Consider the following 115343-nt stretch of genomic DNA (forward strand, 5'->3'; position numbering starts at 1 on the left):
AACTGAATAAACTGAAATGTTGTTTTTTAAAACTTTATTTATACAGCCAAGCTTAAACTCATAATCATATTTTCCTCTTTTTTCCATAAAAATGCCCCCAAATAGTGTCTAACTTTTTGGGGGCAGTTCAATTTATCGGGTTTTTATATTTAAGCTTCAGCAGCCATAAATTCTTCGGCTTTTTCGACCATATTCAGATTTCCGCAGAAAAAAGGAACACGCTGATGAAGCTCGGTTGGCTGGATTTCCATAATTCTGCCAAAACCATCCGTTGCTTTTCCTCCTGCCTGCTCTGCAATAAAAGCAATCGGATTGCATTCGTACAACAAACGCAGCTTTCCGTTTGGCGCTTTCGAACTTGTCGGATAAAGATAAATTCCGCCCTTGATCATATTTCGATGAAAATCGGCAACCAAACTTCCAATATATCTTGATGTGTAAGGTCTGTCGTCTTCTTCGCGCTGGCAATATTTGATGTAGTTTTTTACTCCTTGCGGAAAATGCACATAATTACCTTCATTGACTGAATAGATTTTTCCGTCAGGCGGAAATTTCATATTCGGGTGTGACAGATAAAATGTTCCGATCGCCGGGTTTAGCGTAAATCCGTTTACACCATGACCCGTTGTGTACACTAACATGGTTGAAGTTCCGTAAATTACATATCCCGCTGCCACCTGATTGATTCCGGGTTGCAGGAAATCCTCACTCGTCACGGGAGTTCCAATAGGCGTAATTCTTCTAAAAACCGAGAAAATTGTTCCCACAGAAACATTGACATCAATATTTGAAGAACCGTCCAGAGGATCCATCAAAATTACATATTTATTGTTGTGACTGTTATCGCTTCCCTGTACCGTAATAAAATCGTCATTCTCTTCAGAGGCAATTCCGCACACAATTTCTCTGTTGATTAAAGTCTGAATAAAAACTTCATTAGCATACACGTCTAATTTTTGTTGATCTTCTCCCTGAATATTTTGTTCTCCGGCTGCTCCAATAATATCAACCAGACCTGCTTTGTTTACTTTATAGTTTACGACTTTGGCCGCCAAACGTATCGAATTAATAATACGAGAAAGTTCTCCCGATGAATATTGAAATGCTTTTTGATTCTCGATGATAAACTCACCTAATGTTGTATTGCGTTCTTCCATTACACTATATCGTTGTAGTTTTTTTGACGTCACAAATATCGTTTTTTTTGTGACAATGATTTAAAAATTATTTAGTTAGTTTGTTACTAATGTATATTTGCTAAATAAAAAGAAAAAGTTGACCCCAAAACGATGCTTTTTTTGCTAATAATTGATTAAAAATAAGAATATATGAATATTAGAAAAGGAAATCCTGAGGACATGAGTTCTGTTTTAGGATTAATAAAGGAGTTGGCGATATTCGAAAAAGAACCTGATGCCGTTGTAATAACAGCAGAAGATTTGATACGCGACGGTTTTGGAGAAAAACCATTGTTTCAGGTATTTGTTGCCGAAGTCGATTCAGAAATTGTTGGAATCGCTCTTTATTACTACCGCTACTCGACCTGGAAAGGAAAAACCATACATCTTGAAGATTTGATTGTGAAAGAAAAAATGCGCGGAACCGGTTTAGGATCTGCTCTTTACACCGAAATTATGAAACAAGGAAAAAGAGACAACGTGAGAAGAGTTGAGTGGAATGTACTCGATTGGAACACTCCGGCAGTAAATTTTTATAAAAATTCGGGTGCCAAAATTCTGGACGACTGGGCAGTTGTACAAATGGACCAAGCGGGAATCGATTCTTACTTAGAAAAATTGTAAAAAAAATGTTTGCTAAATATTTAAGTATTAAAAGTTCTTTTGTCACGAATCGACAAAGATTTTAAGATCATTTTAATCCAAATAATCTGTGGCAGGAATTATAAAGAATAGTTGATTTCATTCAATCTGAAATCTAAAATTAAAAATCTAAAATTAATAATGAGAGTATTTAAATTTGGAGGAGCATCGGTAAAAGATGCTGAAGGAATAAAAAACGTATATGACGTTTTGCAAAAAGTAGGTTACGAGGATGTTATTTTGGTTGTCTCAGCTATGGGAAAAACCACCAACGCACTTGAAGTGGTGATCAAAAATTATTTTGATAAATCATCAGAGCTTAATTCATCCGTGCAGGAAATAAAAAAATATCACAATCAGATATTATTAGACTTATTTGAAGATGAGAAACACGCTGTTTTTACAGCTGTTACGGCACAATTCTCAGACTTGGAATATTTTTTAGCACACAATAAATCTCCCAATTATAATTTTGTCTACGACCAAGTTGTAAGTTTTGGAGAACTAATTTCGACCACTATTTTGAGTCATTTTATGAATTTTAAAGGCATTCAAACGCACTGGCTGGATGTTCGCGAATTCATAAAAACCGATTCAAACTACCGTGATGCCGAAGTAGATTGGGATGCGACTCAAAAAAACATCAGCAAAAATGTGCCTCGCAAAACCTTAAACATTACACAAGGATTTTTGGGTGCTGACGAAAATAATTTCACCACAACTTTAGGTCGTGAAGGCTCTGATTATACAGCCGGAATTTTTGCTTATTGCTTAAATGCCGAAAGTGTAACCATCTGGAAAGATGTTCCCGGTGTGATGAATGCCGATCCGCGCTATTTTGAAAATGCAAGTTTGCTTAATCAAATTTCGTATCGTGAAGCTATAGAATTAGCGTTTTACGGCGCAACCGTTATTCATCCAAAGACCTTGCAGCCGTTGCAAAAGAAGGAAATTCCGTTATACGTAAAATCGTTTATTAATCCGTTACTAAAAGGGACTTGCGTTTCTAAAGGAGTAGATTTGGAGCCTTCTTTACCGTGTTTTATTGTAAAAAGAGAGCAACTTTTGATTTCGCTTTCGTCTATCGATTTTTCTTTTATTATGGAAGAAAATATCAGCGAGATTTTTGGATTGTTTCACCAATTCAAACTAAAAGTAAATTTAATTCAAAACTCGGCGATCAGTTTTTCTGTTTGCGTAGAAGATAAATTTGGTAATTTTAACGAATTGAATGCCATACTTTCAAAAAAATTCAAAGTAGAGTATAGCGAAAATGTGACGCTTTATACGATTCGTCATTTCAACGAACAAGCCGCTCAAACTGTCGAAGAAAACAAAGAAGTTTTACTAAAACAAGTAAGCCGCGAAACCATGCAGGTGGTTACAAAGGAAGTAAATTAGTTTTTTTGGTTAAAAAAATTACTCTTAAAAGGTTTCACCCAAAAAGTGAAGCCTTTTTTGTTTTTACCTTTTTTTGTCTTTCAAATTTTCTATTGTTTCTTTCAGTTCAATTATACGTTGTTCATACTGCTCAATTAATTTTACAGAAATTAAATCCGGGTTAAGATTTTCCTCTTTTAATACTCTTTCCACCTTAACCAATTCTTCAGGAGAAACAGCAAACAATCTACATATTTCTTTAAAATGAATTGCCCAAGAATGACTTTCTCCACTTTCCATTCTGGCGTAAGCCGATTGTGAGACATGCAGATAATCTGCCACTTGCTCTTGGGACATACCTTTATTTCTTCGTAAGAACTTTAATCTATTACCAATAATTCGATTCATATTTTATCGTACCTATTGTTACTAAAATTAGTAGCATCTCATATTATGCGGATTTAGGGTAGTAATACTCGTTTGCAAGATAAGCTAAATTCCTACAAATAATTACTTTTATCAAAATAATTTTTAACAACTTAAATATTTACAATTATGAAAAAACTAAAAAAATTAAATCAAATGAAAAATTTAGAAAATGGGTTAACTAGTAAACAACGGGATGTAAAGTAACTAGTAAATAGACAATCAATTTCTTGCTTTGTAAGGAATAAATATAATTATATCAAATCATAATTTTAAAATATGGCACAAATAACAACTTACACTGTTGACCCTGCGAAACGTCGCATCATCACAGTTACAAACATGGAAGAGTTAGGAATAACGGCTGAATTAATTCAGAGTTTTTTGAATAAAAAAGTAGCTGACTTAAGAAGAGTTAAAGTCGATCAAAAAGGAACCGCTGTTCTGGATGGTAAAAATCAGCAAATCCCGTTATGGCCTGTAGGAGTATCTATAAACGATCAAAAATTTGGTAATTTCCCTGATCCAAACGCAGCACAAAGAGGATGGATGTCTTATTTTGAAATTGGAGCTCCCTTGTTTGAAGAAAGGTCAAATATCATTCAACCAACTGCGGATGTAATGTCTACTAGAATCTATGATAATAGATCGAATGAAGCACGTACGTTTTCTGATACGATTCAATTTACTATAAGTAATACAATCAATTGGGCTTTATCAGCTACAGGAAGTGGTACTTTTGGAGGAAAAATTGCTGGGGAATTGCAAGGACAAATATCAAAAACTATAGAGACGGTTTTGACAGAGAGTTTGTCTAATAGTTTAGCAAAAAACATAAGCAATACCATCACGCAAACCAATGATTTACATAATCATAGAGACAACGTAGGAACCGAAACTATATCTTCTGTCGCAAATCAATCAGCTGTCACGGCAACAACTACTCCTACTTCAACCAATTCAAACAGAGAAAGTTTCACAGGATCAGGTTATGCCCTTGGTCGCGGAGAGTTATATGCAGAACTAGGGCTTTCTTTGACCGGTACGATTTCTGGTACAGTAACAACATCATGGACATCAAGTTCTAATGTTTCAGGAACTATTCCTGCTAACTCACGTGTTGAGACCGCTGCAACACAAAGGCGTCAGGTGAAGCAATTTACTTACGAAGTACCCATTACGTTTGATGGATATATTGCATTGAATTATGATGAATTAGTTCTTCCTATTGCAGATGGAAATGGTCCACCACTTGCTAGTACTAATTATTTTACTCCATCTAAAGTAATTCCTGTTAGTATATCTTATTTAGAGCTTGTAGCGAGAAATAAACTATACAGAGCAAAAGGAATAGCAGAAACAGTATCCGCTCTGGATGTAAACCATACTATTTTCGACACCAAAACGCTTAATAGAGATAATAGTCAAAAATTTGGAACAGAGCGTCCTCATAATTTGTAAAATCATATAACTAATTTAAAACAACAATATGGCATTTCAAGATATATTCAATTTTACCCGCAGTACATCTGCTGGTGGAAGCAAAGCAGAAGGAGAAATTTCTGGATTCATACCAAAAAAAGAAAATGAATCAATCAGTATTCCTCCTCATGATCCATTTAAACCCGAAGAAGCTGTACAACAAGATCCGAAAATTGTGAGAGAAACATCTCCACAATCCAATATTATATTCAATTTCATCAGTTCGGTAACTTCTGATATTAAACTATCTAGTAATAGTGTAGAACAATCAATGAGTAATCCTTCGTCAGTAGTCGATCCGGGTGCAGGAGTTATGAGTAAAGCCAGAGAAACTTCTGACAAGGTTAAAGATGACACTCCTGCTTCTGATACATCCGTTACTCCTCCACCTAAACCTAAGGATATTAAACCAGAGGGATGGAATGATGTGCCTAAGGCAAAAGATCCTAATGATAAATAGGCTACAGATCAGCATATAGTCAGATATTCTTATCAAAAATTAAAACCTCAGATTTGATTTGAGGTTTTAATTATTTAACGTGAGTTCGGTCTAAAAAGCCATTAATCTTTGCTAATCAACACTATCTGAATTTGTATTTACTGATTCTATTAAGACCACCTTTCTAAGCATTATTTTATCTTGTAAATGCATCAGACTATTTTTTATATTTTTCTTGATTATGGTAATCAAGTGCACGACATCAATAAAAAGTCACTCGAACTGTTGGAGAAAACAAAGAAGCTTCACTAAAGCAAGTAAGCCAAGAAAACATGCAGGTAGTTTTACAAAGGAAGCAAATTAGTTTTTTATAGTTAAAAAAAATACTCTTAAAAAGTTTCACCCAAAAGTGAAGCTTTTTTGTTTTAGTAAATCGCCTTTTCATTTTCCCAGTATTAAATACTACTTTTGACTTTTTGCAGTTAAAGTCTTTATGTTGAAAAAATTACTTTTTTTGATAGCGTTTGTTTTTTCTTCTGGGCTTCAGGCGCAGGAAACCAACTCGCAGTATAAAACAAAAAAAATACTGGTCACGAAAGACACTATTCACTTAGAAAAATTCAGTATCAATTCGAGTTTTTTTCAACTTTTAAATACTAAAAACGAACCCATTGATTCGACTTTTTACAAAATAGATTTCGCTAAAGGCGATTTAATTTTAAACGAAAATTTTGCACCTGTCGGCGATACTTTAATTGTAAATTATGTCAATTACCCAAATTTCCTGACCAAAGAATATAGTTTGTATAACGAGAGTCAGGTCGTGAGTAATGATGTCACCACAGACAAATTATATAAAATTGAAAATACCACTACTAAAAAATTCGTGCCCTTTGACGGACTCAGCACTTCTGGAAGTATTACGCGTGGTGTCACGATTGGAAATAACCAAAATACAGTTTTAAACTCCAATTTGGACTTGCAGATCACCGGAAAACTATCCGACAAAGTTAGTTTAAGAGCCTCGCTTCAGGACAATAATATTCCGCTGCAAAATGGTGGTTATTCGCAAAAGCTTGACCAATTTGATAATATTTTCATGGAATTGTTTAGCGATGACTGGACCATTCGGGCGGGAGATGTTTTTTTAGAAAATAGAAAAACACAATTTTTAAGCTTTAATAAAAAAGTACAAGGAATCGCCGCCAGTTTTGACTTTGACACCGAAAATAGTAAGACCAATATTTTTGCTTCGGTTGCGCTGGTAAAAGGACAATATGCAAAAAGTACTTTTACGGGACAAGAAGGCAATCAGGGACCTTATAAGCTAAAAGGGCAAAATGGCGAATTGTACGTTTTGGTCATTTCGGGGTCTGAGCGTGTGTACGTCAATGGAGTCTTGCTAAAACGTGGGGAAAACAATGATTATGTGATCGATTATAATGCAGGCGAAATTATTTTTACCTCGCTTTATACCATTACATCTGAAATGCGAATCAATGTAGAATACCAATATTCGGATAGAAATTACAACAGATTTGTAACGTACGCAGGTGCAACGCATACTAATAAAAGCTGGAGTTTTGGCGGTTATTTGTATTCTGAAAATGATTTGAAAAACCAGCCTTTACAACAAAATCTTTCTACAGAACAAGTTCAAATTTTGAGTCAGGCGGGTGATGATTTTAACTTAATGAAAGCCCCATCTGCATTTGAGGACACGTATTCTGAAAATAAAAATTTATACAAAAAAACAATTATAAATGGTATCGAAGTTTTTGAATATTCAAACAACTCCACCGATGTTTTGTACAATGTAAAATTTAGTCTGGTTGGGGCAAATGTTGGAAATTACCGCATTCAAAACAGTAATTCTGTCGAGAGAATTTATGAATATATTGTACCGTTAAACGGTATTCCGCAAGGAAACTACGAGCCAATTGTACAACTTGTTGCACCGACCAAAATTCAGGTAGCTACATTTTTAGGAAAATACAATCCTGACGAAAAAACCGTAATAGATTTTGAAATTGGAATCAGTAATAACGACAAAAATCTATTCTCGAATAATGATGATGCCAATAATGACGGAATCGCCTTTAAAACGAATATCAAAAAACGGCTTTTTACCCGAGACTGGACTTTAGACGCCTTTGCCAATTATCAATTTGTACAGGAAGATTTTAAATCTGTCGAACGTTTATACAATATTGAATTTAATAGAGATTGGAATCTAAACACCACACTTTTGGGCAATCAGAGTCTGTTGGTTTCGGGTTTAAATTTTGATTTGTTTTCAAAAAAAGAAACCTCAAATATTGGTTTGTTTACTTATCAATTTGAAAAATTAGATTTTAGCCAAAGCTATTCGGGATCGAGACATACTGCGAATGCTTTGTTTAAATTAAAAAATTGGACGATCGAAAACCAAGGCAGTTTTATGACTAGTGATGCGACAATTTCGGCTTCAAAATTCTTTAGAAACCATACTAAAGCCAAATATCATTTTTCCAAAAACTGGATTGGCGGAAGCTTTCAGCTAGAGGACAATCAGGAAAAGGACAATGTTTTGGATCAGTTTTCGGCCTTGAGCCAAAAATTTTCAGAATTTGGAAGCTTTATCGGTCGTGGCGACAGCACCAAAGTTTTTGTAGAATTGGGCTATCTGCGAAGAAAAAATGACAGTTTACAAAACGGCTTGTTGCAGCATGTGAGCAACTCCCAAACGTTTCTTTTACGCTCTAAATTGATCCAGAACAAAAAGACCGATTTGGCGGTTTATGCCAGTTATCGCAATTTAGATTTTACCGATGCCTCTCGCAAAAGAGAACCTTCATTAAACTCGAGAATTTTATATAATGATCGATTTTTTAATCAATTTATTCAAACCGGTGTGGCGTATGAAACCAGTTCGGGAACCATCGCACAGCAAGAATACAGTTATGTAGAAGTTCCTGCCGGGCAGGGAGTTTACGCGTGGAACGACTATAATGGTAATAATATTCAAGAAGTTAACGAGTTTGAGATAGCACCATTTCCTGATCAGGCAAAATTTATTCGTATCTTTTTACCCAACCAGATTTACATCAAAACCAATCAAAATAAGTTTTCACAGTCGGTTACTCTGAATCCGTTGCAATGGCAAAACGAAAAGGGTTTCAAGAAGATTGCTTCTTATTTTTACAATCAAACTTCGTTTATTTTAGATCGAAAAATAAAAAGTAACGGCGACAACTTTGAGCTGAATCCTTTTAGTTCATCCGAAGAAAACATATTAGGACTGAACTCAAGTTTTAGAAACAGTTTGTTCTACAATCGTGGCAAACAGCGACATTCTGTGACCTACTCGTATCTCATTAACAAAGGAAAAAATTTACTTTCGGTTGGTTCGCAAGAAGTCAAAAATTACTCACATCAAATGCAGTACACCCATTTGTATCAAAAAAGCTGGTTGTTTAATTTATTTGCCAAAACGATTCAGAACGAATTAATTTCGGAAGATTTCGTTGAGAGAAATTATCAGTTAGAAGGATATCAGCTTGCGCCAAAAATTAGTTATTTGTTTTCAAAAAATACTAGTTTGGATTTCTTTTATGAATTACAGAACAAAAAAAACAGGATCGGAAATTTTGAAACCTTGTCGCAAAATCGGCTTGGAACTTCCTTTTCGTATGCCGGTGATAAAAAAATTACTGTCAATGGAGAATTTTCTTTTTACGAAAATAGATTTGAAGGAAATGAATTTTCATCAGTAGGATTTCAGATGTTGGAAGGCCTTCAATCGGGACAAAATTTGGTTTGGAAGTTACTGCTACAGAAAAACATAACACAATTCCTGGATATAAACCTCAACTATCAGGGGCGAAAAAGTGAAACGGGTGCCACCGTCCACACCGGCAACGTTCAACTTCGTGCGTATTTTTAACACTTTTATAATAACATTGCTATAATTTTAGTAATTTAGATTGAAATTCTAACACCAAAATCTCATGAAAAAACTAATATTACTTTTTTTTATAGCCGTGCTATCCAGTAATTTCTATGCACAAGAGACCGCTAAGACAACCCAAAGTAAAACGGAAACTGCCGCTAGAAAGAAAAAAACAGCTACGAAGACAGCAACTGAAAAAGCCGCATTAAAAGAAAAATCGGCTACAAAAACTGCCGAGGAGAAAAAAGCGGCTAAAGAGAAAAAAGAAGCAAAATCCGCTGCAACAAAAGCAAAAAAAGAAACAGCAAAAGCCGAAAAAGCGTCAAACGATGCTACTGAAGCTGCCACAAAAGCAAAAAAAGAAGCTGCAAAGACAAAAAGCGAAACCGCAAAAGCTGCTAAATCAACAGCTAAAACGGAAAGCATAAAAGCTGATGCAGCAGCCAAAACAGCCAAAAAAGAAGCGACTACCGCCAAAAAAGCAAGTGCTAAAACTTCTATAAAAACACTGAAAGAGACCAACGAAAAAGCACCAAAAGTAGCCGATAAAATTACAGGGGAATACAATGGTAAAAAAGTGTATACTGGTCCCAGAGGTGGTAAATATTACATTAATAAAAACGGAAACAAAACATACATTCAGGAATAATAAAGCATTTTTTGCTTTTAAAGAAGAGTTAAATTTCTAAAAAAAGTTTAACTCTTTTTTGTTTGAATACTCTTCGATTAAGCAACATACGGTTTTATTTTAACAAGTGAATGACCCCAAAAAACACTAGACTTAATGATTTGGTAATGTCTGCGAAATAATACAAAAAGAGTATTTCTTTATCTTCGTTTGAAAAAGCGCCATATATGAGCATTGAATATTCTGCCAATAAAACTATTTTGATTGCTCCATTGAACTGGGGATTAGGACACGCAACAAGATGTATCCCTATAATAAAAGCCCTTCAAGAGAATAATTTTATTCCGATAATTGCTTCCGATGGCGTTGCTTTGGCTTTGTTACGTAAAGAATTTCCATACGTTGAAACCTTAGAATTGCCTTCGTATCATATTGAATACGCTAAAAACGGTAAAAATTTTAAATGGAAACTCATTAAAAGTTTGCCTAAAATGATCACGGCGATTCTTGACGAAAAAAAAATGATCAATTCGTGGGTTAAAAAACACGGTATTGACGGTATCATTTCAGACAATCGACTGGGGGTTTTTAGCCGAAAAGTACCTTCTGTTTTTATTACGCATCAATTGAATGTGATGACAGGAAATACGACTTGGTTTACAAGTAAAATGCATCAGCATATCATAAAAAAATACCAGGAATGCTGGATTCCAGATACGGATAAAAAAATAAATCTAACAGGAGAATTGGGTCACCTTACCACCAATCATCTCAATCTAAAATACATTGGCCCTTTGAGCAGAATGCGTAAAAAAGAAACGCCAAAAGTATACGATTTGATGATCATACTTTCCGGGCCGGAACCGCAACGCACTTTACTGGAAGAGAAATTGCAAAAAGAAGTTTTGCGTTATGACGGCAACGTTGTTTTTATAAAAGGTGTTGTAGAAAAAAACCAAACCAAACTTCAGGTAGATCATGTCACGTATTACAATTTTATGAATACAAAACAGTTGGAGCAAACCTTTAACGAAAGTGATTTGGTCTTGTGCCGCTCCGGATACACCACGGTGATGGATTTGGCGATGCTCGAAAAAAAGGCGTTTTTTATTCCGACACCGGGACAATACGAGCAAGTCTATTTGGCGCAAAAACTTCAGGACGAAAACTTGGTACCATACGCCACGCAAGACGACTTTAAGATCGAAGAACTTTCAAAAGTAAAATCGTTTAAAGGTCTTTCTCAATTTAAAGAGACTATTGATTGGGATTCTTTATTCTTTATTTTTGAGAAATAAGTGTAATTTTAGAAATTAAACTGAGCCTGCAAACGCAGTAAGTTTCCTTGCTGCCTGTTGACTGGAAGTGCGCTGTCTTCAAAAGTTCTGTCGGCAATAACGTATTCTGCTGTAAGCTCTAATGCTTTTATTGGTTGCCATTCCAGTCCAAATTCATAATCTCTAACCACATAGCTTCTGGCGTCTTTTTCGTATTTTTTTCCGCCGTCATAATACTGAAATTTTGCAAAAGGGTACAACACTTGCTTTCTGGGCAAATCCCATTTATAATTTAATAAAACATAACCTCCGTTTAAACTTGCATCATCAACCGTATTGGTTTCTGGATTGTATCGAGGACCTTTACCAATATTATATTCGGTCTGAACACCAAAAGGCTTAGGATACAAAACAAAGGTTGCTCCTATCCTTTCGTCTTTCGCATACTGAGGATTATTAACGGTAACACCAGAAGAAATTTCGCCGGAAAACGCCCACTTTCCTTTGTAGGCCTGAATTCCTGGTTCGATAATTTGATTTCCAATAACAAAAGGATAAGAAATTCTGGATACAATATTCAAATCTCTGTTACTGTCTAATTTATTGGAAGATTGACCATTGTAGACACCAAAAGCAAAAACGCCGTAATCGCCCGAACCTTTGTAACCCTCTTTGACCAACATCTCAAAACGACCCCTGATTTGACTCGGTGCCCAATAAAAAATCACTCCCAAATCACGCTCGTTTAGTATCGCGCTATTGATTCCGTCGGCTCTGTCTAAAGTCAAACGCTGCGAACTCGATTGCATGTTTTCGAAACCAAATGGAATCTTGCTTTGTCCGATGCGCACACGATATTCTCTTTTTTTATCAAAAGAAACATCAAAATAGATATCTCGAATCTGAACAAAATTATTAATCCCGGAAGAAGGCGAACTGGCAAAATCAGGTTGAAAGTAGAAAAACACATTTGGGTGCACCTGCCCTGAAAAAATTAATCGTGCACGTCGTATAAAAAGACCATTATTGGCTTTTGCATCTGGTGCTGTAGAGGTTGTTCCCCAGGATTTATCACACTGATCGCAAGAAACTTTATCATTGGTAGAAAACAAACCATTGTATCGTATTTGCACATAACCTCGCAATGAAATTCTGTCATACCAATGTTCTGTATCTGTAACACCAGATTCTGTTTGAGGAAGCTTTGCTTTATTAATAGAGTCTAAAATACGAATCACTTCCTTTTTTATCTCTTCTTTTTTAATATCCTGTGCAGTAGCGACACCAGAAATTAACAATAAAATTGCAATTATTTTTCTTTTCATTAATTCTTTTTTCTAAAGCACTTAAAATTAAGATGCAAAGATGTATCACCAATGTTAAGATAGTGTTAACAAGGTGTTATGATAATGAAAATTAATTGTTTCCTGATCGTTATAAACTTCAGATTTATGTTAAAAACCAAAAAGTAAGACTTTTTAGAGCATCAATCCTAAAATTATTTAACTTTCAGATTTTATAGTTTTGTGTGCTTTTTCGAGTGTAAAAGAAAATTCAGACCCAATTCCGAATTCACTTTCTACATACACTTTTTCTTTATGAGCTTCAATAATATGTTTCACAATAGCCAGACCTAAACCAGAACCACCTTCAGATCGGGTTCCGCTTTTATCCACCCGGTAAAAACGTTCAAAAAGTCTGGGAATATTTTGTTTCTCTACCCCTTCGCCATTATCACTAATACGAATAAGCACTTTTTTCTTTGTCAAATTTACGATACCAACTTCGGTCAAACCGCCGTCTTTACCATACTTTATAGAATTTACAATCAGGTTTTCAAGCACTTGCTGAATTCTGTCTTTATCGCCCCGAACAATAACCGATTTTATATTTTTGCTTTCAAACTGTAATTTGATTTTCTTCTTGTCGGCCTTCATTTCTAATAAATCGAAAACATTCGCAATCAGTTCGTGAATATCAAAATCCGTAATCATCAGATCCAGATCTCCCGACTCGAGTTTGGTAATCATATCCAGATCTTCAACGATATAAATCAGGCGTTCAACTCCTTTTTCGGCACGTTTTAAATATTTTTTTCGAATATTTTTATCATCCATTGCACCATCGAGCAAAGTCGAAACATATCCCTGAACAGTAAAAAGCGGTGTTTTTAATTCATGCGAAACGTTCCCCAGAAACTCTCTTCGATATTGCTCCCGAATTTCGAGCATTTCGATCTCGAGCTTTTTATCGGTAGCAAATTTTTTCACTTCGCGTGAAAGCGTTTCCATATCCGTCGTGATCGGCTGATTGATAAGCGTTGTCGTTTCTAGTAATGAAACCTCATCGTAGATTTTTTTTACTCTTCGATAAATAAATCTTTCTACACGATATTGTAATACCAAAAAAGAGAAAACATAAATGGATATCATGAAAATTAATGCAAAAGCCACCTGATGTTTTAAGCTATTTTTATAGAACAAGTACATCAGTATTGTCACAAATCCTGTACCAAAAAGACTGATATACAATGCCGATTTTATAGCAAATTTGTATGTTTTTTTAAAATTAATTTTCATTTGAAATTAAAATAATTGACCATTAAGGGATTACGAAAAATTAAGCTGAACTCAAAAACCATATAATAAACTAAAAATTACAGCATACACTGAACTTTAATTTATTATATGGTTTAAATGTATTGAATGTTTTTAAAACAATTTGAATTAGTTTACATCTTAACTAAAATTACACTAAGAACAACTTAGTATCTGAAAATCTTAGCGGTTTGAAAAAACTAAACTTCAAATTTATATCCTACACCTTTGATGGTTTTAAAAAGGTCTTCGCCTATTTTTTCGCGTAACTTTCTGATATGTACGTCGATTGTTCTTCCGCCTACTACAACTTCATTGCCCCAAACTTTATCGAGAATTTCATCTCTCTTAAAAACTTTACCTGGTTTTGAGGCCAGTAGGTAAAACAATTCGAACTCTTTTCTTGGCAATGCAATTTCTACATTCCCTTTGATGATCTTGTATTCTTCGCGATTAATCTCGATTCCGCCTACATTTAGCGTATCGCTAACAACTTCTTGTTCTTTTAACCTTCTTAACAAAGCCTTCACTTTGCTAACCAATAATTTTGGTTTGATAGGTTTTGTAATATAATCATCTGCACCGGCATCAAAACCAGCCACTTGCGAGTAATCTTCGCTTCTTGCTGTTAAGAATGTTATGATAACGTTATTTAATTCTGGAATTTTTCTAATGTGTTCACAAGCTTCCATCCCGTCCATTTCGGCCATCATGACATCCATGATAATAAGTTCCGGTAATTCTTTCTGAGCCTTTGCAATTGCCTCTTTTCCGTTTGAAGCTGTAATAATCTGATACCCTTCCTGAGCAAGGTTGTAGCCTACAATTTCTAGGATATCCGGTTCATCGTCGACTAGTAAAATTTTTGTTTGTGTTTTTTTCATAAATAGCAAAAATTGAAGCATTTACATCAAATTTTCTTCATTATATATTCGATGGTATTTCTTAATGAGCGTAAATATACTAATAAAAATAGCCTTAAAAATTGGTGTTAACCGTAATTTAATTTGGTAACAATTTGATAAACTATTAGACACAAAAACATAACAAGTAGCTAACACGAACTTTACACTGCGTGTATTCCTTTGCACCAAAATAAATTAAACACAACACAGTAATGAAATTCAACTTAAAATTTCTATTTATTACATTATTTATTTGCGCCATTTCGATAGCACAAACCAAAGGTACGATTTCTGGAGTTTTAACCGACAAAGAAGCGAACAATCAAGCTCTGCCTTTTGCAAATGTATTGATTAAAGGCACAAACATCAGCACTAATACTGATATTGACGGAAAATATTCATTGACCGTAAATCCAGGAGATTATACTGTTATATTTAGTTTTATAGGATATGAATCTATTGAAACTTTAGTTACAGTTAAAGCAAACGAAACGATCACAGTCAATCAAACTCTTTCTTCGGGAGGTTATACCTTAAAGGATGTAGTAGTAAAAAACACAACTAGTAGAGAAAAAGAAACTGCATTATTATTAGATCAAAAAAATGCGGTGGTTATTAAACAAAGTATCGGAGCACAGGAAATGTCACGTAAAGGCGTTAGCGATGTCGAAGAAGGTTTGACAAAAGTAACCGGAATTACCAAAGTTGACGGAAGAGGTTTATTTATTAGAGGACTTGAAGACCGATACAACAATTTATTGGTTAATGATTTGCAAACACCATCAAACAGCCCTTTTAAGAAAATCATCCCTCTTGATTTATTTCCTACTGATATTGTTGGAGTTTTGAATATCTACAAAACATTCAACCCAAATATCTCTGGAGATTTTGCTGGAGGAACAGTAAATATCGAAACTACTCAACCAAAAAACATCACAAAATTGAATGTTGGTTTTGGATACACAACCAACAACAATCTTAAAAAATTCTTACTTTCTGATGATGCCGACACTACAAAAGGTACTTTTGGACTTATCGGAAATGATAGAGAAAGACCAAGTGTTTTTGGTTCTGTACCGAATGGAAAAAGATTATCTCCAGACGAATACCAAAGTGCTTACGGAGATAAAAACTGGGATGTTAACCAAACTGCAAGCCCTTTAAACTCAAGTATCGGATTTTTACATTCACAAAAATTCAACCTTGAAAAAGAAAGAAATATTAGTTACATCATGTCTTTCAACTTTGATAACAAATATATTTTTAGAGAAGGTGTAGACAGAACTTTTAACCTTGGACAAGGTAACTACGACAACAATTTATACAATACACAATATTCTTATCAAACTACTTTTTCTGGTTTAGCAGGTTTAAAATACAAAACCAACCGATTGAATTTAAACTTTACAACTCTGTTTATTCAAGCTACAGAAAGTAAAATTCAAGATCAGTTAGGATACACCAACAGTTTGACAAATATCACCAACAATCTTATCCGATTAAATCAATTTGAAGAATCTAGGTATTGGAACACTCAATTATTTGGAGATTATAAATTGACAGAAGACGGAAAACAGACGATAAAAGCGGGGGGGTCTTTTGTAAAAACAGGTTTTCAACAACCGGACAGAAAATTCATCACAGGTCAAAAAATCAATGATACCGAAATTAACATGTCGTATGGCGGAAACAACTTAAACCGTCAGTATCTTGATGTAAACGGAAACTTTTATTTCTCAGCATTGGCAGAGTATAATTTAAAATTCGGAGATAAAGAAAAACAAAACAACTTGTCTATTGGGTACAACAATTATCTAAATGATATGCAGTCTACTTACCGTTTCTTTTCCGGAAGAAGAAATATCGACAAAAATTATACGGCTAATTTAAATACTATCAGCTCTCAGATAAACGATGACATTAATAACGGAATCGTTTATGTACAAGAAGAGTCTAATGGAGATTACAAAGTAAAATTGAATCAGTTTGTAAATGCTGGATATTTTAATTTATACTGGACATTTGGCGAAAAATGGGATTTGAACGCAGGATTAAGAGCTGAAAATTCTACTCGTGAAATCAAATACAGAGAGCAAGGTGATCCTTTTGGAAGTGCTTACCGCAAAAAAACAGACGAAAGCTTGGATTTGCTTCCATCTCTAAATACTAAATATGCTTTAAATGAAAAGAGCAATCTTCGTGCATCTTTGAGTAAAACCATCACAAGACCAGTTGCAATGGAGTTATTACCTATTAACTACATCAATGCCGATGCAACTTCAGAAAGTGGTAACCAAAATTTATTAAACAGCAATAATTACAATGCTGATTTTAAATATGAATTGTTTCCAAACAGCAAAGAATTGTTCGCAATTGGAGCTTTCGGAAAATTAATTGAGAATCCTATCGAAAGAGTTTTCAAACCAACGGCAAATAGCGGTGGGCAAATTACAACTTTCAAAAACTCTGAAGAGGCTGTTCTTTATGGTGCAGAGATCGAAATGATTTTGTCATTGAATAGAATAAGCGAATCATTATCCAACTTTACTTTTGGTTTTAATACCTCTTTGATGAGTACCGATGTAAAAATCGACTTGACAAAACAAGGAAACGAATTAGAAAACAGTAAAAACCGTAAACTTCAAGGAGCTTCAAACTGGATGATTAATACCGATTTGAAATATGATTTTACTTTGAATAATGACTGGAAGAACACTATGACATTGGTTTACAATGTATATGGAGACAGAATCTTTGCAGTTGGTTCATCAGGAATTGATCACATTTACGAAAAATCATTTAGCAAATTAGATTTTGTCTGGACAAGTAACCTTTCAAAAAACATCGAATTAAAGTTTGCTGCTGAAAATTTACTGAATCCATACTACAGAAAAGAATTAGGAAAAAACAGTACAATCAACATCACCGAAGAATCATTAATTGTTCGTGATTACAAAAGAGGAGTTGGATTCTCGGTAAACCTTGGATATACGTTTTAATTGAATGAATTAGAAAACAAAAAAGAGCTTCACGGCTCTTTTTTTTGTTTAAACACATAACATAAAATTTACATGAGGTTGATTGTTATATAATACTTTGATAACAATTAGCTAACCAAATTTCGAAAGTACGGTACTACTTTTGAAACAACATAATAACACAAACAAAACTATAATTTAAAATCATTAAAAAATGAAAAAATTAGCCTTAAGTCTTACTTTTTTGAGCTTGATTCTAGCAAGTTGCTCTTCTAGCGACGAAGATACTGTAACACCTCCAGCGACTGGTTCAGGAGAAATTACAGGAGACATTACTGTTTCTAAAACTTTTATAAAAGGAACATATACATTGAGTGGTACAGTAAGAGTTAAAAGTGGTGCTACTTTAACTTTTGATGCTGGATCAACTATTACTGCTGATGTAGCAAACGGTACAGATGCATTATTAGTAGAAAAAGGTGGTAAATTAATCATCACTGGTACTGCTGCAGAACCAGTTGTTTTTACAGAGAAATCTAAAACTGCAGGTTCATGGGGTGGAATCATCATGTTTGGTGATGCTCCAATTGTTTCAGGAAAAACTGCTGACGGAACACCAATTACAACTGCAACTTCTGAAGACGGAACAAACATCATTTACGGAGGAGCAAAAGCTGATGACAATAGTGGTTCATTAAAATATGTACGTGTAGAATATGCTGGAAAGAAAATCCTTGACGGAAATTCAGAAATGAATGGTTTCTCATTCTACGCAGTAGGTTCAGGAACAGTTTTAGAAAATTTAGTAGCTTACAAAGGTGCTGATGATGGTTTTGAATTTTACGGTGGAACTGTAAGTGCTAAAAACTTAATCTCATACGGAAACACAGATGACTCTTTTGACTGGCAAGATGGATGGCAAGGTCAAGCAAACACTAACTGGTTTGCATACCAAACAGGTGCTGGAAATTTTGGAATGGAAATCGAAGCAAAAAGTGTAAACAACGCTTTCTTCCCTAAAGTATCTAACATTACTTTAAGAAGAGCTGCTGGAACAGTTACTGAAGCTGGAAACCCAACAGAAATTGATGCAATTCAATTTAAAAAAGAAGGTAACGGAGAATATTCAAATGTTGTAATTTCTGGATATACTTCAACAGGTGCTGTTGCTGTTAGAATTCAAGAAGCTGCTACAAACACAAATCAAGTTTCTGGTGGTAAAATCAAAATGCTAAACGTAAAAGTTGTTGATGCTGCTACCGCTTTAACTGGTACAGGAGCTACAGGTTTTACAGTAGCTTTTCCAACAGCAAACTTCACAACAAGCACAACAGCAACTGGAGCTACTTTAACTGCAGGAGCATGGGCAATTGTTGATGGTGTAAACTTACTAGAGAAGTTATAATCCTCACACATAAAATGTTAAAAACATCCTAAATTTTTAGGATGTTTTTTTTTGGTGTAATTTTTGTAATTTTTTTTGTATATTTACTATAATAAAATCATGCGATGGTAAAAAACTACTTTTATATTACATTCTTATTGGCTTTTTTCTTTACCGTGAGCGCTTCTGCTCAAGAGGGCAAACAATTAGCAAAAACTCAAGACGGTACAACCATTGAGGGACTGAGCTTGTATCCTAATCCAGTCACTAACGGAAAAGTATACATTACTTCTAAAAATGATTTAGAAAAAGAGATTATCATATTTGATATTTTAGGAAAAAAAATACTTCAAACACATCTAGGTTCAAGAGAATTAAACATTTCGGAGTTAACTCCCGGCATTTACATCATTAAAATTAGTGAAGAAAATGCATCAGCGACCCGAAAGTTAATCGTTCGATAAAAAAACATCCTTAAAGCTCCACCTTTCGTTGGAGCTTTTTTTTGGACTTACAGTAATCCTACTTTATATATTTTAAAAGACTTTTCGGGGCAACGACTAAAAAACAATATCTTTGCACAAAAAAAGTCTTGATAACAGCCCACGATATATTTACCATTTCGAGTCAGAAACAATTTGAAAAAATAGCACTAAAAGTGTTTCGTTTTCAGTACGAGAATAATTTGGCATATCGTGACTTTTGTGACTTTTTGAAAGTAAATCCACAGCAGGTAAAATCTTTAGAACAAATTCCTTTTTTGCCGATTCAGTTTTTCAAAAGTCATGAAGTAGTTTCAAATACCCATCCTGCAGAAGTTACTTTTAGCAGCAGCGGCACGACTGGCATGATCAGTAGTAAACATTTGGTTACCGATGTTTCGCTTTACGAAGAAAGTTACCGTAATGGATTCTCGCAATTTTATGGCAACATTCAAGATTATGTTGTTTTAGCGCTTTTGCCGTCTTATCTTGAGCGCGATGGCTCTTCGTTAATCTACATGGTCGAAGACCTAATAAAACTCACCAATCAGCCTGAAAGCGGGTTTTATTTGCACAATCACGACGATCTAATCAAAAAACTAACTACGCTTGACGAATCGGGTCAAAATGTCATTTTGATTGGCGTAACCTATGCTTTATTAGATTTGATTGAAAAGCATCAATTCAACCTCCAAAACACCATCATTATGGAAACGGGCGGAATGAAAGGCAAACGCAAAGAAATGATTCGTGAAGAGCTACATGAAATACTTTGCAAAGGTTTTGGTGTAACTGCGATTCATTCAGAATATGGTATGACCGAGCTTTTGGGACAAGCATATTCATTAGGTGAAGGTGTTTTTGAATGTCCTTCATGGATGCATATTTTGGTTCGTGATCCCGAAGATGCTCTCACTTACGTGAAAGACGGAAAAACGGGTGGCATCAACGTTATCGACCTAGCCAACATCAATTCCTGCTCTTTTATCGCAACGCAGGATTTAGGCAAAAAAAATCCCAACAACTCTTTTGAGGTATTGGGACGTTTTGATAATTCTGATATTCGTGGATGTAATTTGATGGTTTTGTAAAGTTTAACCGAATATTTATTTAATCGGTTAATCATCAAAAAAAAATCAATTTTCTTCTATCAAACCAATACTTTCTATTCCTTCTTTTTCGGCTAATTCTCTTTCTTTTTCCCCTTTTCTTTCCAAAAGTTTATAAACACCATAACAGCACAAACCTCCTAAAATCGAGAAAAAAATATTATAACCGGGACTATCGTATTCTCCATTTTCGACCAGATCAAATCCGCTGACAAAACCCATGATCACCATAAAAACAACCGCAATTACAAAAGAAAATCCAAAATAAGACACCAGTCCAATTATAAAATATTTCCATTTATTTTTATTGTACGAAATAGCCAAATTACTGAACCCTTTCCAAATCCAATAAATAAACAGAAATCCAAACATACCTTAAATATTTTAAGCACTAAACTTACTAAAAATAAAAATACTAAGGCAAAATAATTTCATACTCATCAAAATATTACGTTCGGGATAGAGGCAAAAAAATCCCAACAACTCTTTTGGGGTATTGGGACGTTTTGATAATTCTGATATATTCGTAGTTGTATCGTTTAATCGAATGTTTAGAAGGATTAACCAGTTAAAAAAATTAAACGATTACACAGTTAAACAATCCTCAATACAAAATAATTTTTCTTTCCGCTTTGCAATAAAACAAACTGATTGTTGATCAAATCATTTGTTGTTAACACAAAATCTTCTTTTATTTTTTCTCTATTTACCGAGATTGAGTTTGCTGTTAAAGCACGTCTCGCTTCGCCATTAGATTTAAAGAAACCTGTTTTTTCGTTTAAAACTATTATAATATCCAATCCGTTTTCTAAATCGGCTTTTGCAATTTCGGCTTGAGGAACACCATCAAAAACTTCTAAAAAAGTAGTTTCATCTAATTTCTTCAAATCTTCTGCAGTAGAATTTCCGAACAAAATATTCGAAGCCTGAATTGCTTTCTCTAATTCTTCTTCAGAATGAACAAAAATCGTAATTTCTTGTGCTAATTTCTTTTGCAAAACTCTCAAATGCGGAGCTGTATGGTGCTCAGCAATCAAAGCATCAATGGTTTCTTTATCTAAAAAAGTAAAAATTTTGATATATTTCTCAGCGTCAGCATCGGTGGTATTTACCCAAAATTGGTAGAATTTATATACTGATGTCTTATCGGCATCCAGCCAAACATTTCCTCCTTCAGATTTTCCAAATTTAGAACCATCTGCTTTTGTGATCAATGGAGTTGTCAAGGCAAACGCTTTAGCATTTTCGCCACCCATTCTTCGTACCAATTCGGTTCCGGTTGTGATATTTCCCCACTGGTCAGAACCTCCCATTTGCAAAAGGCAATTATTATTTTTGTATAAATGATAAAAATCGTAACCTTGAATCAATTGATAGGTAAACTCAGTAAAAGACATTCCTTCTCCTTCTCCGCTCAATCTTTTCTTAACAGAATCCTTCGCCATCATATAATTTACCGTGATGCGTTTTCCTACTTCACGAGCAAAATCTATAAAAGAGAATTCCTTCATCCAGTCATAGTTATTCACCATGATTGGAGCGTTTTCTTCCTTTGAATTAAAATCTAAAAAACGTGACAAAACACTTTTGATTCCAGCGACATTTTTGGCCAGAGTTTCTTCATTTAGCAAATTTCTTTCGTCAGATTTTCCAGAAGGGTCGCCAATCATACCTGTTGCACCACCCACCAAAGCAATCGCTTTATGACCCGTTCTATTTAAGTGAACCAATAAAATAATCTGAACCATACTACCAATATGTAGCGAATCTGCCGTTGGATCAAAACCAATATACGCTGTAGTTACTTCTTTTAGCAATTGTTCTTCTGTTCCCGGCATGCTGTCATGATATAAACCACGCCACTTTAATTCTTCAACTAGATTCTTCATTTGTTTTTAAAATAATTTGTGCAAATGTAATCAATGTCAATATGAAAATCAAAAAGCAATGGTAATATCAATGGTAATGACAAAAATCAATTTCAACAGAACAAAAAACCACTACAACTTTGTTCCTTTCCAACTTTGTGTCTTTCAAGCAAAAAGTTATCTTTACAAAATGGTATTAGTAACAGGAGGAACAGGTTTGGTCGGCGCACATTTATTGCTTCATTTGATTGAAAATGGAGAAAAGGTTCGGGCTATTTACCGGAATGAAGCCAGTATTCAAAAAACAAAGTCGGTTTTTGAACTGTATCAAAAAGTTGATTTGTTCGCTCAAATTGATTGGCTTGAAGCCGACATTCTGGACGTTCCCTCTCTCGAAATCGCTTTTACAAACATCGAATATGTGTATCACTGTGCTGCATTAATTTCCTTTGATCCAAAAGACGAAGATTTACTTAGAAAAACCAATATCGAAGGAACAGCCAATATGGTCAATTTCTCGCTGGATAGAAAAATAAAAAAATTCTGCTTTGTCAGTTCTATTGCCGCTTTGGGCGATTTGGCTCCGCATGAAAGTCACATTACAGAAGAAACAGACTGGAATCCCGAAAAACCGCATAGCGATTACGCAATATCAAAATATGGCGCCGAAATGGAAGTTTGGCGCGGTGTTCAGGAAGGATTGGATATTATTATTGTTAACCCAGGTGTGATTTTAGGTCCTTTGACAAAGGTAGAAATCTTTACACAAGGAAGTGCAGAATTATATCAAAAAGTCGCCAAAAGTCTTTCTTTTTACACGCTGGGAAGTACGGGTTTTATTACCATATCTGATGTGGTAAACATTACTTATGACCTCATGAAAAGCGATATCAAAAACGAGCGTTTTACTCTTATTGCAGACAATATTGTTTTTAGAGACATCCTTAATACTATAGCCGACGCACTGCAGGTAAAAAGACCAACAATACATGCAAAACCTTTTTTTATGAATTTTCTCTGGATCGGAGATAGTTTGTTTTCGACACTATTTTTTCAAAAAAGAAGTATTACCAGAGCAACTGCAAAAGCTTCTTATTCGAGAAATCAGTATTCTAATGAAAAAATAAAAACCGCTCTGGGAACGGTTTTTAATGATGTACATAACTACATAAAAAGTTTCTCGAAATCATAAACGATTATCTTAACTCCATTTTTTCCTTTGATGCGTCAGCGTTTATTAAATCTTGCGTTTTTTTGCCGCCTTCTTTATCATCTATCTTAGTTTTACTCTTTTTTGCTGCTTTTTTGTCTTCAATTTTTACCAAAGAATCGAGCACTTTTTTCTGCTTTTCAAGTCGGGCATTTATTTCATCAAACATATCTTTATACGTCTCATAATTGGCCGCATAATATTTATTGCTTTGCGAAAATTGCACACTATCTACTTTGTATTTTCTCAAAATAAATTTAGTCGGATTGGTATCCATAGAATCCACAGACAAAGGATTTTGATATCTCACAGCCTCCAAAACCGACAAATCATACATGATATTGACCATTTTTTCTCTATCTAAAAGCCCTTTTGGTTCCTTGACAAGTTCTTTTTTACAACTTACAGCGAGAAACAAAACCAAGAGTATCAAAACTAATTTCTTCATTGTACTTTTTTATCTGTCAAACAATAGTCTTTTTCCGGCGCGAATATCTTTAACTTTAGAATTAGTATACACCAATTCGCCATTTACGAAAGTATGCGTAATTCTTGATTTAAAAGCAAAACCTTCAAACGGAGACCAGCCACATTTAGATAGAATATTATCTGGATTTACGCTCCACGGCAAACTTGGATTAACTATAACCAAATCAGCAAAATAACCTTCTTTTATAAAACCTCTTTTTTCAATTTTGAAAATTTTTGCCGGATTGTGGCACATTTTTTCCACGATTTTCTCAATCGAAATTTTACCCTGATGATGCGCTTCAAACATTGCCACGACAGCATGTTGCACTAATGGGCCACCCGAAGGAGCTTTTAAGTACGGTTGTTTTTTTTCTTCTTTGGTGTGCGGAGCATGATCGGTTGCAATTACATCAATGCGGCCATCGTTAAGCGCTTTCCAGAGTTCTTTTCTGTCTTCAGCTGTTTTTACAGCGGGGTTCCATTTTATAAAATTGCCTTTTGTTTTGTAATCTTCATCCGTAAACCAAAGATGATGTATACAAACCTCAGCCGTAATTTTTTTATCTTCTAATGGAATTTTGTTCGTAAACAACTCCATTTCTTTTGCTGTCGAAAGATGAAAAATATGCAAACGTGCACCGGTTTTTTTAGCTAAAGCTACAGCCTTAGAAGACGAAATATAACATGCCTCTGTACTTCTGATTAAATGATGCGCCGTTACCGGAACATCGTCACCATATTGCTCTTTGTATCGCAAAAGATTATTTTGAATGGTAGTTTCGTCTTCGCAATGCACCGCAATTAGCAGTGGCGTGCTCGAAAATATTTTTTCTAAAGTCGCTTCGTTATCTACCAACATATTTCCGGTAGACGAACCCAAGAAAATCTTGACTCCAGCAACATTTCTCGGATTGGTTTTAAGAACTTCTTCTAAATTATCGTTTGTAGCGCCCATCATAAACGAATAATTCGCAAATGATTTAAACGCGGCAATTTGGTATTTTTCTTCAAGAATCTCCTGAGTAACAGCATTAGGAACCGTGTTAGGCTGCTCAATAAACGAAGTGATTCCGCCCGCTACAGCAGCTCTGGATTCTGACTCAATATCACCTTTGTGCGTTAGTCCGGGCTCTCTAAAATGCACCTGATCGTCAATCGCACCGGGCATCAAATAATTTCCTTCAGCATCAATTACGATACAATCAGAGGTTTTAAGGCTGATACTGTCTGCAACCTCAACAATTAAGTCGTTTTCTATCAACACATCGCCTTCGAAAATGGAGCCTTCGTTGACAATCTTAGCGTTTTTAATTAAAATCCTATTCATCGATTTGAGTTTATAATGTATTGAATAATTTTTTTAATCGAAGTGCAATTACACCTAAAATCGCTTCTTTGATAATGGCATTGCTCATTTTTGAAACTCCTTTGGTTCTGTCGGTAAAAATGATCGGAACCTCACTAATTTCAAATTTAGCACAATACGTTCTGTATTTCATCTCAATCTGAAACGCATAGCCCACAAATTTTATTTTGTTCAGATTTATTTTTTCGAGAACTTCTCTTCTGTAACATACAAAACCGGCTGTGGCATCGTGAATTTTCATTCCGGTTATAAATTTTACATAAACCGAAGCAAAATAAGACATCAAAACACGGCTCAAAGGCCAGTTTACCACATTTACACCCTTTACATAACGTGAACCTATAGACATATCTGCCCCGCCAAAATGACAAGCATCATATAGTTTTTCTAAGTCATTTGGATTGTGCGAAAAATCGGCATCCATCTCAAATATAAAATCATAATTGCGCTCCAAAGCCCATTTAAAACCATGTACGTAAGCAGTTCCAAGACCTGATTTTTTGGCTCTTTTTTCTAAAAATAACCTATTCGGAAATTCTTCCATTAATGCGACTACTTTATTGGCAGTAAAATCTGGAGAATTATCATCAATTATCAAAAGATGAAAAGGTTTATGTTGTGAAAGTACTGCTCTAACAATGCTTTCAATATTTTCGATTTCGTTGTAAGTGGGAATTATAACAATAGAATCATTCATTTTTCTGAGTAATTTCAACGCAAAAGTAAACTTTTTATGCCATTTGATTCATAATAAATTTATAATAAAAATATTCAAACAAAAAATTACTAATTTTGTATCGTTATGATTGAACAACTTCATCCTAGATTACTAGAAAACAAAGACTGGGCGACAATTTTGTTTGTGGTGGCCTTTGCCCTTGTAGCGATTACTAAATCTTCTTACGAAAGCAGGTTTAGCGAGTTTAGCAAACTTATTTTTTCAGATAAATATTCAAAAATTTATCGTGACACCAGCCAATTAAAAAGTAGTTTTACGATTGGTTTATTTATGGTGCAAATTATTTCGTATGCGTTTTTCATTCAGCTAACGATGAGCATTTTTGAATTTAATAATGCTTCAAAAACAGATTGGGTTTTATTCATTCAGATCGCAAATGTGCTGCTCTATTTTATACTTGCCAAATATTTAATAGAAAAAATAGTAGCAAATTCTTTCAATATTGATGAATTTGTAGAACTTTTCAACCTCCAAAAAGTAACATACAGAACGTATATTGGCATTTTAATACTCCCTATTAACGCTATTTTGTTCTATTATGACAACATCCCAAAAAGCGTCCCGCTAGTAATAATAGGGGTTTCGCTATGTCTAAGTCTTTACTCTTACTTTATTTCAATAAAAACCTATCAAAATGCAATATTCAGTAAGTTATTTTATTTTATTTTGTATCTTTGCGCACTTGAAATAGCACCTTATTATTTCATGTATTATTGGATTACAAAAGTGGGTGCTTAGAAAATATTTATAACATGAAAGTGAAAACAATTTTGGTGTCACAGCCTGAACCTAAAGTGGAAAATTCCCCTTACTTTGAGCTCCAACAAAAACACAAAATAAAAATTGATTTCAGATCTTTTATTCACGTGGAAGGGGTTAACGCTAAAGAGATTCGACTGCAAAAAATCGATCTTAATCATTACACTGCTATTATTTTGACGAGCCGAAATGCTGTTGATCATTTTTTTAGAGTAGCAGAAGAAATGCGATACAAAGTCCCTGAAGGATTGAAATATTTTTGTCAGTCTGAAGCAGTTGCTTTTTACCTGCAAAAATATGTAGTGTACAGAAAACGTAAAATATATGTGGGCGCAAAAGATTTTGCAGATTTATCGCCACTTATAAAAAAATACAAAGACGAAAAATTCCTGTTACCAGCTTCTGATCAACTAAATGCTGATGCACCTATCACTTTAAACAATTTAAAAGTAGACTGGACACAAGCTGTATTTTACAAAACAGTAATGAGCGATTTGTCTGATTTGGCCGATGTTTATTATGATGTTTTAGCATTTTTTAGTCCAACCGGAATTAAATCATTGTTTAAAAACTTTCCAGATTTTAAACAAAATGATACTAGAATTGCAGTATTTGGAAGCACAACTCAAAAAGAAGCTCTTGATTATGGTCTGAGAATTGATATTCTTGCTCCAACTCCTGAAACCCCGTCTATGACGATGGCTTTGGAGAAATACATTAGCGAAGCCAACAAAGGAAAATAATTCTTTAGAAAAAAACAATTTAAAAATTCCAAATTCCAATTCATAACGTTGGGATTTGGAATTCTTTTTTTTAAATCATTTTGATTATATTTGATTTCTAATTTAAACTAATTCATTAAAATTAGTTTTAAATCGAAAGCTATGAAAATCAATTCTCTTTTAATTGAAATTGACGGTATCGACAAAGAAATTCTACGTTATCTCATGGAAGATGCCAGAAAACCAATTTTGCAGATTGCCAACAAAATAGGCATTTCGGGGGCTGCGATACATCAGCGCTTAAAAAAACTGGAAACCACGGGCGTAATTTCGGGTTCAAAATTTATCATAAATCCAAAAGTACTCGGTTACAACACCATGGCATTTGTTGGCGTTTATCTGGACAAAGCTTCTCGAAATTCGGAAGCCGTAAAAGATCTAAAAAAAATTCCCGAAGTTTTAGAATGCCATTACACCACCGGAAACTGGTCGGTTTTGATAAAAATAATCTGCCGTGACAACGAACATCTAATGCAACTTTTAAACACCAAAATACAAGCCATAGAAGGTGTTTCCAGAACCGAGACGTTTATTTCACTAGATCAACAAATTGACAGGCAGATTCAATTATAAATTAGATAATGTGACAATTAGATGATAAATGTGATAATTTTAAACTAAATACAAAACCCGACAAGCATTAAATACCTGTCGGGTTTCGAATAAATTATCTCATTGACTAATTAAAAAATTAATCCCTCCTGCTGCTGCCCGAGTAAATCGAGATATAGTACAACAACGTTGCGATAGAACCAATTGCAGCCACCACATAGGTTCTGGCAGCCCATTTTAAAGCGTCTTTTGCACCCGACTGTTCTTCTTGAGTCAGCATGTGTTTGTTTTCTAACCAAGCCAAAGCACGATTACTGGCATCATATTCTACAGGCAGCGTAATGATAGAAAACAAAGTCGTTGCAGCAAAAATGATGATTCCTATTAATAATAATTGAGGAAAAGTTCTAATCATCAAGATTCCTGCAAGCAAAATCCATTGCATGTAGGTAGAAGCCACACTTACGATCGGCACCAGTTTCGAACGCATTGTAAGCCATTCATAACCTATTGAGTGTTGCACAGCGTGTCCGCATTCGTGAGCTGCAACTGCTGCTGCTGCCGCACTGCGATGATTGTAAACCGCCTCGCTTAAATTTACCGTTTTATCTGTCGGATTGTAGTGATCCGTAAGCTGTCCCGGAGTAGAAATCACGCGTACATCGGTAATACCGTTATCCGCCAACATTTTCTCGGCGATTTCGGCACCACTCATATTATTTTGCAAATGCAATTTCGAGTACAATTCGAATTTGCTTTTTAGTTTTGAACTTACCATCCAGCTCACCAACATGATCAGCCCGGCCAGAATTAAATATCCACTTCCCATTTTTATATCTTTTTAAAGTTTATTTTTTTAACCGTCTCTATAATGATCAACAATTTACGAACCATTTTTGTAAAATGCCAAAATGGCATCTAATTTTAGATTTTAATTATGATTGGCCTTTTCTAAAAAAAACAAACTTTTACCTGAATATCTATATTTCGTCTAGAATTTCATGAATTTTCGCCAATAGAAATAATGAAAATTAATATAATTCACATCAAAAAAACAATCATTAATTTGACGTTAATTGCTCATTTACAGCTTCAAATTTAGCGATCAATCCATCTATTTTTTGTTCTTGCTTTTTAATTTGTTTTGGACGAATGTAAAACCAATTGAAAGCAAACCAAAGCAATGTAATTCCATAGGCAAAGATCGCCCAGAAAGCTGTCATTCGCACCGCGTATTCGTACATATACAAGCCAATCCCAATCGTTAACATTATAAAATACAAATTCATCATCGTAGATTGCAAAAAGTGTTGTTTCTTTTTTATTTCGATCAATTTCAGTAAATACTCCTGATTGCTTTTGTCACTATCGATCGTTTTAAAAGAGCTTAACAATTTACTATAAACAGACAAATAAATAATCATCGATAATATTGTGACTACAATTCCTATTTTGGTCGAAATAAACTGCGGCTGGTAATAATACCAAACCAAACCAATAAACACACTTGTGGCAATAAGCAACACATTGGTAATCCAAAACGATTTCAAGCCCGCTTTCTTAAATTGTTTTATTTTCAAAAGCAATTCTTCTATATTGGGTTGATTTACTTTTTGTTTTTTCCATAAATCTTTAAAATCTGTATTATTGTCCATTTTCTTTAAATTTTTGAGTCAATTTTTCCTTTATTCTATGAATTTTTACTCGTGTATTGGCTTCTGAAAGCCCAACGATTTTTGCAATTTCTGCCTGCTTTACATCTTCCAGTTCCAGCGAAATTATAATACGATCTGTTTCCGGCAACTCTGCAATGCATTGGTACAAAAACTGAATTTGCGGTTCGAATGATTGTTGTTTTTCTTCCATTATATTCATCGACAACTCAGATTTCGGGAAGCGTTTTTCTTTTTCTATTTGTCGCAAACAATTATTAGAAGCAATTCTAAAAATCCAGGTTCCAATACTCGACTCGTTTCTAAAAGTGTCTAATTTTTGCCAAACAATTATAAAAGTCTCCTGAGCCAAATCCTGCGCAACATCATAATCGTTAACAAAACCCATGCAGAGTCTGAATATTCTATCCCAATAGGTTTTATAGATATTTTCAAATTCCATTATTCTTATTTTATAAAATTGTTTAATTGTTCCAAATACCATGTTGGGTCATCGTACATAATAAAATGCAACCCTTTATTGGCATATTGAAGATTCGCTGTTTTTAGGTTTTTATATTGCGCTTCGATAGCAGGTTTTAAATTTACGAAATAGGCTTCCAATAAGATTAAAGTCGGGCATTTTATAGTGGTTATTTTTTCTCTCAAATCGGTATTCGAAAAATCGCAATACATTTCGGCAAACGTTTTTCTGTCTGATTTTACACTCCATTCGATAATCAAATCCTTTTTTGAAGCATTTTCAACTAATCTCGGAATACTCATTTTTTGCATATCATAAAACTGGCTATCAGTCATTGCCGTGATTTGATTTACCATCGGCAAACAGTCGTTATTTTCTTTTGATTGAAAAGAAGGATTCATCAAGGCCGACAAACTTGGCAGTGCATCTACTACGACAATTTTACCAATTAGCTCCGGATAATCAGCAGCAATTGCAAGTGCTAATACGCCACCCATACTGTGACCTATCAAGATTGGTTTTTCTATTTTATTGTTTTTAACATAGTTGGCAATTTCTGTTTTCCAATGTTCGAAAGTAACATTCGGTTGTGGTTTTACACCTGCAAAACCCGCCATTGTAAGAGTATAACAGGTAAAATCTTTCTCAAAATTGGCTTTGGTTTCGTTCCAGACATCAGCTGAAGAAGCAAATCCGGGAATAAATAAAATGGCTTGTTTTCCTTTTCCAGTTTTAAGAACTTCAAACGGATACGATTTTGTTTGTGCTGTAACATTCATACACAATACTGAAAACATAAGGGCGGCAATCAAAATATACTTTTTCATTTTTAATAGTTTTAAGTTGTTAATTAATCGGATCCGCCTTTTGGATACGAGAACTATTAAAATGTTACAATGGAAATTAAAATTTTAATAAAAAATTCTGATTTGAATATTGGAACGGAAATTCTAGCGTGATTTGCGCACGGAGATTCCTCGTTCCTCGGAATGACAAACTGAGTGTTTGTTGTGGCCTCAAAATAAAAATCTCTTCATTTTTTGTCATTCCGAGGAACGAGGAATCTTAACCAGTAGCTCAACAAAGATTGGTAATTAGCCTTTGAGTAATTACTAGAGTACAATTGTAGCGTGCTTTGCGTGCGGAGATTTCTCTTTGGTCAGAAATATCAAGTTTAGGAACCTCGTTTGTTGCTCTTTGAATGTGATTGCTTCGTTCCTCGCAAAGACTTTGCGTGTGTGCTTTTGTCAAAAACAAAAAAAATCCAAACCCCAATCGTTAAATTGGAATTTGGAATTTATAAAATATTGGAATTTTAAAATCTGATTAACCCACCAAATTGATAATCTTCCCGGGAACAATAATTACTTTATTTGGTGTTTTACCATCCAATTGTTTTAAAGTTCTTTCGTCTTTCATGATGATTTCTTCGATTTGTTCCTTGGTTAAATCCAAAGGCAATTCGATTGTGAAACGCATTTTTCCGTTGAAAGAAACCGGGTATTCTTTATTGGTCTCCACTAAATATTTTTCCTCAAAAACTGGAAAAGGAACTTCAGAAATTGAAGTTGTGTTTCCTAACTGCGACCATAATTCTTCTGCAATATGCGGCGCATAAGGCGAAACCAAAATCGCTAAAGGTTCTAAAATCGCTCTTGAATGACAATTTTGAGTAGACAATTCATTCACACAAATCATAAATTGAGAAACAGATGTATTGAAAGAGAAACTCTCAATATCATCCGCCACTTTTTTGATGGTTTTGTGCAATGATTTTAAGTTGTCTTTGGTTGGCTCATCATTGTTTACGATTAAACCGTTATCATCAAAATACAAACGCCATAATTTTTTAAGGAAACCAAAAACTCCTGAAATTCCGGCAGTATTCCAAGGTTTTGCCTGCTCTAACGGCCCAAGAAACATTTCGTACAAACGCAATGTATCAGCTCCATATTCATTACAAATATCATCCGGAGTTACTACATTGTATTTCGATTTCGACATTTTTTCGACTTCGCGACCTACAATGTATTTTCCGTTTTCTTCTAAAATAAATTTGGCATCTGCGTAATCTTCTCTCCAAACTTTGAATTTCTCAGTATCTAATTCATCAGAAGAATTAACCATTGAAACATCAGCATGAATTGGAGTAACACTTAATACATTAACTGCTTTAGTCAAAATCTCAATTTCAGCATTTTGTAAAATATTTTTGAATGGCTCAAAAATCTCCTTTTCTAACTTTGAAATCATTAATTGTTTAAGACCATCCAAACCAACTTTTTCAAAAATTCCTTTAGAAACTAAAACCTTTTTCAAAGATATTGTTTGCCCTTCACCATTAGGTAAATCAGTTCCCCATGATAAATCTATGTCATATTCCACTCTATAAACAAAAGCACTAGTACCCAAAATCATTCCCTGATTGATCAGTTTTTTGAATGGCTCTTCGGTTGGCGCAAAACCTTTGTCTTTTAAGAATTTATTCCAGAAACGAGAATATAATAAATGTCCGGTTGCGTGCTCGCTTCCTCCAATATACAAATCGACACTTTCCCAGTATGCCAAAGCTTCCTTGCTTGCAAATTCATTTTCGTTGTGTGCATCCATATAACGCATCCAATACCAGGAACTTCCCGCCCAACCTGGCATGGTGTTCAATTCTAGAGGAAAAATAGTGATATTATCTATCAACTGAGTACTTACAACTGAACACTTAACACTGTCCCAAGCCCAAACTGCGGCGTTTCCTAACGGAGGCAAACCGTCCTCGGTTGGTAAATATTTCTCTACTTCAGGCAAAATAATTGGCAAATGTTGCGCATCGATCATCTTTGGCAAACCATTGACATAATACACCGGAAAAGGTTCTCCCCAATAACGCTGGCGGGAAAAAACCGCATCACGCAAACGGTAATTTGTTTTGCCTTTTCCTTGCCCTATTTTTTCTAATTCTTCAATAACTTTATAAGTTCCTTTTTTGTAATTCAATCCGTTTAAGAAATCAGAATCTACTAATTGAAAACCTTCTTTGGCTCCAAAAGCAGCTTCAGAAATATCTTTATCAAAAATATTCTTGATGGCTGGCATTCCGTTTTGACCTTTAAAGAAATTTGCAAAAGCGTAATCTCTCTCGTCACCGCACGGAACGGCCATTACAGCGCCTGTTCCGTAACCCGCCAAAACATAATCACCGATCCAAACCGGAATTGCTTCTTTGGTAAAAGGATGCTCGGCATACGCTCCCGTAAACACTCCAGAAATGGTTTTTACATCGGACATACGCTCACGTTCTGAACGTTTTGCAGTTTTTTCGATATACGCTTCAACCGCTGCTTTTTGTTCCGGAGTTGTAATTTTGGCTACCAAATCATGTTCTGGCGCCAAAGTCATAAAAGTGACTCCGAAGATGGTATCGGGGCGAGTGGTGAAAACCTCAATAAAATTTGTTTCAGGTTTCACGTTTAAAGTTGCCTCACTTTGTGCAACGTCCTGAGACTTGAAACTTGAAACTTGAAACTTCACAAGCGCACCAACAGATTTACCAATCCAGTTTCTTTGTGATTCTTTTATAGATTCGCTCCAGTCAATATCATTCAAACCTTGAAGCAAACGCTCCGCATAAGCAGAAATTCGCATGCTCCATTGGGTCATTTTTTTTCTGATAACAGGATAGCCACCGCGTTCTGACACGCCGTTTACGATTTCGTCATTTGCCAAAACCGTTCCTAAACCAGGACACCAGTTTACTTCAGTTTCTGCCAAATACGTCAATCTGTATTGCAAAAGGATTTTTTCCTGCTCGTCTTTTGAAAATGCGTTCCATTCGCTTGACGAAAAAGAAACAATAGCATCATCGCAAACCGCATTTACATTGGCATTTCCTTCTTTTTCGAAGATGGAAACTAAAGTTGAAATATCTTCGGCTTTGTCTGCATTTTTATTGTACCAAGAATTAAATAATTGAATAAAAATCCATTGCGTATGTTTGTAATAATCTGGATTTGAAGTACGTACTTCGCGACTCCAATCAAAAGAAAAACCAATTTTGTCTAATTGTTTTCGGTAACCGGCGATTTGTTTGCCTTCTTTATCAACTCCTCCATCAATATTTACACGGGTTGTATCTTCGGGACGCTGTCCGGTCTGAATAGCGTATTGTTCCGCAGGCAAACCAAAACTATCGTAACCCATGGGGTGCAAAACGTTGAATCCCTGATGTCTTTTGAAACGAGAATACACATCTGAAGCAATATATCCCAGCGGATGCCCAACGTGTAAGCCCGCACCAGACGGATAAGGAAACATGTCTAAGACATAATGTTTAGGTTTGGCTTCGCCTCGGGTTTCAGAATTGTTTTTTGCAGCAAAAGTTTGGTTTTCAGCCCAATATTTTTGCCATTTCGCTTCGATTTCGTTCGGATTGTATTTCATTATAAAAAGGTTCAAAGTTGCAAAGTGACAAAGATTCTAAGATTTCGCCACCGAATTAAGTCCGCAAATTTACATTTATTGTACGAAAGTTGAAAGTTTGGCCGTTATTAACTTCAAATAAAGAAATTGTTTATTATTTTTACCACCAAATTAAAGCAAACTATGAGTTCTAACTTCGATAAATTTCAAAAACGCAGGTTAATTTCCTCTTATTTTTCGGTTGTATTAAGTGTTTTTCTGGTATTGTTCCTTTTGGGCGTACTGGGATTATTCATTATCAATTCTAAAAAATTGGCCAATGATTTTAAAGAAAAAATTGCCATGACGGTTTTCTTTAAAAATGAGGCAAATGATAGTGTAATAAAGGCATTCAATACCGAATTAAAAAGGGCTCCGTTTGCAAAATCATACGTTTATGTTACCAAAGAGCAGGCTGCCAAAGAGCATACTGATATTATTGGCGAAGATTTCCTGACTTTTTTAGGAGAAAACCCATTGTTAAACTCTTTTGACATTCACTTAAAAGCAGATTATGTAGAAAGAGACAGCATTCTAAAAATAGAAAGCCGTTTGCATAAAAACGCCATGATTTCTGATATTGTTTACGACAAACAATTGGTCAATCTGGTAAACGACAACATCAAAAAAGTCAGTATGTGGATTTTGATCGTGAGTGGATTTCTTGCCGTAATTGCTGTTTTATTGATCAATAGTTCGTTGCGTTTGTCGATACATTCGAACCGTTTTATTATCAAAACCATGCAAATGGTGGGCGCAACAAAAGCCTTTATTCGTAAACCATTTGTAATGCGAAGCGTAAAATTGGGAATGCTTGGAGCAGGATTAGCGATTATTGCGTTGATTGCGCTATTACTTTACGTAGAAACTAATTTTCCAGGATTAGGAATTTTAGAAGACAAAATTTTAATTGGTATCGTATTGTTGGCCGTTTTTGGGCTTGGCATTTTGATCACTTGGGTGAGTACGCACTTTGCAACACAACGTTTCTTAAATTTAAGAACAGACGACCTTTACTAATTTTAGATTGTTGACTTTAGATTTTAGATTTTAAAAAACTTTATCATAAATGAAAAATAATACAGAAACACCAAAACAAGAATTTCTTTTTGACACCATCAACTACAAAATTCTATTGATTGGAATTGCTGTGATTGCGTTAGGTTTTATACTAATGTCGGGTGGAGGAAGTGATAACCCTAATGTTTTTAACGAAAAAGTTTTTAATTTTAGACGCATCCGATTGGCTCCAACTACCGTTTTAATTGGTTTTGGAATCACCATTTATTCTATTTTTAAAAAATCCAAATAAATAGATCTTCAAGATCTTGATTGGATAAGTCTTCGACTTTGCTAAAGTTGACACATCCTGAATCCAAAATATATCCTGAAAACGATCGGGGCTAAAATTTAACTTTAATGAATACCTTACAAGCTATCGTTCTTGCCATTATTGAAGGAATTACAGAGTTTTTACCTGTATCTTCAACAGGGCACATGATTATTGCCTCTTCTTTTTTTGGAATTGCCCACGAAGATTTTACCAAACTTTTTACGATTGTTATTCAGCTTGGAGCCATACTCTCGGTAGTGGTTTTGTATTTTAAACGTTTTTTTCAAACACTTGATTTTTACTTTAAACTTTTAGTCGCTTTTATTCCTGCCGTCGTTTTAGGATTGCTTTTGAGTGATTTTATTGATGGATTATTAGAAAATCCTATTACCGTTGCCGTTTCTCTTTTAGTAGGAGGAATTATTTTATTGAAAGTAGACGAATGGTTTAACAACCGCAATACAACCGAATCTTCTCAGGAAATTAGTTATTTACAGGCTTTCAAAATTGGATTATTTCAATGTATCGCCATGATTCCGGGAGTTTCAAGAAGTGGTGCCAGTATTGTGGGCGGAATGTCTCAAAAACTAAGCAGAACAACAGCAGCAGAATTTTCATTCTTTCTGGCGGTTCCCACTATGTTAGGCGCGACAGCAAAAAAATGTTATGATTACTACAAAGCGGGTTTTGAGTTGTCTCAAGATCAGGTAAACTTATTAGTAATCGGAAATGTCGTCGCATTTATTGTAGCTCTTTTAGCCATCAAAACCTTCATCGGATTTTTGACTAAAAATGGCTTTAAAGTTTTTGGTTATTACCGAATTATCGCCGGAATCGTCCTATTGCTGATTCACTTTTTTATTCATCCCCTTACGATCATATAATGACACCTGAAGAATATCTTGACGGACAAATTTTATTGATAGACAAACCTTTAAAATGGAGTTCGTTTCAAGCTGTCAATAAATTAAAATATTTACTGATTAACAAAGTCGGACTTCCCAAAAAATTCAAAATTGGTCATGCTGGAACTTTAGATCCTTTAGCCACCGGACTATTGTTGATCTGTACGGGAAAATTTACCAAAAGAATTACCGAATTGCAAGGCCAGGCCAAAGAATATACTGGAACTTTTTACATCGGTGCCACTACTCCATCTTATGATTTAGAAACCGAAATTGATGCGACTTTTCCAACCTCTCACATTGATGACGCATTAATTCATGAAACAGTAAAACAATTTTTAGGCGAAATTGATCAAAAACCGCCTATTTTCTCTGCCATAAAAAAAGATGGCGTTCGCTTGTACGAACATGCACGCGCCGGAGAAACGATCGAAATTGCAAGCCGAAAAACAACGATACACGAATTTGAAATTACGAGAATTGCATTACCGGAAATCGATTTCAGAGTTGTGTGCAGCAAAGGAACTTATATTCGCTCGCTCGCTTTTGATTTTGGAAAAGTAATGAATTCAGGATCACACTTAACAGTCTTGCGTCGCACAAAAATTGGTAATTACGACGTAAAAAACGCTATCGATGTTACTTTGTTTGAGGAAAGTCTCAAACTGTAATAAAATAAAGAAGCACATTACCCATCCAGAATGAGAGCAATGTGCTAACTCGTGGCTTAAAAAGTATCGCTACTATTTGATACTTTTTTTTGGAGCTAGTAGTGAGATATCCTCTTTCCTCCAAACAAAAATCTTGAAAAAAAATCGTAAAAATTTTCAAATAACCTTTTCATAATAGTGCATTTTAATAGTTAGACATTAAATAGACACCAATAAAAATAGTAAATCAAAAATATGAATAATAGATACGGGCTGGCTCGACTAAAGTACAACATTTTACTTTAGAAGCAAATATTTTAAGATTTTTTTAAACATATATACTTAAAAAACAGCATATTACCCGATTAAATACAATTTTTAACGATTAAATGCAAAACAAAAAATTACAATCTATTGTATTTGATATTTTCCATAATGTCGATTAATTCGTTCTGAATAGAAATTCCTTTATCCTGCAAATACCAAAGCTGCAAATCGGTTTTAATTTTCTCATCAATACCGCCAAATTCTTTTTTATAGTTTGCGATCAATTCTGTAGCTCCTTTGGGTCTTGGCCCCCAATCTGCACGAACGATTCCTGCCTCTTTACAAATCACAATTACTTTGGGTATTGCTCTTCCCCCGTTGGTTAGATAATGACTCATTAAATCGTCGTTTTCATCGCGTAACGCAATCCTAAGATCAATTGTTTTATGAGATGCTGTGGTCATTTTATTCAGAATAGGTAAAATCTGTGCGGCATCTCCGCACCAACCTTCAGAAAGTACCAACCATATATAATGATGATCTAAATTTTGAAGTTTTGCAATCACATCTTCAGTAATGGTGATGGTTTTCTCGAGACGATTCATTCGAACTTCATTCAAACTCGTATAATGCGTCAAGCTCTCAGACTGTTCAGCGCCTGTTGATTTTCCTTCGGATAATAAATCGGTCACTAATTTTCGATATTCGGCATAAGAATGACTGTTGAATAATGCTTTGGCTACAATACTTTTCATAAATTTTAGTTTTTGATACTATAAAAATAAGAATTTAAAAAAGACAAGAGGATGATTTTTATCATCTTATGTGGTATTTTATATTTAAAAAATTAAAACAAAAGAGCAATTAATTTTTTTAAAACATTATTTTTAAAAATCAGAATATGTCTATATTTGCACAAATTAACGCAACACACACATGAAATATAAAAGAATTCTTCTAAAACTTAGCGGCGAAGCCTTAATGGGTGATTTACAATACGGGATTGACCCTAAAAGACTAGCCGAATATGCCGAAGAAATTAAGCAAATTCACAGTAAAGGAGTTGAAATTGCTATAGTTATTGGGGGAGGAAATATTTTTAGAGGCGTTGCGGGAGCAAGTGCCGGTATGGATAGAGTACAAGGCGATTATATGGGCATGCTTGCTACAGTAATTAACGGAATGGCCTTGCAAGGTGCTTTGGAAGACAAAGGAATGAAGACACGTTTGCAAACTGCTCTGAAAATGGAGTCTATTGCAGAACCATATATTAAGAGAAGAGCAGATCGCCATCTTGAAAAAGGAAGAATCGTAATTTTTGGTGCCGGAACCGGAAACCCTTATTTTACAACAGATACTGCAGCAGTTTTAAGAGGAATTGAAATCAATGCTGATGTTATTTTGAAAGGAACCCGCGTTGATGGTGTATATGATTCAGATCCAGAAAAAAATGCTTCGGCAGTAAAATTTGATTTCATCTCTTTTGATGATGTATTGAAAAAAGGATTGAATGTCATGGACACCACCGCTTTTACTTTGAGCCAGGAAAACAAATTACCAATAGTTGTTTTTGATATGAACAAAATTGGAAACTTATTAAAAATCTGCGAAGGCGAAACCATAGGAACTGTAGTTAATATATAGTCGTTAGTAACCGTTTTAAGTTGCACAAACTTGAACTTTAACTAAGAATGAAAACCGAAAACTAAAAAAAAATGACTGAAGAAATAGAATTTATATTAGATAGTACTGAAGAATCTATGAATGGTTCGATTGCGCATTTAGAAAAAGAATTTCTTAACATTCGTGCAGGAAAAGCTTCTCCGGCCATGCTTGGAAGTGTTTTTGTAGATTATTACGGATCTGCAACACCGCTTTCGCAAGTGTCAAAAATTAGCGTTCCTGATGCCAGAACCATTACTTTGCAGCCTTTTGAGAAAAATATGTTGCACACGATCGAAAAAGCAATTATGGTCGCCAATATTGGTTTTAACCCAATGAACAACGGAGACATGATTATTATTAGTGTGCCGCCTCTAACAGAAGATCGCCGTAGAGAATTGGCAAAGCAAGCAAAAGCAGAAGCAGAAGACGCTAAAATTGGGGTCCGTAATGTACGTAAAGATGCCAATAGTGATATTAAAAAATTAGAAAAAGAAGGAACTTCAGAAGACATTTGCAAATCTGCCGAAGAAGAAGTTCAAAACTTAACCAATACTTTTATTAAAAAAATTGATGAATTATTGGCGGCAAAAGAAGCCGAAATTATGAAAGTTTAAGATTATCTGTAATAAATTAAAAATCCGTTTGGTAAAAATGTACCAGACGGATTTTTTTATTGTTATTTTTGCCATACCAAAACTTAAATAATCCCGTTTCAACTCTATATACCTCTCTATGAAGCTATTTTGTTTCCTAACTTTGTTTTTTACGCTTTCGTTGCAAGCGCAATTTCAAATAAATGGAGTTGTAAACGATTCGAACAAAAAACCTCTTCCGTTTGCTACTATTACAACCTCTGAAAACAACAACACCATAACAGATGTTGACGGAAAGTTTCTACTTACTATTACGCCAAGCACAACCTCTATTACTATTTCTTACGTTGGTTTTGATACCAAAAATATAGCCGTAAGCACGGCAAAAAAATATTATGCCGTATCGCTAACCGAAAGAACAGCCGATTTAAAAGAAGTGGTTATTTCTAATGAAAATCCCGCATTGACTATTTTAAGAAAAGTCATTCTTAATAAAAACCAAAACGACCCGCTTAAAAAACTACATAGTTTTGAATATAAATCATACAATAAACTTATCGTAACCGCAACGCCCGATTCTATTGACGGACGTGTTGATACCACTACTGCTTATAAAGATCTGGACAAAAAAATAGTAAATATTGACTCTTCAGATTACAAGTTTAAAGAAATAATAAGCAAGCAACATTTATTTCAAACCGAAAAAATATCACAATATCAGTTTGATAAAAACACCTTAAAAGAAACTATTTTAGGAACCAAAATGGCTGGTTTTAAAGAACCTGTTTACGAAATTATTGCTTTCAACCTGCAATCTATTTCTATCTATGACAACAAATACGAGCTGTTTGAGACAAAATATAACAGTCCGATTGCCAGTGATGCTAAGCGTGATTACAGCTATAAACTTCTGGACACGGTTGTCATAAATGGTCGAGAAACGTACATGATTCACTTTAAAAATAAAAAGACAAGAAAATCAACAGGACTGGAAGGAGTTTTGTATATCGATAGTGAGAATTACGCTGTCGCGAAAGCCGTGATGCGGATAAAAGGTGTTCTGGACATTAGCGGAATACATGAATTTACATACGTTCCCGAAGAAAAAATTTGGTTTCAAAGCAATACGACTTTCAAAATTGTAAAAGGTAAAAACAGGAATGATATCAAAATTCTGGGCGGAACTATTCAGTTTGATGGAGACGAAGAAGAAAATTTTGAACCACGAAAAAAAGTCGCTTCCGATTTTACTTATCTGCTTTCTGAAAGCAACAACTTCGACATTCAATACAACACACATCCGAAGATAAAAGACCCTTCTCTTTATATCGAAATAAAAGAAAATGCCAGCAAGCAGCCCGAAAGTTTCTGGGATCAATACCGAAAGGAAAAACTAGACGTAAAAAGTCAAAAAACCTATCTTTTAATCGACAGCCTTTCTATCAATAAAAGAATCGAAAGACGTTTGGGCTTGGGCCGAAAAATCATCAACGGCTATCTTCCGGTTGGACCAATTGATCTGGATTTAAAAAAAATAATGAGTTATAATAACTATGAAGGTTTTAGACTTGGATTGGGAGGTATTACAAACGATCGGTTTTCGAAAGTTTTCAGAATCGAAGGGTACACGGCTTACGGAACAAAAGACGGTAATTTTAAGTACAATCTGGGCAGCGGTATTTTATTAGAAAAACAAACCAATACCTGGCTGAATACTTCTTATACCTCTGACATTAAAGAAATTGCAAGTACTACTTTTGCGGTTGACAAACGTGTATTTAAAATTTACGATCCGCGCCCGATAAACATTAGTACTTTTTATAAATACCATAGCTGGAAAGCCAATGTTCAGTCGAAAATTATTCCGAAAACGGAAGGGATTTTTGAGTTGTCGCGCACGTATGTAGAGCCGATGTTTGATTATCGTTTTAATCTGAATGGCAAATTGTATTCGAGTTACATGATGACTACGGCAATGGCTTCAATCGTTTGGGCGCCATTTAGCGATTTTATGCAAACGCCAAGCGGACGCACCGAAACCGACAAACAATTCCCTAGATTCACGTTTCAGTACACCCAATCACTGCCCAATGTACTGGATAACGATTTTAGTTTTGCCAAAATAGATTTTAAAACCGAATACGAAAAAAAATATTTAAACGGACAAAAAACCAATTTGCTTTTGCAGGGCGGAATCGCAATGGGCGATATTCCTATTACCCATTTGTACAATACCGCACCAAATAATCTTAACAAAGAAACCATTATACAGCGTATTACTTTTTCGGGAAGAAACAGTTTTGAAACGATGTATTTTAATGAATTCTTCTCTACCCAGTATGTGTTTTTTCAGTTCAAACATAGTTTAGACCGCATCAGACTTTTAAGAAAAGTACGTCCTTCGCTGGTGTTGGTGACCAGAATGGCGTGGGGAAATATGAAGCAACCTGAGCAACATGTTGGAATGACCTATAAAACACTTGATAGAGGTTATTTTGAGTCCGGAATCGAATTGAACAAAATCTACAAAGGCCTTGGTTTAGGTGGTTTCTACCGCTATGGCCCGAATCAATTATTGAAATTTGAGGACAACATTGCAGTAAAATTGTCTTATGTTCTTGATTTGGGATTGTAATAACTGACACAAATTTCAAGTAAAAAAAGTCCCAAATTCCAACTTTTACTAATTGGGATTTGGGATTTCTTTTTTTTGAATTTGGAATTTAAAACTACGGTTTCAAAATCAAAACAGATGGTGTATTATTGAGCCAAATGCTTTGAGATTCTATTAATTTCTTCCAGCTATCCAGACTTATAATCATTAGGTTTTGTGTTTCTAAAAACTCTTTCTTAATCGTTCTGTCATTCATAATCATGATATGATTGGGTGCAATTTGTTCGATTGAGCGAATCGTTTCCTGAATATCGCGTGTGTTTTTTACTTCGCCACTGGCATCTAAAACCGTGATTTGAGACCCATTATTATTGATTAATTTCTTAGCATATTCAATAAGGAAAGCATCTTCCTGACTAAAAATCGGAATAAAAACCTGATTGACATCCTCCAACTCTTTGTCGATAAAAATTCCGACTGGCATTTTTGTTTTAGCGATAATGTGACGTGTTCGTTCATCAAAAGGAGAATTTTCAAACAAGCCTTCTTTCCCTGTAAACTTGTCAATCAGACGATCGGGATTTACTATTCGGGTAGTAAAACCAAGAATTTTACCTAACAAAGTACCATCAAAAATAGATTGTCCTAAACCCACGAGGAGCAAATCATATTCTCCTTGATTGGCCGATTCGATAATATCGATATCAATATCATTGGTTACTTTAAAAACACTCACCATATTTTGGCTCAATCTTTCTGACTCCTCGATTACCGGAAACAGCATTTTTCTTTCGTGGTCTTTTACATCAAAAGAATGAATTTCAGTACTTAAAGACAAATGCATTGCTGTGACAATAGAATTATCACCTTGCTTTTTTACGAGACTATTAGCAATTTTAAGTAATTTTTTGCCTTTTTCAGGAGTTGCAAAAGAAAGCAAAATCTTGTACTTGCTTTTGTTACCAATCTCTTGCGGAATGACGGTTGCTTTTTCTTTAAAAAGATATCCGATAAAATCTAGCGCCGGGCCTGTCATAAAAGTAGTAACCAATGCCATAATAACCATCATGGTAAAAATTTCTGTTGATAAAACGCCTAGATCATATCCGATGTTTAGTACCACCAACTCCATCAAACCACGTGTATTCATTAAGGCACCAATAGCCAAACTGTCTTTCCAATTTTGTCCGACAAATTTGGCTGCAAGAGCACTTCCAAAAAACTTGCCTATTACAGCAACGGCAATAATTACCGCTGTCACTTTCCATAAATAAGGATCATTAAGCAATCCGATTTGCGTTCTTAAACCCGTAAATACGAAGAACAAAGGCAATAAGACAATAATGGAAACGTCTTCTACTTTTTCGATAAAAATATTTCTGAACTTATTATTTTCGGGCATAATAGCTCCTGCCAGAAAAGCGCCAAACAAAGCATGAATACCAATTAGTTCTGAAGCATAAGAAGAGAATAAAAGGGTAATGAAGAAAATCGCAACAACTGGTTTGTTCAGACTTTCGCGAGTTGAGTTTAAATCACCAACACGTTTTAAGAACGGTCGCACTACTTTTAGCATTACGATTACATAAAGTATGGCCAGACCAATCACGTACAAAGCACTTAAAAAAGAACCTGCTTTTACGATCGCGATCACCACCGCCAAAATACACCAGGCCGTAATATCATCAGCGGCAGCGCAAGTAATGGCAATAGTCCCCAATTTTGTTTTTTGCATGCCTCTTTCCTGAACAATTCTCGCCAAAACCGGAAATGCCGTGATGCTCATGGCAATACCCATAAACAGTCCGAAAGAAGAAAAAGCTACGCCATCTGGTGCGAAAGTGCCGTAAATAAAGTAAGCCAGAGATAGCCCTAAAGCAAACGGAATTACGATACTTGCATGACTGATTACTACAGATTCATGCGCTTTATTTTTAAGTACTTTTAGATCGAGCTCCATACCGATAACAAACATGAAAAATATCAAACCAATCTGACTTAAAAACTGTAAGTTACCTAACGATTCTTTTGGAAACAAAGCCCCAGAAAATTCCGGAAAATAAAGTCCGACCAAAGAAGGTCCTAAAACAATTCCGGCAATCATTTCACCTATTACAGAGGGTTGCCCTATTTTTCTGAAAATCCATCCAAACAACCGTGCAGCCAAAATAATGGTGACAATTTGTGCTAATAAAATCGCCAGAGGATGCTGCAAATTTTCGATCATAGAATGCAAAAAATCATTCCAATGGTTGCTTTCTATTTTTTTCTGAGCGATTCCACGTCCTACTTCGAGCGTTGTACCTTTTGAAATAACCCAATAAATCAAAGCACTAAAACCTCCAATAATTGTTACGTAAAACAAAGAGTTTTTTATGTTATTCATAACTCATTTTTTAATTAATTGCCGCAAATATCAGAACAGATTTTTTAGCGAAAAAGTAAATTTACCGCTAATTTTTAATGTATGTAACAAGGCGGAAAAACTTTGTAATAAGTTACAACTTAACCTTCAATAGAAAGTCAGAACGATAGGTTTCGCTAATGATCAGCGTACTATTTTTACCATTTTGCAGAGTGTGATGCAGCATAATTTCGCTATGATTAAAAAACTTAATGGCTTTTACAGCTACAATTTCCTTTTTGTTTACACGACAAAAATCGGCTTCGGGTAATGCTGCGAGGAGCGTATCAAATTTTATGTTTTTCAAATTCAGGAAACTGCCGTCACGCAACAGCACTGTTTTGTCTCGGCTATCACTTTCTGCGGTTTTAATGTAAAGAATCTCACTAAAATACAACAAGGTTTTGCCTTTATCGGTATTGAGCTGCAGGAACTTTTTTGAAGAATCTGGTTTCTGAAATCGCTCGTGAGCTTTTGAAATCGCTTTTTGCAAACGTTCCATTTTTACAGGTTTTGTAATATAATCTACAGCATCAATTGTAAAGGCATCTGCGGCGTATTGTTTGTATGCCGTACAAAAGATAACCAATTTGTCCTGTAACATTTCGGCCAAATGCAAACCATCCATACCCGGCATTTCGATGTCTGATATTAATAAATCAAAATCGAGTTGCGGGATTTCGGTCAGCAGTTTTGTGGGATCATTAAACGTCTTGACAATTTCTACTTCGGCAATTTGTTCGCAAAGCATTTTCAGGTACATCAAGCCGGGCAGCTCATCGTCCAGAAGCAAGCATTTCAGTTTTGTATTCAAGTAAATCAATTTTTAGATGAGCAATATAAATATCGTTTTCTACAAATCTTTCGAGTTTAAAATTATTTTTGTAAATAATTCGCAAACGATGTTCCAAAGTCGTGTGTCCAAAACCGCTTCGTTCTTTTTTTAATACTTTTTTATCCGAAATTTTATTCGAAACGGTCATAAAAAAAGCATTGTCTTTAAACTCAAAAACCACAGAAATAAAAGCATCAGCACTTTGCAAATCTGCATGTTTAAAAGCATTCTCGATCAAGTCTATCGATATCAGTGGCGCCAACAAAGGCTGTTCATACAACTTGTCTTCCTGATTGATATTGGTTTTTATTTTTAATTCGAAAAGCGGACTGATTTTAATTTTATTGATTTCAATTAAATTCATTGCAAAATCAATTTCTTCTTTTGCAGTGACAAATTTCTTTTTGCTTTCGTAGAGAATATAATCCAAAACATTGGCCAATTTATCCAACGCAAAGTAAGTTTGATACGCATGAGATTGAATCGAATTGAGGATATTCTTAAACAAATGCGGATTAAGTTTTGACTCTAAAGTCTCCAATTGCAAATCGTTGACCTTCATTTCGAGGGCATAAAAACTTTTTTCGGCATCTTCTTTTGCTTTTTTAGATTGCATCAATTGGTAGATCATAAAGCAAATGAGTGCTACTAAAAGCAATATGATGGCTAAAAAAATAAAAGTTATGGTAGTGTTTTCCTGCATAATGTTTATTTAATTAGCAAAGAGTTTTTTATTTCATTACATATAACAAGCAAATTTTTTCTAACCTCCTTGTAGTTCTTTTCCTCTAAAAAATTATATGTATGATAATTTAATTCTGTCTTTGCTTGGGTATCGCTTAAAATAAAGTTTTTATTATTTTTCTTTTTTTGAGCACGTTCAGTTTCAATTAATGAATAGTCAGCCTTTAACTTTTCGAAATCAGTACCAAATATACTACATCTATGAGATTCATCATTTCTAATTTCTCGTAGCATTGTCATATGTTTATTATAATATATTTTTTTATCAAAGAAAAATTCTTTTTCATACAGATATATTAAAACATTAATATCTAAATTCTTTATAGATTTAGAATTATCTCTGGCATTATCTAAAGTTTTATACCTTTTTTTAAACCTATCATTATTAGTCAGTAACTCACTTAACAAATCATCATAATTTGGAAATTTCTTCCAATAAAAATAGTTCATTAAATTTTCAATTTGATGGAAAGCGGAAGTGCAAAATGAAATAAATTTATCATTAGGTATACCTTCATCAAAAAATATTTTCTCCATCTTTAAATTATCTTTTTCCAATCTATTTTTAACCCCTTCGTTATCAATAAAATCGTAATTGATTAAATTATTTAAAAAAGAAAATTTTAATCTTAATCTTTTTACAGTTTGATCGTCATCTCCCCGAACTAGCTTTAAAAAAGACAAATGACCAAGCAAAACAGATCTAAAGTCATAATTTAATTTGTTAGGAGGTTGATGCTTTTTAAATGTTTCCTCCGCAAACCTCAATCCTCCTTTTTCCCAATTGTTAAGCATTGCGCGGACCTTTTGCAAATATTCTCTCTTGATATTTACTTTTTCATTAACAACTAGTCCTGTAACTTCTTGACTTTCTCTTGAAGAGCGCAACCTAGTTTTTTCGTTATTCATTCTAAAATTCTCATCTTCAACAATATCTCTAATTGATTTTATAAATGATTCATCTAAAATATTTTTGTTTGTAGAAAAACTCAAATCATCTGCATATCGTGAATATTTAATTCTATGTGTTAGGCAAAATTTAGAAATTTTTCTATCTAATTTTTGAGTAACAATATTCGATAATAAAGGACTCATTGGAGAACCTTGAGGCAAACAATTTTTGTACGTTCCAAGATTGGCAATTATAAAAGCTATTTTTTCTCGTTCATCGATCAAATTAAAAGGTGACAGTCCTAAAACAACTTTTACTCGTCTAAAATTTATTGATGGGAAAAAATCTTCGATATCCACATTTAAAACAAATTTTTTATTTGTATGTGGAATAGCATTTCTTTTGATATCCCTCCCAAGTAAAAAACCATTTGAACAATAATGTGAGTGAGATTCAAAAACAATCTGAAGTAAAAGATTAATTAAGCTTTGCACTCTTTTTAATAATTTATCAGGTGAATTTATTTGTCTTAGTTTACCACTTTTCTTTAAAATAGCAAATTCCGTATATCTATTGTCTTTTGATTTTGATAAATAATAAAGGTGAGAAAAAGTTAGTTCAAAAATCTCTTCTGTAGAAGTTGAAATTTGACTTTCGATATAATTTAAAATAGACACGAACTCTCGAACATTTCGAATTCTTTCAAATCTTACTTTAATTTCCGACTTAAATAAATCATTTAAAAAGACACCAGCCATATTCTCTTGTGTAGGGTATAAGGTTTTAAACCATCATAAGTAAAAGCAATAGAACAATAAAGCAATAGAACAATAAAGCAATAATAGCATTAAAGTAAACCGTAATTAAGGAAATAATCATATTAAGTAAATTAACATTAACTTGAATATAAAATATAAATTTGAAGGTAAATTGTATAAACAACCCTTCATCTATTTCCTAGCATTAGTGTTGACATCTCGATATCGAAATGCATGATCAATTTGCTGGTGTCTTAATTTTTTAATACTTCTAAAAAGCTAAAGTATTATTTTTTATCTAAAAGAGAGAAAGATTAATGATCTTTATTACAACTTTAATGACTAGAAACAAATTTCAGTCCAATAATTGAAGCGATCAAAGTCGATAGAAAAAAGATTCTCCAGAAAGTTGCCGGTTCTTTAAAAATAAAAATCCCGACCAAAACAGTCCCAACCGCCCCAATACCTGTCCAAACGGCATAAGCAGTACCAATTGGCAACACCTGCGTGGCCTTGTAAAGCAGCAACATGCTGACTGAAAGACAAACAAAAAATCCCACCATCCAGTAGGTCGAGATGATCCCGGAAGTTTCTTTGGCTTTGCCTAAACAAGAAGCAAAAGCTACTTCAAAAAACCCAGCAATGATCAATATGATCCAATTCATTTTTGTTGTTTTAAATTTAAAGTACAAATATCAGAAAAGCTACGGTACTAATTGCAGAAACAGTGGTAAATTATCCTTAACTTCCTATGTTAATTTATGTTAACATAGGACAAAAACAGAGGCGATTGTTAATGATTTATAGCACTTTTCACTACATTTGCATCCATTTTAAAGAATTTATGAAAAAAGCAATTCAAGTTGGATTTTGGGAAAAAGTAGCCCGAATTATACTTAAAAATAGAATTACGATACTAGTACTTGTGGCCCTGATAACCGTTTTCCTTGGTTTTCAATGGAAGAATCTTGCTATGTCGTATACCGAAGCCAACTTGCTTCCTAAAGATCATATCGCCAATAAAGACTATCAAAAATTCTTAGACAAATTTGGCGAAGAAGGTAATCTTATTGTAATTGGTTTTAAAGACCCTACTTTTTTTACACCAAAAAATTATGCCGCCTGGAACACTTTGATGACAGGTTTAAAAAAATCGAGAGAAGTAGATTTGGTTGTTTCTTTGAATGATTTGAAAAAACTCGAGAAAGACACAGTCAACGAAAAATTTGTTTTAGCTCCTTTTATCAATCAAAGTAAGGTTCTTGACCCTGCTTATTTAAAGACGATTCAGCACGATTTATTTTATAATTTGCCTTTTTACGAAGGATTGTTATTTAATAAAGAAAGCGGCAGTATCCGTTCTGCTGTCTACATCAATAAAGATTTGGTAAATACCGCCGAAAGAAAAACCTTTATCTTAGAAAATTTAGTTCCGAAAATTGATAAATTCGAAAAAACAACGGGAATCGATTTGAGGGTTTCGGGAATGCCGTACATCAGAACCATTAACGCCAATAATATGAAAGGCGAAATTGCCCTTTTTATTGGAGCCGCACTGTTTATCGTTTCTTTGATTTTCTTCTTCTTTTTCCGTTCATTCAGAGCAACTTTTATTTCTATCTGTATTTTAGTAGTGGGCGTAATCTGGTCGTTTGGAACTTTGGGGTTACTTCATTATAAAATCACGATTTTAACGGCTATAATTCCGCCATTGATTATCGTAATCGGAATTACCAATTGTATTTTCCTGATCAATAAATACCAGCAGGAAATAAAACTGCACAACAATCAGGCAAAGGCGTTGCAACGTATTATATCTAAAATTGGAGTTTCGACTTTAATGACCAATCTGACTACGGCTATTGGTTTTGCCACTTTTATGATAACCGGAAACGAATTGCTTTTTGAATTTGGTTTGGTAACTTCTATCAACGTAATTTCGGTTTACATCCTAACCTTACTGATCGTACCAATTGTATACAGCTTTATGTCGGTTCCGGGAGAAAAACACTTGTACCACCTGACAAAAAACTATATTTCGACCTTATTGGACTGGGTTGAAAATATTGTAAAAAACAAGCGTCGCGTTATTTACACGATTTATGGTTTGCTTTTATTGTTTAGCATCATCGGAATTTCTCAGATGAAAGTTTCAGGAAGTTTAATCGGTGAAATGCCCAGAAGTGCTTCGTTTTTTAAAGATATTTTATTTTATGAAAAAGAATTTAATGGCGTAATGCCACTCGAAATAATGATTGACACCAAACGCAAAAAAGGTGTGATGAAATTATCGACCATGCGCAAAATGGAGGAGTTACAAAACACGATTGCGAGCATGCCCGAGTTGTCAAAACCGGTTTCGATAGTCAATTTGGTTAAATATTCTAAACAGGCATTTTATAACGGAAAACCAGAATATTATCAATTACCGACTTCGCAAGAGCAAACTTTTATTTTGAGTTATGCCAAAAATGCGACCAAAAACTCCAAAGATAATTTGATGAAAAGTTATGTTGATTCGACAGGACAATACGCCAGAATCACGACTTTTATGAAAGACATTGGTACAGACGAAATGGCCAAAGTCGAGAAAAAATTACATGCAAAAATTGATGAAATTTTCCCGAGCGACCGTTATGAAGTTACCGTTACCGGAAAAGCATTAGTTTTTCAAAAAGGAACTTCGTATTTGGTAGGCAACTTAATCGAATCGTTAATTTTTGCCATTTTTGTAATCGCAGTATTGATGCTGTATTTGTTCAGATCGTTTAAAATGGTTTTTGCATCGGTTATTACCAATATTTTACCGCTTTGTATCACGTCTGGATTAATGGGTTATTTTGGAATTCCGTTAAAACCATCGACTATTTTGGTCTTTAGTATTGCATTCGGAATTTCGGTTGATAATGCGATTCAATTTATGGCCAAATACCGTCATGATTTATTGCAAAGCAACGGAAAAGTAAAAAAATCTATTTTTAGCGCTTTACGCGAAACCGGAATTAGTACTTTTTATACTTCGGTGGTTTTGATTTTAGGATTTGCAACATTTACACTTTCGAGTTTTAGCGGTACAATCGCCCTTGGCGGATTGATTTCTTGCACATTGGCCTTTGCGATGTTTGCTAATTTATTGGTTTTACCTGCTTTGGTTTTGACTTTTGAGAAGAAAAAAGCGAAGAAAGAGGATTTGGAGGATTAAGTTTTTTCGAATTTCTAGAATTGGCACGAATTCTTTTTTTATACACAACGTTAAGTCTTTGCGAGGAACGAAGCAATCTCATTTGCGAGATCACGTTTTGTCTCTTATTGTAGTGAGGTTGCTTCGTTCCTCGCAAAGACAAAAAATAAAGAAATAATTGCCTTTTATGAAAACGAGTGCCCTAGCCCTGATAGTAGCGGCATCCTTTTTCTTGCTCCTTTAGCAAGGAAAAGATATAGCGGATAGCAGGAAATAGCTTCAAAAATTAATTATTATCGTTTATATTTGCAGTTATTGTACAACAAATAATTTACTATCAATATTATATAAAAAATGAAACACACAAAAGTTAAAGACTTATTAAACAGTACGACGACGCTTCAGGAAGTGAATGCAAAAGGATGGGTGAGAACTTTTAGAAACAATCAGTTTATCGCGCTTAATGACGGATCTACCATTAATAATATACAATGTGTTGTTGATTTTGAAAATACACCGGAAGAAACTTTAAAAAGAGTGACCACAGGCGCTGCGGTTTCTGTAATTGGAACTTTGGTGGAGAGTAAAGGTGCGGGTCAGAAATACGAAATTCAGGTTACAAAACTTGAAATTTTAGGAGATTCTGATGCGGAGAAATTCCCAATGCAGCCTAAAAAACACTCTTTGGAATTCTTGCGTGAGAATGCACATTTACGTGTGCGTACGAATGCTTTTGGTGCGATTATGCGTGTGCGTTCGGTATTGTCGTATGCGGTTCACAACTATTTTCAGCAAAAAGGTTTTGTGTATGTCAACACGCCGATTATTACAGGAGCAGATGCCGAAGGTGCCGGAGAAATGTTTCAGGTGACTTCATTGCCTTTGGACAATTTGCCAAAAACAGAAGAAGGAAATATTGATTTTAAAAAAGATTTCTTCGGAAAACATACTAATTTAACAGTTTCTGGACAATTAGAAGGTGAAACTTTTGCAATGGCTTTGGGTCAGATTTATACTTTTGGACCTACTTTTAGAGCCGAAAATTCAAATACTTCTCGTCACTTGGCAGAATTTTGGATGATCGAGCCAGAAGTTGCTTTTAATGATTTGGATGACAACATGGATTTGGCTGAAGATTTTATTCAGTATGTAATCAAATATGCTTTAGACAATTGTGGCGATGATTTGAAATTTTTAGAAGGAAGACTTTTAGAAGAAGAAAAATCAAAACCTCAGGCAGAAAGAAGTGAAATGACTTTGTTGGAGAAATTGAATTTTGTTTTAGAAAACAATTTCAAACGTGTTTCGTACACCGAAGCAATTGATATTCTGAGAGATTCAACTCCAAATAAAAAGAAAAAATTTCAATACATCATCAACGAATGGGGAGCTGATTTACAGTCGGAACACGAGCGTTACTTGGTAGAAAAACACTTTAAATGTCCGGTAATTTTGTTTGATTATCCAGCAAACATCAAAGCGTTTTACATGCGTTTGAATGACAACACAGAACCTGGAAGAGAAACCGTTCGTGCAATGGATATCCTTTTCCCGGGAATTGGGGAAATTGTTGGTGGTTCGCAAAGAGAAGAGCGTTACGATGTTTTGGTTGAAAAAATGAAAGCTCTTGGAATCGATGAAGAAGAATTATACTGGTATTTAGACACCAGAAGATTTGGAACCGCAACACACTCCGGTTTCGGTTTAGGATTTGAGCGTCTGGTATTGTTTGTAACCGGAATGACAAACATCAGAGACGTAATTCCTTTCCCGAGAACTCCTGGAAGTGCAGAATTTTAATAAAAGTTTAATCGGTTAATCGTTCATTCGGTTAACCGATTTTCACGAATAAACGATTAAACAAATAAACGATTAAACAGTATAAATGCTAAAGCAATTTTTAAATTTAAAATTATCCCAAAAATTATCTCCACAGCAAATTCAGCTGATGAAGTTAATTCAATTGCCAACGCAAGCTTTTGAGCAACGTTTATTAGAAGAAATGAACGAAAATCCAGCTCTAGAAGCTGGTAAAGAAGACGAATACGAAGCAGACGAATTTGCAAACGAAGAATTTGACGATTATGATGATGCCGAATCAGACAGAATCGAAGCAGACGACATCAACATCGACGAATATTTGAGTGACGATGATACTCCAGATTATAAAACACAGGTAAACAATTATGGTGAAGAGGAAGAGCGTGAAACACCTTTTGCATCTCCGATTAGCTTTCATCAGGATTTAATCAATCAGTTGAATACTTTTATTTTGAATGATGAAGAGCGTGAAATTGCCGAATTCCTTGTCGGAAGCATCGATGACATGGGCTATATTCGCAGAAGCGTTGCCGATATTGTTGATGATATGGCCTTTACACAAGGTATTTATACCGATGATAAAATGGTCGAAAGAATGTTGCACGTAATTCACGAGCTCGAACCTTCGGGCGTTGGAGCGCGCGATTTACAAGAATGTTTATTATTGCAATTGAAGCACAAAACGCCAACAGAATATATTGATTTGGCAATTGATATTATCGAAAATCAATTTGATGCCTTTACCAAAAAACACTACGACAAACTGTTGCAGAAATATGCCGTTTCGAACGAACAGCTTAAAAAAGCGATTCACGAAATAGAAAGATTAAACCCAAAGCCAGGCGGTTCGTACACAGGAAACAATAAAGTTACCGAAAATGTTGTTCCCGATTTTGCGATCAGAATTACAGATGGCGAACTGGAATTGACCTTAAACGGTAGAAATGCTCCTTCTTTGCACGTTTCTAAAGATTATCAGGAAATGATGCAGACGTATAAAGATTCTCGTGATAAATCGACTGCCCAAAAAGATGCTGTTCAGTTTATCAAACAAAAACTAGACTCTGCCAAATGGTTTATAGACGCCATCAGACAGCGTCAGGAAACGCTTTTTGTAACCATGAATGCCATTATGCATTATCAGGAAGAATTTTTCTTAGACGGTGACGAAACCAAACTAAAACCCATGATCCTGAAAGACATTGCAGACATGGTTGGTTTGGATATTTCAACAATTTCGCGTGTTGCCAACAGCAAATATGTTGAAACGCCTTATGGAACCAAACTCATCAAAGAATTTTTCTCTGAAGCGATGAAAAATGATCAGGGAGAAGATGTTTCAACTTTAGAAATTAAAAAAATTCTAAAAAACACCATCGAAGAAGAAGACAAACACAAACCGCTTCCAGACGATCAACTGGCAGAAATCTTAAAAGAAAAAGGATATCCTATTGCCCGCAGAACGATTGCCAAATACCGCGAACAGCTTGATATTCCGGTGGCGAGAATGAGGAAGAAAATTTAATTCTAAAGATAAAAACACAATAAACAAAACGAACAGGCTTTAAAATCTGTTCGTTTTTTGGTTTTTACAGAAAACAACAAACCCGACACTTTAAAGAAATTGTCGGGTTCCGTTCTTTAGCTCGAATGACATTCGATATCAAAAATTACTCCTGATTTTTTTTCATTGCATTAAAATAAGCCGCACGACTTAAAGGCTCATATTCTTCGGTTTCGCCGAGCATTACCAGTTTATCATTATCGGTTTTGCGGAAGCTGTAGTTGGCAAGATTTCCTGTTCGGGTACAAACAGCATGCACTTTGGTCACATATTCTGCAGTCGCCATAAGCGCTGGCATTGGCCCAAAAGGATTTCCTTTAAAGTCCATATCCAATCCCGCAACGATCACACGAATGCCCTGATTGGCCAAATCGTTGCAAACAGTAACAATTTCGTCATCAAAAAACTGTGCCTCATCAATACCAATTACATCACAGCCTTGCGCCAAAATAGCAATATTTGCGGCAGCAGGCACTGGTGTTGACCTGATTTCGTTGGCATCATGAGATACTACCATTTCATCATGATAGCGAGTATCGATGGCAGGTTTAAAAATTTCGACTTTTTGTTTGGCAAATTGAGCGCGTTTTAATCTGCGAATTAACTCCTCGGTTTTACCCGAAAACATTGATCCACAAATAACTTCAATCCAACCAAATTGTTCTTTGTGATTTACTGTATTTTCGAGAAACATTTTGTATTTTTCTACCTTTAAAAATGAATAGTTTTTATTACTTTGTACTGGTAATAAATTAAAGTAAAAATTTGCTGTTTTACCTTTTTTCAAAAGTAGAAAATTTTTATCAAAACAGAGATTCGCGAACGCTTATTAACAGAAATAAAAAAATGTCTTGCGAATTCCCTTCAATAATCTGAACATTCGAATACAAAATATAATAAAACACCCTATTCACAATAATTTCAACAGTTATGAAAAAAAAATTGGAAGCCGATTTAATCAGCATTGCACATCGAATTTTAAAACTTAAAAGCAAATCAGATATCAATCAATTGTATCTTGAAACGCAGAAATTATATGAAAAATTAGCGGTTTTAAAATTTGTTGACGAAAATTTTGACACTTTAAAACCAACAATTGGTCACAGTGAAGTAACCTCTCAAATAGAAACCCTGTTTGAAAAACAAGAGGAAATTGCAGCTGAACCAATCGTGGAAGCAGCCGAAATACCTGAAACAATAACGATAGAAGAAAATTTCGAGCCAGAAATAAAAGAAGAAATTATAGCTGGCATTGAAGAAGAAGAAGAAGAAGAAATTCCCGAACCTGTGCTAAAAACAGCCGAAGAGCCAGTTTTGCAACAAGTTGAAGAACCTGTTGCAGAAGAAGAGCCAAAGAAAGAAGAAGTGGACGAAAGCCTGTCTTTTACCACAAAAAGCGAAATCAATCCGCTTCCTGAATTCAAACCCGCTTTTGAGTTGGCCAAAGAACCAGAGGCAAAAACGACCAAAGAACTAGAAAAAATACAGATTTCTTTTGAAGATATTATTGGCGTTAATTATGCCGATACCCAATTTGTAAAAGTAGATGATTTCGAGCCGGTACCTCCTGCTCTATCCATCAACGAATTTAAAGAGAAAAAAAATAGTGCTGAAACTGCTGTTTTATCATCAAGTGAATCAAAGACAGCGACGCTAAATGAAAAACTGGCAAAAGGTTTTCATATTGATTTGAATGACAGAATTGCTTTTACCAAAAATCTTTTCGGAAGCAGTTCTGAAGATTACAGCCGTGTTTTAAACCAGCTGCTTACTTTTGACAGCTTTGGTGAGGCAAAAGATTTTATAGAAAACATGGTAAAACCCGATTACAACAACTGGGAAGGAAAAGACGATTATGCAGAGCGCTTTTTGGGCATTATCGAAAAGAAATTTCTGTAATCCTTTTTACTTCTTACCTTTTACCAACAAACAAATATGTCTAAATTATATATCGTTCCAACGCCAATTGGCAATCTAGAAGACATGACTTTTCGCGCCATTCGGATTCTAAAAGAAGTCGATTTGATTTTGGCCGAAGACACCAGAACGAGTGGTAAACTGCTCAAGCATTTCGAAATTGGCACGCACATGCACAGCCATCACATGCACAACGAGCACAAAACAACCGAAAACTTGATTGCGCGTTTGAAAGCTGGCGAAACCATTGCCTTAATTTCTGACGCAGGAACTCCGGCGATATCAGATCCGGGTTTTTTGTTAACACGCGCATGTGTCGAAAATAAAATCGAAGTAGAATGTTTACCCGGAGCAACCGCTTTTGTACCAGCTCTTGTAAACAGCGGATTACCAAATGATAAATTTATTTTTGAAGGCTTCTTGCCCGATAAAAAAGGCCGTCAAACTCGTTTTTTGGCTTTAGCCGAAGAAACCCGAACGATGATTTTATACGTTTCGCCACATAAACTCGTTAAGACTTTAGCCGAATTCATTCAATATTTTGGAGAAGACCGGCAAGTTTGTGTTTCGAGAGAATTATCAAAATTACACGAAGAAAACGTGCGAGGAACCGCAAAAGAAGTATTAACCCATTTTGAAAAAACAGCACCACGTGGCGAAATCGTAGTGGTCGTTGCAGGAAAAACAATAATCAAAGAACCTAAGAAAAGTAAATTTTCTAAAGATCAAGAAGAAGAAGAAGAAGAAGATTAAAATAGTTACACCACAGATTGAAAAAAATTAGCCGCGAATTACACAAACTATCACAAATTTAATTAGTGGAAATTTGTATAATTCGTGGCAAAAAAATCACTCTAATCATTTTAATCTGTGTTAGAAAACCTAACTGCAAAGCAGCAAATAATAAAAATCATGAACATACAAACCTTTTTAGAAAAAGTAAAACAAACCCCAACCCAAATAACATTTCCTGAAACCATTGCTGTAATCGAGGAAAATTACAATTTTACACCAACTGCTTTCCAAAACGGAACGCAGCATAACGCTGCAGGTGAAAATTCCGGCTCTTGTAAAGTATTTTCTTTTGCCAAACTGCAAAACTTAAGCAAAGAAGAAACTTTAGCGTGTTTTGGAGCTTTCTATTTTGAAGAAGTTTTAGGCGATCCAAACGGAAGCAATCATCAAAATATTAGAAACTTCATCAACACAGGCTGGGACGGAATTCAGTTTGAAGGAACTGCTTTAGATCTGAAATAATTTTAGATTTTAGAATGTAGATTTTAAATTTCCCGAAGTCTGCTTTATTCTGAAATTTGAACTCTAAAAAACTTTGTAAAAGTTAAAACCCAAATATTTTGCCACAGATTTCACAGATTAAAAAATCCTTTGAAATCATTTAATCTGTGGCAATAAAAAAATTAAGTTTCTGATTAAACGATTTTCGGTTTCTAAAATCAACACTCTAAAATCTAAAATTAAAATGCGTTGGACATTAAAACCAAAACCTTCTGAAGATAAAATCAAACATTTGGCGCAAGCCTTAAATGTAGAAGATTTTGTGGCGACACTTTTGATTCAGCGTGGCATTGAAACTTTTGAAGATGCCAAAAATTTCTTTCGTCCGTCGCTAGCACATTTGCACGATCCTTTTCTGATGAAAGACATGGACAAGGCCGTTGCGCGAATAGAATTGGCCATTGAAAACGAGGAAAATATTTTGGTTTTTGGCGATTATGATGTGGATGGCACAACAGCAGTTTCACTGGTTTCGTCGTATTTAAAATCACATTATCCCAATATTGCCACTTACATTCCGGATCGTTACGATGAAGGTTACGGTATTTCTTTTAAGGGAATTGACTTTGCCGACGATAACGGATTCTCGCTTATTATCGCACTCGATTGCGGAATAAAATCTATTGATCACATCGCTTACGCGAAAGAAAAAAACATCGATTTTATCATTTGCGACCACCACAGACCGGGAAATATTCTCCCTGATGCGGTTGCTATTTTAGACCCAAAAAGAGATGATTGCAGTTATCCTTATGATGAATTGTGTGGTTGTGGCGTGGGTTTTAAATTGATTCAGGCTTTGGGAAAAAATCGAAACGAGACAATAGAAGATTTTGTTCCGTATCTCGATTTAGTCGCCACAGCAATTGCGGCAGACATTGTCCCGATCACAGGTGAAAACCGAATTCTGGCGTATTTTGGACTGCAAGTGATCAATAGTGATCCACGACCGGGAATTAAAGCTTTGGTGCATCAGATAAAAAAGAAAACTTTAGATATTACCGATGTTGTTTTTATTATTTCGCCCCGAATAAATGCAGCGGGAAGAATCAAACACGGCAATCATGCTGTGGAATTGTTAACCGAATTTGATTTTGAACAAGCCCAGCAATTTGCCTCAGAAATAGAGCAATACAATGCTGACAGAAAAGATTTAGACAAAAAAATTACCAAAGAAGCGTTTCAGCAAATTATAGAAAATCAGGAGGAAGAAAAATTTTCAACCGTTGTTTTTCAAGAAGATTGGCACAAAGGCGTGATCGGAATTGTAGCTTCCCGATTGATCGAAACCTATTATCGCCCGACTTTGGTTTTTACCAAAAGCGGTGATAAATACGCGGCTTCGGCTCGTTCTGTAAAAGGATTTGATGTTTACAATGCATTGGATGCTTGCGCGGAGCATTTAGAACAATTTGGTGGTCACATGTACGCTGCCGGAATGACATTGAAACCCGAGAATTACGAGACTTTTAAGAACGCTTTCGAAGAACAAGTGGCTGCCACTATTCTTCCTGAAATGCGAACACCAGAAATCGAAATTGATGCCGAAATCAACTTCTCTGATATCACACCAAAACTGGTACGGATTCTAAAGCAATTCGAACCTTTTGGCCCGCAAAACATGACGCCTGTTTTTATGACACAAAACGTAAAAGATACAGGTTACGGTAAAACTTTGGGTGCAGACGACGAACATTTGAGGCTTTGGGTAAAACAAAATAACTCCGAAGGTATTGGTGCTATTGGTTTTGGACTCGGAAAAAAAATAGAAATCACAAAAAACCAACAAGCTTTTCAGGTGGCGTATTCGCTGTCTGAAAACGAATGGAACGATAAAGTTTCGACACAACTTATGCTTAAAGATATCAGAAAAGATGGAAAATAAGACCAAAAAAGCAGACCCTTATCAGGCATTGCGCTACAGAGAATTTAATGTTTTTTTACTATTGCGTTTCGCTATGGTTTTTGCATGGTCCATGCAATTTATTGTAATCGAATGGGAAGTTTACAGCTTGACTAAAAACCCGCTTTCATTAGGAATCATTGGTCTTATGGAAGTTATTCCCGCCGTTTCAATGGCGCTCTTTGCGGGCCATATTGTAGACCAAAAAGAGAAAAAAAGCTTACTGGTAAAATGCATTTTGGGCTTTACAGTCATCAGTTTTGGACTGTTTTTATTGACCTGGCCAAAAGTAGTAAGCGGCTATTCTTCTACCGTGATTTTGTATTCAATTTATTTTTTAGTCTTTTTAGGAGGTTTGGTACGAGCGTTTTTAGGCCCTACTATCTTCTCGCTTTTATCTTTAATTGTACCTAAAAAAGCATATCCAAATGCAGCTACCTGGAGCAGCTCAGTGTGGCAAATTGCTGCCGTTTTAGGACCAGCTGTTGCAGGATTTTCTATAAATTTAATTGGTGTTCATTGGTCGATGTGTATGGTCGTTGGTTTTTCTTTATTTTCATTGATAATACTTTCTCAGATAAGCAAAAAACCAATTTTAAATCCAAAAATCGGTGAGCCCGTTATGGAAAGCCTTAAAGAAGGAATCAAGTTTGTCTTTAATAACAAAACTATTTTAGGAGTTCTTTCACTAGATATGGTAGCCGTATTATTTGGTGGTGCAGTGGCGTTACTACCTGTATTTGCTCAAGATATTCTAAAAGTAGGCCCGGAAGGATTTGGTGTTTTAAGAGCTGCTCCGGCTATCGGCGCATTTATCACAATGCTTATCTCGGCCTATGTTCCCTTGTACAAAAAAGCAGGAATGAAACTTTTGGCAGCCATTTTTGTTTTCGGACTGTGCATCATTCTCTTCGGTATTTCTACTATTTTTTGGCTCTCTGTCGTTGCTTTATTTTTAAGTGGCGTTGCCGATGGAATATCTGTTGTGATACGCCAAACGATTTTACAACTTAAAACTCCCGACCACATGCGCGGACGCGTAGCTGCTGTAAACTCGATGTTTGTGGGATCTTCGAATGAATTAGGCGCTTTCGAAAGTGGTTTGACTGCCAAATTAATGGGAACAGTGACTTCGGTGGTATTTGGCGGAAGCATGACACTTTTGACCGTTTTAGGTTTCGGGATACAGTCACCTACATTTAGAAATCTGGATCTTCAAAAAGACATGGAAGACCACCAAAATATGGAGTAGATGAAAGGATCTCTATTTATTTTATTCTTTACTATTTCACTTTTTGTAAGCGGACAAAACCTTTATATCAAAACGTACGGAAATAATAAAAACAAAACCATCATTTTTATTCATGGAGGTCCCAGTGGCAACGCCAACTTATTTGAAGGCACGACTGCTCAAGCACTTACTGAAAAAGGTTTTTATGTAATTGTGTACGACCGAAGAGGCGAAGGAAGATCTGAAGATCCTGATGCAAAATTTACATATTCAGAAGCTTTTCAGGATCTCAATAGTATTTATAAAACATACCAATTAAAAAAAGCTATCCTTGTCGCCCATAGTTTTGGCGGTTTAGTAGCGACACTTTACACCGAAAAATATCCTCAAAATGTTAGCGCACTTGTATTGGCGGGAGCTCTGTTTTCTCAGCAAGAGACCTACGATCATATTTTAAAATCGGTAAAGGAAAAACACAAAGGCGATTCTAAAACCCTCGATAAAATATTTGATATCGCAAAACTTAATAAAAATTCTGCAGCATATCGTAAAGATTGTTTTGATCTGGCAGGAGCCAATGATTATTTTAAGATGCCGCATCCTACCACAGCATCAAAAAAATTATATACTTCTTACGAAAATAGTATTTTCTCTACAACCAATATTCGAAACAAAAAGGCACCCTTGCTTTTCTATGAAAACGAAAAGCAAAATAATATCGACACCAGACCTTCCTTAACTAAAATTAAAAAGAAAGGTATTCCTATTTATGCCATTTACGGAAAAGAAGATCGTATTTTTTCTACATCTCAAATGAATTCCATGAAAAATTTAGTAGGACAAAATCATTTTTCTTTACTAAAAAATTGTTCACATTATCTCTTTGTAGACCAACAAAATGAATTTCTAACTACTTTACAAAAGTGGTTAAAGTAAGAACTTCTATACTATAATTACTATAAGAAAATTTAGGTTTTTTATTATTCTGCTTTAAAAGAAACTTATATCACTTATGGGATTTCCAATATTTATAGCTTTTTTATGATTTTTTTATTTAGAATTAATATAAATAATAATTATATTTGTTGAAATAAAAAGATTCACCATGAAAGAAATTGAGGAAATATATCACAATAGCTTTGGCATTGCTTTCTACTGGAAAAAAGGCAGCCAGGTAATTTCAGAGAAAGTGCAATTGGTTTTTAGAGAAACCGGTTTTTATCTTACACTCGATCAAATGAATCAGTTTTGTACCTTGATCGAAGATAGTATGGTTGAAAATGCCTCTTGCGAAAACTGTCAGTTAAAGAATTCTTGTCACAAATTTTTACTTAAAACTCCTTGCAATCAAATAGATTTGGCGGTTTCTATGAAAGAACTAAAATCGATAAAAGATTTGATTGAAGGCTCTTTGTTTAAAATTGAATTAGAACAGTATGTTTATGGCGCAGGTCTAAATTAAATCAGATTCTTTTGTTTTTAAGGGTTATTTTACATTAATGAAATATATTTTAGAACTACTCTAAAAAAAGTATATTTACACTGATGAAAAAATTACGAACCTTTTTCGCTCTGGCTGTTTTGGCGCTGCTTGCAACAAATTGCAACAACAAATCAGAGGAATATATTGATCCGCGTGGCACCGACTACGCAGGTTCTGAAAGCTGCATACAATGTCATCAAGCACAGTACGAAATGGCGTCTCACAGCTCACACTTCAAGGCGACTTCGCTGCCAACTAAAGAAAATATTCTGGGCGATTTCAGCCAAGGCAATCACGTTTTTATTTACGATAAGAATACCAAATTGGTCATGGAACAGCGCAACGACAGTTTATACCAAGTGTTGTACAAAAACGGAAAAGAAGTAGAAGCCCACCCGTTTGATATTCTTTTCGGAACCAAACATGCACAGACAAGTGCGTATTGGAACAATCATTTTGCTTACGAATTACCCGTTTCTTTTTATAAATCATTAAACAATTGGGCGACAAGTCCGGGCTACTCAGCTACGCAAGTCAATTTTAATAGAAAAATAGAGAAGGAGTGTTTTGCTTGCCACAGTTCTAATATTGGCAGTCGTTACATTACCACCAGCTCCGATAGTATTACTTTTATGTCGATGGACGTTGAGGATTTTATGAACAAAAAAACGTTGGTCTACGGAATAGATTGTGAGCGCTGTCACGGTCCGGCAAAAAAACACGCAGCCTTTCACCTTAAATTTCCAGATGTAAAAAAAGCGCAAAACATTGTTGCCATTAAGAGCCTAAGCCGTCAACAAAAACTCGATGCCTGCGCCATTTGCCATTCTGGAAATGATAAATTAAAAATAAAATCCAGGTTCGAATTCAGACCCGGAGACAATCTGCTGGATTATTTTAGAGGAGTTCCTAACGCCAATGACACTACCCATTATGACGTACATGGCAATCAGATGCGATTGCTCACACAAAGCAAATGTTTTATAAAAAGCGACAAAATGGATTGTATCACTTGCCACAATCCGCATCAGAATGCCTCGCCAAATCTGGCTTCGTATTCTAAAATTTGCATGAGCTGCCATCAAGGAATCCAGCACAATGAGACTACACTAAAAACGATGTCCGGAAGTCTATTAGCTGCTAATTGTGTCGAATGTCACATGCCAAAAAAAGCATCAAATGCAATTACTTTTCAGCCTTCAAACAGCAAAGAATTATCGAATTATATTTTAAGAACCCATAAAATAGGTATTTATCCAAGTGCCAAAAAGTAATTATTTATCAAATTTTTGAAGCTCGAAAGTTTCGCCATCAAAAACGCCGTACGTAAAATAGCCAATCCAGTCGCCAAGATTCACGTAATTGGAGTTTTCACCAACCGGAATAATCATCGGCAAATGACGGTGGCCAAAAATAAAATAATTATAATGTTGGGTTTCTAGTTTTCGTTTGGCGTAGAGCACCAGCCACTCATTTTCTTCGCCTAAGAACTTTACATCTTCATCGCCAGAAATCAGTTTGTTTTTTACCGATAAATACTGTGCCAAGCGCACACCAATATCGGGATGCAACCAACGAAAAATCCATTTTGAAAACGGATTGGTAAAGACCTTTTTCATTCTTTTATAGCCTTTATCGCCAGGACCTTTTCCGTCGCCGTGACCTATTAAAAAAGTCTTCCCATTAAAAGTAAATTCTTTATTATCATGGTAGACTGGGATATTCAATTCGGTTTGAAAATAATCTTCCATCCATAAATCGTGATTGCCTACGAAAAAATATATCGGGATACCGCTGTCGCGAATTTCAGCCAGTTTGCCTAAAACACGCACGAAACCTTTGGGTACCACAGTTTTATATTCAAACCAAAAGTCGAACAAATCTCCCAATAAAAAAATCGCTTCTGCGTCTTGTTTTACCTCATCCAGCCATGCAACAAATTTTTGTTCGCGCGGAAAACTCAACGCTGCTGTTGGAGCACCAAAATGCTGATCGGAAGCAAAATATACTTTTTTCATATCCTTCTAAAGTTGGGAGTTGTGAAATGTTTGTTGTAAAAAGTGAAAAGTGTTTTATAATATGTTGTGAGTTGCTGACTTCTAAATACAGAGACTTTCAAAATCTCACATTTCACAGAAAACATTTTACTTTTTTTACATATTATCAGAAGCGTACCATTCTGCAAAAGATGATTCTGTTTCCTGAAGTTTAAGCGAGAACAATTTAATTCCTGCTGGAAGACGACCAATAATTCTCTCGGCAAAATCAACGACCATGTTTTCGCTTGTTGGCTGATAATCTACCAAAATAACGTGATGACCGCGGTTTTTCAATTCGTTTGCCAATTCGATATGTGGTGTTGTTTGGTTAAAAACAGTGGCATGATCAAACTGATCGACGATTTCTTCTTTTACAATTTTCTTTAGATCTGAAAAATCAATTACCATTCCGAACTTTACATTCGAGCGATCCGTTATGGGCGTACCAATAACCGTTACCGACAATTTGTAACTGTGTCCATGAACATTTTTGCATTTTCCGTCATAGCCGTATAAGGCGTGTCCGGTTTCGAAACTAAATTGTTTTGTAATTCTGATTTTACTCATCGGGTATAATTTTGGGCAAATTTAAGCAATAGATGCGAGAAACCTGCTTTAATTACAAAAACGTTAAGAACTTACACTCTTCAAATTTCCTATAAAACGCTAAACATCTGGTTGTACGTCTCTAGCCCTGATAGAAGGGAAAATCCTTTTTTATTGCTTTTTCTGCAATAAAAAAGATTGGAATGATAGCAGGAAATAGCTCCTTAAAAAACTATTTCTTAAACTGCGATAAAGCTGTTTTTGTAAAATCTGACAACACCAGTTTACCCGTAATCTTGGCACGTTCTAGAAGTAGGACATCCCAATTTTCGGTGCCTTCCCAAATGATTTTCTTCATTTCGAATAAGGCGTCGGGATTGTAGCGACTTAGTTTTTGCGCAAAAGCAGCAACCTCATCATCGAGTTGGTTGGCGGGGTGAATGGCAGCAAAAAGTCCTTTTTGAAAGGCCCACTCTGCCGATTTCCACTCGTGTGCTGCCAGCGTCATTTCGGTCATGGCAACTTTACCAATCTTACGCGAAACAGCGGGTTCTATGACAAACGGACCGATGCCAATGGCAAGTTCAGACAATTTTACGGCACTTTCGGGAGTCGCAAAAACATAATCGCAGGCCGAAATAATTCCGACACCACCGCCAACAGACTTGCCTTGCACGCGACCAATAATAAGTTTAGAACAGCTACGCATGGCATTGAGCAACAGCGCAAATCCTGAGAAAAAATGAATGCCTTGCTCCTCGTTTTGCACTTCTAAAAGTTCGTCAAAAGAGGCGCCTGAGCAGAAGACTTTCTCGCCTTCGCTCTGCAAAACAATCACCGAAACATCGTTATGACCGCTCAAACTCTGAATCTCAGCTGTTAGCAAATCAAGCAAATAACGCGGAAAAGAGTTGCTGGCTAGATGCCCAAATTGTACCGTTGCTACGGCATCCTGAATAGTGGTATGTAATGTTCCGTTTGGATTTTCTGCACTCATAAAGATAGATTTGCTCGTAAAGTTACACTTTTGAAAAATATTTTCAAGCGAAGCCTTTTGAAATTTGTTTTTTGAAAATTAATTACCTTTATTTGCTGTCGCAATGGGGGATTAGCTCATTTGGCTAGAGCGCTTGCCTGGCAGGCAAGAGGTGACCGGTTCGAATCCGGTATTCTCCACAACAAAAAAACCCTTGTAAATCTTTTTTACAAGGGTTTTGTATTTTTATACAGCTTCAAAAAATGTTTATCGCTCGCTCACGTTATCAAAATCGGGCTCACTTTCCTCTGCTTTCTTAAAATCATTATTCAATAAATCGGTCAGTTTCTTTTTTTCGCTCTGATTCTTTTTTGTTATCAATACGATCAAAACAATTAAAACCGCCACTACAATTCCGATAATTACCCAGTTGATTTCCATAACTTTAATTTTAATTTAAAAGTAAAAATTTTATCCCTCCGCCACATTATCTTAAAGTTAAACTTCACACAGCTTTGTTATAAACCAACCATCATTTGATCTATCCTTACAATAATCAGGAGCAGAAGATTTGTTTTCAGCAGCACCAATTGTCCCGCTGTTGGCTTTATCTTTTTCTGTCTAAAGAAGCCAGAAAAAGGATACCGCCGCCATCGGGGCTAAGCGAGACATTTTGTTTTTTAGCGGTCCTTTTTAGTTGGAAAGAAAAGCAACTTTATTCACCAAATCAAAAAAAATACCCGACCTAAAATGACAGTTTTTGAGTCTTTATTACTGCTTTATTTTGAGTTTTTCTCACTCTTTTTCGCTACCGCTTTCTAGAACTAAGTAAGAATTCACAATTTAAGCATTCATAAAAAAGAAATGAATTATAAAAATCAATTAAAACACTGATTAACAAAACACAACACCAATTTTATAGTAGCACAGAACAATATATGATATAAATTAAGCAAATAACAAAATTATCTGTGCTATAATTTATTCAATACTAAAAGCCTCATTTATCCAGATTTTAAGTTATGGATGACCAAAAATTACGTCAATAAAAATCTTCTTCTCACAAACACAAATACATTCGAATTTGTCTCTTATGCTGATCTCTTTTTTTAGCAGTCTGATCTTTTATAACCAAAAAAAAAGCGCTCCAAAAGGAACGCTTTCTATATGTTATATTTCGACAAAACTTATACCGTTTGATCGTCTATTGTAGCATCAGGAGCATTTGTTTTTACAGATGCAATACCATTGTCTCGGGCAGCGGTGCTTTCGTACATTTCGCTGTTGCCAATGATCTGGCCGTTGGCCGCTTTTAAGTTAAAATAAGGTTTCCCGTTAGAAGATTCTTTTTTGTCGAATCTTTCATCAATTTGCGAGTTGGTTTTTACAGATTCTATTCCGTTTAAGCAAGCTGCTTTGGATGAATAACCCTCACTGGAAAGAATGGTTTGCCCATTGCCTGCCTTTAAATTAAATTGAAACTCGCCGTTTGCTCTTGTAGTAATTGCAAATTTGCCCATACTGTTCTGGTTTTTAGTTAAGAAATAATTTTAATACTCGTATGTCATAAAAATACAAAACTTAGAAATACAAAATTTAAGGTTAACCATAATTTATTCTAGAGATAAGGATTTGACTATCTCTGAGTCGCCACTCGCAAAACCAAAATAGACGATCAATAGGGTCTCAACACCCATCGATGGGGTTGTTTACTCCTCCGTTGGGGTTCGAGACGTCAAATTTGGGGTTCCGAACCCCAACGATGGGGTTCCAGACGTGAAAATTGGGGTTACCTGGCCCCAAATTTGGGGTTCCGAACCGCAACAATGGGGTTCAGGACGTCAAATTTGAGGTTCCAGACCTAAACGACGGGGTTCAGAACCGCAAATTTGGGGTTACTTAGCCTCAAATTTGGGGTTCCAGACCCCAACGATGGGGTTACAGACGTCAAATTTTAGGTTCCAGACCTAAACGATGGGGTTCCGAACCTAAAACTTTAGGTATGGAACCTAAAAAGCGATACTTTTTATTAGAATAGAAGAAAAAACCAACAACGAAGAAGCTACAAAAAGTAATTTATTTGAGCAGATAAGACACCCGTATCGAGCCATAAAAATATCCCGTATTACCTTCTTTCTTCAGTTCCTTGCCTCGATACATAAAAATATAAGCGAGGTTAAAATTGTCGTGTCGGTACTTTAAGCCCGCCTCGGCATTAAAACGAAGTGGTTTCAGGTCGAACGTCACAGGGCTCGTGTCATTGAACAAACTGCCCTGAATCGTAGCATCGTACATCTGGTAGTTGACAGCAGGATGCGCATAAAAATAAAACTCACGCACACTTGATTGTGGCGTAGCACTAACTGATGCATCATAAAGATTAGAGTCGTAAACGGGCAGGAGTTTTTTAAAACCAAACCGAGCGAGAAATCCTGTTGAGACGCCTGTAAAAACAGTCCCTACATTCAGTTCAGACTCAGAGTAAAAATCGACAAAATCATGGTGTTTACCGGCAAATAATTTTTTCGAAAACACAGCATGTGCCTGCAACGCGAGCGCATTATGAATCTGATTTTCCCAGCCATAGACTTTTTTATAACCAATAAGACTATGAAAACTTTCCTGCAACTCTTTGCCAAAAGCATTGGGCCCGACATAACCCAACTGAAAATCGGTTTTAAGCACCGACTCATTTTGGTAAAAAAAGCTTTTACCTACTTCGGCAAAAAGGTAGCCCGCAAAAGGCCTGTCGTTTATGGTAACGGCTGCTTCATTAATAAATCTCGGATTGTAAAGATATTGCCCAACCCTAAATTCGGTAATTTTTTTATTGATTTTTTGGTTGTCGTTCTTCGACAAATAGCGATAAAAAATCTCCAAACCATTAGTGTAATACATATCATTTTTAGACGACGTATAGAGATCATTATCGGTAATAAAACCAATTTCGACCCTTCTCGCCTGCCCTAAACTTACCAACGAACTTAAAAATAAAAAGACAAAGAGTACTTTTTTGGCTCTCATTTAATAGTTGATTTTGCCAATAACACGCATCTCACGCACAATTCTCTCTTTTCTCCTGTTGATGTAACTCGAAGAACCCGTGGCCTTAAACTTCCTCGGATTGGGTAATATTGCGGCAATTCCGGCAGCTTGCATTTTGGTTAAATTTGCAGCATCACGGCGGTACCAATGTTCGGTAGCGGCGTAGGCGCCGTATACGCCATCGCCCATTTCGATACTGTTCAGGTACACCTCCATGATGCGTTCTTTGCCCCAAATAAGTTCGATAAGCACCGTAAAATAAGCTTCTAAACCTTTTCTAAAATAACTTTTGCCCTGCCATAAAAACACATTTTTGGCAGTTTGTTGCGAGATCGTGCTTCCACCGCGAATGCGACGTCCACGTTCGTTGCTTTTGTATGCTTTTTGCAATGCATTAAAATCGAAGCCATTGTGTGTCAAAAATGTAGCATCTTCGCTGGCGATCACGGCCTTTTGCAAGTTCATAGAAATTTTATCCAAAGGTTCCCAATCGTGATCAAAATACACTTCCTTGCCGTCCATTTTATTTTCGATGGCTCGAATGACCATCAAAGGGGTAAAAGGTACAGGTACAAACTTGAAAAATATTACAGAACCAATAGACACGCCAAGAAACCACAAAAAAGCTTTAATCAAAAACCATTTTATTTTTTCTCCTGTCGTTTTTTTAGCTGTCGTTTTTCTGCCTTTATTAACTGGCGGTTTTGCCTTATTTATTTTTCTTACTTTAACTCCCATTATATTAAATCTGCTAATTCTGTTCCTATTAAACTGCCTATCGCAACGCCCATCCCACCCAAACGCACTCCACAAAATACATTTTCAGAGAGTTGCTCTACGATCGGATTTTTACTATTTCCAATTCCCATGATGCCGCTCCAACGATGAGCAATCTTAAAATCTTGGTTTGGTAAAATTACATTTTTAAGTAAATCTTCCAATTTATTTTGTACAATTTTGGTTTGCCCAAATTCGGTGGTAGTTTCGGCTTCAAAATCAAGGTTTCGGCCTCCGCCGAATAATATGCGATCGCCAATATTCCTAAAATAATAATAACCGCGGTCAAGATGAAAAGTCCCTTTGATATCCAGATTCGGAATCGGTTCTGTAATTACTACCTGAGCCCTGGCAGGCTGCACGGCACCATGAGTCAGCGCATTAGCAAAACCATTGGTCGCAAAAAATATTTTTTGAGAATTGAAACTAAAATCTCCCAACACAACTTCAACGTGATTTCCTGCGTCTGTATAAGAGGTAACCGTTTGCTGATTGAGGATTAGAATATCGGCTGCGATGGCTTGTTTTAGCAATTCCTGCATCATATTTCCAGTATCGATTTGCGCTTCAAAAGGATTAAAAATTAAATAGTCCTCAACGTTTTGAAAGCCAAACCGATCTACTTCTTTAGTAAAAACATTGGCCTTAAAAAGCGGCTGAAGCAACTCGTTGATAAAAGGCAATTTTGCAACACATTCGCTAAAAGTATTTTCGTCACCTTTTAGGAAAAGTTCGTACCCGCCGTGAGGTCTGAAATCTATGGCGGCATCACCCAATTTTTTACGCAGTAATTGCAAGCCTTGCCAGCGTTTTGCAATGAGTTGAATTACTTCTCCTTCGGAATGTGTTTTGAGGTCATCAATGATTTCAGAAAGGCTTCCGAAGCACGCAAAACCAGCATTTTTGGTACTGGCACCTTGCGGCAACATTCCTTTTTCGAGCACAAGAATTTTTGCGGTCGGAAATCTTTCGCGCAAGCGCAAAGCGGCATGCAAACCCACGATACCGCTACCGACAATGGTATAATCGATGTTGGTAAACCAGTTTTTAAGTTCCCAATAACTTAACTCCATTTGTTAATTTTTTATAAAAATACTGATTTTTTGCTTCAACCTATGTGTAATGTAACTGGATTTAAATGTTTTTTCCTGCCACAGATTAACAAGTTTAACATAGATTGTTTTGATAAAATATTTAAATACTTATTTTTAAAATCTTTTCAAACCTATTAATCAGCGGCAACCTTTTACAATTTATTTTAGAGAATCGAAAGCTTACAAACACAGAGTTGATTAAATATATTTTGTACTTTTAGCATCAAGAAAAATAGAATTTTATTATGAAAAAAGTATTATTTACAACCTTAATAATGATGAGTTTAAACGCTATCGGACAAAATGTGATGTCGCCAGAGTTGTTATGGAAACTAGGAAGAGTGACCCCGCTTGGGCTTTCGAAAGATGCAAAAAATGTAGTTTTTAAAGTTTCGACTCCTTCTATCGAGGAAAACAAATCGAATTCGAAATTGTATATTTTGCCCGTAAATGGCGGAAATGCAACTGAAATAAAAGATACCAAAGATGTTTTGGCAGATAAAAACATTTCGCCTGACGGAAAATTTTTGGTTTATAATGAAGAGGTAAAATTAGAGAAAGTTTTGGGCAAAGATTTCTACCCGAACTTAGACAAATCTGATGCTCAAATTTATGATGGTTTGGATTATCGCCACTGGGATACGTGGAATGAGGGGAAATTTAATCATGTTTTTTACAAAGAAAATAAAGAAGGTGCTGCCGGAATTGACATTCTAAAAGGCGAAAACTTTGATTCTCCACAGAAACCTTTTGGCGGAGACGAAGATTATATTTGGTCTCCTGACGGAAAAAGCATTTTGTATGTGTGCAAGAAAAAAGCGGGAACGCAATATGCAATTTCGACCAATACTAATATTTATGAGTACCATTTAGAGACTCAAAAAACGATCAACAGAACCGAAGATAATTTGGGTTATGATACCGCTCCACAATTTTCTCCGACAGGAAACCTAACCTGGTTGCAAATGAAACGCGACGGTTATGAGTCGGATAAAAATGATATTATTGTTGAATTTAAAGGAATGAAAACTAATTTAACAGCGAATTGGGACGGAACTGTAGATAATTTTATCTGGAGCAAAGACGGTAAAAATGTTTATTTTGTAGCACCAGTTGATGGTACCAAACAACTTTTTGTCGTTAATTTTCCGGGTTTGACCCGAATCGCTATTCAAGTTCGCCAAATAACAGAAGGGGATTTTGATGTGAATGATCTGATTGGCTTTGCAGGAGACGATATTATTGCAACCCGCTCAGACATGAATCATGCATCAGAGATTTTTTCTTTTAATTTGAAGAAAAATACCTGGAAACAATTATCAAACATTAATACAGAAACCTATAAAACATTAGCGTTAAGCAAAACCGAAAAACGTTTTGTAACGACTACTGACGGCAAAAAAATGTTGGTTTGGGTAATCCTTCCGCCTAATTTTGATGCGACCAAAAAATATCCAACTTTATTATTTTGCCAAGGCGGACCACAATCTCCGTTGACACAATCGTACTCTTTCCGTTGGAATTTTCAGTTAATGGCAGCCAAAGGATATATTGTTGTTGCACCCAATCGTCGCGGAATGCCAGGACACGGCGTAGCATGGAACGAACAAATAAGCAAGGACTGGGGCGGACAAGTAATGGATGATTACCTTTCTGCGATTGATGATGTTGCCAAAGAAAACTACGTTGACAAAAGTCGTTTGGGCTGTGTAGGCGCGAGCTACGGAGGTTATTCTGTGTTTTATCTGGCCGGAATTCATAAAAACCGTTTTAAAACTTTTATCGCACACGATGGCGTTTTTAATACCGTAAGTATGTTAGGAACTACAGAAGAAGTTTTCTTTAACAACTGGGACTTTGGCGGTGCTTATTGGGAAAAAGACAATGCTGTGGCACAAAAAACATACACTACTTTTAACCCTGCAACCTTGGTAGAACACTGGAACAAACCTATTTTGATTTTTCAGGGAGGAAAAGATTTCCGTGTACCTATTGGGCAAGGGCAAGAAGCTTTTCAGGCTGCACAACTAAGAGGACTTAAAAGCAGATTGGTGTATTTTCCTGAGGAAAATCACTGGGTTTTACATCCTCAAAATGCTCAGGTTTGGCAAGGCGAATTTTTTAAATGGTTAGCCGAAACGCTTTAATCAAATAAATAAACAATGCTAATAATAGCCATCGATTTTTAGAGAATGACCAAGTTTACTCTTTAAGAATCGGTGGCTATTTTGTAACACTAAATTTTAATTATGTAAAATTCTGAAAAGATTCTATAAATCTAGAGTAGAAAATTTTAAATAAATTGCACGAATTTAAAACCAAAAAAACAAACCCAAATTTCTGCGATTACAGCCTATGGAAATCAAAAAAAGCTACATGCCGGTAAAAGTTCTGTTCAGTTATGTTGCACTCGTTGCATTAGTGGTTACTGTGGGATGGTTTTTATACTCTGAAAACGCCGTTTATAACAAACTCGAAGACAAAATTGCACTTGAAAAGACGAAGATTTTAAGAGTGAGCAAACTTTTTTCGAATGTGTACAAAACAGAAAGTCTGGCTCGAAAAACGATTCAGACTAACTCAGAGAAAGATTTTAAAAATTATGTGATCGAAAATGATTCGCTTCGCTTGCGAATCGACACCTTAAAAACGATTGTAAAAACACAATATCAAAAAGCGCTTTTGGATAGCGTTACCTATTTATTGTCTGAAAAGACCAAAAATATTCAGCAGCTAAAAACGATCAAAAACAAAGCCGACGACGAAGTTTCGGTCAATAATGCGATTGATGAGATTAGTAAAATGGAGGTTAAACTTCGAAAATTAGAAATTCAGGATTTTACCAAAAACCCCGACCAACTCGGGAGCTATCAGCGTAATGTTTTGCAGCAATATGTAGATTACCTCAATCAGAATATTCCCGACGACAGCACCAACACGCTGAGCAAACAAGCTTCGGATTCGATTTTGGCCAATTCGAAAAAACTTTTGAGTACCGTAAAAATCAAAGCCGAAAAGAAAAAAGAATCGCTCAATTTTGAAGAAAACAAACTGCTGAAAAACGAAATAGCCATCTCGGAACAGCTCCGAAAAGTGCTTCGTATTATCGAACGAGAAATCATCATCAATTCGATAAAAAACAATTCATTAAAAGAAAAATCATTAAAAAAGATCAACGATATTGTTACAGTTTCAGCCATTATTGGCTTATTGCTTACTGTATTTTTCTCGATTTTGATTGTGAGTGATTATTCGAAATCGCAAGTTTATAAAAAACAGCTCGAAATAGCGAATTTTAAAACCAAAAACCTTCTCAAAAGCCGAGAACAACTAATCTCGACCGTAAGTCATGATTTAAAAACACCTTTGAGTACAATTGTAGGTTATACAGAACTTCTGGGCAATTCTGATGTGAATAACAAGCAGTCTTATTTTATCAAAAACATAAAAAACTCATCTGAATACATCACACAACTCGTTCAGGATTTACTGGATTTTTCGCAAATCGAAGCCGGAAAAATCACGATAGAAAAAGTGCCTTTTGTACTACCAGAAATCATGGAAGAAGTAGCCAGAAACATTCAGACCGTTTACAAAAACAAAAACATTGAACTCAGCATTACTTTTGACGAAAAACTCAACAAAAAAATCGTTGGAGATCCTTTTAGGCTCAAACAGGTTTTAAGCAATATTATTGGAAACGCTTATAAATTTACCGAAGAAGGTTTTATAAAAATCAATGCTGACGTTGTTTATGGCGAACGTTTTTTTGAAATCACAATTGAAGATTCCGGAATAGGAATTGAAAAAGCGAACCAAAAATTGGTTTTCGAAGAATTTGCACAAGCCAATGAAGGCATAGAAAAGAAGTATGGCGGAACCGGATTGGGGTTGTCTATTTGCCAAAAAATCATCAATATTCTTGGAGGAAAATTACATTTGGAAAGTACTTTTGGCAAAGGAAGCACTTTTGAAATTACACTTCCATTATTGTTTGACACTAGCGTGAATACGGTAGAAAAAGCTATAAAAACCGGCACTAAAAACACCAAAAAACTCACTTTTGTCGTGGTAGATGACGACATCAATTTGCTGAATTTAACCAGTGGCGTTTTAAGACAGGAAAAACACACTGTTTTTTCTTTTGACCGTGCATCCAAAGCATTAGAAGCTATAAAACTGACTCCGTTTGATTTTATTATTACCGACATACAAATGCCGGAAATGGATGGTTTTTCGTTTATCGAACAGTTGAAAAAAAGCATTACCACAACGTATCAAAACCAACCTATTATTGCCTTGACAGGTCGAACAGATTTGGATTTATCTGTGTATGCCGCAGCCGGATTTACCACGGTAATCAAAAAACCTTACTCGCCAAAAGTATTACTAAAAACCATTGAAAACATCCTGAACAACGACATTATCAACACAGTTGAAATTGAAGAAAAGAAAGAAAAAAAGACTAACAAACTATATTCTTTAATGACTTTGAAAGAGTTTTTAGGAAACGATCCCGAGGCTTTAAAAGAAGTTATCTCTTCGTTTATAGACAGCAGCAAAGAAAACATGCTGCATTTGAGCAAAGCTATTAGTGAGGAAAACGGCACTGAGATAAAATCGATAGCGCACCGAATAAAGCCAATGTTTAGGCAAATTGAAGCTCAGGAAATAAGTAAAATCTTGAAAAAACTAGAGCAAAATGCTTTTGAAAATCCTGACTTAAAAATTATTTTCGAAGACTTAAAAACTAAAATCGACATGCTTTTTGTGGCTTTACGTGAAGAAATCCTGTAATCGAAATTTAATCAATATCGTATAATTTCAATTTATTATAAAGTGTTTTTCTGGTAATTTTGAGCAGTTTTGCCGCTTCAGACTTATTATTTTGCGTTTTAGACAAAGCATTCATAATGGTTTCTTTTTCATTTTCCGATAACGAGAAAGTTCCTCCTGAATTCTGGTGCTTTTCAATTTGAAAAAACTCGGCTGGTAAAACATCACTTTCTATAAAATTTCCTTTGGATAAAAGTGTAGCACGTTTGACGCAATTTTGAAGTTCACGTAAATTTCCAGGCCAGCTGTATTTTTGAAAAATGGCCACCACTTCGGGCGAAAACCCAATCACTTCTTTATCTAATTGCTGATTGGCTTTTTCCAGAAAATAATCTGCAAAAAGCATTAAATCCTCTCCCCGGTCTGTCAGCGATGGTGATTCAATTGAAAATTCATTAATTCTATGGTATAAATCTTCTCTAAAATCGCCGTTTTTTACAGCTTCTCTAAGGTCTTCATTTGTAGCGGTAATAATTCGGATATCAACATTGATTTCTTTGTTGCTGCCGACTGGTTTTATTTTTCGCTCCTGAAGCGCACGCAAAAGCTGTATTTGATTTTCGTATGAAAGATTGCCTATTTCATCCAAAAATATAGTTCCTCCATTAGCAGCCTCAAAATAGCCCACTTTGTCACTAATAGCTCCTGTAAATGATCCTTTTAAGTGTCCGAAAAATTCGCTGGCTGCCAATTCTTTTGGTATGGCGCCACAATCTACAGCAATAAACGTATTATTTTTACGATTGCTTTGCTCATGAATGCTTTTGGCAATAATTTCCTTTCCAGTTCCACTTTCGCCAATAATCAAAACCGACATATCGGTGGGACTTACGAGCTGAATATGGTCTAAAAGTTTTTTTGAAGCGACAGAAATTCCTTTTACAAATTCGTTTTCTGTTACGGCTTTTTGGGTCGTTGTTTTCTTTTCTTTTTTTGGAGTTACCGCTTCCGTCGGAGTTTGTAATGCATTGGTGATTACAAGCAAAACTTCATCAGGATTGAATGGTTTCGAAATATAATCTGCAGCTCCATTTTTAATGGCTTTTACAGCAGTATTCACATCAGAGTAACCTGTCATGAGTACGACAGGAATCTCAGCATTTAAATTTTTAAATTCTGTCATAAGCGCAATTCCATCCGAATCGGGCAATCGCAAGTCGGTCAGAATCAAATCAAAAGATTCTTTGTTAATCGCCAATCGAGCTTCGGCAGCCGAGAAAGCAATTGTTACATTATACGCTTTTTTAATTAGAAATTTTTCTAATAATTTGCAAAATGAAATATCATCTTCTATTAATAAAATCTTTGACATCTATTTTTGGTACTTTTTTGCTAAAATAAGACTATTAAAATTGTATTTTCATAAAATTTTCCAAAAAAAAAGAGATCACCGAAGTAATCTCTTTTTTACCAAAAACATAAATCTAATTTCACCTAATTATATTTTCAACCAGTTTCCATTGGCATCTGAATATACAATAGCCTTTTGGTCTCCAACTGATATTTCTAATTTGTATTCTTTTTTTTCATTCACATACGCTTTATCCAAATTTGCACCTGGGTATGCCGTTTTCAAAGCCGTTCTTACCACTGCGGGAACAGCATCAACGGCAACTTCCGTATAAATCTCCTGAAAATTTACGATCGTTACTTTTTCATCATTTCGATCAGTAGTAGCGTAAATTGATAAACTCCCAAGAACAATAGCTGCTGACAAGATTACGTTCTTCATACTCATTTATTTTTAGTATTTTTCGGCGATCACACCTTTGGCATCTGTAAAAACATAATGTTTAGGTGAATCCTCGCCAGAATTCAGTTCTAATTTGTATTGCTTCTTCCCGTTTACGTAAGCTTTTACAAGTTTAGAGTTCGGAAAAGACTTTTCTAATGTAGCTTTTACTTCTGCAGGAAGAGCATCCGCTTTAATTTCTTTGTAATCGTCCTGAACATTTTCAACATTCAAAACAGATTTTTTTACAATTGCCGCTTCAGCGTTTGTGAATAAAGTCCCTAAAACAATTATTACAGCTGATAAAATTAATTTTTTCATATTGATTTGATTTTTAATTAGTATTAGCTGATAAAAGTAGGGAATTATTTTTTTATAATGTTCCCTGAAGCATCTGTATAAACGGTATACTTTTTGTCTCCATTAGCAATTTCAAGTTTAAACTCATTCTTCTCATTTTTGTACGCTTTTTCTAGCTTTGTACCCGGAAAAGATTTTTCGACAGTTGATTTTACAGCAGCTGGAAGAGCGTCTAAGCTAACTTCTGTATATTCATCTTGTGTAATTACTGACTGCGACATTGTCTTCGTGATCGAAGGGACAGCTGCCTGAACAGACATAGTACCCAAAACGATTGCTACTGATAAGATTAGCTTTTTCATAGTGATTGTTTTTTTTAAATTATTTTTTAAGAATATTTCCCTGAGCATCTGTGTACACAACCGATTTTTGGTCTCTTACCGTGATCTCAATTTTGTATTCTTTTTTGTCATTAATGTATGCTTTGTCCAGTTTTACTCCCGGATAAGCATTATCCAGAGCTGTTTTGATCGCTGCCGGAACAGCATCAATCTCTTTATATTCATCCTGAACAGTTATAAACTGTTTTAGAGGAACTTTTATTGCATTCGTTGTTGCATTTGCCGATAAAGTTCCCAAAACGATTGCTGCTGATAAGATTAACTTTTTCATACTAATAGTTTTATAGGTTACTTTATATTATTTTTTAATCCAAGATCCGTCTGCGTTAGCATAAAGAGATCCTACTTTATCTCCAACCGTAACATCCAGTTTATACTCAGATTTTGCATTTTTGTATGCTTTTGAAAGAATAGCATCCGGATATGCTTTTTTAAGTGCATCTGTAACAGCTGCCGGTACTTCTTCGACTTTAATTTCTGTGTATTCGTCCTGAAGAACAATTGTTTTTGCGTTTGTGATTGTAACTGGAGAAGTGGTAGCAAATGATGTTAAACCTCCTAAAATGATTGCGGCTGATAAAAATAAATTTTTCATAATAATGTTTTTTTTAGTTTAATAGATATAATTTTGAAACTCTCCCAGATTATTTCTGAATCCAAGTTCCGTCTGCGTTAGCATAAAGCGATCCTACTTTGTCTCCCACAGTAACATCTAATTTGTATTGAGAAGCTGCATTTTTGTATGCTTTTGAAAGTAAAGCGGTCGGATATGCCTTTTTTAAAGCTTCTGTAATTGGAGCTGGCAACTCTTCTAATTTAATTTCTGTATATTCATCTTGAATAGAAATTGTTTTTACGATAGTGTTGACATTAGGAGAAGTAGTTGCGAATGAAGTGAAACCTCCTAAAACAATTGCGGCTGATAAAAATAAATTTTTCATAATGTGTATGTTTAAATTATTTGATAGTTGTTTACGCTTTAGATAATGAAATAACTGTGCCGTAACAGCCACATCAATCCCAAAACCACATAAAAACCTATATTTCAAAGCTTTAATAAAAAAATACTTAAAATATAATATCCCGATTTGTGTGTAATTATTTGAAATGTTGTGTAAAAAGTATACACGTCAAGTGTGTAATGAGAAGAATTGAAAATAAAAAACCCGATGTGTTTTTGCAAACAGATCGGGACATCAAACTAAAAAAGGCTGTCAAAATTGACAGCCTTTAGAAAATTACTCTGGAGTATTCATTTTGAAAGTATCCATAAAAGCAGTTGTATAATCGCCTGAGATATATCTCGGATCATCCATTAATTGTCTGTGGAAAGGTATTGTAGTTTTCACACCCTCGATAACAAATTCATCCAAAGCTCTTCGCATTTTGCTAATGGCTTCTTCACGTGTTTGCGCAGTCGTAATCAACTTTGCAATCATAGAATCATAGTTTGGCGGAATACTGTAACCAGAGTATACGTGAGTATCTAAACGAACTCCGTGACCTCCTGGCATGTGAAGCGTCGTAATTTTACCTGGTGAAGGGCGAAAATCATTATAAGGATCTTCGGCGTTAATACGACATTCTATTGCGTGTAATTGTGGCAAATAATTTTTTCCTGAAATCGGAATTCCGGCAGCAACCATAATTTGCTCACGTATCAAATCATAATCAATTACTTGTTCTGTAATTGGATGCTCAACTTGAATACGTGTATTCATCTCCATAAAATAGAAGTTTCTGTGTTTGTCCACAAGAAATTCTACTGTTCCGGCACCTTCATATTTAATGTATTCTGCCGCTTTTACAGCAGCTTCTCCCATCTTGGCTCGCAATTCATCTGTCATGAATGGCGAAGGCGTTTCTTCTGTTAATTTTTGGTGACGACGTTGTACAGAGCAATCTCTTTCAGAAAGGTGACATGCTTTTCCGTATGAATCTCCTACAACCTGAATTTCGATATGACGTGGTTCTTCAATAAGTTTCTCCATATACATTCCGTCGTTTCCAAAAGCAGCAGCGGCTTCCTGACGCGCACTTTCCCAGGCTTTGTGTAGGTCTTCTTCTTTCCAGATAGCGCGCATTCCTTTTCCACCACCACCGGCAGTAGCTTTCATCATCACAGGGTAACCAATTTCTTTGGCTACTACAAGAGCTTGTTCAAAAGACTCTAAAATCCCTTCTGATCCTGGAACACAAGGCACTCCAGCTTCAATCATAGTAGATTTTGCAGAAGCTTTGTCTCCCATTCTATCAATCATTTCAGGAGAAGCACCAATAAATTTGATACCGTGCTCTTGACATATTTTTGAGAATTTAGCATTCTCTGAAAGAAATCCGTATCCCGGATGTATTGCGTCTGCGTTTGTAATTTCGGCAGCAGCAATAATATTTGACATTTTCAAATAAGATAAGTTGCTTGGAGGGGGACCAATACAAACCGCTTCGTCAGCAAACTTAACGTGTAAACTTTCTGCATCGGCTGTAGAATAAACTGCAACAGTTTTGATTCCCATCTCCTTACATGTACGAATCACACGAAGTGCAATTTCTCCTCTATTCGCAATTAGTATTTTTTTAAACATCTTTATTTAAATTAGATAATTAGACAAATTGATCATTAGATAATTTTAGGCGATCTCAAAAATTTTATTTTTTGGATATCGTTCTAAAATCTAAAATCTAGAATCTAAATTTTTATGATGGATCAACTAAGAATAAAGGTTGGTCAAATTCTACAGGAGACATATCGTCAACAAGAATTTTTACAATTTTCCCTGAAACTTCTGATTCTATTTCGTTGAATAATTTCATTGCTTCAATTACACAAAGAACATCTCCTTTTGCGATTGTGCTTCCAACTTCTGTAAAAACAGGTTTGTCTGGAGATGGTTTTCTATAAAAAGTACCAATAATTGGCGATTTTATAGTAATAAATTTAGAATCTTCAGATGGAGCAGCTGCTGCTTCAGTGTTTACGTTTACTACTACTGGTGATGCCTGAGGGGCAACGGCCTGTGGCAATGCAGCCTGAGCTGGCAATTGTTGTACATAAGTAGTTTCTGTAACGTTACCTTCCAGAGTAGTTCTAATGGTGATTTTTACATCATCCATTTCCAACTTTACTTCTGCAACACCCGAATTTGCAACAAATTTGATTAGGTTTTGAATTTCTTTTAAATCCATAATGATTCGTTTTTAGTTTTAATTTATTTTTTATCGTACGCCCATTTAATGTATATAGATCCCCAAGTGAATCCACCACCAAATGCAGCAAAAATAACATTATCTCCTTTTTTGAACAAATGTTCAAAGTCACTTAATACTAAAGGCAAAGTCGCAGAAGTTGTATTACCATATCTCTCAATATTCATTAATACTTTTGAGTCTTCAAGGTTCATTCTGCTTGCTGTAGCATCAATAATACGCTTGTTTGCCTGATGCGGTACTAACCAATTTACATCTTCGTTAGTCAAATTATTTCTTTTTAAGATCAATTCGCTGGCATCAGCCATATTAGTTACAGCATATTTAAAAACTGTTTTTCCGTCTTGAATAATATTGTGTCTGTTTTCTTGAACAGTTGCTAAAGTAGTAGGTATTAGCGAACCTCCGGCAGGAATTTTAAGAAAATCGCGTCCTACACCATCGCTGCGTAAATATTCATCCTGCAATCCCAGACCTTCATAATTTGGTTCGAATAAAACGGCTCCCGCTCCATCTCCAAAAATAATGCAAGTGGCACGGTCTGTATAATCAACAATAGAAGACATTTTATCGGCACCAATTAAAAGTACTTTTTTATATCTTCCTGATTGAACATAAGCGGCTGCAGTTGACATTCCGTATAAAAAACTCGAACAAGCTGCCTGCAAATCATAAGCAAAAGCATTTGTAGCGCCAATTTCTGTAGCAACGTAAACTCCTGTTGATGCTACTGGCATATCTGCTGTAGCAGTCGCCATTATGATCATATCAATCTCTAATGGATCAATATTGGCTTTTGCTATTAAATCCTGTGCTGCTTTTATAGCAAGGAACGAAGTTCCTTTGTCAGGATCCTGAAGAATTCTTCTTTCTTTAATCCCGGTACGAGTAGTAATCCATTCGTCATTAGTATCGACCATAGTTTCCAGTACTTTGTTCGAAAGCACAAAGTCGGGAACATAAGCTCCAACAGCGGTAATTGCGGCTGTGATTGTATTCATTATATTTTATTATTTCGTTTCAAATATAGCTATTTGAAAAATTTTTAAAAGACTTGAAAATTACAAAAAAAAACGAAATGAATTTGTATAAATTTTCCTAAAAAAAGAAAACTCTAACCAACAAAAAAAACTCTCACTATGTGAGAGTTCTAGTATCATTTACAAAAACGTATTAAGCAACCGCTACAGATTTATCGATAACAACTTGCCCTCTGTAATACATTTTACCTTCATGCCAGTAAGCTCTGTGGTATAAATGTGCTTCTCCAGTAATAGGACATGTAGCGATTTGAGCTACAGTAGCTTTATAATGTGTTCTTCTCTTATCTCTTCTTGTTTTCGAGATTTTTCTCTTAGGATGTGCCATTTTACTATATTATTTATCCGTTAATAGTTGCTTTAATTTGTCCCAACGCGGGTCAATATCTTCTTCTTGTTTACTCTCTTTTTTTACTTGCTTCGCCTGTTCGCTATCGCTCGAGTCTTTGACTTTTAATTCATTCAGTTTTGTTAAGGCTTCTGTTTGTAAGCTTCCGTCTTTTACTCCTGGATGAACTCGTTTTAGTGGCACCGACAATGCGATCATTTCATAAATGTATTGTGCTACATCTATTTCGTGTTCTCCGTGGGGCAAGATTAGCAATTCTTCATTATCATTATTGAATTCATCTCCAAAACGAACAATCAATTTCATCTTACCTTTTAAAGGCAGATCAAAATCTTCGCTGGTTAGATCACAAGGCACATTTACAGTTCCTTTGTGTTTGAATTCCAACTCCAACATGTTGCTTTTCTTATCTAAAACTAAATTTACTTTGATATCCGAACTTTGAAATTCGTCGTAATCAAAGTTCTCAAAGAACTTGTTATTTATTTGATACTCAAAATTGTGCTTCCCTAGCTTTAATCCTATAAAAGGAATTAAAAATTCTTTTGATTTGCTCATTTCAACATCAATTTATCCCGCTCCTATCTAAAACTAGATACCTGAATTGGGGTGCAAAGATATAAAATTATTATAAAACTAATAATCTTATTCACCTTTTTTTGTTTATAACTGTTTTTCTTTTATTTTAAGAGGTTTTTCGGTAATCTCCTCATACTGATTGCGGGAGCGAAAAATGTCTATCGCAAGATAAACAGCCTCCTTAAACGAGTTGTAATCCGCCATGTCTTTTCCAGCAATATCGTACGCTGTACCGTGGTCTGGCGAGGTTCTTACCTTGTTTAAACCGGCGGTATAATTAACTCCTTTTCCAAACGATAATGTTTTAAAAGGAATCAATCCCTGATCGTGATACGTCGCTACTATTGCATCGTATTTTTCGTACTGACCGCTTCCAAAAAAGCCATCAGCAGGAAAAGGACCAAAAACCATCGTTCCTTTATCAAAAATTTTCTTCAGAACGGGCTTCAAAATCAAATCATCTTCTTTACCAATCACGCCGCCATCGCCCGCATGCGGATTCAATCCTAAAACGGCAATTTTTGGCTTTACAATACTAAAATCCTGAATTAATGACTTTCTAACCGTTTCTATTTTTCTTGTAATTAATTCTTCTGTCAAATGCGATGAAACTTCATTAATTGGGACATGATCGGTTAGCAAGCCCACTCTCAAATCGCCTTGCACCATCATCATTAGAGCATTTCCGTCTAATTCTTTGTCCAAATAATCTGTATGTCCCGGAAATTTAAAATCTTCAGATTGAATATTATATTTATTGATCGGTGCCGTAACCAAAACATCAATTACACCTTCTTTTAGCGCTTTTGTAGCCGCTACAAATGATTTGATGGCGTACTCGCCTATTTTTTCGTTATTAACACCTAAATGAATATCGACACCTTCTTTCCAGACGTTAAAAACATTTACTTTACCAGGCAAAATCTGATCTAGCTTATCAACGCCATGAAATTGAATCGTAGAAGTAAAACTTTTTTTTACGAATGAAAGTATTTTCGCATTGGCAAAAATAACTGGCGTACATAATTCTAACATACGAGAATCTTCGAATGTTTTAAGTATAACTTCGCTTCCAATACCGTTTAAATCTCCAATCGAAATTCCAACAATTATATTTTCTGCTTTTTTATTCATGAGCTCCAATTATTTATTACTAATTTTGATGTGCAAATTTAGTAAAATAAAACCAACAATGTTTACAGGAATCATAGAAACCTTAGGAAGGATTCACGAAATACAAAAAGACCAGAGTAATCTTCATATCACCGTCGATTCGTCTTTTACCCATGAGTTAAAAATAGATCAAAGCGTCTCGCACAACGGAATTTGTCTGACCGTTGTCGCCATCAAAGATTCGTTGTACACGGTTACCGCCATAGACGAAACCATCTTAAAAACCAATATTGGAGACTGGAAAGTAAATGATATTGTAAATCTGGAAAGAGGCATGAAATTGGGCGATCGCCTTGACGGACATATTGTGCAAGGCCACGTAGACCAGACCGGAACCTGTATAAAAATCGAGGAAGCAAACGGAAGCTGGAACTATACTTTTGAATACGACAAAAACCTAAACAATATTACCATAGAAAAAGGTTCTATAACCGTAAACGGAGTAAGTCTTACGGTGGTACATTCTAAAACAAACGAATTTAGCGTATCTATTATTCCGTATACGTACGAAAATACCAATTTTAAAAACTTTAAAGTTGGCACAAAAATCAATTTAGAGTTTGATGTAGTCGGAAAATACATTTCGAGACTTTACTCGATCAACAAATAAACACAAACAACTTAAAACCAAAAAAAGCTCTAATTTTTCAATTAGAGCTTTTTTTTTATATTTTTCTACGTCTGTACATTACTGTAGCCCCAAGCATTACTGCCGAAACCCCTAGAAGCAATAAATGCTCATTTATTGGCAGAGGTGGCGGCGGACACGTATCACACGGTTCTTCAGGAACTGGTGGATCTTGTTGCGCCCATACATTTGATACATTAATCAATATCAAAAAAAATACTAAAAAAATTGTTCTTACTATCTTCATAAAATAATCCGTCTGAAATAACAGACGTGTAGGTTTTGTTAATTTTTTTCTCGTATCTAATTTTGTATCAGTGAGGCTCTAAAACAAAATTATTTGGCAAATGTAAAAGTTTTTTAAAGAAATCCAATACTTTACCGCAATAAAAAGACCTTTCTTTTTTATTGAAAGGCTTTTCTTTCTCTCCCTGCCGTGACGAAATAAAAATAGTACAAAACACAGAATTTGAAATCCTAAACTACCGCACTTTTAATAGTTAAAAAACTAAACTCCAATACAATATGGGCGTTTCCCTCCGGGTCAGGCTGTTCGCTACATCTTTTGCGAAGAAGGTTTTGGGCTGCTGCGCCAGAACACAAATCGATCGCAAAAGGATACCGCTGCCATCCTTAACGCAATTTGCCAATAACTAGAATATTTAAGTTTTTTAATAATATTTTAAGCTTAATTTTTATTATTCGGGGAGTTTAAAAGACGAGCAGTTGAGTTTAACACAAGGGAATATTCAAAATTATTGATACCATACAAACAAAAAAAGCCTTACATTTCTATAAGGCTTTGATTTTAAACTGTGGTCCCACCTGGGCTCGAACCAGGGACCACCTGATTATGAGTCAGGTGCTCTAACCAGCTGAGCTATAGGACCGGTTTGAGGGTGCAATATTACCACTATTTTTTATTCGTTCCAAATATTTTAAGAGATGATTTTTATTTAATTGAAATATGAGCTCAAATCTGACAAAAAAATATTGACAATCAATAATTTAAAAAAAACACCAATTTTCAGAAACTATGATTTAATTTCCTGGCAGAGCTCTATCAGCACACCATTTGTTGCTTTTGGATGCAAAAAAGCCACCAATTTGTTGTCTGCTCCTTTTTTCGGAACCTCATTTATCAGAACAAAACCTTCGTTTTTCAAACGCTCGATTTCGACTACTATATCATCCACATCAAAAGCGATATGATGAATCCCTTCTCCTTTTTTTTCCAGAAACTTCGCAATAGGACTTTCCGGATGTGTCGCCATCAAAAGTTCGATTTTGTTTGTTCCCGTCTGAAAAAAAGAAGTCAGCACCCCTTCAGACGCCACTTCCTCTGATTTATAAGCAGGAACTCCCAATAGTTTTTCGAACAAAACATTCGAATCTTCGATATTTTTTACTGCGATTCCGATATGTTCAATTTTATTCATCATAACATTTTACATTTTAGCTTTAAAAGCAACATGACTCTTGTAAATTATTGATTCACGTAAGTGTTAAAATAACCGCACTCTGCAATTACATCCTGATAATATCTTGTATCCGAATAGTCGTTTTTTAAGGTCTTAAATGCATCAAAAGCAATAAAATTGATCTTATCATCTTCTACATCCCACCAATTTTTTGTGCTATTGTATTTTTGGTTGTAATAGTCGTTACGCTCGCATTTTGCGATAAAATAGATGCATTTTGCCTTCTGCTCTTTTGTGGTAGCGGCTTCCAAAGCTTTTTTGTAATACATTTTGGAAACACTACAATTGGTAATCATTTTTTTCATCGAATCTCTAAAAGAATAAGGACTCGAACCGTATCCTACAATATTGGTTTCGTAAAAAATTCTACCATTACCAAAATGAGTAATATTATAAAAAGCATTTCCCAACAAGATATTATTGGTAAAAAGATCTTCTTTTTGAGCCACTTTGTCCTGCATGGTTTTTACAGTGGTCAGAAAATCGACAATTGTATACTTCTTTTTCTGAGGCGCAACATGATCACAATCGTGACAATCTTTTATACTTCCGTTGAAAGGGTTTCCGAGAAAAACAGCATACTGAATCGAATCTGTCTGTTTAATAAACTCAATTGCTTCCGGAACTTTATTATTAAAAGTTGCCTGAACCGCCTGAAAACTATTGATGTCTTTTAATTTATAACTGTAAATATCGGCGCCAACTTTTTCTATTTCGGTTTTATTTGGCTTAGCCAAAAAAGCTTTCATCTCCAACATATTTTTTTCATTGTCATAAAATGAATTTCCACTATTCCAATAATACCCTCTGGATTCGCCAAATAATTCGGCCATAACGGGATTTTGCTGCTCTCTGTAGAGGCTGGCCAGATAAGCTTTGCTCCACGCAGCCGCATTTTGATATCTAAAATCGTCTCCTTTGTACGTTTTTGGAAGTTCAAGGTACAACCAGTTCAAATCGGCCAAAACGGTTTTTTCGTTTTTAGAAGTCAGCTTGTCTATTTTACTCAAATTATTCACAAATCGAAGCAATCGCAATTGGTAAGTAGCCAATTGTGTCTTTGGCATTGTTTTTTCAGCTTTGCTAAAATTCGTATCTGCTTTGTCATAATCACCTTTTAGCGTTTGCAAATACCCCAGCGCAACATCCCACATATAGGGTTTCTGTGTATTTCCTGCTGCCGCAATTGCAACCACCAAATCAATTTCGCTTTTGTCAATTTTAGCACGGTTTTCTGTTTTGTTTTCGGTTACCGTTTGATTTCGGGCGGGTGTATTGGTATCGTTATTTTTAGATTCTGTAAACGAGTTATTAATAAGCTGCTCCTGACGGTTTATCAATCGGGTCAACAAATAATTAAGATGTTCGCTTTTTGGATCTAATTGGTAAATTTTCTCTACCGCCTGTTTTTCGTCTTTATAATAACCATGAACAGCCCAAAGCGCGGCTTTTTCTTTATTATTTTTGGCCATAACCAACGATTGATTCCAGTCTTTTTCGCTTTTCGGGCTAAAACTATACGCCGTAACTACACGCATTTCGGGGCATTTATCAAATACCTGAGCATACAAATAATTAGAAGTGGCATATTTTTTTGCTTTATAATGCACACCCGCCACATACGCCAACGCTCTGTAATACAACTGATTTTTTGCCACCGATTTTTCGGTTTTATTAAAAAAGTCAATTGCTTTTTGCTTGTTACTACTATAAAAATAGCCTTTCATGGTAAGAAACCAATATCTGTTTTTCAGGAATGAATCTGCCGTTGTATTGTAGACATTTTCTATCGACTGAATCATTTTTAAATCATCGAAAGTTTTGGCCACAACCGGCTCGTAACTCCAATTTTCTTCGACTACCGAAACCGTTTCTATTTTTTGAGCCAAATACAAAAATTCGATAAAACTTTTAATTTTTGGATCTTTTAAACTAATTTTTTTACCCCATTTTAGTGATGGTTTATTTTCCTTTTTATTTTTATAATAAACATGAAGCTGTGCAACATCTGTAAAGTTTGTTGCTTCGTTATTTTGACTAGAATAATTGTTGTTACCCTCGCCAATCATAAAATAACTAACAGTTGCGGCATCTACTTTTCCTTTTAAGTAATCGCTCCACTCTTTTATAATCTGCTCATTAAATCTGGAGTTGTGTTGGGTGTCAGACCCTATTCTATAAAAAACATCACTAGACAAAAACAAAGGCGCATACGACTTATCTGCAAAAGTTTCAGGTGTGAAATTAGAATTATAACTAAAATAATCATAGTCATCGCCACCGCCGCAAGCATAAATTATAGCATAACAAAAAAGCAGGACACCACTAGAAACAAGAAACAACTTGTTTAAAAATATTCTTTTCATAGTTTTTTAAATTGAATTCGTCTAAATCGTAAAAAATAATTTCGTTTGGTTTTTGAGCCGTATTTTCCTCCAAATCTTCGGCTATTTCGATTAACTCTTTGGAGGAAGTAGCTTCGATTTTTATCTGATCCCCTTCTTCATAAAATATCCCTTTTTTGTAATTGGAATGTTTTACTGAAAAAATAGTGCCCGAAATGGATTCAAAATTAATATCTTTTTTTAATTCTTGCGCAGTAACTTTTGAGCGCAAACCTATCACGCGCCCACCGCGTATGTGAACTCCCCAAGAATAAATAGGCAAAGCAAAATCAAGATGCAACGGGTATTTTTTGAGGCTTTCGAGATAACGCTCGGCTACTTTCTGGCTGTAAATCGAGTTGAGCGTATCCGCAGCGATCGAACCCATGTTATAATACATCAAAACACCTGAATCTACATTTGGAATCTTTGTTTTTTTGAAATACTTTACCTGATGCAAACGAATTGTCGCCGAAAGTTTTTTGTTCGAAAGCTTTTTAAAACGCTCGATAAATTTCAAATAATTGTTTTTGCTAACCAATGTCCAATCACAATCTATTTGAATTTCTTTACAGCTAATTTTGTTTTTTGCATTAATTTCATTTACCAATTTTAAGGTTTTTAGCGCCAAATCATCAATATCCAGAGCAGATTCGAGCATTACTTTGTTTTTGATAAAAACCACAGGAACGATTTCAAAAGCATCAACACTTTCTAGAAAATGAATAGGACTTATTGGTATTGGACTTTTACTTTCAGGATGCAAACCCACATCAAAATAGCGAATGTAGAGTTTGCTCACATTATTTTCTTTCAGAGTTTGCTTTTCTGTTTCAGACAATTTAAAGATGGTTTTCCAGTAGTAAAAAGAAATTACGGGCTCATTGTTTTTACCACAAGAAATCAATAAAGAGACAATAAAACCTAACAAAATATTCTTTTTCAAAACCAACAAAATTAAATGCGAGACCAAATGTAAGAAATTATAGTACGGCACAGGTTTTAAATTTAAAAAAAACAACGCCATCAAAAGCTTTAAAACCTAATAAAACGATAAAAAATTTCGATAGAAGCAAATATAATTGTTATTTTGTGGAATTAAATCACGAACGATTATGTTGAAAAACAACTTCAGATATATTTCTTTTTTACTGGTATTTTTAATGATGAGTTGCGCCAAAAGAGGCAGTATAACGGGAGGATTAAAAGATACTCTTGCCCCTATCTTAGTATCAAGTTCGCCAAAAAATTTCAGTACCGATTTTAAAGGAAACGAAATTGTCCTGACATTTGACGAATATGTAAAACTTAAAAATACCAACAAACAGTTGATTATTTCACCTCCAATGAAGGCGCAACCCATTATTACGCCCTCTAATGCGAGTAAATTTATCAAAATAAAAATTCAGGACACGTTACAACCCAATACAACTTACAGCTTTAATTTCGGACAAAGTATAACCGATAATAACGAAGGTAATCCGTACAATCAATTTAAATATATTTTCTCAACAGGCTCCTATATTGACTCGCTTTCAATTGGCGGAAGAATAAAGGACTCTTACAATAAAACCACGGACAACTTTGTTTCGGTGATGCTTTACGATGTCAATGACAAATTTGAAGATTCGATTATTTACAAAGAAAACCCACGATACATCACCAATACGCTGGACAGTTTGAGCACTTTTAAATTAGAAAATTTAAAAGCGGGAAAATACCTTTTAATAGCTCTAAAAGACAAGGAAAACAACAACAAATACAATCCTAAAGAAGACAAAATAGGTTTTGTAAAGCATTACATTAACATTCCCAACGACACCCTTTTTGAGTTAGAATTGTTTAAAGAAACGCTTCCGCTAAAGGCTCTAAAACCTGTACAGCTTTCGGGAAACCGATTATTGGTTCCGTATGAAGGAAAGCAAAATTTCAAGAATTCGAAACCTAAAATCGTCCTTAAAAACAATGATGAAATCCTCGAAACTATTGTGACCGAATTCCCTAAGAAAGATTCGCTGCAGGTTTGGTACAAGCCTCTTAAAGTAGATTCTTTGGCGATGGAAATAAGCAAAGACGATTACAAAAAGAAATATGTTTTTAAGATAAAAGACCTCAAAAAAGATACGCTGAACATTTCGGCAGTACAAAACGGAACCCTAAATTTTAGAGAGCGTTTTACACTTGAAACCGCTACTCCACTGGTAAAATTTGATTCCTCAAAAATTAAGCTAGTCAATAAAGATTCTACAGCGGTAGATTTTACCACCGAGTACAATGAATTTGAGCAAAAATTCTACGTAGATTTCAAAAAAGAACCTTCACAAAAATATAATTTTACCTTTTTACCCGGTGCTTTGACCGATTTTTACGAGAAATCAAATGATACGTTACAATATAGATTGAGCACTAAAGAAATAGAAGAATACGGGAATGTTATTTTGAATTTGAAAAACGTAAAACGCTTTCCAATTATCATCGAATTAATCAATAAAAAAGGGGACAAAATTCTTGCACAGGAATACTCTGAAGGCGAAACGAAATTTGAGTTTAACCTTTTAGAACCTGAGTTATTTACGGTGCGAATAATTTACGACGACAATAAAAATAAAATATACGATGCGGGTAACTTCTTAAAAAAGGAATATTCCGAAGAAGTCAATTATATGCAGAAAAATTTTGATGTTCGAAGCAATTGGGACGTCAATGAAACTTTTGATGTAAGCATACCCTACAATCCTGAACTGGAGAAAAAAGACGACGATAAAAAGAAAAAAGACGACGCAAAAAGAAAGAAAACTGCTTTTTAACTCACAAAAAGTACTGCAATGAGCAACGAATTAGCAGTTAAGAAAACCTGGTTACAAAACAACCGGAAATGGCTTTTGCCAACCTTGCTGGGCATTCTGTTGTGTGCCTGTTTTTTTACTTCTACTATTGCAGAAGACACTACCTCGATCATTCAGGCGTATTCTGATACTTTACTTTACGAAAAAGCCATCGAAAAAACCAATAAAAATAGGGAAGTTTTGGCTGTTATTGGGAGAATAGAACCCATTGATAAATTGTCCATTATGGAAGGGAATGTCGTGTATACTAACCATAACAACTCCGTTGCCACTACAGTTAGAATCATTGGTGTTAAGGAAATCGGCAAAATAGACATTATTGCTCATAAGATGAATAAAGAGTGGCATTACCAAAAAATCACTATTCGCTTAAAAAAGCAAAAGGCAACTATAAACGTTTTAGATCAAGAGTAGAAAATTAGTTCAGAATTTCAAACTCATCTTTATCGCTCAAAAAATCCAACTTTTGGCGGGTTTCGAGCATTGTTTTTTTATCCAGTTCGACTATAAAAACACCTTCCTGCTCCTGAGGCTCGAGAAGAAAATGACCTAAAAAATCTATCGCCTGCGAGTGGCCAATATACTCATAATTATTTGCGTCTACCCCTATTCTATTCACTCCCAATACATACGTCATATTCTCGATAGCACGTGCTTTAAGTAGCGCATCCCAAGCATTGGTTCGTACTTTTGGCCAGTTTGCCACATACAAAAGCAAGTCGTAATTTTCTGTATTTCTGGCAAAAACAGGAAAACGCAAATCATAACAAATCTGAAGACAAATCTTCCAGCCTAAATAATCGATTATTGTTTTTTGTGTGCCTTTAGTATAAAATTGATCTTCTCCTGCCAAAGAAAACAAATGGCGCTTGTTATAGTATTGTATTTCGCCTGACGGAAAAACAAATAACATTCTGTTGTAATATTGTGCTTTTTCGGTAACGATTAAACTTCCTGTAATGGCTACATTTTTCTCTTTTGCTACCGATTGCATCCACAGAATCGTTTCTCCCTGCATGGTTTCGGCAACTTCGGAAGCATTCATTGTAAACCCGGTAGAAAACATTTCGGGAAGAACAATCAAATCTACTTTTTGCTGAATCGAATTTATTTGTTCGTTGAAATGACTCCTGTTTTTAGCAATATCTTCCCAATAAAGATCTGATTGAATAAGCGCTATTTTCATACTATTCTGTTTTTTCTGAGCTTTAAATTAAATAAGAATTAAATCCGGGAAAGCCTTTTTATACGGTTCCAATTTTACATTATTTGGCTCTACCTCGGTAACAATATAATCGAATTTGGATAAATTAGCGATTTTCATCTTCAAAACGGTATTTAGTTTTTCGGTAATTGTAATAATTGCCGTTTTTTTAGAAGCCTGAATCATTGCTTTTTTTACCTGAACCGTCTCCCAATCTGAGTCAGAATAACCACCATCAACATCCAAAGCATTGGTGCCTAAAATCAATAAATCTGCCTTGATATTGGCCAACTGATGGAATACTTCTCCGCTTACGCACATTTGGCTGTAAGAAGATACGCTGCCACCAATCATGATTACTTTAATATTGGGTTTATCCAAAAGTTGTACCGCGGTTACGACCGTAATGGTAAAAATAGTCAGATTTAAATCATTTGGAATTAATCGGATAAACTCCCTAATCGTAGTTCCTCCGTCCAATAATAACACCATACCATCATGCAGGAGACTGACGGTTTTCTGGGCGATAAGCTGTTTCGACTCGACTTCATACGTCTGGTTGGAAGAAGCATAATGATACCCTTTGGTCATAGCACCACCTTTTACTTTAATCAAAAGCGATTCTGACTCCAGTTCATTAATATCACGCCTCACCGTATCTTCTGAAACACCCAATTTTGCCGAAAGTGTTTCAAAACTTACACGAGTATGCAGGTTGATTTCCTTTAGAATATGATTTTTTCGTTCTTCCTTGGTATAATTTATTATTTCATTATCATTCATTCGAAATCATTTTAGGTACACAAATTTAAGCATTTACGACCATACTATGGTGAAACAAAAAACGCATCCAAATTAATGAATGCGTTTTTTTTATCTACAACTAAATTCTTTAAGATTATCCTTTTAAGCTTGCTGCTAAATACTCGCGATTCATACGTGCAATATTTTCAAGAGAAATTCCTTTAGGACACTCTATTTCGCAGGCTCCAGTATTGGTACAGTTACCAAAACCTTCTAGATCCATTTGGTGTACCATGTTTAAAACACGATCAACCGCTTCTACTTTTCCTTGTGGCAATAAAGCATATTGCGATACTTTTGCCGAAACAAAAAGCATTGCTGATGAGTTTTTACAAGTAGCCACACAAGCTCCGCAACCAATACAAGCCGCTGCATCAAAAGCTTTATCTGCATCGTGCTTATCAATCGGAATAGTATTCGCATCAATAGTATTTCCAGAAGTATTTACCGAGATAAATCCTCCGGCATGCTGAATTCTATCAAAAGAACTTCTGTCTACTACTAAATCTTTGATTACCGGAAAAGCTTTTGCTCTAAATGGCTCGATAAAAATAGTATCTCCATCTTTAAACATACGCATGTGCAACTGGCAAGTGGTAACACCTCTATCTGGTCCGTGGGCTTCTCCGTTGATGAACAAAGAACACATTCCGCAAATTCCTTCGCGACAATCGTGATCAAATGCTACCGGTTCGTCTCCTTTGTTGATTAATTGATCGTTAAGAACATCAAGCATTTCAAGGAAAGACATGTCTGGCTCAATTCCGTCAATTGGATACTCGACGATTGCTCCTTTATCCTGGGCGTTTTTCTGACGCCATATTTTTAATGTAAGTTTCATACTGTTTTAGTTTGAAAGTCATAAAGTCGAAAGTCGAAAGTCAGTTGACAATTTGCCATTTAACTTTAAGACTTTTGTCTTTTGACTAATTGCTATTTGTAACTACGCTGTACTAATTTAATGTTTTCGTAAACCAGAGGCTCTTTGTGTAATACGGCATCACTTGGTTTTCCTTTGTATTCCCAAGCGGCAACATAAGCAAAGTTTTCATCATCACGAAGTGCTTCACCTTCTTCTGTTTGGTATTCTTCACGGAAGTGACCACCACAAGATTCGTTACGGTGTAAAGCATCTTTTGCAAACAATTCTCCCAATTCTAAGAAATCGGCAACACGAGTTGCTTTCTCTAATTCTTGGTTAAGTCCGTTAGCTGTTCCTGGTACTTTTACCTCTTTGTAAAACTCTTCACGTAAAGCAGCAATTTCTTCAATCGCTTCATTCAAACCTTTTTCGTTACGAGCCATACCTACTTTATTCCACATGATTTTCCCTAATTTCTTATGGAAATAATCTACAGAATGTGTTCCTTTATTATTGATAAATCTATCGATTTGATCTTTTACATTTTTCTCAGCTTCAGCAAATTCTGGTAAATCGGTAGAAATTGGACCCATTTTAATATCCGGAGCAAGATAATCTCCAATAGTATAAGGCAATACAAAATATCCATCAGCCAGACCTTGCATCAAAGCAGAAGCTCCCAATCTGTTAGCTCCGTGATCAGAGAAGTTAGACTCTCCGATAGAAAAACAACCCGGAATTGTAGTCATCAAATTATAATCAACCCAAGTTCCGCCCATTGTATAGTGCACGGCTGGGTAAATCATCATTGGTGTTGTATAAGGATCTTCGTCAACGATTTTGTAATACATCTGGAATAAGTTTCCGTATTTACTTTTCACGATTTCTGCTCCTAATTTAGTTACCAACGCAGCATCATTAGCATCTAAACCTTTTACATAAGCTTCCTCTGTTCCGTATCTTTTTATCGCTGCTGCGAAATCTAAGTAAACAGCCTCACCCGTTTTATTCACTCCAAAACCAGCATCACATCTTTCTTTTGCAGCACGAGACGCTACGTCACGAGGAACTAAATTACCAAAAGCTGGATATCTTCTTTCTAAGAAATAATCTCTGTCTTCTTCTGCTAAATCGGTTGCTTTTTTCTTTCCTTCGCGAATGGCTTTTGCATCTTCTAGTTTTGCAGGAACCCAAATACGACCATCATTACGTAACGACTCAGACATCAAAGTCAATTTAGACTGATGATCTCCCGAAACCGGAATACAAGTTGGGTGAATTTGTGTGTAGCAAGGATTAGCAAAAAACGCTCCTTTTTTATGAATTTTCCAAGCTGCTGTTGCATTACTTCCCATAGCATTTGTTGACAGGAAAAATACGTTTCCGTATCCTCCAGAACCAATTACTACTGCGTGAGCAGAATGTCTTTCTATTTCTCCAGTAACCAAGTTACGAGCGATGATTCCTCTTGCCTTTCCATCAACGATTACTAAATCCAGCATTTCGTGACGGTTGTACATTTTTATTTTTCCACGACCAATCTGACGGTTCATTGCAGAATAAGCGCCTAACAACAATTGTTGTCCTGTTTGCCCTTGTGCATAAAAAGTACGGGAAACCAAAGTTCCTCCAAAAGAACGGTTGTCTAAAAGTCCGCCATATTCACGAGCCAATGGCACCCCTTGAGCCACACATTGATCGATAATATTGGTAGAAACTTCTGCCAAACGGTGCACGTTTGCTTCACGCGCACGGTAGTCACCTCCTTTTACAGTATCATAAAACAATCTGTAAACAGAATCTCCGTCTCCTTTATAATTTTTTGCCGCATTGATCCCTCCTTGTGCTGCAATAGAGTGCGCACGACGAGGAGAATCCTGAAAACAAAAAGCTTTTACGTTATAACCCAATTCGGCCAAAGTTGCCGCAGCAGAACCTCCAGCCAAACCTGTACCAACCACAATAATATCTAAATTACGCTTGTTAGCAGGGTTTACTAAATTAATATGATCTTTATAATTTGTCCATTTGTCCGATATTGGACCATGTGGAATTTTTGAATCTAATGCCATTATAATTGATATTAATTATTGAAATGATGAAATAATGCGATTATAACAAAAAGTGCCGGTACTACTACCGCATAGCCATAACCAACTTTGCTTAAAAATCTTGAATATTTATTGTGCATCCCCATTGACTGCAAAGACGAACTGAATCCGTGCCAAAGGTGAAGACCTAATAAAATAAACGAAACACAATACAAACCGGTACGAATTGGATCGTGAAATTTATGAACTAATTCACCGTAATACCTTGTAGCATCAGGAGCAGTGCCCGCAACGTATTTGTATCCGATTTCGGGAAACCAAAAATCATAAAAATGCAATCCTAAGAAAGCCAAAATAACCAATCCAGAAATAATCATATTTCTAGAAGTCCAAGAAGCATTTGCTGCTCCGTTGTATTTTGCATAACCAATTGGTCTAGCATTTCTGTTTTGAATGGTCAGAACAAATCCCATCACAAAATGGAAAATTACACCAAAAGCCAAAACAGGTTGCATTACAAATTGTATCAGCGGATTGTATCCCATAAAATGTGACGCTTCGTTGAAAACGTTTTCACTAAAAACAGAAATTAGATTTAAGGAAACATGCAGCGCTAAAAACGTGATTAAGAACAGTCCAGAAAGCGCCATTGCAACTTTCTTTAAGATGGACGCATTCAATAGTGCAGATTGTGCCATAAGAGTTTAAGTAGTTTGTTTTAAAAAATTACACAAAAATAAAGCAAATAGACATCAACTACAACCATTTCGTTGTTATTTATAATCATTTTAAAGAGCTTTTAGAGACTTTAAAGCAAATGGTTTAAAAACCCCAAAATAGGTTTTATTCAGAAGTCATTTTGATCAAATCCTGATTTTTATATAATTACCAAATTGCTATTTTTTTGAGCCTTTTAATTTATTTTTCTCAAAAGTAAAAGTTCGACTCATTTTATTCGAATAAAACAGCCAAAATTAAACAGCATAATTTTACCTTTATCGGCATAAAATATCACCCATGAAAACAGGAATAGACGCTATTTCTTTTGACTTAGCCAACATACATTTACCTATAAAAACTTTGGCCAATGCCAGAAATATCGAGCCCGAAAAACTAGAAAAAGGCCTCGGATTAATCAAAATGACTTTGCCAGACGTACATCAGGATGCGGTAGTTTTTGGAGCCAATGCCCTCACCAAACTCATCCTCGAAAACAACATCAACCTTAACGAAATTAGCCGTATTTATGTCGGAACAGAAAGTAGTATCGACAGTTCTAAACCCATTGCTTCTTTTTTAATTAATTTAATGGAACAAAAATTTGGCGAAGACGCTCTTGCAGAATGTGACGTAGTCGATTTTACTTTTGCCTGTATTGGCGGCGTTGATGCTTTGCAAAATTGTATTGATTTTGTACAACTACATCCGACCAAAAAAGCCATTGTTGTAACCACCGATTTTGCAAAATACGATTTAAATTCTACGGGAGAATACACACAAGGTGCCGGAGCACTAGCAATGTTGGTAACCTCTAACCCCAGAATCATTGCTTTTGATGATCATTGGGCAACCAGTACAAAAGGTGTTTTTGACTTTTTTAAACCCTATCGAAGTCTTTCAAAAGAAACTATTCAGCAAAATAAAAACAACGATCCTTGGTTTGACAATCTCGAAGCCGAAATTGAAATCCACAAGGATCAACCCGTTTTTGACGGCCAATATTCCAATCAATGTTACATGGATCGTACGCGAAATGCCTACTTTTCATTCAAAAAACTAAAAAAAACGACCGAAACTTTATATAGTAAATGGAATAGTATTATCATGCACTTGCCGTATTCATTTCAAGGACGTAGAATGCTATCTGAAATTTATGCTTTAGATCATGCGGATAAAATCATTTCAAAAAATATCGAACAAGCAGATTATCAAAATAAAATTAAAGAAGTAGCAAAATCAGACGAATATAAAAAGTTTGTCACCGAGAAATTACAGCCTGCAGAATTGGCTTCTTCCTTGATTGGAAACCTTTACACGGGTTCTATCTTTATGGGATTACTGTCTACTTTGGCGCATTTTTACGACACCAAGCAAGAAGTTGCCGGCACTACATTTGGATTTCTTGCTTATGGAAGTGGCTCAAAATCGAAAGTTTTCGAAGGAACGATTCAACCCGAATGGCAATCAGCTTTGGCCAAAACTAAGCTTTTTGAAAACCTGAAACAAAGTATAGAAATTGATTTTGAAACTTACGAAAACCTTCACAAAAAAGAACAAAAACAAAGCATCCGAACACCAAAAAACGAATGGGTTTTAGATCGAATTGAAAAAGAAATCCCTAACTTGATTGGGGCGAGATATTATAAATGGGTGGATTAAAATTCTAATAAACACAAAACCGAAGCATTTCTGCTTCGGTTTTTTTATGCCCAATCTTTGTCATTGCGAGGAACGAAGCAACCACACTAAGAAAAGCAACCGATGTAAAATGACAAGTGAGATTACTTCGTTCCTCGCAATGACTTTGATTTTACTCTTCTGCAATTTCCGATTTTCTTTCTCTGCAAAGAACCGAGATTGCAATAAAAACAAAACTTAGATATATCGAAATCGGAAACCCAATTCCGTAATCATGAGCGAAAATATTATCATAAAATGGCAATAATTGCAAAGTTATAATCACCAATATTGGCAATGAAATAATAACCCAAAATGCCACATAATTATCTGGAAAAGAAAACAATCTCCTTAGAATAAAAAACATCAAAAGCCCTGTTGAAGTAATAGGAACAATAAAACCAGCCCAACTTACAACAGCTGAAAGCAACAATCCCAAGGTGAGTGTTAATAGAAAAACAATCAAACTTCCAAAACTAAGATAAAATAATGTTGCTAAAAACTGTCCGCCTTTGCCGTTCGAAAAAAACTTAGCAAGTATAAAACACATTATCATTATGATCCCAAAAGTGGTTAAGAAACCACGATCATTTTCTCTGTCAACTCTGGCAGCAATAAACATCCAGAACCAGACAAGAAACAGAGAAATGGATAAAAAACTGCACTTTGTTTTGTTGTAAAGTATTTAATTTCTGTACTTAATGCTACCATATATTTTGATAAATAAGTATTCTTAATTTTAGAAGAAGCCGAATTTGAAAACTGTAAACTTGCTTATGTTAAAGATAATTTACAGAAATTAAAAATGCAATTTTTATTCGAGAAACAAGTGTAGAGGCATCGATTGTAAATGTACTATCAGTTATCTGTACCTTCTTCTATACCTTCTATTGATTCGCTATTTCTCATAAGTCGTTTTATTTCCATTTCTTCGCTAAAGAAAGTGTCAATACTTATCTCGTTGTCTAATAACTGCCAAACTTCATCTTGTGGAAGATGTTCGAGAATAAAATCATTTGGATCATCTAAAAAATATCTAGTATTTAAAAATTCAACTTCTCCTTCATTAGCAAGAATCGCCCCCCTTGCCCAAGTAACATCGATTAGCTCCCATTTTTCATAAAGTTTCACTGCATTCCAAGCATGATTTGTTTCTTTTAATCTCTCCTCTTTATAACTATATCCTTTTGCATAACCTACAATTACCGCACATTTTATTCTGGCATTATCACAAATTGCTTTAAATAAATTTGCATATCCCGAGCACACAGATTTTCTGCTTTCTAAAGTAGCAATTGCCGAGACATCAATTTGTTTATTGTTTTGATATGCATCCCAGTCATATTCTATGTTCTCTGCTATCCAAATATAAATTCTTGCAAGAATTTCTGTTTTAGTTTTTGCATTCTTTTTTAAATATAAAGCTAAAGTCTTTACGTCTAAAGTTTCAGATTCTGGGACTTCTTTTACATATTTCTCGATTTCTTTAAAATTCTTTATTTGAGAATAATTGCAAATAGAAATAAGTAAAAAGATCAGAACTATTATTGTTTTTGTTTTCACGTTTGGTATAAATTAACAAACCTTGTTGGTTACCAATATACAAAAATATCACCACTTAAAAAGTGATTTAAAATTTAAACAGAAAACTTAATTATGAAACCGAGACTCGCGTGAGGGATAGAGGCGGTATCCTTTTGTGAAGAGAAGCGGAACAAAAGATATAGCCGAAAGCCTGACCCGGAGGGACACGCCCTTGTTAAGATTCTAAATTTGCTTAAAAACTTTTTATCTTAACGTCATTGCGAGGAACGAAGCAATCTCAGTTGCCACTTTAAATCGGTTGCTTTTCTTAATGAGATTGCTTCGTTCCTCGCAATGAGTTAGTGTTTAGGTTATAAAGGCAATGATTACTATTTTTAGTACAGTTTTTAGGTGCTGAGATGTAATTTTTCGGTTGTTTACCCAAACGTTGGGCCTTAGGACCTAAACGAACTATTTTATTCAGTTATTTCAAAGCATTCATTAATCTCAAACTGTTGTTAAAGACGACTAGATTGGGCAGACAAATTGGTCTGCAAAAAAATCAAACAAACAAGAAAACTTTAATAAAGCTATTTTACGCTACTTCTTCAAAAAATAGTAATTTTGAGATTCGAAGTTCAAAAACGAAAATATTATGAAATATCACCAAATAAACAGCGCTCTTTTTGTAAAAAATCGCAAAAAATTTACGGCAGAAATGAAACCGAATAGCGTTGCCGTTTTCAATTCAAACGACATCTACCCTGTTAGTGCAGACAGTTCTTTACCGTTTGCACAACATCGCGATATTTTTTACCTAAGCGGAGTGGATCAGGAAGAAAGTATCTTGCTTTTGTTTCCGGACGCACCTTATGAGCACCAAAAAGAAATACTTTTCTTGAAAGAAACTAGCGAACATATTGCAATTTGGGAAGGGGAAAAGCTAACTAAAGAACGCGCTTTTCAGGTTTCTGGAATTAGAACAGTGTATTGGTTGCAGGATTTTCATAAAATTCTGAACGAAATGATGACGTATTCTGATACGATGTACATCAATACCAACGAGCATTATCGTGCGACGGTTGAGACTGAAACTCGCGAAGCACGTTTTGTAAAATGGTGGAAAGAGCATTATCCGGCACACCAAGTTGCCAAAAGCAACCCTATTTTGCAACGCATTCGTTCTGTAAAAGAAAGCGAAGAAATCGATTTGATTCAGCACGCTTGCGAAATCACCGAAAAAGGTTTCCGCAGATTATTTTCGTTTGTAAAACCAAATGTTACGGAGTACGAAATCGAAGCCGAATTGGTGCACGAGTTCATCCGCAACCGTTCTAAAGGTTTTGCTTACACCCCAATTATTGCATCAGGAAACAACGCCAATGTTTTGCATTATATCGAAAACAATCAGCAATGTAAGGCCGGAGATTTAATTTTGTTGGATGTTGCAGCAGAATATGCTAATTATTCTAGCGACATGACCAGAACGATTCCGGTTTCAGGTAAATATTCAGACCGACAAAAAGCGGTTTACAATGCCGTTTTGAGAGTTAAAAACGAAGCGACCAAAATGCTAACTCCGGGAACACTTTGGAAACAATACCATATAGAAGTAGGTAAGTTAATGACTTCTGAATTGCTTGGTTTAGGTTTAATTGACAAAGCCGATGTTCAGAACGAAAATCCGGAATGGCCGGCGTACAAAAAATATTTCATGCACGGAACCTCTCACCACATGGGACTTGACACGCACGATTACGGATTGCTTCACGAACCAATGAAAGCCAATATGGTCTTTACGGTAGAACCTGGGATTTATATTCCGGCAGAAGGTTTCGGAATTCGCTTGGAAGACAATGTAGTGGTTCAGGAAAAAGGAGAACCTTTTAACTTAATGCGCAATATTCCTATCGAAGTAGATGAAATCGAGAGCTTGATGAATTCTTAATTCAAAAGGCAAATACTAAAAAAATACAAAAACGATTAGCAGCAATGTTAGTCGTTTTTTTTATTAAAACCACTTATTGCTATAAAAATTTCTATACCATAGTAGAACAAACTGTATCTTATGGAACTTAAATTTCGAATATGATTACCGTTTCTTATCTTTGTGCTTCCTATTTAAAACATGATTTTGAAAACTATTTTATACAAAAATACCACAATAGCATACACCGATCAAGGTCAGGGAACTGCGATCGTATTCCTTCACGGCTTTCTGGAAAATCAATTGATGTGGAAAGATTATGCTACTTATTTTGCAAATCAGTATCGCGTGATTACGATCGATTTACTGGGACATGGCGCATCAGATTGTCTGGGTTACGTACATTCTATGGAAGAAAATGCCAATGTTGTTTACGAAGTTCTTGAACATTTAAAAATACTTAAAGCCACCATTGTAGGTCATTCTATGGGAGGTTATGTGGGTTTGGCTTTCGCCGAAGTGTACCCGAATGCGATTCAGAAATTGGTGTTATTAAACTCAACTTCAAAAGAAGACAGTGCCGAAAAGAAACTCAACAGAACACGCGCCATCAAAGCTGTAAAGCAAAATTACGTCAACTTTGTGAGTCTTGCGATTGCCAATTTGTTTAGCGAAAACAATAGAATTCGCCTCGCAGATGAAATTGAAAAAGTCAAAACACAAGCACTCAAAACACCTTTACAAGGAATAGTAGCTTCGCTAGAGGGTATGAAAATTAGAAAAGACCGTGTAGGGCTTTTACATACCAATCGTTTCCCTACTCTATTGGTTTTAGGAAAAAAAGATCCGGTTTTAAACTACGAAGAAACGATCGACCAAATTAAAGATACCCAAACAGAATTGATTTCTTTTGAAGATGGCCACATGAGCCACATTGAAAATAAAGAAGCATTACAACTCATTTTACTCAAATTTTTCGGTTCTTAAACCAATCAAAAAGGGCTGTCTTAATTACTTGAGACAGCCCTTTTAATTTTATTGAAGCTGAATTATAGCTTTGAAATAATATCTTTTTTAAATTTAGACAAAGTCGCTCTTGTTAAACCAAGATTTGCTTTTGTTGAGTCTACCGCTAAATAAATAAAATATTTACCATCTTCAGAAACATCAATAATATGTATTTGATCTGTAAGTGTGATTAAAATATCGTTTATTTTTTGATCTAATCCTAAAGCTTTGATCGCACTTAATTTTGCTTTTACAACTTCTAAATTATAAGCAGAGGCTAATTCTGGGTCAAAATTTGGATTTAAAGAAAGAGAACAGTATGACATTCCAGTCTCAACCTCAGTTACAGAAACTGCGATAAAACCATTGATATTTTCTTTTAAATCGTTTTGAAAATCTTGTAAAAAATCTGACATGTTTTAATTGTATTAAATTAATTGTTGAAAACAGTATCCATTCTGCGCAGCAAAAGGCCCATTTTACTTATATCTTTAGAAAGCAGAGCGACACAATTATCATCCTGATTTTTATTGGCCACCACAATTCCGTCATTGTTCTTAATCATCACTTGCTTGAGCTCTCCATTATTGAGGTCTTCAGACATCTCTAAAGACATTTTTAATATCATCCCAATCATTGCCGCTACATTGCCATCATACTCTAAATTTACGGACTCAACCAAAACGCCGTCTATCGTAAAAACCAAACCAGATTCGGCTCCGGTTTCCTCTACAAGTGTGTTTAAATCAATCATATTCCTGTTTTATCATGTTTAAGAATCGACAAAGTTATTTCAATAAATACAACTTTGCCATAAACACTTGTTAAAAAAAGACCAACCCTAATCAACTGATTTACTTTTATTTATAACGTGATTTTTAGCTGTTTTTAGATTATAATGTGCAAAAAAAAGAAGGAGAAAAAGTAAATGTGTTTAAAAATACAGGAGAACATTCAATAAAATTCAATTATAAGGTCAGAGGCTCATACAAACTCAATTTAAAAGAAGTTTTTATTAAATTTGCAAAAAATTATTGAGATGAAAACTGTTGAAGAATTGCGTTTTGACTTAAACGTAAAATTGATGAAGTTTAGAAGATTTCGTTTTGAAAACGGAAGTATAAACAATGAAAATGAGGGAGAACCAGAGAAAAAGGGCTTCTTTAAAAAAATTTTCAGTTAAAAATTATAGATAGAAAAAGCTGAACTTATTGAAACAAATCTTTCAATAAGTTCAGCTTTTAAACTTCTAATTATCGCTAATTTTCTAATTCTGGAAATAACGCAAAAATAGCGGTAATTTTAATTTGTCAGATATTTTCTTCAAAAGAAATAGTGCGGTCAAAAATTTCGTTTAACAGTACCACAATCTCCTCGACATAATTCGCCAGAATTTCTTTTGTAACAGTTATATGTAATTCTTTTTCTTCTTTAAAACCAAAAGGCAGAAAACCTGATTTTAAGTTTTTAAACGAAATAATTCCTGCTTCCATCGGAATGTCTTTCATTTCGTTTTCGAACATAAAAGCATACGCTAAAACCTGAATAATTTTATCGTTTTTAAGGTCTTTAGTTAACCCATTCCATGATTTAAGCACAACATTGGCTCTCTCTACTTTTCCGGTCTTATAATCAATGATTCTAATTTTTCCGTTGCGCAATTCAATTCTATCGACATTTCCTTTAATCAAAACAGGAAAAGGCAAACTCTGATGTATTAATTCACGTTCGAAAGTTTTTTCCAGAGCAATAATCTTGATGGCGTCTCCGCTTTTGATTGCTTCCAGTTCTAATTTAAGAAAATTGAGAACATTCCGTTTGGCGACTTCAAAAGCCAATAAATTTCGTCCTTTCTTGATTTCGCCTTCTTTATACACCAATTTAAATTGTTTTAAAACTTCGTCATCCAAAAGCTTGAAGCAATTTGAAATATCTGTTTCCGAAATAAACCTGCCGACAAAAGGATCATAAAGCGCTTTTAATGTTTCATGAATGATCGTTCCGAGCGTATTTAAGGCAATATTTTCTTCAACCTCTTCTACTTCTCTAATTCGTAGTATTTTTTGAAAATAAAAATCAATAGGATTCCTAATATAACTTGTCAAAGCAGAAGGAGAAAAACCAGCAGTTGCAATTTCTTTCAGGCGCTCCATCACCGCCTCAGACTTGGGTATTACCATCCGCTGATAAGCTGTTGTAGGCAAAACAGGATTATAAATATCAAATGTAAGCTGGTGTTTGGATTGTTTTTCTACTTCCAATTGTGTAATAAAACGACTTCGCTCGCCAGCATCCAATCCGTCATTTTCAGTATTATATATTAGATAAATATTTTTGGCTCGCTGCAATAAATGATAAAAATGATACGTATAAATAGCATCTTTCTCCTTAAAAGTAGGAAGACCCAATTCTTTTTTTACATCATAAGGAATAAATGAATTCTGCGATTTTCCCGCCGGAAATTTACCCTCATTCATAGAAGTTACAATTACCGTATCAAAATCTAAGACACGACTTTCGAGCACCCCCATGATTTGCAAGCCTCTTAAAGGTTCTCCTTCAAAAGAAACTTCGGCTACCTCTATAATCTGCTTATAGATAGCGTACAAAGTATCAATATTATCAATATGCTGATGTTGAGAATAGTAATTGATGAGCTTATTTATTACTTTAAAAACGGCAAACACAAAAGTTTTGGCTATTTTTTCTTCCTCATTATCGTTATTAAAATTTTCTTTGACCAAAAGCAAGAGCGCAGCAATATTATCGAGAACTGCGAGCGCTCCATTCTCCCATTTTTGAAATAATAATAAAAACAAATCTGAAGCACTTGCGTTGAGTTCCAGAATTTTTTTATGGGTAATAAACGTATAATTATTTTCTTTTATAATTTTGACCAAATGAGTCGCATGCGCATACGGCTCGATCAAAGGATGAGTTAAAACGTCCAAAACATCTTTGTAATAAAAAACATAGTGATCTCCTTTTCTGGAAATCGCATTCGTATGCATTTTAAACAACTTTGCAATCAGGATCTGTGATGGATTGTTTTTACTCGAATAGCCCATCGTAATGTTTAGAGCACCCACAGAGGAAGGCAGTGCGTACAAGACCGGCATAAGCAAATTTTCTTCACCAAGTACGATTGCTACCTTATCCAGAGAAGTAGAGGGATTTTCCTCGATTATTTTTTCAATGATACTACCTGTTAGTTTAGCCTGACCAATAGTTTTAGGAGTTCCTATTACTTGGATATTCTTGCTTTGCGAAAAATCATCTACAATCCAGTCGAAGGTATGTGATTTATAATGTTTCCAGCTTTCTTTAAAGCGTCTTACAAACAATCCCGCATCATGATAAGGGTCGTTTAAAAAAGTGCTGTCTACGTCCCAATAAATTTTAGCCTGCTCAAGTGCCAAAAGGTGCTGAACAATTCTTTCTTCGGCAGCATTTAACGCATTAAATCCAGCAAAAATATATGTTTGATTTGAAGTAGAATTCGAAAAATGATTAAGATTATTTACCGCCTCTCTATAAATCAAACCCTGATATCCCAAACCTTTATTTAATAAATGCAGATAAAGAGCCTCATAGTAAATAGGTAATAGCTTCCAGAAATCAATATAATTTTCTAAAAGTTTTGTTTTATCTTCGACTTCAATACCCCATTTTTTAATGTCTTCAATATCTTTAAGATAAGACAAAACATGCGATGGGTCCAGTAAGTAACGATCAATCTCGTTAAAATCTTGTAAAAGTGTCTTTGCCCAATTGGCGAACAACTCAAAAGACTGTTGATTTTGTTTCTCGGTTATAGAGAGATAAACTTCATAAAACTCAAATAACAGTTCTATAGAATCCAGAGATCTTATCGAGGCTACATCCTGAACAAAATCTTCAATACTAATAATCTCAGGACAAATGATAGTATTTGCAATTTGCTTTTGCAAAGCTTCTATTAAAAAAACTTTTGCTCTTTTATTAGGCAGTACGATAACTATCTCGTCTAGTTTAGTCGCATAATCCTGAATTACTACTGTCGCTATTTTTTCGAGAAAAGAAATATTTATCATTTGATAAAAATAAAAAAAGCCATTCAATTAAGAATGGCTTTTTAGAATTATTTAAAAAAGTAAATTATAGTTTACCTTGATATTTAGAACCGATGTGTTTGATTTCAGTTCTTCTGTTTTGTGCTTTACCTGCAGCAGTTTTATTGCTTGCAACTGGCATAGACTCACCAAAACCTTTAGACTCTAAGTTATCAACATTTACACCTCTTTCGATCAAAGCATTCATAACTGCTGCTGCTCTGTCCTCAGAAAGTTTTTGATTCAATTTATCAGAACCATCACTATCAGTGTGACCTTCAATGCTAAATTTAGCATTTGGATAGTTTTTAAGGATAGATCTAATTGCATCTAATCTAGCAAGAGTTTCTTGATCTCCTGTTTTGAAAGTAGCTTTACCTGAGTTAAAGTAAACCGCTCTAGCAGCAACTTTAAGTTCTTCTAAAGCTTCAGAAGTTACTTCTGGACATCCTCTGTTACTAGCTGGACCAGCTACAGTAGGACAATCGTCATCTTTGTCAAGAACACCATCTTTATCAGCGTCTAAGAAAGGACAACCACCATTTTCTCTTGGACCAGCAACTGTAGGACATTTGTCATCTTTATCAGCAACACCATCACCGTCAGCATCTGGACAACCGTTTAATGCAGCTAAACCAGCAACATCTGGACAAGCATCTTTTGCATCAGCAATTCCGTCTCCGTCAGTATCAGGACATCCGTTTAATGCAGCTAAACCAAATACATCTGGACAAGCATCACTAGCGTCAACGATTCCGTCTCCGTCAGTATCAGGACATCCGTTGAATTGTTTCAAACCAGCAACATCTGGACAAGCATCATCTTTATCGTAGATACCATCTCCGTCAGTATCTTTACCTCCGAATTTGAAAACTAAACCAGCAGTGTGTTGGAATACAGAACGATCTCCTTGACCATCAGCAACAGCCCACTTGTATTTTGTAGCAAGCTCAAGACCAATAGCATCTGTGAACCAGAAAGTTAAACCAGCACCTGGGTTAACTGTACCAAAGCTCTCGTCTCCGAAGAAAGTATAACCTCCACCAACAGTTAACGAAGGATCAATTACTTTAGATCCTAATAACTCTTGGAAGCTATATCTGATAGTGGCATCAATTCCGTAATACATCAAATCACCAGGATTAGATACTACGTTACCTCTTGAATCCTGACCAGCAGAACCTGGAGCAAAAGTTACCAATTTATCAATTTTGTTTACAGACCCTTGTAAACCTAGAGAGAATCCACTACCTACGTATCTAGACACACCAATGTAAGATAAAGAAGGAAGGATATTCCAGTTGTCTTTTACAGCGAATGGCTGAGAAAAGTGTTGATCAAAGAATCCACTTCCTGCACCAGAACTGGTTCTAGTGTCAACGGCGTTAACCCCAAAAGAGATAGCCCATGGATTGTTACTGTCTTGCGCGTGAGAGCTTAAACCCATCACCATCATTACAGCAACTAAAAGTTTGTTAAGATGTTTCATACTTAATTTTTTTAATTACAATTTAGTTAATTACTAGCAAAAGTAACACCAAATTTTTTAAATTCAAAATGAAATGTTAAAAAAAACCTACAAAAAAGAGACTAAAGTGGTAATTATATAACTTTTAACATTTTTCCAACAAGAACAAAGGCACTTATAGCCTTGTCCAGATGCTCTTTTGTGTGTGCTGCAGAAAGCTGAACTCTAATACGTGCTTTTTCTTTTGGTACTACTGGAAAAAAGAAACCAATAACATAAATACCTTGTTTTAAGAGCTCGTTTGCCATTGTTTGCGACAATTTTGCATCATATAACATAACCGGTACAATAGCCGAATCACCATCGATGATATCAAAACCTGCCTCTTTCATTCCGTTTTTAAAATAATTGGTATTCCATTCTAACTTATCTCTTAAAGAAGTATCTTTTTCTAAAAGCTCAAAAACCTTTATAGAAGCGCCAACAATAGCCGGTGCCAAAGAATTCGAGAACAAATAAGGTCTAGAACGTTGACGCAACAATTCGATAATCTCCTTTTTTGCTGTTGTATATCCGCCCATAGCACCACCTAAAGCTTTACCAAGAGTTCCTGTAATAATATCAACACGCCCCATAACTCCTTTTGCCTCAAGCGTACCTTTACCGGTAGCACCAATAAATCCAGCGGCATGACATTCGTCAACCATGACCATAGCATCATATTTATCGGCCAAATCACATATTTTATCCAACGGAGCTACCAAACCATCCATAGAAAACACACCATCGGTCACAATTAATTTAAATCGGGCTCCTGCTTCATTTGCTTTTATCAATTGCTGTTCAAGATCTTCCATGTTGCTGTTTTCATAGCGATAACGGGCTGCTTTACACAAACGAACTCCATCTATAATAGAAGCATGATTTAAACTGTCCGAAATAATAGCGTCATTCTCGCCCAGCAATGGTTCAAAAACACCTCCGTTAGCATCAAAAGCAGCTGCGTACAATATAGTATCTTCTGTACCATAAAAATCTGCAATCTTTTTTTCTAATGTCTTATGAATATCTTGCGTACCACAAATAAAACGCACAGATGACATTCCAAAACCATGCGTATCCATTGCGTCTTTTGCTGCCTGAACAACTTCAGGATGAGAGGAAAGTCCTAAGTAATTATTGGCACAAAAGTTCAAAACTTTCTCACCAGTTGATATCGTAATCTCTGCATCTTGTGCAGAAGTTATGATACGTTCTTTTTTGAATATTCCGTTTTCTTCAATAGTCTGCAATTCGTTTTGCAAGTAATCTTTTATCTTACCGTACATATTTATACATTTAAAACGTTAAAAATTAACAGTTTAGACCATTTACAGCCCTGATAATCCTTTAACATCTGGTTAATTATTTCACAAATTTACTACATCGATTTCTGTTCCTATATACACCAAAGCATTTTTTAACACTCTGTACCCTAAATCTTCAATAGCAAGTTGATATTCTTGAATTTGCTGCTTGTATTTAACATTAGCAGCGCCAGTTTTATAATCCAAAAGATAAGCTTCTTTATTTTTAGTAAAAACTATTCGATCGGGTTTTAAAATTTTCCCTTCTTTTTGAACAATTGTTTGCTCGTTTAATATTTTGCAACTTCCGTCAAAATAAATATTTAGCTCCGCATGATTCACTATTTCCTGAAGTGTCTTGTAGACAATTTCTTTTTGATCAAATGTAATTAATCCGTTTTCTAAAGCTTTTACGATCGACAACTCAACATCTGACTTGTCTTTTACGAAAGCCAGAATTTCGTGAATGACATTTCCATACGAAATTGCCTCTTGCTGATGCGTTCCCCACATCAACGCTTCTTTTTGAGCAATTTTTATATTTTTCGGATTTAAAACTTCCGAAACCATCGGAATGGTCATCACCTCATCCAGAGCCGGTACAGACTGAGAAAGTTTCGCTTTATTCCCAAATTCATATTCTAATTTTTCTTCCTCATACACCCCTTCATTTATCAAATATTTTATAAAAAACGAAGCCATATTACTCGCAAACTCTCCGTCTTTCTTTTCTTTCATAGATTGAGAAATAACAAACAGTTGTTCTTCGGCACGAGTCAGAGCTACATACAAAACATTAATATTATCGAGTAATTCCTCTTGTTTTTTTAGATTAAAAACCAGAGACGCATGCTCGCCAAAACCTTCGACAGCGGTACTATTGTCTATCAAAGCTTTTGGAAGTCCTAGATCATCATTTTCGGTATCGAGCCATAATTTATCTTTTGGTTTTCGGCTGTAATCTTCTTCGGCAAAAGGCATGATAACAACAGGAAACTCCAATCCTTTAGACTTATGAATCGTCATGATGCGAATAGCATTTTTGCCTTCCGGCGAAGGAATACTAAATTTAGATCCGTTTTTATCCCAGTACGCCAAAAAATCAGCTATTCCAGCCTGATTGCGAATATCTCTTTCCAAAACAATATCCAGAAAATATTGCACGTACGCATTTCCTTGAGCGGGAAGAAATTTTGAAATGATAATTTCGACCGCTTCGTACAATGATTTTTTACGAATTCCTTCAAAAGAAAGTGAAAGATCCAGCGTTAAAAGCCATTTTTCGAAATCATTTTCCTGCCTCTGAGCCATTCCTTTTGCGATAAAATCATGAATAGGCAAATCAACCGCTTTATTGACCGCCAAAAAATGCAGAAAATTTGCTTTTGCTTCTAAGTCTGCACTATTATTCAAATATTTTAATAAATGAACAATCAGGCGCACTTCTGTGGCATTTTGAATCATCAAAGTTTCTGAGGACAAAAGCGGAATATTTTGCTCTGTGAGATACGTCGCGATTGCGATTCCCTGATCTCTTTTTCGAGTTAAAATCACAATATCTTTATATTCAAAACCTTCCCGAAGTACTTTCTGAATTGTATTTAATGTTGCCAAAACATACAAATCATTTTTTTCGACAACCTCTTCTTCGTCAGCAGCATCATTTTTTTCGATTATCGGAAGAAAAGAAATATTAACATAACCACCTTTTTTTGCATTTGAATTTTGAAAACTGTGATTTTCGTACAGATCTTTATAATCTTCATTAGAAAATTCGGTCGAAATCAACTTAAAAAAAGCATTATTAAAATCAATAATCTCGCTGTAGCTGCGATAATTGGTATTTAAATGTCTTATTTCTTTATCAGGATTATTAAACGGATTCGTGTCTTTGCTCAGTTCGATAAACTGCTCTGCTTTTCCGCCACGCCAGCGATAAATAGACTGTTTAGGATCACCAACAATCATCAGAGTGCCTTTGTTGCCCAAATCATCTTGCCCCGAAAGCGCATTATCAATCAGCGGAATTAGGTTTTGCCACTGCATTTCTGAAGTATCCTGAAATTCATCAATAAAAAAATGACGGTATCTTTCGCCTAAGCGTTCATAAATAAAAGGCGCTGGCTGATTCTGAATCTCTCGATGAATAATCGCATTAAATTCAGAAATAGACAAAACATTTTGTTCTGACTGAATTTTCGCCAACTCATTACTCACCGTATTTAGCAACGAAAGCGGCGTAATATTTTTTAGAAAAGCCTTGTAAAAATCTCTTTTTTCAAACTTTTTATAAATTTTATCTAAATTATGGAGTAACTCGGGAATTATATTTTCAATTAAAGCTCGGTCTTTGGCGGTTTTATTGATGGTAATATCTTCAAACTCGTGAAAAGTTTTATTTCTCGGATTGAATTTACCGTCTCGAATACTTTCTAAATGATTAGGGAAAGTTCCTCTCGAAAACGACTTCAAATCAATTCCGTTTTTGTCAATTAAATCGAGTAATTCTTCTGCAGCCTGTTGATTTTCTTTTTCTAAATCGGCACAAAGAGCCGACATTTTCTTTTTGACCGCCACAAATTCCTCGATAGAAGTGTCCTGAAAATGCAAAATTTCGTTTCGATTATTTTCATTCAAAACCAAACGACCCGTTTCAAGAATCTCGCGCGAAACATCCCAACTTTTATCATCATCGGTTTTTTCCATCGTAAAATCTACGAGCAAATTGGTCAGCGTTTCGTCCTGACCCGCTTGCGCAATAATAGCATCAACGGCTTCTATCAATAAATTTTCGGTATCCAAAGTAACCTCAAAAGTCATCGGCAAATTAAGATCATGCGCAAAAGCACGAATAACTTTGTGCGTAAATTTATCGATAGTAGAAATATCAAAAGCAGCATAATTGTGAATAAGATGCTTGATGATATTTTGAGACTTGGTCTTGATTTTAATGATAGAAAGACTTGTTTCTCTGGACAAATCTTCCATTAATTCAATGGCTTTCGCCGAAGGTTCGTCTTTGGCAAATTCAGACAAACTGCCCACAATTCGGCTTTTCATCTCATGCACCGCTTTATTAGTAAAAGTGATGGCCAGGATATTTCGATAAGCATCATTTTTGGGAGATGATAGAATAATTTTGAGGTATTCCTTAACCAAAGTATAGGTTTTTCCAGAACCCGCCGATGCATCGTAAATAGAAAAAGACGGACTTTGCATAAGAGAGGTTTTAGTATTGTAAAAATAGCACTTTAAATATTAAATCCCAATACTACAGAATTCCAAATTCCAATATCTGCATGCAACAAACGCATCAAATATTGGAATTTGGAATATATATTTTTTTGATTTTATAAAAAAACTATGCTGATTTAGGAAATGCTCTTTTATTAAAAACCAACAAGATTCCGACACCTGTAGAAATAGCAATATCGGCAACATTAAAGATCGCGTTAAAGAATGTAAAATGATTTCCTCCCCAGATTGGCAACCAAGATGGCAGGTTTCCTTCCCAAATAGGAAAATAAAACATATCGACCACCAAGCCATGAAACCAGGTTCCGTAAGGTTGTGGAGAAAAAATCGTCGCCAGATTATTGGAACTGTCATCGAAAATTACTCCATAAAAAACAGAATCAAAAATATTTCCTGCGGCACCAGCCAGAATTAAGGCAACAGCGGTAACCAAATAAGTCGAATGTTTCCTTTTGATCACATCGTTTAACCAATACGCGATTCCGAAAACAGCAAAAATTCTAAAAACTGTCAAAATTAATTTTCCGTATTGTCCGGGAATTTTAGTTCCCCAAGCCATTCCTTCATTTTCTATAAAATGAATTTTAAACCACTCGAATACCCTATATTCTTCACCTAAAACAAAGTTTGTTTTTACATAAATTTTAGAGAGTTGATCTACTAATAAAACTAAAAATATAAGGAGATATGCTTTTCGTAATGACATTTTATAAATTTTTGATGGGCAAAAGTAACAATTTAATC

Annotated in this window: 103 protein-coding genes, 2 tRNA genes and 1 pseudogene; 43 read left to right on the plus strand and 63 right to left on the minus strand. The window is 35.2% G+C overall.

Going from position 1 to position 115343, the window contains the following annotated elements; genetic code table 11:
* Positions 1-149: 149 nt before the first annotated feature.
* Positions 150-1157 carry a class 1 fructose-bisphosphatase gene (gene fbp / locus J3495_RS08265; protein ID WP_210666191.1) on the minus strand — a complete coding sequence of 336 codons (1008 nt, stop codon included), beginning with the start codon at positions 1155-1157 and terminating at the stop codon, positions 150-152.
* 171 nt (positions 1158-1328) lie between these two features.
* Between fbp and J3495_RS08270 the strand changes: the two genes are divergently transcribed.
* On the plus strand, positions 1329-1802 hold the full coding sequence (locus J3495_RS08270) for a GNAT family N-acetyltransferase (RefSeq protein ID WP_210666088.1): 474 nt from the start codon (positions 1329-1331) through the stop codon (positions 1800-1802).
* Positions 1803-1961: 159 nt separating this feature from the next.
* On the plus strand, positions 1962-3221 hold the full coding sequence (locus tag J3495_RS08275; protein ID WP_210666089.1) for an aspartate kinase: 1260 nt from the start codon (positions 1962-1964) through the stop codon (positions 3219-3221).
* 63 nt (positions 3222-3284) lie between these two features.
* Here J3495_RS08275 and J3495_RS08280 read toward each other — a convergent pair whose 3' ends face one another.
* Positions 3285-3608 carry a helix-turn-helix transcriptional regulator gene (locus J3495_RS08280; RefSeq protein ID WP_210666090.1) on the minus strand — a complete coding sequence of 108 codons (324 nt, stop codon included), beginning with the start codon at positions 3606-3608 and terminating at the stop codon, positions 3285-3287.
* A 297-nt stretch (positions 3609-3905) separates the two neighbouring features.
* On the opposite strand from J3495_RS08280, the gene J3495_RS08285 reads away from it, so the two are divergent.
* Positions 3906-5087: a hypothetical protein gene (locus J3495_RS08285; RefSeq protein ID WP_210666091.1), complete on the plus strand. Its 1182-nt coding sequence runs from the start codon at positions 3906-3908 to the stop codon at positions 5085-5087.
* Between the two features lie 28 nt (positions 5088-5115).
* Complete coding sequence (locus tag J3495_RS08290; protein WP_210666092.1) at positions 5116-5568, plus strand: hypothetical protein; 453 nt, start codon at positions 5116-5118, stop codon at positions 5566-5568.
* A gap of 135 nt (positions 5569-5703) precedes the next feature.
* Here J3495_RS08290 and J3495_RS08295 read toward each other — a convergent pair.
* Positions 5704-5820 (minus strand): annotated as a pseudogene (locus tag J3495_RS08295) (transposase); the annotation flags it as partial.
* Between the two features lie 220 nt (positions 5821-6040).
* Here J3495_RS08295 and J3495_RS08300 point away from each other — a divergent pair.
* From J3495_RS08300 to J3495_RS08310, 3 genes are all read left to right on the plus strand, one after another.
* Positions 6041-9472, plus strand: a complete 3432-nt coding sequence (locus J3495_RS08300; protein ID WP_210666093.1) for a hypothetical protein — start codon at positions 6041-6043, stop codon at positions 9470-9472.
* Positions 9473-9536: 64 nt separating this feature from the next.
* Positions 9537-10127, plus strand: a complete 591-nt coding sequence (locus tag J3495_RS08305; RefSeq protein WP_210666094.1) for a hypothetical protein — start codon at positions 9537-9539, stop codon at positions 10125-10127.
* A gap of 206 nt (positions 10128-10333) precedes the next feature.
* Positions 10334-11404, plus strand: coding sequence for a glycosyltransferase (locus J3495_RS08310; RefSeq protein ID WP_210666095.1), 1071 nt, complete (start codon positions 10334-10336; stop codon positions 11402-11404).
* A gap of 8 nt (positions 11405-11412) precedes the next feature.
* Here the strand turns inward: J3495_RS08310 and J3495_RS08315 are convergent, their stop codons facing one another.
* The 3 genes from J3495_RS08315 to J3495_RS08325 all read right to left on the minus strand — a co-directional run bounded on the left by J3495_RS08315 (position 11413) and on the right by J3495_RS08325 (position 14864).
* A complete protein-coding gene (locus tag J3495_RS08315) occupies positions 11413-12708 on the minus strand; it encodes a porin (protein ID WP_210666096.1) in 1296 nt (431 codons plus the stop codon).
* A 177-nt stretch (positions 12709-12885) separates the two neighbouring features.
* Positions 12886-13962 (minus strand): sensor histidine kinase, encoded by a 1077-nt coding sequence (locus tag J3495_RS08320; protein WP_210666097.1) that lies wholly within the window; start codon positions 13960-13962, stop codon positions 12886-12888.
* Between the two features lie 218 nt (positions 13963-14180).
* Complete coding sequence (locus J3495_RS08325; RefSeq protein ID WP_210666098.1) at positions 14181-14864, minus strand: response regulator transcription factor; 684 nt, start codon at positions 14862-14864, stop codon at positions 14181-14183.
* A gap of 233 nt (positions 14865-15097) precedes the next feature.
* Here J3495_RS08325 and J3495_RS08330 point away from each other — a divergent pair, with 233 nt between their 5' ends.
* The 4 genes from J3495_RS08330 to J3495_RS08345 all read left to right on the plus strand — a co-directional run bounded on the left by J3495_RS08330 (position 15098) and on the right by J3495_RS08345 (position 20820).
* A complete protein-coding gene (locus J3495_RS08330; RefSeq protein ID WP_210666099.1) occupies positions 15098-17884 on the plus strand; it encodes a TonB-dependent receptor in 2787 nt (928 codons plus the stop codon).
* A 193-nt stretch (positions 17885-18077) separates the two neighbouring features.
* Positions 18078-19268, plus strand: coding sequence for a hypothetical protein (locus J3495_RS08335; RefSeq protein ID WP_210666100.1), 1191 nt, complete (start codon positions 18078-18080; stop codon positions 19266-19268).
* Positions 19269-19372: 104 nt separating this feature from the next.
* Positions 19373-19711, plus strand: coding sequence for a T9SS type A sorting domain-containing protein (locus J3495_RS08340; RefSeq protein WP_210666101.1), 339 nt, complete (start codon positions 19373-19375; stop codon positions 19709-19711).
* Between the two features lie 128 nt (positions 19712-19839).
* On the plus strand, positions 19840-20820 hold the full coding sequence (locus tag J3495_RS08345; protein WP_210666102.1) for a LuxE/PaaK family acyltransferase: 981 nt from the start codon (positions 19840-19842) through the stop codon (positions 20818-20820).
* Between the two features lie 45 nt (positions 20821-20865).
* Here the strand turns inward: J3495_RS08345 and J3495_RS08350 are convergent, their stop codons facing one another.
* On the minus strand, positions 20866-21210 hold the full coding sequence (locus tag J3495_RS08350; RefSeq protein WP_210666103.1) for a hypothetical protein: 345 nt from the start codon (positions 21208-21210) through the stop codon (positions 20866-20868).
* A gap of 221 nt (positions 21211-21431) precedes the next feature.
* Entirely contained in the window at positions 21432-22727 is a 1296-nt protein-coding gene (gene tyrS, locus J3495_RS08355; RefSeq protein WP_210666104.1) for a tyrosine--tRNA ligase, read from the minus strand.
* Positions 22728-22896: 169 nt separating this feature from the next.
* Here tyrS and J3495_RS08360 point away from each other — a divergent pair, with 169 nt between their 5' ends.
* Positions 22897-23898 (plus strand): NAD-dependent epimerase/dehydratase family protein, encoded by a 1002-nt coding sequence (locus J3495_RS08360; protein ID WP_210666105.1) that lies wholly within the window; start codon positions 22897-22899, stop codon positions 23896-23898.
* Positions 23899-23902: 4 nt separating this feature from the next.
* Here the strand turns inward: J3495_RS08360 and J3495_RS08365 are convergent, their stop codons facing one another.
* From J3495_RS08365 to J3495_RS08375, 3 genes are read right to left on the minus strand one after another with little or no spacing between them, the layout of a single operon-like run.
* Positions 23903-24364, minus strand: a complete 462-nt coding sequence (locus tag J3495_RS08365) for a DUF4296 domain-containing protein (RefSeq protein ID WP_210666106.1) — start codon at positions 24362-24364, stop codon at positions 23903-23905.
* A 9-nt stretch (positions 24365-24373) separates the two neighbouring features.
* Positions 24374-25714 carry a dihydroorotase gene (locus J3495_RS08370; RefSeq protein ID WP_210666107.1) on the minus strand — a complete coding sequence of 447 codons (1341 nt, stop codon included), beginning with the start codon at positions 25712-25714 and terminating at the stop codon, positions 24374-24376.
* 10 nt (positions 25715-25724) lie between these two features.
* Positions 25725-26450 (minus strand): polyprenol monophosphomannose synthase, encoded by a 726-nt coding sequence (locus J3495_RS08375; RefSeq protein ID WP_210666108.1) that lies wholly within the window; start codon positions 26448-26450, stop codon positions 25725-25727.
* Between the two features lie 105 nt (positions 26451-26555).
* Here J3495_RS08375 and J3495_RS08380 point away from each other — a divergent pair, with 105 nt between their 5' ends.
* From J3495_RS08380 to J3495_RS08390, 3 genes are all read left to right on the plus strand, one after another.
* On the plus strand, positions 26556-27230 hold the full coding sequence (locus tag J3495_RS08380) for a DUF4271 domain-containing protein (RefSeq protein WP_210666109.1): 675 nt from the start codon (positions 26556-26558) through the stop codon (positions 27228-27230).
* Positions 27231-27244: 14 nt separating this feature from the next.
* Complete coding sequence (locus tag J3495_RS08385) at positions 27245-27994, plus strand: uroporphyrinogen-III synthase (RefSeq protein ID WP_210666110.1); 750 nt, start codon at positions 27245-27247, stop codon at positions 27992-27994.
* A 141-nt stretch (positions 27995-28135) separates the two neighbouring features.
* The gene (locus tag J3495_RS08390) at positions 28136-28606 is read left to right on the plus strand and encodes an Lrp/AsnC family transcriptional regulator (protein WP_210666111.1); all 471 of its coding nucleotides are present in this window, start codon (positions 28136-28138) and stop codon (positions 28604-28606) included.
* Between the two features lie 118 nt (positions 28607-28724).
* On the opposite strand, the gene J3495_RS08395 is transcribed toward J3495_RS08390, so the two are convergent.
* The 5 genes from J3495_RS08395 to J3495_RS08415 form a co-directional block, all read right to left on the minus strand.
* Positions 28725-29414 carry a zinc metallopeptidase gene (locus tag J3495_RS08395; RefSeq protein ID WP_210666112.1) on the minus strand — a complete coding sequence of 230 codons (690 nt, stop codon included), beginning with the start codon at positions 29412-29414 and terminating at the stop codon, positions 28725-28727.
* A 232-nt stretch (positions 29415-29646) separates the two neighbouring features.
* Positions 29647-30240, minus strand: coding sequence for a hypothetical protein (locus J3495_RS08400; protein WP_210666113.1), 594 nt, complete (start codon positions 30238-30240; stop codon positions 29647-29649).
* Positions 30230-30700, minus strand: a complete 471-nt coding sequence (locus J3495_RS08405; protein WP_210666114.1) for an RNA polymerase sigma factor — start codon at positions 30698-30700, stop codon at positions 30230-30232. The genes J3495_RS08400 and J3495_RS08405 overlap by 11 nt, the downstream gene beginning before the upstream one ends.
* A 5-nt stretch (positions 30701-30705) precedes the next feature.
* Positions 30706-31548 carry an alpha/beta fold hydrolase gene (locus J3495_RS08410; RefSeq protein WP_210666115.1) on the minus strand — a complete coding sequence of 281 codons (843 nt, stop codon included), beginning with the start codon at positions 31546-31548 and terminating at the stop codon, positions 30706-30708.
* Positions 31549-32047: 499 nt separating this feature from the next.
* Entirely contained in the window at positions 32048-35155 is a 3108-nt protein-coding gene (locus J3495_RS08415; RefSeq protein ID WP_210666116.1) for a leucine--tRNA ligase, read from the minus strand.
* A 162-nt stretch (positions 35156-35317) separates the two neighbouring features.
* On the opposite strand from J3495_RS08415, the gene J3495_RS08420 reads away from it, so the two are divergent.
* From J3495_RS08420 to truB, 4 genes are all read left to right on the plus strand, one after another.
* On the plus strand, positions 35318-36193 hold the full coding sequence (locus tag J3495_RS08420) for a cell division protein FtsX (RefSeq protein ID WP_210666117.1): 876 nt from the start codon (positions 35318-35320) through the stop codon (positions 36191-36193).
* A 49-nt stretch (positions 36194-36242) separates the two neighbouring features.
* Positions 36243-36485 (plus strand): DUF3098 domain-containing protein, encoded by a 243-nt coding sequence (locus J3495_RS08425; protein ID WP_210666118.1) that lies wholly within the window; start codon positions 36243-36245, stop codon positions 36483-36485.
* A 107-nt stretch (positions 36486-36592) separates the two neighbouring features.
* A complete protein-coding gene (locus tag J3495_RS08430; protein WP_210666119.1) occupies positions 36593-37390 on the plus strand; it encodes an undecaprenyl-diphosphate phosphatase in 798 nt (265 codons plus the stop codon).
* Positions 37390-38082 carry a tRNA pseudouridine(55) synthase TruB gene (gene truB, locus J3495_RS08435; RefSeq protein WP_210666120.1) on the plus strand — a complete coding sequence of 231 codons (693 nt, stop codon included), beginning with the start codon at positions 37390-37392 and terminating at the stop codon, positions 38080-38082. The genes J3495_RS08430 and truB overlap by 1 nt, the downstream gene beginning before the upstream one ends.
* Positions 38083-38465: 383 nt before the next feature.
* Here truB and J3495_RS08440 read toward each other — a convergent pair whose 3' ends face one another.
* On the minus strand, positions 38466-39083 hold the full coding sequence (locus J3495_RS08440) for a thioredoxin family protein (protein WP_210666121.1): 618 nt from the start codon (positions 39081-39083) through the stop codon (positions 38466-38468).
* 181 nt (positions 39084-39264) lie between these two features.
* Here J3495_RS08440 and pyrH point away from each other — a divergent pair, with 181 nt between their 5' ends.
* The 3 genes from pyrH (at position 39265) to J3495_RS08455 (ending at position 43221) form a co-directional block, all read left to right on the plus strand.
* A complete protein-coding gene (pyrH, locus tag J3495_RS08445; protein ID WP_210666122.1) occupies positions 39265-39972 on the plus strand; it encodes a UMP kinase in 708 nt (235 codons plus the stop codon).
* 71 nt (positions 39973-40043) lie between these two features.
* On the plus strand, positions 40044-40607 hold the full coding sequence (gene frr / locus J3495_RS08450) for a ribosome recycling factor (protein WP_210666123.1): 564 nt from the start codon (positions 40044-40046) through the stop codon (positions 40605-40607).
* A 118-nt stretch (positions 40608-40725) separates the two neighbouring features.
* Complete coding sequence (locus tag J3495_RS08455; RefSeq protein WP_210666124.1) at positions 40726-43221, plus strand: DUF5686 family protein; 2496 nt, start codon at positions 40726-40728, stop codon at positions 43219-43221.
* A gap of 94 nt (positions 43222-43315) precedes the next feature.
* Here the strand turns inward: J3495_RS08455 and J3495_RS08460 are convergent, their stop codons facing one another.
* The 5 genes from J3495_RS08460 to J3495_RS08480 all read right to left on the minus strand — a co-directional run bounded on the left by J3495_RS08460 (position 43316) and on the right by J3495_RS08480 (position 49498).
* Positions 43316-45586: a cation:proton antiporter gene (locus J3495_RS08460; protein ID WP_210666125.1), complete on the minus strand. Its 2271-nt coding sequence runs from the start codon at positions 45584-45586 to the stop codon at positions 43316-43318.
* A gap of 112 nt (positions 45587-45698) precedes the next feature.
* Complete coding sequence (locus J3495_RS08465) at positions 45699-46418, minus strand: LytR/AlgR family response regulator transcription factor (RefSeq protein WP_210666126.1); 720 nt, start codon at positions 46416-46418, stop codon at positions 45699-45701.
* Complete coding sequence (locus tag J3495_RS08470; RefSeq protein ID WP_210666127.1) at positions 46381-47142, minus strand: sensor histidine kinase; 762 nt, start codon at positions 47140-47142, stop codon at positions 46381-46383. The genes J3495_RS08465 and J3495_RS08470 overlap by 38 nt, the downstream gene beginning before the upstream one ends.
* Before the next feature lie 5 nt (positions 47143-47147).
* Positions 47148-48833 carry a reverse transcriptase domain-containing protein gene (locus tag J3495_RS08475; protein WP_210666128.1) on the minus strand — a complete coding sequence of 562 codons (1686 nt, stop codon included), beginning with the start codon at positions 48831-48833 and terminating at the stop codon, positions 47148-47150.
* Positions 48834-49168: 335 nt separating this feature from the next.
* A complete protein-coding gene (locus J3495_RS08480) occupies positions 49169-49498 on the minus strand; it encodes a DMT family transporter (RefSeq protein ID WP_210666129.1) in 330 nt (109 codons plus the stop codon).
* A gap of 179 nt (positions 49499-49677) precedes the next feature.
* Here J3495_RS08480 and J3495_RS08485 point away from each other — a divergent pair, with 179 nt between their 5' ends.
* The 3 genes from J3495_RS08485 to rpoN all read left to right on the plus strand — a co-directional run bounded on the left by J3495_RS08485 (position 49678) and on the right by rpoN (position 55360).
* Positions 49678-52035: an efflux RND transporter permease subunit gene (locus tag J3495_RS08485; protein ID WP_210666130.1), complete on the plus strand. Its 2358-nt coding sequence runs from the start codon at positions 49678-49680 to the stop codon at positions 52033-52035.
* A 333-nt stretch (positions 52036-52368) separates the two neighbouring features.
* The gene (gene asnS / locus J3495_RS08490; protein ID WP_210666131.1) at positions 52369-53814 is read left to right on the plus strand and encodes an asparagine--tRNA ligase; all 1446 of its coding nucleotides are present in this window, start codon (positions 52369-52371) and stop codon (positions 53812-53814) included.
* A gap of 85 nt (positions 53815-53899) precedes the next feature.
* Entirely contained in the window at positions 53900-55360 is a 1461-nt protein-coding gene (gene rpoN, locus J3495_RS08495) for an RNA polymerase factor sigma-54 (RefSeq protein WP_210666132.1), read from the plus strand.
* A 145-nt stretch (positions 55361-55505) separates the two neighbouring features.
* Here the strand turns inward: rpoN and J3495_RS08500 are convergent, their stop codons facing one another.
* The gene (locus J3495_RS08500; RefSeq protein WP_210666192.1) at positions 55506-56093 is read right to left on the minus strand and encodes a thymidine kinase; all 588 of its coding nucleotides are present in this window, start codon (positions 56091-56093) and stop codon (positions 55506-55508) included.
* Between the two features lie 236 nt (positions 56094-56329).
* Between J3495_RS08500 and J3495_RS08505 the strand changes: the two genes are divergently transcribed.
* The 8 genes from J3495_RS08505 (at position 56330) to J3495_RS08540 (ending at position 64503) form a co-directional block, all read left to right on the plus strand.
* The gene (locus tag J3495_RS08505) at positions 56330-57298 is read left to right on the plus strand and encodes a hypothetical protein (RefSeq protein WP_210666133.1); all 969 of its coding nucleotides are present in this window, start codon (positions 56330-56332) and stop codon (positions 57296-57298) included.
* A 36-nt stretch (positions 57299-57334) separates the two neighbouring features.
* Positions 57335-58069 (plus strand): 16S rRNA (cytidine(1402)-2'-O)-methyltransferase, encoded by a 735-nt coding sequence (gene rsmI, locus J3495_RS08510; protein ID WP_210666134.1) that lies wholly within the window; start codon positions 57335-57337, stop codon positions 58067-58069.
* 159 nt (positions 58070-58228) lie between these two features.
* Positions 58229-58573, plus strand: coding sequence for a HopJ type III effector protein (locus J3495_RS08515; protein ID WP_210666135.1), 345 nt, complete (start codon positions 58229-58231; stop codon positions 58571-58573).
* A gap of 223 nt (positions 58574-58796) precedes the next feature.
* Positions 58797-60497: a single-stranded-DNA-specific exonuclease RecJ gene (gene recJ, locus J3495_RS08520; protein ID WP_210666136.1), complete on the plus strand. Its 1701-nt coding sequence runs from the start codon at positions 58797-58799 to the stop codon at positions 60495-60497.
* Complete coding sequence (locus tag J3495_RS08525) at positions 60487-61767, plus strand: MFS transporter (protein WP_210666137.1); 1281 nt, start codon at positions 60487-60489, stop codon at positions 61765-61767. The genes recJ and J3495_RS08525 overlap by 11 nt, the downstream gene beginning before the upstream one ends.
* On the plus strand, positions 61768-62682 hold the full coding sequence (locus J3495_RS08530) for an alpha/beta fold hydrolase (RefSeq protein WP_210666138.1): 915 nt from the start codon (positions 61768-61770) through the stop codon (positions 62680-62682). It begins immediately after the preceding gene.
* Between the two features lie 169 nt (positions 62683-62851).
* Positions 62852-63208 carry a hypothetical protein gene (locus J3495_RS08535; protein ID WP_210666139.1) on the plus strand — a complete coding sequence of 119 codons (357 nt, stop codon included), beginning with the start codon at positions 62852-62854 and terminating at the stop codon, positions 63206-63208.
* 83 nt (positions 63209-63291) lie between these two features.
* Entirely contained in the window at positions 63292-64503 is a 1212-nt protein-coding gene (locus tag J3495_RS08540; RefSeq protein ID WP_210666140.1) for a cytochrome c3 family protein, read from the plus strand.
* Here the strand turns inward: J3495_RS08540 and J3495_RS08545 are convergent, their stop codons facing one another.
* The 3 genes from J3495_RS08545 to J3495_RS08555 all read right to left on the minus strand — a co-directional run bounded on the left by J3495_RS08545 (position 64504) and on the right by J3495_RS08555 (position 66811).
* Positions 64504-65247, minus strand: a complete 744-nt coding sequence (locus tag J3495_RS08545; RefSeq protein ID WP_210666141.1) for a UDP-2,3-diacylglucosamine diphosphatase — start codon at positions 65245-65247, stop codon at positions 64504-64506.
* 135 nt (positions 65248-65382) lie between these two features.
* The gene (locus tag J3495_RS08550; protein WP_210666142.1) at positions 65383-65835 is read right to left on the minus strand and encodes a 6-pyruvoyl trahydropterin synthase family protein; all 453 of its coding nucleotides are present in this window, start codon (positions 65833-65835) and stop codon (positions 65383-65385) included.
* Between the two features lie 211 nt (positions 65836-66046).
* Entirely contained in the window at positions 66047-66811 is a 765-nt protein-coding gene (locus tag J3495_RS08555; protein WP_210666143.1) for an enoyl-CoA hydratase/isomerase family protein, read from the minus strand.
* Positions 66812-66916: 105 nt separating this feature from the next.
* Between J3495_RS08555 and J3495_RS08560 the strand changes: the two genes are divergently transcribed.
* Positions 66917-66990: transfer RNA gene (locus J3495_RS08560), tRNA-Ala, on the plus strand.
* 67 nt (positions 66991-67057) lie between these two features.
* Here the strand turns inward: J3495_RS08560 and J3495_RS08565 are convergent.
* From J3495_RS08565 to J3495_RS08585, 5 genes are all read right to left on the minus strand, one after another.
* Positions 67058-67231, minus strand: coding sequence for a hypothetical protein (locus J3495_RS08565; RefSeq protein WP_210666144.1), 174 nt, complete (start codon positions 67229-67231; stop codon positions 67058-67060).
* A gap of 746 nt (positions 67232-67977) precedes the next feature.
* Positions 67978-68310: a YegP family protein gene (locus tag J3495_RS08570; protein WP_210666145.1), complete on the minus strand. Its 333-nt coding sequence runs from the start codon at positions 68308-68310 to the stop codon at positions 67978-67980.
* A gap of 556 nt (positions 68311-68866) precedes the next feature.
* Positions 68867-69814, minus strand: coding sequence for a lipid A deacylase LpxR family protein (locus J3495_RS08575; protein WP_210666146.1), 948 nt, complete (start codon positions 69812-69814; stop codon positions 68867-68869).
* Positions 69815-70573, minus strand: a complete 759-nt coding sequence (gene mtgA, locus J3495_RS08580; protein WP_210666147.1) for a monofunctional biosynthetic peptidoglycan transglycosylase — start codon at positions 70571-70573, stop codon at positions 69815-69817.
* Complete coding sequence (locus J3495_RS08585) at positions 70573-71685, minus strand: NAD(P)/FAD-dependent oxidoreductase (RefSeq protein WP_210666148.1); 1113 nt, start codon at positions 71683-71685, stop codon at positions 70573-70575. Before J3495_RS08585 ends, mtgA begins: the two co-directional genes overlap by 1 nt.
* A 266-nt stretch (positions 71686-71951) precedes the next feature.
* Here J3495_RS08585 and J3495_RS08590 point away from each other — a divergent pair, with 266 nt between their 5' ends.
* The gene (locus tag J3495_RS08590; RefSeq protein ID WP_210666149.1) at positions 71952-73853 is read left to right on the plus strand and encodes a S9 family peptidase; all 1902 of its coding nucleotides are present in this window, start codon (positions 71952-71954) and stop codon (positions 73851-73853) included.
* A gap of 229 nt (positions 73854-74082) precedes the next feature.
* Positions 74083-76503 (plus strand): hybrid sensor histidine kinase/response regulator, encoded by a 2421-nt coding sequence (locus J3495_RS08595; RefSeq protein WP_236025420.1) that lies wholly within the window; start codon positions 74083-74085, stop codon positions 76501-76503.
* A gap of 7 nt (positions 76504-76510) precedes the next feature.
* On the opposite strand, the gene J3495_RS08600 is transcribed toward J3495_RS08595, so the two are convergent.
* The 13 genes from J3495_RS08600 to pdxA all read right to left on the minus strand — a co-directional run bounded on the left by J3495_RS08600 (position 76511) and on the right by pdxA (position 85284).
* A complete protein-coding gene (locus J3495_RS08600) occupies positions 76511-77854 on the minus strand; it encodes a sigma-54-dependent transcriptional regulator (RefSeq protein ID WP_210666151.1) in 1344 nt (447 codons plus the stop codon).
* A gap of 126 nt (positions 77855-77980) precedes the next feature.
* Positions 77981-78274, minus strand: a complete 294-nt coding sequence (locus J3495_RS08605) for a hypothetical protein (RefSeq protein ID WP_210666152.1) — start codon at positions 78272-78274, stop codon at positions 77981-77983.
* A gap of 12 nt (positions 78275-78286) precedes the next feature.
* Complete coding sequence (locus tag J3495_RS08610) at positions 78287-78595, minus strand: hypothetical protein (RefSeq protein WP_210666153.1); 309 nt, start codon at positions 78593-78595, stop codon at positions 78287-78289.
* A 44-nt stretch (positions 78596-78639) separates the two neighbouring features.
* The gene (locus J3495_RS08615; RefSeq protein ID WP_210666154.1) at positions 78640-78936 is read right to left on the minus strand and encodes a PepSY-like domain-containing protein; all 297 of its coding nucleotides are present in this window, start codon (positions 78934-78936) and stop codon (positions 78640-78642) included.
* A 19-nt stretch (positions 78937-78955) separates the two neighbouring features.
* Positions 78956-79246 (minus strand): hypothetical protein, encoded by a 291-nt coding sequence (locus J3495_RS08620; RefSeq protein ID WP_210666155.1) that lies wholly within the window; start codon positions 79244-79246, stop codon positions 78956-78958.
* A 27-nt stretch (positions 79247-79273) separates the two neighbouring features.
* Entirely contained in the window at positions 79274-79570 is a 297-nt protein-coding gene (locus tag J3495_RS08625; protein ID WP_210666156.1) for a hypothetical protein, read from the minus strand.
* Positions 79571-79619: 49 nt separating this feature from the next.
* Positions 79620-79916 (minus strand): hypothetical protein, encoded by a 297-nt coding sequence (locus J3495_RS08630; protein WP_210666157.1) that lies wholly within the window; start codon positions 79914-79916, stop codon positions 79620-79622.
* A 297-nt stretch (positions 79917-80213) separates the two neighbouring features.
* Entirely contained in the window at positions 80214-81560 is a 1347-nt protein-coding gene (gene accC, locus J3495_RS08635) for an acetyl-CoA carboxylase biotin carboxylase subunit (RefSeq protein WP_210666158.1), read from the minus strand.
* 112 nt (positions 81561-81672) lie between these two features.
* Complete coding sequence (gene accB / locus J3495_RS08640) at positions 81673-82161, minus strand: acetyl-CoA carboxylase biotin carboxyl carrier protein (RefSeq protein WP_210666159.1); 489 nt, start codon at positions 82159-82161, stop codon at positions 81673-81675.
* 23 nt (positions 82162-82184) lie between these two features.
* Positions 82185-83183 carry a beta-ketoacyl-ACP synthase III gene (locus J3495_RS08645; RefSeq protein WP_210666160.1) on the minus strand — a complete coding sequence of 333 codons (999 nt, stop codon included), beginning with the start codon at positions 83181-83183 and terminating at the stop codon, positions 82185-82187.
* Between the two features lie 172 nt (positions 83184-83355).
* Entirely contained in the window at positions 83356-83550 is a 195-nt protein-coding gene (gene rpmF, locus J3495_RS08650; RefSeq protein WP_007137315.1) for a 50S ribosomal protein L32, read from the minus strand.
* 9 nt (positions 83551-83559) lie between these two features.
* Positions 83560-84129: a YceD family protein gene (locus tag J3495_RS08655; protein WP_210666161.1), complete on the minus strand. Its 570-nt coding sequence runs from the start codon at positions 84127-84129 to the stop codon at positions 83560-83562.
* Between the two features lie 105 nt (positions 84130-84234).
* Complete coding sequence (pdxA, locus tag J3495_RS08660) at positions 84235-85284, minus strand: 4-hydroxythreonine-4-phosphate dehydrogenase PdxA (protein ID WP_210666162.1); 1050 nt, start codon at positions 85282-85284, stop codon at positions 84235-84237.
* Between the two features lie 58 nt (positions 85285-85342).
* On the opposite strand from pdxA, the gene J3495_RS08665 reads away from it, so the two are divergent.
* Positions 85343-85933 (plus strand): riboflavin synthase, encoded by a 591-nt coding sequence (locus J3495_RS08665; protein WP_210666163.1) that lies wholly within the window; start codon positions 85343-85345, stop codon positions 85931-85933.
* 55 nt (positions 85934-85988) lie between these two features.
* Here J3495_RS08665 and J3495_RS08670 read toward each other — a convergent pair whose 3' ends face one another.
* The 5 genes from J3495_RS08670 to J3495_RS08690 form a co-directional block, all read right to left on the minus strand.
* On the minus strand, positions 85989-86198 hold the full coding sequence (locus J3495_RS08670) for a hypothetical protein (RefSeq protein WP_210666164.1): 210 nt from the start codon (positions 86196-86198) through the stop codon (positions 85989-85991).
* A 569-nt stretch (positions 86199-86767) separates the two neighbouring features.
* Positions 86768-86841, minus strand: a tRNA-Ile gene (locus J3495_RS08675).
* A gap of 144 nt (positions 86842-86985) precedes the next feature.
* Positions 86986-87390 (minus strand): methylmalonyl-CoA epimerase, encoded by a 405-nt coding sequence (mce, locus tag J3495_RS08680; RefSeq protein WP_210666193.1) that lies wholly within the window; start codon positions 87388-87390, stop codon positions 86986-86988.
* A gap of 47 nt (positions 87391-87437) precedes the next feature.
* Entirely contained in the window at positions 87438-89798 is a 2361-nt protein-coding gene (locus J3495_RS08685) for a hypothetical protein (protein ID WP_210666165.1), read from the minus strand.
* A complete protein-coding gene (locus J3495_RS08690) occupies positions 89758-90762 on the minus strand; it encodes a hypothetical protein (protein WP_236025421.1) in 1005 nt (334 codons plus the stop codon). Before J3495_RS08690 ends, J3495_RS08685 begins: the two co-directional genes overlap by 41 nt.
* Before the next feature lie 169 nt (positions 90763-90931).
* On the opposite strand from J3495_RS08690, the gene J3495_RS08695 reads away from it, so the two are divergent.
* Together J3495_RS08695 and J3495_RS08700 are read left to right on the plus strand one after the other, a co-directional pair.
* Positions 90932-92623 (plus strand): Ig-like domain-containing protein, encoded by a 1692-nt coding sequence (locus J3495_RS08695; protein ID WP_210666166.1) that lies wholly within the window; start codon positions 90932-90934, stop codon positions 92621-92623.
* Between the two features lie 18 nt (positions 92624-92641).
* Entirely contained in the window at positions 92642-93076 is a 435-nt protein-coding gene (locus J3495_RS08700; protein WP_210666167.1) for a cytochrome c oxidase assembly factor Coa1 family protein, read from the plus strand.
* Between the two features lie 4 nt (positions 93077-93080).
* Here J3495_RS08700 and J3495_RS08705 read toward each other — a convergent pair whose 3' ends face one another.
* The 5 genes from J3495_RS08705 to J3495_RS08725 form a co-directional block, all read right to left on the minus strand.
* Positions 93081-93848 carry an amidohydrolase gene (locus tag J3495_RS08705; RefSeq protein ID WP_210666168.1) on the minus strand — a complete coding sequence of 256 codons (768 nt, stop codon included), beginning with the start codon at positions 93846-93848 and terminating at the stop codon, positions 93081-93083.
* A gap of 27 nt (positions 93849-93875) precedes the next feature.
* On the minus strand, positions 93876-94649 hold the full coding sequence (locus tag J3495_RS08710) for a DeoR/GlpR family DNA-binding transcription regulator (protein WP_210666169.1): 774 nt from the start codon (positions 94647-94649) through the stop codon (positions 93876-93878).
* 115 nt (positions 94650-94764) lie between these two features.
* Positions 94765-95511, minus strand: a complete 747-nt coding sequence (locus tag J3495_RS08715) for a succinate dehydrogenase/fumarate reductase iron-sulfur subunit (protein WP_210666170.1) — start codon at positions 95509-95511, stop codon at positions 94765-94767.
* A 92-nt stretch (positions 95512-95603) separates the two neighbouring features.
* Positions 95604-97604, minus strand: coding sequence for a fumarate reductase/succinate dehydrogenase flavoprotein subunit (locus J3495_RS08720; protein ID WP_210666171.1), 2001 nt, complete (start codon positions 97602-97604; stop codon positions 95604-95606).
* Between the two features lie 11 nt (positions 97605-97615).
* Positions 97616-98281, minus strand: a complete 666-nt coding sequence (locus tag J3495_RS08725) for a succinate dehydrogenase cytochrome b subunit (RefSeq protein ID WP_210666172.1) — start codon at positions 98279-98281, stop codon at positions 97616-97618.
* A gap of 319 nt (positions 98282-98600) precedes the next feature.
* Here J3495_RS08725 and J3495_RS08730 point away from each other — a divergent pair, with 319 nt between their 5' ends.
* A complete protein-coding gene (locus tag J3495_RS08730; protein WP_210666173.1) occupies positions 98601-99962 on the plus strand; it encodes a hydroxymethylglutaryl-CoA synthase family protein in 1362 nt (453 codons plus the stop codon).
* 151 nt (positions 99963-100113) lie between these two features.
* Here the strand turns inward: J3495_RS08730 and J3495_RS08735 are convergent, their stop codons facing one another.
* On the minus strand, positions 100114-100530 hold the full coding sequence (locus J3495_RS08735; protein WP_210666174.1) for a hypothetical protein: 417 nt from the start codon (positions 100528-100530) through the stop codon (positions 100114-100116).
* A gap of 308 nt (positions 100531-100838) precedes the next feature.
* On the minus strand, positions 100839-101543 hold the full coding sequence (locus tag J3495_RS08740) for a transglutaminase domain-containing protein (RefSeq protein ID WP_210666175.1): 705 nt from the start codon (positions 101541-101543) through the stop codon (positions 100839-100841).
* Between the two features lie 616 nt (positions 101544-102159).
* On the opposite strand from J3495_RS08740, the gene J3495_RS08745 reads away from it, so the two are divergent.
* Positions 102160-103452 (plus strand): aminopeptidase P family protein, encoded by a 1293-nt coding sequence (locus J3495_RS08745; RefSeq protein WP_210666176.1) that lies wholly within the window; start codon positions 102160-102162, stop codon positions 103450-103452.
* Positions 103453-103638: 186 nt separating this feature from the next.
* Positions 103639-104418: an alpha/beta fold hydrolase gene (locus J3495_RS08750; protein WP_210666177.1), complete on the plus strand. Its 780-nt coding sequence runs from the start codon at positions 103639-103641 to the stop codon at positions 104416-104418.
* 62 nt (positions 104419-104480) lie between these two features.
* Here the strand turns inward: J3495_RS08750 and J3495_RS08755 are convergent, their stop codons facing one another.
* Together J3495_RS08755 and J3495_RS08760 are read right to left on the minus strand one after the other, a co-directional pair.
* A complete protein-coding gene (locus J3495_RS08755) occupies positions 104481-104855 on the minus strand; it encodes a hypothetical protein (RefSeq protein WP_210666178.1) in 375 nt (124 codons plus the stop codon).
* A 17-nt stretch (positions 104856-104872) separates the two neighbouring features.
* Entirely contained in the window at positions 104873-105193 is a 321-nt protein-coding gene (locus J3495_RS08760) for a roadblock/LC7 domain-containing protein (RefSeq protein ID WP_210666179.1), read from the minus strand.
* A 285-nt stretch (positions 105194-105478) separates the two neighbouring features.
* Here J3495_RS08760 and J3495_RS08765 point away from each other — a divergent pair, with 285 nt between their 5' ends.
* Positions 105479-105622, plus strand: a complete 144-nt coding sequence (locus J3495_RS08765; RefSeq protein ID WP_210666180.1) for a hypothetical protein — start codon at positions 105479-105481, stop codon at positions 105620-105622.
* Positions 105623-105749: 127 nt separating this feature from the next.
* Here the strand turns inward: J3495_RS08765 and J3495_RS08770 are convergent, their stop codons facing one another.
* From J3495_RS08770 to J3495_RS08790, 5 genes are all read right to left on the minus strand, one after another.
* Positions 105750-108512, minus strand: coding sequence for a PD-(D/E)XK nuclease family protein (locus tag J3495_RS08770; protein ID WP_210666181.1), 2763 nt, complete (start codon positions 108510-108512; stop codon positions 105750-105752).
* Between the two features lie 64 nt (positions 108513-108576).
* Positions 108577-110019, minus strand: a complete 1443-nt coding sequence (locus J3495_RS08775) for an OmpA family protein (protein ID WP_210666182.1) — start codon at positions 110017-110019, stop codon at positions 108577-108579.
* Between the two features lie 113 nt (positions 110020-110132).
* A complete protein-coding gene (kbl, locus tag J3495_RS08780) occupies positions 110133-111326 on the minus strand; it encodes a glycine C-acetyltransferase (RefSeq protein ID WP_210666183.1) in 1194 nt (397 codons plus the stop codon).
* Between the two features lie 81 nt (positions 111327-111407).
* On the minus strand, positions 111408-114563 hold the full coding sequence (locus tag J3495_RS08785; protein WP_210666184.1) for a UvrD-helicase domain-containing protein: 3156 nt from the start codon (positions 114561-114563) through the stop codon (positions 111408-111410).
* A gap of 142 nt (positions 114564-114705) precedes the next feature.
* Entirely contained in the window at positions 114706-115305 is a 600-nt protein-coding gene (locus J3495_RS08790) for a lipoprotein signal peptidase (protein WP_210666185.1), read from the minus strand.
* Positions 115306-115343: the final 38 nt, after the last annotated feature.

Origin of the sequence: Flavobacterium geliluteum (assembly GCF_017948595.1) — a bacterium.
GTDB classification, from domain to species: domain Bacteria; phylum Bacteroidota; class Bacteroidia; order Flavobacteriales; family Flavobacteriaceae; genus Flavobacterium; species Flavobacterium flavipigmentatum.

Coding starts and splice junctions, on each gene's coding strand:
- J3495_RS08415 (WP_210666116.1), bottom strand. CDS start 35,155: ATGAAATACAATCCGAACGAAATCGAAGCGAAATGGCAAAAATATTGG.
- J3495_RS08275 (WP_210666089.1), top strand. CDS start 1,962: ATGAGAGTATTTAAATTTGGAGGAGCATCGGTAAAAGATGCTGAAGGA.
- J3495_RS08340 (WP_210666101.1), top strand. CDS start 19,373: ATGGTAAAAAACTACTTTTATATTACATTCTTATTGGCTTTTTTCTTT.
- J3495_RS08330 (WP_210666099.1), top strand. CDS start 15,098: ATGAAATTCAACTTAAAATTTCTATTTATTACATTATTTATTTGCGCC.
- J3495_RS08705 (WP_210666168.1), bottom strand. CDS start 93,848: ATGAAAATAGCGCTTATTCAATCAGATCTTTATTGGGAAGATATTGCT.
- J3495_RS08290 (WP_210666092.1), top strand. CDS start 5,116: ATGGCATTTCAAGATATATTCAATTTTACCCGCAGTACATCTGCTGGT.
- J3495_RS08430 (WP_210666119.1), top strand. CDS start 36,593: ATGAATACCTTACAAGCTATCGTTCTTGCCATTATTGAAGGAATTACA.
- rpmF (WP_007137315.1), bottom strand. CDS start 83,550: ATGGCACATCCTAAGAGAAAAATCTCGAAAACAAGAAGAGATAAGAGA.
- J3495_RS08685 (WP_210666165.1), bottom strand. CDS start 89,798: ATGAAAAGAATATTTTTAAACAAGTTGTTTCTTGTTTCTAGTGGTGTC.
- J3495_RS08505 (WP_210666133.1), top strand. CDS start 56,330: ATGAAAAAAAAATTGGAAGCCGATTTAATCAGCATTGCACATCGAATT.
- fbp (WP_210666191.1), bottom strand. CDS start 1,157: ATGGAAGAACGCAATACAACATTAGGTGAGTTTATCATCGAGAATCAA.
- J3495_RS08475 (WP_210666128.1), bottom strand. CDS start 48,833: ATGGCTGGTGTCTTTTTAAATGATTTATTTAAGTCGGAAATTAAAGTA.
- J3495_RS08615 (WP_210666154.1), bottom strand. CDS start 78,936: ATGAAAAAGCTAATCTTATCAGTAGCAATCGTTTTGGGTACTATGTCT.
- J3495_RS08350 (WP_210666103.1), bottom strand. CDS start 21,210: ATGTTTGGATTTCTGTTTATTTATTGGATTTGGAAAGGGTTCAGTAAT.
- accB (WP_210666159.1), bottom strand. CDS start 82,161: ATGGATTTAAAAGAAATTCAAAACCTAATCAAATTTGTTGCAAATTCG.
- J3495_RS08655 (WP_210666161.1), bottom strand. CDS start 84,129: ATGAGCAAATCAAAAGAATTTTTAATTCCTTTTATAGGATTAAAGCTA.
- mtgA (WP_210666147.1), bottom strand. CDS start 70,573: ATGGGAGTTAAAGTAAGAAAAATAAATAAGGCAAAACCGCCAGTTAAT.
- J3495_RS08610 (WP_210666153.1), bottom strand. CDS start 78,595: ATGAAAAAATTAATTTTATCAGCTGTAATAATTGTTTTAGGGACTTTA.
- J3495_RS08380 (WP_210666109.1), top strand. CDS start 26,556: ATGATTGAACAACTTCATCCTAGATTACTAGAAAACAAAGACTGGGCG.
- J3495_RS08410 (WP_210666115.1), bottom strand. CDS start 31,548: ATGAAAAAGTATATTTTGATTGCCGCCCTTATGTTTTCAGTATTGTGT.
- J3495_RS08715 (WP_210666170.1), bottom strand. CDS start 95,511: ATGAAACTTACATTAAAAATATGGCGTCAGAAAAACGCCCAGGATAAA.
- J3495_RS08525 (WP_210666137.1), top strand. CDS start 60,487: ATGGAAAATAAGACCAAAAAAGCAGACCCTTATCAGGCATTGCGCTAC.
- J3495_RS08400 (WP_210666113.1), bottom strand. CDS start 30,240: ATGGACAATAATACAGATTTTAAAGATTTATGGAAAAAACAAAAAGTA.
- J3495_RS08310 (WP_210666095.1), top strand. CDS start 10,334: ATGAGCATTGAATATTCTGCCAATAAAACTATTTTGATTGCTCCATTG.
- J3495_RS08710 (WP_210666169.1), bottom strand. CDS start 94,649: ATGAATGATAATGAAATAATAAATTATACCAAGGAAGAACGAAAAAAT.
- J3495_RS08375 (WP_210666108.1), bottom strand. CDS start 26,450: ATGAATGATTCTATTGTTATAATTCCCACTTACAACGAAATCGAAAAT.
- J3495_RS08785 (WP_210666184.1), bottom strand. CDS start 114,563: ATGCAAAGTCCGTCTTTTTCTATTTACGATGCATCGGCGGGTTCTGGA.
- rsmI (WP_210666134.1), top strand. CDS start 57,335: ATGTCTAAATTATATATCGTTCCAACGCCAATTGGCAATCTAGAAGAC.
- J3495_RS08720 (WP_210666171.1), bottom strand. CDS start 97,604: ATGGCATTAGATTCAAAAATTCCACATGGTCCAATATCGGACAAATGG.
- J3495_RS08395 (WP_210666112.1), bottom strand. CDS start 29,414: ATGGGAAGTGGATATTTAATTCTGGCCGGGCTGATCATGTTGGTGAGC.
- J3495_RS08360 (WP_210666105.1), top strand. CDS start 22,897: ATGGTATTAGTAACAGGAGGAACAGGTTTGGTCGGCGCACATTTATTG.
- J3495_RS08325 (WP_210666098.1), bottom strand. CDS start 14,864: ATGAAAAAAACACAAACAAAAATTTTACTAGTCGACGATGAACCGGAT.
- asnS (WP_210666131.1), top strand. CDS start 52,369: ATGAAACACACAAAAGTTAAAGACTTATTAAACAGTACGACGACGCTT.
- J3495_RS08775 (WP_210666182.1), bottom strand. CDS start 110,019: ATGAAACATCTTAACAAACTTTTAGTTGCTGTAATGATGGTGATGGGT.
- J3495_RS08735 (WP_210666174.1), bottom strand. CDS start 100,530: ATGTGTTTTATACTTGCTAAGTTTTTTTCGAACGGCAAAGGCGGACAG.
- J3495_RS08600 (WP_210666151.1), bottom strand. CDS start 77,854: ATGTCAAAGATTTTATTAATAGAAGATGATATTTCATTTTGCAAATTA.
- J3495_RS08730 (WP_210666173.1), top strand. CDS start 98,601: ATGAAAACAGGAATAGACGCTATTTCTTTTGACTTAGCCAACATACAT.
- J3495_RS08420 (WP_210666117.1), top strand. CDS start 35,318: ATGAGTTCTAACTTCGATAAATTTCAAAAACGCAGGTTAATTTCCTCT.
- pyrH (WP_210666122.1), top strand. CDS start 39,265: ATGAAATATAAAAGAATTCTTCTAAAACTTAGCGGCGAAGCCTTAATG.
- J3495_RS08480 (WP_210666129.1), bottom strand. CDS start 49,498: ATGAATTGGATCATATTGATCATTGCTGGGTTTTTTGAAGTAGCTTTT.
- J3495_RS08565 (WP_210666144.1), bottom strand. CDS start 67,231: ATGGAAATCAACTGGGTAATTATCGGAATTGTAGTGGCGGTTTTAATT.
- J3495_RS08745 (WP_210666176.1), top strand. CDS start 102,160: ATGAAATATCACCAAATAAACAGCGCTCTTTTTGTAAAAAATCGCAAA.
- J3495_RS08470 (WP_210666127.1), bottom strand. CDS start 47,142: ATGCAGGAAAACACTACCATAACTTTTATTTTTTTAGCCATCATATTG.
- J3495_RS08595 (WP_236025420.1), top strand. CDS start 74,083: ATGCCGGTAAAAGTTCTGTTCAGTTATGTTGCACTCGTTGCATTAGTG.
- J3495_RS08700 (WP_210666167.1), top strand. CDS start 92,642: ATGAGCAACGAATTAGCAGTTAAGAAAACCTGGTTACAAAACAACCGG.
- J3495_RS08620 (WP_210666155.1), bottom strand. CDS start 79,246: ATGAAAAAGTTAATCTTATCAGCAGCAATCGTTTTGGGAACTTTATCG.
- J3495_RS08485 (WP_210666130.1), top strand. CDS start 49,678: ATGAAAAAAGCAATTCAAGTTGGATTTTGGGAAAAAGTAGCCCGAATT.
- J3495_RS08545 (WP_210666141.1), bottom strand. CDS start 65,247: ATGAAAAAAGTATATTTTGCTTCCGATCAGCATTTTGGTGCTCCAACA.
- J3495_RS08455 (WP_210666124.1), top strand. CDS start 40,726: ATGAAGCTATTTTGTTTCCTAACTTTGTTTTTTACGCTTTCGTTGCAA.
- J3495_RS08405 (WP_210666114.1), bottom strand. CDS start 30,700: ATGGAATTTGAAAATATCTATAAAACCTATTGGGATAGAATATTCAGA.
- J3495_RS08725 (WP_210666172.1), bottom strand. CDS start 98,281: ATGGCACAATCTGCACTATTGAATGCGTCCATCTTAAAGAAAGTTGCA.
- J3495_RS08630 (WP_210666157.1), bottom strand. CDS start 79,916: ATGAAAAATTTATTTTTATCAGCCGCAATTGTTTTAGGAGGTTTCACT.
- recJ (WP_210666136.1), top strand. CDS start 58,797: ATGCGTTGGACATTAAAACCAAAACCTTCTGAAGATAAAATCAAACAT.
- J3495_RS08385 (WP_210666110.1), top strand. CDS start 27,245: ATGAAAGTGAAAACAATTTTGGTGTCACAGCCTGAACCTAAAGTGGAA.
- J3495_RS08370 (WP_210666107.1), bottom strand. CDS start 25,714: ATGAATAGGATTTTAATTAAAAACGCTAAGATTGTCAACGAAGGCTCC.
- truB (WP_210666120.1), top strand. CDS start 37,390: ATGACACCTGAAGAATATCTTGACGGACAAATTTTATTGATAGACAAA.
- J3495_RS08540 (WP_210666140.1), top strand. CDS start 63,292: ATGAAAAAATTACGAACCTTTTTCGCTCTGGCTGTTTTGGCGCTGCTT.
- J3495_RS08605 (WP_210666152.1), bottom strand. CDS start 78,274: ATGAAGAACGTAATCTTGTCAGCAGCTATTGTTCTTGGGAGTTTATCA.
- J3495_RS08760 (WP_210666179.1), bottom strand. CDS start 105,193: ATGATTGATTTAAACACACTTGTAGAGGAAACCGGAGCCGAATCTGGT.
- pdxA (WP_210666162.1), bottom strand. CDS start 85,284: ATGAATAAAAAAGCAGAAAATATAATTGTTGGAATTTCGATTGGAGAT.
- J3495_RS08625 (WP_210666156.1), bottom strand. CDS start 79,570: ATGAAAAATTTATTTTTATCAGCCGCAATCATTTTAGGAGGTTTAACA.
- tyrS (WP_210666104.1), bottom strand. CDS start 22,727: ATGAAGAATCTAGTTGAAGAATTAAAGTGGCGTGGTTTATATCATGAC.
- J3495_RS08285 (WP_210666091.1), top strand. CDS start 3,906: ATGGCACAAATAACAACTTACACTGTTGACCCTGCGAAACGTCGCATC.
- mce (WP_210666193.1), bottom strand. CDS start 87,390: ATGAATAAAATTGAACATATCGGAATCGCAGTAAAAAATATCGAAGAT.
- J3495_RS08555 (WP_210666143.1), bottom strand. CDS start 66,811: ATGAGTGCAGAAAATCCAAACGGAACATTACATACCACTATTCAGGAT.
- J3495_RS08755 (WP_210666178.1), bottom strand. CDS start 104,855: ATGTCAGATTTTTTACAAGATTTTCAAAACGATTTAAAAGAAAATATC.
- J3495_RS08300 (WP_210666093.1), top strand. CDS start 6,041: ATGTTGAAAAAATTACTTTTTTTGATAGCGTTTGTTTTTTCTTCTGGG.
- J3495_RS08515 (WP_210666135.1), top strand. CDS start 58,229: ATGAACATACAAACCTTTTTAGAAAAAGTAAAACAAACCCCAACCCAA.
- J3495_RS08765 (WP_210666180.1), top strand. CDS start 105,479: ATGAAAACTGTTGAAGAATTGCGTTTTGACTTAAACGTAAAATTGATG.
- J3495_RS08320 (WP_210666097.1), bottom strand. CDS start 13,962: ATGAAAATTAATTTTAAAAAAACATACAAATTTGCTATAAAATCGGCA.
- J3495_RS08440 (WP_210666121.1), bottom strand. CDS start 39,083: ATGAAAAGTATTGTAGCCAAAGCATTATTCAACAGTCATTCTTATGCC.
- J3495_RS08645 (WP_210666160.1), bottom strand. CDS start 83,183: ATGAATACAATCACAGCCGCAATTACCGCTGTTGGAGCTTATGTTCCC.
- J3495_RS08425 (WP_210666118.1), top strand. CDS start 36,243: ATGAAAAATAATACAGAAACACCAAAACAAGAATTTCTTTTTGACACC.
- kbl (WP_210666183.1), bottom strand. CDS start 111,326: ATGTACGGTAAGATAAAAGATTACTTGCAAAACGAATTGCAGACTATT.
- J3495_RS08570 (WP_210666145.1), bottom strand. CDS start 68,310: ATGGGCAAATTTGCAATTACTACAAGAGCAAACGGCGAGTTTCAATTT.
- J3495_RS08500 (WP_210666192.1), bottom strand. CDS start 56,093: ATGTTTCTCGAAAATACAGTAAATCACAAAGAACAATTTGGTTGGATT.
- J3495_RS08365 (WP_210666106.1), bottom strand. CDS start 24,364: ATGAAGAAATTAGTTTTGATACTCTTGGTTTTGTTTCTCGCTGTAAGT.
- J3495_RS08695 (WP_210666166.1), top strand. CDS start 90,932: ATGTTGAAAAACAACTTCAGATATATTTCTTTTTTACTGGTATTTTTA.
- J3495_RS08575 (WP_210666146.1), bottom strand. CDS start 69,814: ATGAGAGCCAAAAAAGTACTCTTTGTCTTTTTATTTTTAAGTTCGTTG.
- J3495_RS08460 (WP_210666125.1), bottom strand. CDS start 45,586: ATGAATAACATAAAAAACTCTTTGTTTTACGTAACAATTATTGGAGGT.
- J3495_RS08280 (WP_210666090.1), bottom strand. CDS start 3,608: ATGAATCGAATTATTGGTAATAGATTAAAGTTCTTACGAAGAAATAAA.
- J3495_RS08530 (WP_210666138.1), top strand. CDS start 61,768: ATGAAAGGATCTCTATTTATTTTATTCTTTACTATTTCACTTTTTGTA.
- J3495_RS08270 (WP_210666088.1), top strand. CDS start 1,329: ATGAATATTAGAAAAGGAAATCCTGAGGACATGAGTTCTGTTTTAGGA.
- J3495_RS08305 (WP_210666094.1), top strand. CDS start 9,537: ATGAAAAAACTAATATTACTTTTTTTTATAGCCGTGCTATCCAGTAAT.
- J3495_RS08315 (WP_210666096.1), bottom strand. CDS start 12,708: ATGAAAAGAAAAATAATTGCAATTTTATTGTTAATTTCTGGTGTCGCT.
- J3495_RS08550 (WP_210666142.1), bottom strand. CDS start 65,835: ATGAGTAAAATCAGAATTACAAAACAATTTAGTTTCGAAACCGGACAC.
- J3495_RS08390 (WP_210666111.1), top strand. CDS start 28,136: ATGAAAATCAATTCTCTTTTAATTGAAATTGACGGTATCGACAAAGAA.
- rpoN (WP_210666132.1), top strand. CDS start 53,900: ATGCTAAAGCAATTTTTAAATTTAAAATTATCCCAAAAATTATCTCCA.
- J3495_RS08790 (WP_210666185.1), bottom strand. CDS start 115,305: ATGTCATTACGAAAAGCATATCTCCTTATATTTTTAGTTTTATTAGTA.
- J3495_RS08585 (WP_210666148.1), bottom strand. CDS start 71,685: ATGGAGTTAAGTTATTGGGAACTTAAAAACTGGTTTACCAACATCGAT.
- frr (WP_210666123.1), top strand. CDS start 40,044: ATGACTGAAGAAATAGAATTTATATTAGATAGTACTGAAGAATCTATG.
- J3495_RS08665 (WP_210666163.1), top strand. CDS start 85,343: ATGTTTACAGGAATCATAGAAACCTTAGGAAGGATTCACGAAATACAA.
- J3495_RS08535 (WP_210666139.1), top strand. CDS start 62,852: ATGAAAGAAATTGAGGAAATATATCACAATAGCTTTGGCATTGCTTTC.
- J3495_RS08670 (WP_210666164.1), bottom strand. CDS start 86,198: ATGAAGATAGTAAGAACAATTTTTTTAGTATTTTTTTTGATATTGATT.
- accC (WP_210666158.1), bottom strand. CDS start 81,560: ATGTTTAAAAAAATACTAATTGCGAATAGAGGAGAAATTGCACTTCGT.
- J3495_RS08770 (WP_210666181.1), bottom strand. CDS start 108,512: ATGATAAATATTTCTTTTCTCGAAAAAATAGCGACAGTAGTAATTCAG.
- J3495_RS08590 (WP_210666149.1), top strand. CDS start 71,952: ATGAAAAAAGTATTATTTACAACCTTAATAATGATGAGTTTAAACGCT.
- J3495_RS08335 (WP_210666100.1), top strand. CDS start 18,078: ATGAAAAAATTAGCCTTAAGTCTTACTTTTTTGAGCTTGATTCTAGCA.